The sequence below is a fragment of the Pseudoalteromonas sp. SCQQ13 genome (assembly GCF_015864415.1).
Classification (GTDB): Bacteria; Pseudomonadota; Gammaproteobacteria; order Enterobacterales; family Alteromonadaceae; genus Pseudoalteromonas; species Pseudoalteromonas nigrifaciens.
Map to the genome: position 1 here is coordinate 1 of NZ_JADYXG010000008.1, position 115,343 is coordinate 115,343.

The following is a 115,343-nucleotide window of genomic DNA, read 5'->3' on the forward strand; positions in this document are numbered from 1 at the left end:
GTCGATGGTTCAAATCCATCATGCCCCACCATTCTATGAGCAGTGAAAGTAAAGTATTAGTCGGCGGATTTACGCAATCAACTAACTAGCAGCCTTGCTAATTAGTTATCAAAGGGGGGCATTAGCTCAGTTGGTAGAGCAGTTGACTTTTAATCAATTGGTCGATGGTTCAAATCCATCATGCCCCACCATTTTTAGACAATCCCTTCTTAATAGCGTCTTTTTAAAACTTCAACTTTTTATTTATAAACACCTTGAGCAGATAGCTGTTATTTAGCTTTATATTCTCGTATAATTCATCGTAATTAATGCAATATAGATGAAGTGGTCGAGAACATGAGTCTAGCTCAAACTATTATGCCTGAAGGCTATATTTTCCCTCCTAAGCCAGCACCGTTAACACAAAACGAACAAGGCGAATACAAAGCACGTATAAAGCAACTACTGCAAGAAAAAAATGCCGTATTAGTTGCCCATTACTATACCGATCCTGAAATACAAGCACTAGCCGAAGAAACCGGCGGCTGCGTTGCCGACTCGCTAGAAATGGCGCGTTTTGGTACACGCCACGATGCCGACATGATCATTGTAGCGGGTGTGCGTTTTATGGGTGAAACCGCAAAAATATTAACGCCTAACAAAACCGTGGTTATGCCAACGCTCGAAGCGACTTGTTCGTTAGACATAGGTTGCCCGGTAGATGAATTCTCAGCGTTTTGCGATCAGCACCCCGACCGCACAGTAGTAGTGTATGCAAATACTTCTACCGCAGTAAAAGCGCGTGCAGATTGGATTGTAACCTCATCGTGTGCACTGGAAATTGTTGAGCACTTAGATGAACTAGGTGAAAAAATAATTTGGGGCCCAGACAAGCACCTAGGTAGCTATATTCAAAAGAATACCGGCGCTGATATGATCATGTGGAATGGTGCATGTATCGTTCATGACGAGTTTAAAACTAAAGCTCTAAAAGACATGAAAGCGCTGCACCCAGATGCGGGCGTACTCGTACACCCAGAGTCGCCAGAGGAAATTGTTGCCCTTGCTGATGCAGTTGGTTCAACCAGCCAGTTAATAAAAGCAGCGCAAACAATGAGCAAAAAAAAGTTTATTGTAGCAACTGACCGCGGTATTTTTTATAAAATGCAGCAACTATGCCCAGATAAAGAATTCTTTGCTGCTCCAACAGCCGGTGAAGGCGCTTCATGTAAAACATGTGCGCATTGCCCTTGGATGGCAATGAACGGCTTAAAAGCGATTGAAGAAGCTCTGATAGACCCCAAAGGTAAAGAAGTGTTTGTTGACATGGACTTACGCGAAGGCGCACTTAGATCACTTAACCGCATGCTTGATTTTACCGCCACAATGGCAAAGTAAAGTTAACGAATATAAAAACGCACGTTAAGTTAACGCTTAAAAAACGGTTATGCCACCCGCATAGCCGTTTTTTGTGCACAGCATAAAAAATATGAATGATAAGTGAGCAGTTAAAAGCTCAAAACTAAAAATGCCTTGCACCTATGGCGGCTATTTCATACTATAGCGCGCTTGTTGCACTACCTAGTATGTAGCAACGCCGTGGAGGGATGGCTGAGTGGCTGAAGGCGCACGCCTGGAAAGTGTGTTTAGGTTAATCCCTAACGAGGGTTCGAATCCCTCTCCCTCCACCATTATTCAATATCAGGACGTCTTATGACGTCCTTTTTTGTGCCTGTAATAAAATTATATATGTTATTAAAAGCCAGTGGGTTAATCCAACTGGCTTTTTGGTTTTATTATTTAACCGTGGTTAATACTATTAACGGCGTACGTCTTTTGGTGCGCCGCCTTCAGGCCAGTCGTTTGCTTTAGCGGCAAATGCTGGGCGTGCTAGGTGGCTAAAGTAAAATGCAATATCAACGGCTTCTTGGTCAGTTAAAATACCTTCTTGGCCAAGTGGCATGTTGCCTTTTATAAATGCAGCTGCGGTATAAGTACGTGCCATACCTGCGCCGTCGTTAAATGAGTTATCGCCTGCTACTGCTGGGAACATATAAGTGCCACTAGGGTATAAACCTTTGGCGTCCATTTGATGGCAGCTTGCACAGTGCTGCGCATACAGTGTTTTGCCATTTTCTGCGTTTGGCTCTAGGTCTTTGTTAATTGCTATAAAACCATTATTACTTTTTAAGTCATCTTTCGTTTTTATATCTTGCGATAAAAAGTTCATGTAGCTGACCATAGCTTGCATTTGTGTAGAGTCGGTTATTAATGGTTGGCCGTTCATTGAGCGTTGAAAACAGCCATTAATACGATCTTCAATAGTGTTTATTTTAGCATTACGGCTACGAAACTTAGGATAAACCACGTTCATACCTACATAAGGGGCTGCGTTAGCTACGCGGCCTTCGTTTAGGTGGCAAGAACTACAGTTTAGTTTGTTATTAACGTTTTCGGGTAATTGGCGGTAGGTATCGATAACTAATAAACGCCCGTAACGAATTAAATCAGATTCAGGGCTATTGTCTAAATCGTTAATATTTGGCGTTGGTAAGGTGTTTGGGTGGCTTGCTGATAGGTTAGTAATTACTGGTGCATTGCTTAGCGCTTTTTGTATATCTGATTGTGGTTCGGCCGTTGCTTTTGTAGTAATGCTAGTTGCATTTTGGCTGGTTGCTTTTTCAACAGCAGTGGTTTTAGCGGTTGTTTGTTTAGCTGGTTCAGGTACTGGCTCAGAGCAAGCAAATAGCGCTAAGATAGCGCTTAAAATAGTAATGTGACGGAGTGTAAACATAATTTGACCCTAGGGTATAAAAGTGTGTGGATTATACGCCTGAAAAACCATTTTCCTATTGCTTTAAATCGGTTTGCCGACGTTATTTGGCTAAAAGTTAGCGATTAAAAAAACCATAATTTATTGTATTTAAAAATATAGTTAATAATTATTTAAAATGTATATTTTATTTTAATATTTAGGGCGTGTTGGTCATTAATAGTTACAATATTATGCTATTTAGCGGGCGATTTAATTGGACGGAAATTTATAGCTTAGTAATATAAAGCGAGGATTTAATAAGGGCCGCAATTGTAAAGGGGGTGTATAAAACAGTAAAACCATTATTTGAGCATGGCTTTACTGTTTTGAGGGAAAGTGCTTAATATTTTTTCTTTGGCATTTTTAATTGTGTATCAAACTCATCCGGAAACAGTATAGTGCCGTCGTCGTCTTCGGTTGGAAAAACGGCAATAAGTAAGTCGTCGTCTTCTAAGCCGGGTGTCCAGCGGTTTATCCAATCTTGTGTGGGAATAGCTTTAGGCGTACAACCTTCCCATTCGCCAGTGGCCCATGCTTGTGCAAACTCGCGAGTTGGCCATACGGGTACGCAGTCGTCATCTTCGTTGGTGAGCATAACGCAGCCATCGTCATCGTTTAAAATCCATACTTGTTTAAATTGCTGTGTGGTTTCAAACATAAAAGCGAGTCGTTTTTTGGCACCAAGGCCTAAAATTACGTCGTGTTGTTCTGTGTTATTTGCTGTTGTCATAATTTGCTTACTCTAAGTTTATGGCTTGGTATTAAGTGTAAGTATATCGAGTTATATGACAGTGTGGTGAAAAGTTATTATTTAATTTATCCTATATAGATCTAATTTACGGCTCTGTAAGTATAAGTTTTATTATTAATTTGAGCGTTCATTCAAAAACACCCTTGAATGTTTACCAAACGGCCGCATTTACACACCATACTTGCTATTTAGGTTGAGCATTTAGTGCTTAGCCATTCCCACACAAAGGATCCACAATGTCGATTGATTTACTTGCCCCGTATAAATTAAACAGCACAATTGAGCTTAAAAACCGCGTATTAATGGCGCCGTTAACGCGCAGTATGGCTGATGATAACCTAGTGCCAACCCAAGCTATGGTTGACTACTACGCGCGCCGTGCAGATACAGGGTTAATTATTAGCGAAGCGACAATTATTCGCCCAGACGCGCAAGGCTATCCTAATACGCCGGGTTTATTTACTAGTGAGCAAATTCAGGGCTGGAAAAAAGTAACCGACGCAGTACATACCAATGGCGGCAAAATATTTGCCCAGCTTTGGCATGTTGGCCGTGTTGCTCACCCACACTTTTTTGATGGCGATGTACTTGCGCCATCAGCAATTGGTGTAGAAGGGACAGTTCCGCGCATGCGTGAGCTTACTTACATTACGCCAAAAGCGGCAACCACAGATGATATTAAAAGCTTAGTAGCCGATTACGCAAAAGCAGCCGAAAACGCAATAGAAGCAGGCTTCGATGGCATAGAAATTCACGGTGCTAACGGTTATTTAATTGATCAGTTTTTACATTATGCAGCAAATGAGCGCAATGATGAATACGGCCAAACGCCTGAGAACATGGCGCGTTTTGCGCTTGAAGTAACCGACGCAGTTATTGCTGTCGTTGGAAACGAACGTACCGCTATTCGTGTAACGCCGGGTGCTTATTTTAATATGACCGAGGATAGCCGCGACAAAGCCGTATTTGATTATTTGTTAGCTGAATTAGACACAAAAGATCTTGCTTACTTACATGGTGGAATTTTTGACGACAGCATGCGTTTTGACTCGCTTGAAGGCAAAAATACCTCTGAATTTTTACGCGCAGGCTACAAAGGTACGTTAGTAGGTGTGGGTAGCTATAGTTTTGAAACAGCAAAAGAGGCGATTAACGACGCTAAGTTTGACTTAATTGCCATTGGTCGCCCACTTATTGCAAACCCAGACTACATAAGCAAAATTAGTAATAATCAACCGCTGGTAGAATACAATGCCGATATGCTTAGCGAGCTGGTGTAACTATTAGTTTTATAATTATTTAAAACGATTTTTAAGACAACCCATAAGCTTACTTTTGGGTTGTCTTTTTTTGTACATATTCCTGCCATAAATTTCCCATATTTGTTTAATTTTTATGTAAATAAAGTTCATCCCCGTTGTCATATTTAAAACTCATACTGCTCCCGTTTTCATAATAATTAATTTTTAATAATTAAAACTAAACGGGACAACAATGTACGCTTTAAAAAACAAATCGCTTTTGAGTATGGCTATAGCCATGGCTGTATCAACATCTGTTTATGCAAACGACAAAACTATAGAAGAAATAACCGTAGTCGCTAAGCCTACCAGCTACGCTAACAACGTTATTGAGCCTGCAATGCTTGAGCAACAAAGTTCGGTAGCAAGTATATTGTCGGTGATTGATAATTTACCGGGTATTAGCATAAACGAAGGTGATGCATTTGGTGGTGACGACTGGTCTACCACAATTACAATGCGTGGTTTTAGTATAGACGGTAACCAACAGCAATTAGGGATGACAGTAGATGGCATACCCAATGGTGGCTCTAATTACGGTGGCGGCGCTAAAGCTAACCGTTACCTAGACAGCGAAAACCTGGCTACAGTTGAAGTAGGCCAAGGTACGTCTGATATTAAATCGGCATCGCTGGAAGCGCTAGGCGGTACATTTAATTTTGTAAGTAAAGATCCCAGTCTCGAAAAAGGCACTACGTTTGCCTATACATCGGGCAGCCACGACGCCTCGCGTTATTATATTAAGCACGAAACAGGCACTGTTTTTGATAATACCCAAGCATACGTAAGCTACTCGCAAACCGACACCAGCCGTTGGATTGGCTCGGGAAGTAATGGCGGTAAAGACAATCAACATGCTGAGCTTAAGTTTGTATCTAATTTTAACGATTTAACCCTAACCGGACGCTTATCTTACGACGATGTAAGCGAAACTAACTACAACAGCGTGAGTATTGAACAATTTGAGCAAACACCAAATTGGGATCAATTAACGTGGAACTGGACAGGGGTTCCGCATTTTGATCAAATGTTTGCCGAAGGTTGGGGGACGCTACGTGAAAATACCTTAGGTTATTTAAAGTTTGAATATGCAATTTCGCCCACATCACTATTAACGATCAGCCCTTATTATCATAAAAACTCGGGGCGTGGTGACTGGATCCCACCATATTTAACAACCCCAGTTGATGAAAACGGCGAGCCAACAACACAAGGCGGTACTAATGCTGGCTCTTATGGTTTTGCTGATAGTGAGGGTAACCCACTTGCACCTAACTCAGGCTGTACAGCAAGTTTAAGTTGGCCGTGGGTGTCGGGGCCTGATTTAAATCCGGCATGTTACGACGATACAGCAACGCCCGTTATGTCTTATCGCCATACCCATTACAAAAAAGATCGTTTAGGCGTAACCGCTAACTATCAAGCGACGTTTGGTGATCACGATATTGAGGCTGGTTTTTGGTATGAGCAAAGTGAGCGAGAAGAGTCGCGTGATTGGCACAAAGTAATTGATGCGCGTATTTTTCATCATTTTGAAAACACCCCTTACTGGACTCAGTACAAAAATACCTTTGATACAGATACGTTCAAATGGTACATCCAAGACTCTATTAACTTAGGTGATTTAACCTTAAATATTGGCGCTAAACAGTATTTAGTTGAGTTACAAAAGTACGACCACTTTGCTAACGAAAGCTCAGATAAAGTAGACAGCGACTCTGATGTTTTATTTAGTGGTGGTGCGCTGTACCAGTTAAATAACGATACCGAACTATTTGCAAGTTACAGCGAAAACTTTGCTGCAATTAAAGACGGGGTACTGGAGCGCGACAGTTCAACACTGACAGAAATAGAACCAGAAACAGCAAAAAACATTGATTTTGGTGTACGCTACCAAGCCGATAGATTAACGCTAAGCGCAACGGCCTACAGCGTTAAGTTTGATAACCGCATTACCTTTATTGCACCAGGCAGTGATTCAGGCGGAATTGACTACACTATTGGCACTAATGGTTCATACATAAATGTAGGGGGCATCGATTCTAAGGGGTTAGAGCTCTCTGCAAGCTATATGCTCACACCAAGCTGGAGTGTTTATTCGTCGTATACCAATAGCAGCTCTGAATATTCGTCTGATGATCCAAATGCATATGACTCACAAGGCGTATTACTACAAGATAAAGATGGCAATACTGCAGCGCCAAGCTTTAAAAAAGGCGATAGCTTAATAGATACATCGGAAGATTTATTGGTTGTATCCACCGATTACTTTAGTGACGGCTTTCGTGTTGGTTTGTCGGCTAAATACACAGGTGAGCGTTTAGGTGCATGGCAAGACGAAGGCACGCGAGCACGCAATAAAGTAGACGGCTACACGGTACTCGACTTTAATGCCGGTTACTCAACCGATGTAGACGCAGGGCCATTTAAAGCCATTGATCTCTCGTTTGTTGTTTATAACATAACCGATAAAAGCTACTTAGCAGGTGGCACAGGTAATGGGACTACTTACTTTATTGGTGCGCCTCGTACTGCTGCGGTTACGTTTACTGCAGATTTTTAAGTCGTAATATAAATTATTTTAAGCCCATTATTAATGGGCTTTTTATTATAAAAATAGGCCGGTAACAATATGAAAACGATTTTAAAAGTAAGTGTATTTAGTTTAATTGCCCTAGGAAGCGACTTTGCAGCGGCAGTACAAACAGCTGATCAAAATGTAGTGTTGGTAACGCTTGACGGTGTGCGCTGGCAAGAGGTGTTTAGTGGCGCTGATAAAAACCTTATTAATAATTCCGATTTTGTTAAAAAGCCAGAGCAGCTAAATACAGAGTTTTGGCATAACAGCTCTGCAAAACGCCAGCAACTGCTGATGCCGTTTATTACCCAAATTGTAGCTAAGCAAGGGGTAATAATTGGTAATAGAGAGCAAGGCTCTAATATGTCGGTAAGTAACCCGTGGTATTTTTCGTATCCCGGTTATAACGAAATACTTAGCGGTGAGGTAGATGAAGGTATTAATAGTAACGATAAAATCCCTAACCCAAATCACACTATATTAGAGCGTTTGGAGCACCAACCCGCGTTTAAAAATAACACCGCCTTATTTGGTAGCTGGGATGTATTTCCTTCAATACTTAATACTGAGCGCAGTAAGGTATATGTTAACGCCGGATTTATGCCAATTGAGGAGGATTTATTTGAAAATGCGCCACTTTTAAATGCCATGCAAAATGAAATTCCGAGCCCTTGGAGCAATGTACGATTAGACAGTTTTACTTATCGGTTTGCTAAGGCGTATATGTTAGCTAAAAAACCAAAATTATTAGTAATAAGTTTAGGAGAGACCGACGACTTTGCTCACGATGGTGATTACCACGCGTATTTAAAATCGGCAAAACAAAGTGATGCTTTTATAGCTGATTTATGGAATACCATTCAAACAACACCGGGTTATAAAAATAACACTACCCTCATTATTACCACAGATCATGGCCGTGGTAGTAACGCAAGCGACTGGCAGCATCACAGTTCAAAACGCGCCTTAGCAGCACTGCATTTAGGCGAAAATAAGTTTCCCGAGGGCATTATAGGCTCCGAACATATTTGGCTTGCCGCGATTGGCCCTGCAATAAAAGGCCAAGGCTTAGTTAAAACAACGACTGAGCTAAAACAAACGCAAATTGCCGCAACAGTGTTAAAGGCACTTGGGCAAAATCCAAAGCAGATAAATTCGAATATGGCACCGGCGATTAATGAGATTGTAAAATGAAAATAATAACCGCGGTAGTATTAACCAACTTACTTGTAAGCTTTAGTGCTTTGAGTGCTCCCTCTAAAATATTATTTGGCTCGTGCGGGCATCAAGATAAAAGCATTCCTATATTCGATGCTATAAACAAAGAGCAGAGCGATTTATTTATATTTTTAGGTGACAATATTTATGGCGACACCAATAATATGAGCGTACTTGCTAATAAATACCAGCGCTTAGGAGCAAAGCCCGGTTTTAAAACACTAAAAGCGCAAACGCCTATTATAGCCATGTGGGATGACCACGATTATGGCCAAAACGATGCAGGTAAAGAGTATCCGCATAAAGAAGAGTCGCGGCAAATTATGCTCGATTTTTGGCAAGAACCTGCAAACTCACCACGACGCACTCGCCCTGATGGTATTTATACCTCGTATACGTATGGTGAAGGTGAGCAAACTGTGCAGGTGATTATGCCAGATTTGCGCTGGAACCGAGATGCGTTAAACGCAGTAAGTAAGTTGGAGTACGACACTAAGCGCAAACTAAATAATCAAGGCCCGTATAGCCCAAGTCATGTTAAAGGCGCATCAATGCTTGGTGAGGCGCAGTGGCAATGGCTTGAACAAGAGCTTAAAAAGCCCGCGGCTATAAAGCTAATTGCCTCAAGCTTACAGCTACTTCCCGATTTTACAGGGTGGGAGTCGTGGGCTAATTTCCCCGACGATCGAAAGCGTTTATTTACACTGATCAAAAAGCATAAAGTAAACGGCGTAGTTATTATTAGCGGCGATACCCACTGGGGCGAAATTTCACAGTATAAGCACAACCTTGACTACCCACTAATAGAAATGACCAGTTCTGGCCTAACCGAAAAATGGAAAAATGTAAGCCCTAACACACACCGAATAGGGGACTTTACCCACCAGGTTAATTACGGCGATTTAAGCATAGACTGGCAACAAGCCGACCCGTCAATTTCATTACAGCTCAAAGATATTGATGGTAAAGCAATAATGCAAAGTCAGTTTAAACTCTCAAGCATTAGCCCTTATTAATTATCGCCCTTATAAAACGCACAGTAAATAGCATCACTACTGTGCGTATAAAATTTAACTAACCCGCTGATTTATTAAAGCCAATTTGCGCTAATCGCTACCCCTGTAATTGAAAATATCTTACACTCGTTTTATCTCAAGCAAGGACAGGTAAGTATGCTCAATATTATTCAATCAAACCGTATGGAAGCACTGCAAGCGCAGTTTCATCAGTTATTAAAAACCAACCCATTAGCAAGCCCATTCGACAAAGAAGTGGTACTGGTGCAGTCACCGGGTATGTCGCAGTGGCTAAAAATTGGTTTGAGCGAAAACTTAGGTGTAGCGGCGCAGGTGGATTTTCCGCTGCCTTCGAGCTTTATTTGGCAGTTGTATCAGCAACTTTTACCAAATGTACCTAAAGAGTCGGCGTTTAATAAACCCAACCTTGCATGGAAACTGTTTGCTATTTTACCAAGCTGTATTAATGAGCCACTGTATTTACCGCTAAAAACCTATTTAGAGGGCGATATTGACGGCCAAAAAACCTTTGCCTTGTGTGAAAAAATAGCCGACGTGTACGACCAATATTTAATGTACCGCCCGCATTGGATTGCCACATGGGATAGCGGTATAGATGAACTTGATGATGTTGATGTAACCATTGCCCCGTGGCAACCTGATTTATGGCGACGCATTGTACAGTTAAGCCTAGAGCTTGGGCAAAGTCAGTTTCATCGCGCGAATATGCAAGGACAACTGCTGGCAGCGCTTGAGACAATGGACAACAGCTTATTACCACAACGCATTAGTTTATTTGGTATATCGGCCATTGCCAGCTCGCAGCTTGAAGTATTTACAGCGCTGAGTGAAAAAACCGAGGTGTTTTTATTCTTTTTTAATCCCAGTGAGCATTATTGGGGCGATATTATTGATGAAAAAACCGCCGCTAAAATAAGTGCAAAATACGCCAAAATGCCGCTGGTGGAAGCGCAGCAAAAAAAGCAAACTAATCCCGATGAAGAATACTACTTTATAGGCAACCCACTGTTATCCTCGTGGGGTAAATTAGGTCGCGATTACTTTGAGCAGCTAGTACAGCTAGACGCCCGTTGGATTGATGGTTTTATTGATGTGTTTGACGACACCTTACTTGGGCAAATACAAAGTGAAATTTATCAGTTGGCGTTTAAAGGTGAATCGCTGACCGATAACAAAGAGTGGTTTATAAACAACGAAGGTAAATTGCCTATAAGTGCAACCGACACCAGTATTACGCTAAGCGATTGCCATACACCGCTTCGAGAAATTGAGCGCCTGCACGACTACTTACTTAATTTATTTAATCAAAACCCTGCGCTTACTCCCAAAGACATAATAGTAATGATGCCCGATGTAGGCACTTACAGCCCGTACATTGAAGCCGTTTTTGGTGGCGCACAAGGCAGCCGCTTTATTCCTTACGCACTTGCCGATTTAGCCATAGAGCAAGAAAAACCCGTACTTAGCTCATTTGCGAGTTTAGCTAATTTACCGTTTTCGCGCTTTGGTGTGTCGGATATTCTCGATTTATTACAAGTGACACAAATAGCCGAAAAATTTGGCCTGGAGGCACACGAGTACGAGCAAATTCAATATTGGCTGGAACGTGTTGGCGTTAAATGGGGTATAAATGCCGATCATAAAAGCAGCTTTGATTTACCCGCTATCGATTTAAATACCTGGCAACACGGGCTTAACCGTTTATTACTAGGTATTGCGATGCGCGACGAGCAATGCCCGTTTAACGGCATTTATAGCGCCGATGAAGTAGAAGGCATGGCGCTTGATACGCTTAATAAGCTAGTGCATTTTATTGATGTGCTACAAAGCTTTAAAGAGCAATTAACGCCCGACGATACGCTTACCAACAAAGCGCATGTTTTAAGCGAGTTGCTTAGTGCAATTTACGAGAGCGAAAGCGACGACAGCTGGGATTTATTGGTGCTGCAAAACGTGCTCGAAGAGTTACAAAAGCATCATAATAATGGCGACTACAGCAAAGCGGTATCGCAGCGTATTGTTAGTTACTTAATTAAACAAGGCATTCAAGAAAAAGGCGTAGGGCAGCGGTTTTTAGTGGGGCAAGTTAACTTTTGTACCCTAATGCCAATGCGCGCCGTGCCATTTAAAGTGGTGTGTATGCTGGGTTTGAATGATGCCGACTACCCGCGTAACGTACAGCCGATTGGTTTTGACTTAGTGCCTTATTCTAAAAAACAAAAAGGTGACCGATCACGTAAATTAGATGATCGTTACTTATTTTTAGAGGCGCTACTCAGTGCCCGCGATAACTTATACATGAGTTACATTGGTCGCTCGTGTTTTGACAACCAGCCGCGCATGCCATCAACCCTTGTGAGCGAGCTGCTAGAATATATTGGGCGTAGCTTTGCATTAAGCGACGACAGCGAAAAAACACTGCCAGAGTGTTTAATTAGCCAACAGCATTTACAGCCCTTTAATAGCCATTATTATTTAGCCAATGAGCAAGCAAACACTGTGCTGAGCAACCACAGCTATAATCCAATTTGGCTGCCAAGTGAGTCAATAACCCCACAAGTCGTGAGCGCGCTTAATGCAACACCGCCTGAGCAGTTAGAGCTCGATGTGTTTATTCGCAGTGTTTGCAACGCCCAAGAGAGTTTTTATCAACAAAGTTTAGGATTGCGATTACCGCAATTTAACGAAGTAGTAAAAGACGAAGAGCCCTTTAGCCTAGACGCATTGCGCCGCTATTTTTACCTTGATGAAATACTCGAAGCCAACATTAACGAGCTGCCACTTAGTACAGAACAAATATTGCAACGCGGCGAACTACCACAAGCCAACGTAGGTAGCTTAATATTTGAGAGCATGCAGCACCGAGTAGACGCATTGGCAGGGCAAGTGAAAGAGCAAATTAAAGGGGGCAAAAGCGACCCTATAGAGGTAGCCCTCGAACTAGAAAACACTAAAATAGAAGGCTGGTTAAACCATATTTATTTGCAAAAACAAGTGTTTTATCGCAGCGCTAGTATAAAAGCGAAAGATTTAATTAAAGGCTTTATTTATCACCTAGTAGCGCAAAGTATGGAGCAACAAGTAGAAACGCTAATACTTGGGCTTGATAAACAAGTTACCTTTGCACCAATAAGTAAAACCGATGCCGATGCATTGTTACTTGATTGGTTTGAGTTATACAAAGCACTGCGCAACGAACCCGTGGCGTTTTTTCCGGTAAGTGGCTACGAGTACGTAAAAAGCGGCGGCGATATAGCAAAAGCCATGAGTAAATTTAGCCCGCAATACATAGGGCGAGGCGAGGGCGAAAACCCCTATATTCGCTTAACGGTACAATCGCTTAACGATTGCCAAGACGAGTTTATACAGTGGAGCGATAAATTACTCGCCCCGTTATTTGCACACGCTAAGGAGAGTGACCATGCAAGCGCTTAATCCACTTACTATGCCACTAACAGGGCAAAGCTTAATTGAAGCCAGTGCCGGTACGGGTAAAACGTATACAATTACTGGCCTATATTTACGTTACTTATTGGGAATGCAAATAGCCGATGATGCAAACTCGCTATTAAATAAGCCGCTAAGCGTTGAGCAAATACTGGTGGTAACTTTTACCGATGCTGCCACGCAAGAAATTAAAGACCGCGTGCGTAATCGTATCATCACCGCGCGCGATGCACTTCTTGGGCAAGACCCAAAAGATGAACTTATAGCAGGAGTTATAGCTGCCGTTGATGATAAACACCGCGCCTTTGATTTACTCGATGCAGCGGCTAAATCGATGGACGAAGCGGCTATTTTTACCATTCATGGCTTTTGTCAGCGCATGCTAAAACAACACGCGTTTGAGTCGGGTGTGGCGTTTAACTTAGAGTTTATTTTGGATGAACGCGACATATTGCTCGAAACCATTAAAGATTTTTGGCGCGCCTTTGTATATCCACTCAATAAAGAAAAAACCGATGCTATTTTAGGCGTGTTTGCCGCGCCAGAAGCTTTGTTTGGCAAAGTGTCGAGTATTTTAAATAAAGCGAATGCGCAAATAACCCCGCAAGTAAACTTAGATGATGTATGGCAAGCGCGTGACGAGTACATAATCCGTGTACCTGCATTTAAAAAAGCGGTATTAGAGCAAGAGTTTATAGCTGCGATTAAAGGCTCGGGCTTAAGTGGTTCTAAAACGCCAGGGCGCAAAGGCAGCCTTGCAGCACTTGAAGCCTTTTGTTTAGGCGGCGATTTGTTTTTTGAATTTGGTACTAGCAAGTATTCGTTTGAGGTATGGAGTAGTGAAAACTTAAGCGATATAAGTAACTATAAAAAAAATCAGCCGCTATTTACACATCCGCTATTAACTGAATTTGACCAACTTGTTGCACTTAATAATACCATAAACCAAGGGCTAGCAATTGCTGTAGTGCAGCATGCGGCAAAGTGGGTAAAAGCAGCCGTAATAAAGCGCAAGCAAGAGCAAAGCGTGATCACCCCAGATGATTTACTTAGCAATTTACACAGTGCATTAAATAACGAGCAAGGCAATGTACTGGCGCAAAAAATTGCCCAGTTGTTTCCGGTGGCTATGATAGATGAGTTTCAAGATACCGATCCGATTCAGTACGGTATTTTTAGTAAAATTTACCAGCAAGAGCACACTACACTGGCGATGATTGGCGATCCTAAACAGGCTATTTATGGTTTTAGGGGCGCAGATATTTTTACCTATATTGGTGCCAAAGAAGCGGTGCAAAAACAGCAGCAATTTACGCTAGGTACTAACTTTCGCTCTAGCAGCGATGTAGTAAGCAGCGTAAACAGCTTATTTGGTAAGCACGCTAACAGCTTTATTTATAACGATGCCATACCGTTTAATGCAGTAGCCGCTAAAGGTAAAAAAGCAGACGAGTCGTTTTTGATTGACGGACAACCAGCCACTGCGTTTGAATTTTGTGTATTTAGCGACACCGCCGCAGATGAAAAAAACAAGCCGACAGGCAAAGCCATTGGGCAGCAGCATTTAGCCACTTTATTTGCCAATAAAATAGTCACCTTACTAACGCAGGCCGAGCAAGGTCGTGCCTGTATTGGAGAAAAGCCAGTAAGCGCTGCAGATATTTGTATATTAGTGCGTGACCGTGTTGAGGCGCAAATAATGAAAAAGGCCTTAAGCACCGCTAAAATTGCCAGCGTGTATTTATCGCGCGAGAGTGTGTTTAGCCAAGAGCTTAGCCATCACTTACTTAATTTTTTAACTGCGTTACATGGCCAGTATGATGAGTCGCTATTACGTGGGGTGTTAGCAGGGCCGTTATTTTGTTTAAGCTATAACGAAATATATGCACTGGCAGATGACGAGGCGCAATGGCAAGAGCACTTAAACTTTTTTGCGCAGCTTAGCCATATTTGGAACAAGCAAGGCGCTATGGCAATGCTTGAGCGCTTAATGAGCCACAATCAACTTAGTGCTAAATGGCAAGGCCTAGGCTACAACGTTGAGCGTTGGCTTACCGACTTTAGGCACCTTGGCGAAATACTACAGCAAAAACAAATTGAGCTTGAGGGCACACTGCGTTTACTGCGCTGGTTTGCACAAAAGGTAAGCCAGCAAGATGGCGAAACAGTGCAAGTACGCCTAGAGAGCGACGCTAATTTAGTTAAAATAGTGACTATGCACGCCTCAAAAGGGCTTGAGTATCCGCTGGTATTTATGCCCTTTGCTAGTGGCTACCGCGAAACGAAAGAAGCGCTGTATCATAATAATGGCGCACTAATTTACGATTTAAGTAAAGGGGATGACGCACTGCAAAAAGCAGAGCAAGAGCGCCTTGCCGAAGATTTACGCTTACTGTATGTAGCACTCACTCGCGCGGTACACTTTTGTGCTATTGGTATGTATAACATTGGCCAAGGGCAAAGTAGCCGTTTGGCAATACAAAGCAGTGCGCTGGGGCATGTGTTATTTGCAGGGCTTGAAATTACAAGTAGTCAAATTTGGCGTAACCATTTAGCCGATTTTTGCAGCGAGCATACAGGTATGGATTATCAGCAATTCACCTCAGAGGATTTATTAGCCCAAGGTACTTTAAGCTTTAATAATAGCGCTGATGCTCAGCAAACATTGAGTATAAATAATGTAACAGCCAATATTGAGCGTAATTGGCGAGCAACCAGCTTTAGTGCGCTGAGCTTTAAAAAGCATATCGACCACCTAGCGCCTGGGCGCAGTGATGAAGATCATGAAAAAGATGAGTTTGCCGTACAAGAAGACGAAGCACCTTCTGTGTATAGCTTTCCTAAGGGGGCAAAACCAGGGAGTTGTTTACACGAAATTTTTGAGCAAATAGATTTTACTAGCCCAATAGAGCACCCAGTTAATAAAGAGCACAACTTAGCAGAAGTTATTAAACGCAGCCTAGAAAAGTACCATATTAGTGAACACTGGCAAGATATTACTGAGCAGTGGATATTAGACGTTCTTGCTTGCCCACTGAATGACGATAGCAATGCAAGTATTAATACCTCAGGTAATGATACCTCAGCTAATAGCTCTTCAGTTAAAAGCTCTTCAGTTAACAGTAATGGCCTGAGTTTAAGCCAACTAGCGCCAAGTGATTGCCTAGTAGAAATGGAGTTTAACTTACCGCTTAAAAGTTTAAGTGCGCCGCAGCTTAATGAAATTCTTATAAAACATTTTGGTTTTGAGCACAGTAAGCTCGAATTTAGCCACGTAAAAGGGCTGTTAAAAGGTTTTATCGATTTAATATTTTGCCACCAAGGTAAATATTATATTTTAGATTATAAATCTAATTACTTAGGTAGTAACGCTGCTGATTACGAGCACGATATGCTTGAGCAAGCCATGAGTAGCCACCAGTACCATTTACAGTATTTAATTTACACCGTAGCACTGCATCGTTTGCTAAAACAGCGTATAGCTGATTACTCAGTTGAAACTCATTTAGGCGGCGTGTATTACACCTTTTTACGCGGCATGCCAGCTGGGCAAGGTGTGTACTTTAAAAAGCTCACCACTGAGCAAGTGACTATTTTAGATGGTTTGTTTAGCCAAGGAGCCATGTTATGAGTGAACTAAATAATCAACCGGGCCTTTTTGATCAAGAGTTTGAACAAGGGTTAGATCAGGAACTTGAGCTAAATGAGCAAAACCCTACTTTAAGTACAGCAGTGCCTTTACTTACCTATTTACTTAGCGAAAACCGCATTCGCATTGTGGATGTAAAGTTAGCTGAAATGCTCAGTAAAAGTAACAGCGATAGCGAAAATACGCACAATGAGATGTTTTATCTGGTGCTATTACTGTGTTTATCGCAGCAAAGCCAGCATAGTTGTTTAACCTTAAGCGAGGTTGATTGGAGTAACCCTTTTAATTTACGTCGCAGCGATTTTAGTAAAGCACAGGGGAGCGTGCCAGATAAGCTAAGCCCGTTTAGTGAAGGGTTTAATTATGAGCAGGTGCTTAGCTATTTACAAAACCATACAAGCGTTGGAGCCAATAAACCACTGCAACTGTTTAACCAACGCCTTTACTTTGCGCGCCTTGCTGGATACGAGCAAACATTAGCGAGCCGCTTAATAACAATGAGCGAGCGTATACTTAATATAAATAATGAGTTATTAGCCGCGCTACTTAATGAGTATTTTACACCCGATGCAAACATTGCCACCGATTGGCAAAAAGTAGCCTGTGCTATTGCAGCCACCAAAGGTTTTAGTGTTATTACTGGCGGCCCAGGTACTGGTAAAACGACCACTGTGACTAAGTTACTCGCCATTTTACAGTCGCTTTATAAAACTGCGCCACTGAGTATTAAGCTGGTGGCACCTACAGGTAAAGCTGCAGCGCGTTTAAGCGAATCAATTTTAGGCGCTAAAGATAAGCTCACTAATATACCCGCTGATATTAAAACGTTAATCCCCGAAAGTGCACAAACTATTCACCGGTTATTAGGGGTAAAACCCTTTACCAATAAATTTAGGCACAATAAAGCGAATCCACTGCATTTAGATGTGTTGATTATAGATGAAGCCTCAATGGTCGACTTATCGCTGATGGCAAAACTAATTGAGGCATTACCTGCACATGCACGGTTAATTCTCTTAGGTGATAAAGATCAGCTGGCCTCGGTAGATACCGGCAGCGTAATGAGCGACTTATGCCAAGGGTTAGTACTGGGGCAAACACCTGGTTATTCACCTGCACGATGTGATGAGCTAAATAACTTATGCTTTAACGGCGAGGCTAAGTTAATAGCGCAAAGTAATAGCGCGTTTAAACTTGCCGATTGCATTGCATTTTTACAACACAGCTACCGCTTTGATGCACAAAGTGGTATTGGTCAACTTGCGTTAGCGGTAAATACCAATAACACAGGTGTTTTAAATTATGTTGAGCAAGAAAGTGTTGAGGGGCGTTTTAAGGATGTGATTTTAGATTACGACTTTATAGCTAAACCTATCGAAAAATTGGTTAAAAGCGCTGCAAGTAAATACACACATTACCTTAGTTTAATTGCTCAAGGTGCAAGCGTTGCAGAGGTGCATAAAGCCTTTGCAAGTTATCAGTTACTGGCCGCAGTACGTGAAGGTGATTACGGAGTTAATAGTTTAAATCAGCGTATTGAGCGCGTTTTACAACAACAAGGACTTATTACCCTAAGCCCGAATCAGCGTCATTATACCGGTATGCCAATAATGGTAAGCCAAAACGATTATCAGCTTAAGTTGTTTAATGGCGACATTGGTATTTTAATGCCCGATGAAAGCGGCCAGCTTAAAGCACTATTTATAGACGAGCAGGGGAATCAACGCGCGTTTTCACCAGCACGCTTACCTGCGCACGACAAAGTATATGTAATGACTATACATAAATCACAAGGATCAGAGTTTAGCTACACCGCCATGGTATTGCCGCCGCTAAAACAAGCCCGCATGGGGATAAATAGGCAGTTAGTGTATACCGGCATAACGCGTGCTAAAAATACCTTTGAGCTGGTGGCAGATAAAAAAGTGTTGTTACTGGCAATGAATAAAAGTGTGTCCAGAGCATCTGGTTTATATGAGCGTTTAGTAAATTAACGATATAAATTTTATCTTATTAATTCCTCAAATTTAGCGATTAAAAAAGGGTTTGCCAATGCAAACCCTTTTTAACTTAGTGCGTTATTTACTTCTAAACTAGGTATATTTTAATAGCTTAATATAAATACTCAGTTTATTGATTGACTGGTGACCATGCAGGCAATGCTTTTTGAAGTGGTTTATGTAATTTAGGAAAGCTTTGTTTTGCAGCATACTGCACTTTACCATCTACAACGGTTAACTCTGCTTGCGTTTTTAATAGTTTGCTCTCAGTCACCGTTAAAATATCTTGGTTTAAAATAGCAAAATCTGCGTACATGCCAGGCTCAATTTGACCTTTTAACATTTCTTCGCCTGAAAAATACGCACTACCTTGGGTGAATACCTGTAATGCAGTTAGCCTGTCTAGGGTATTGGTTTTATCGTACAGGGTATAACCGCCTACGGTTTTACCCGATACCGCCCAATAATAAGTGGCCCATGGGTTAAAGCTAGCAACACGGGTACCGTCAGTACCAAAGCCTACCGGTATGCCCATAGCGAGCATTTTTTTAATGGGTGGTGTACGTTTAGTTTGCTGTTTACCATAACGCTTGGCAAAATCCTCTCCTGCAAATGCCATACGGCCTTGCACAGCAATAGCACCGCCTAATTTTTTAATCCGCGCTAGATTTTTATCAGACACGGTTTCGGCATGGTCAATAATCCAACGGACTTTGTTGAAGGGTTGTGTTTTATTGATTTCTTCAAATACAGTTAACATGCGCTCAATAGATTGATCGTAGGTAGCGTGTATTCTAAATGGCCAACCTTGTAGTAGGTGTAAACGCACTACTTTTTCAAGTTCATCTTCAGCGTCTGCGGCAAGATCAGGGCGTCCTGATGTGAAGTTTTCATAATCAGAGGCGCTCCAAGCAAGTAACTCGCCACCGCCTTCAATTACATAACCATTGTCCATGTGTGAGTGCAGATCTTGGTTGGCGTTGTAGCTGCTCATCCATTGCGTAAAACTTTGAATTTCTTTGCCAGGTGTTTGTGGAAATAAATAATTAGACACGCGGATAGGTAGTTCACCAGTTACCGCTAAGGCTGTTGATGCTTGATAGTTTTCAGGAAAAGTGTGGCCACCGCCGCCTGCATCAATAACGCTTGTTACGCCTAAGCTTAATAGCTTGTTGTAGTAGTGCTTACTAGAGTTTAGTTGCTCTTCGGCGGATAATTGCGGTAGTGCAGCAATCGTTTTATATAAAATCATTGGGTTAGGATCAGCTACTAAGCGCCCAGTTAATTCACCGTTGGCATCTTTTTCATAGTAACTGCCTTTAGGGGGGACGGTATTTTTAGTGATACCTAATACTTGCATTGCTTTTTTATTCAATACACCGCCTGAGTACAAATGCAAAACAAATACTGGAGTATCAGGTGCCGCTTCGGTTAATTCAGCTGAGGTTGGTAAGCGCTTTTCTTTAAATTGGTATGGGCTCCAGCCACCAATAACACGCACCCATTGACCTTTAGGAGTTACTTTTGCATTTTGCTTTATCATCTCCAGGCCAGTGGCTAAAGAGTCACTACCTTCCCAGCGGGTTTCGAGGTTATAAAAGCGTCCGCCACGCACTACATGCAAATGTGAGTCGTTAAGACCAGGGATCACTCGGCGACCTTGCGCGTCAATAACAATAGTATCGGCGGTTTTTTCTTTTAATAGCTGTTCTTTATCATTAGTTAGTTGCTCAAAACGGCCATCTGTAACCGAAAAAGCACTGAATTTTTGACCGTCATAAGTATCAATCTTACTATTGTAAACAATCATATCGGCGGCAAGTGCATTGAAAGCGATAGTCGAGCTAATAGCAACAGAGAGTAAACTTTTAATTAGTTTCATAGCGTATTCCTTACATTAAATTATTGATGTGAGCTGGCGTTACGCCCAGCTTGCGATGAAAAATACAGTGCTAAATCTTTAATATCTTGATCCGATAGGGCACTGGCATTGGCGCGCATAATAAAAGCCATTCCGCCTTTACGCTCGCCGCCACGATACGCTTTTAAAGCATATTCGAGATATTCAGCATTTTGTCCTGCTAAGTTAGGATTAGTAGTAATTGGCGCAATACCAAATTCGCCATGGCAACCTAAACATTGTTGGGATAATTGCTTTGCTCTTGCTAGGCTTTGTGCTTGTTCAGAGGTGCTTACTTCCTCATTGGCATAAAGTGAGGCTGAGAGTAGTAAAGCTAATAATGGAATGATTTTCATGCTGCTCTCCAATGAAAAGGCCACATAAGTGGCCTTTAATTATTGATAAAACTAGTGACCTTCTTTTGCATTAAACATGTCTGTTGCATAAATAAGGCCTAAACCATAGCCACCTGCATGCTCTTTAGCAATATCAGTTACGTCAGCATAAGTGCCAGTGCGCGCCCAGTCACGTTGTAGTTCTAGCATGTACTGTAACCATGTGATTGGTTTTGCACCCGCTTGAACCATACGTAATACTGCCATGTCGTGTGCTTCTTTACTTACACCACCCGATGCATCTGTTACAAAAAACACTTCATAACCTTCATCAATCGCAGATAACACTGGGCCTACACCACATACTTCGGTCCATAGTGCTGAGATAACAATTTTGTTTTTCTTAAACGATTTTATTTTGTCAGTTACGCGCTTATCTTCCCATGTGTTCATTGTTGTACGATCAATCGGTGATTGTTTAGGGAATACCGCTTGTAATTCAGGAAAAATTGGACCACTGAAAGACTTAGCTGCAACGGTTGTTAAAATAGTAGGCACTTTAAATGCTTTAGCAGCTTTAGCTAAGCCAGTTACATTATTGCGCACGCTTTCAACCGTGTGCGAGCGAGTAGCAAAAGCCATTTGTGGTTGGTGGTCAATTAAAATTAACGAGTGGTTGTCTGGTGTTAACATGCTTTTTGATGGCTCACCAGCAAAAGCAGAACTGCACGTTGCAGCAACTAAGCTTAGGCCTACTGCTAGCGTCTTTAATGTTTTATTAATTTTTAACATAAGTTCTTCCTATTTATTGGTTGATTACAGAGTGTCAGTTTGTTTTGACCTTTATATAATAGGTTCACTTTTAACTGTTGTACATTTGTAAAAACCGTGTTTTTTGTTCTTTAAAATAGAATGGTTGTGACGAGGTTGTTGCAATTAAGCTAGATCTAAGGGGGGAATGAATACGTAATTTACACTTTATATGCATTGCTAGCAGGGCATCAGAGAGTAAAGCGCGACTCTTTCTGTTTAAAAGTAAACAGTGTGTTTTAGCAAAAAAAGGAGCAGGGGATTGATGTTACATTGTAATTATAAGGTAATGTAACCAAAATAAAGTGGTTTTTAAGCAATAGAATTAGCTCAAAAACTAGAAGTGGTAGGGTTTGTATTGGCATACAAACCCTATGTAACACTAGCTTAAGTTAATCGTAACAACTTCTGCGCTGGCATCTTCATCTTGTAAACTATTAATTGGCACTTTAGGAATGTCTGGTTTATCTAGGGCAATATCGCCACCATCAATTACTTCGCCAGTTTGCAAATTAGTAAAATCAAATAACTGATTATCTGCTAAGTGCGAAGGTACAACGTTTTGCATGGCGGTAAAAATACTTTCTATACGCCCTGGGTGCTCTGCGTCCCACTTAGCTAACATAGCTTTTGTGTGTTTACGCTGTAGGTTTTCTTGCGAGCCACATAAGTTACACGGAATAATAGGGTAGCCCTGTACAAACGCATATTGGCTAATATCGCTTTCTTTACAGTATGCAAGTGGGCGAATAACCATATGTTCACCGTTATCGCTCATTAGCTTAGCTGGCATACTTTTAAGTTTGCCGCCGTAAAACATATTTAAAAATAGGGTTTCGATCATGTCATCGCGATGATGGCCAAGCGCAATTTTAGTTGCACCTAACTCTTTAGCAGTACGGTATAAAATACCCCGGCGCAGACGCGAACAAAGTGAACAAGTCGTTTTACCTTCAGGAATAATATCGGTCACTATGCTGTAGGTGTCTTCTTCTACAATTTTGTATTCAACATTTAGTTTATCTAGATACTGGGGTAAAACGTGCTCAGGAAAGCCAGGTTGCTTTTGATCTAAGTTAACAACAAATAGCTCAAACTTAATCGGTGCTACACGTTTTAAGTGTTGCAGCATGTCGAGCATAGTGTAGCTATCTTTGCCACCAGATAAGCACACCATAATGCGGTCGCCTTCTTCAATCATGTTAAAGTCCATGACGGCTTGACCTGTTTGGCGGCGTAAACGCTTTTGAAGCTTGGTTAAGTTAAATTGAGCTTTAGCTTGATCTGAATGAGACAATTACGCCCCCTTATTAAACAATACGGCAAAGTTATTTGCTAAAAATAAAGGGGCGCATTATATACTTAAAATGCCCGGTAACAAAATTTAATCTTTTGCGAGTGGGCTTATATAACCATCGGGTTTGAGTGCCAATACATCGCAATCTAGGCTATCAATTACATGCTCTGCAGTATTGCCTACTAAGGCCGCGCTTAAACCAGTACGCCCTACAGTGCCAATAACCACCAACTCGCTGTTTAAACGTTTTGCTACATCGGGAATAACGTCCTCAGGCAAACCCTCTTCAATAAAGCACTGCTCTGGGGGTAAATTAAACTCATCAGCCAGTGCATTAGTAGATTGATGATGATGTTTTTTAACCGACTCGTTATAAATGCCAGGGTTAAATTCAGGTATTTCTATGGCAATATTAATTGGTGTAGCAGGGTAGGCGTTCACCAAGTTTAGTTGGGCGTTGGCCAGTTCAGCTAAAAATTGTGCGTCTTTAATAATACGTTTATTAAGCGCTAAGTGTTGCTCGTTTTCGCTCACTGCATTAACAGCCGCTAAAATGTTGCCATTTGCAGGCCATGCCATTTGTTTTACAAATAAAACCGGAGATGGACATTTTCGTACTAAATGCCAGTCGGTTGGGGTGAAAATAACGGCTTTAAGTGTACTGTGCTGATGAGTGCCTTTAATAACAAGGTCAAATTTTTGCTCAATAACGGTATTAATAATGGCTTCGTAAGGGCGATTGTGCCAAACAACTTGTGTATCAATATTAACATTTTGATAAGGCGATACTAAATCTTTTAACCAAAGCTCGCGGTCGTTTAACACGGCTTTACGCATAGCTTCGCGCTCTTCGCCAGAGAGCATAGTAGTCATTTCATAAGAAAAGTCGTAAACCGTCATAAAGGCGGTAATTCTCGCACCAGATTTTTTAGCTAAGTCAATTGAACGAGCTAAACCGTGCTGGTCGTCTTTGGTGGGGTCAATAACCGCAAGAATGCGTTTAATCGTGTTCATGTGCAACTCCATTCACTTTACGGGTGTACTTTGAGTGTAACGTAAATAGAGCACAGTGAAAGGGATAGCACAAATATTATTGTTCTAAATCAAACTATTTAATCTAAGGAATTAGTTTAAATAGTTTAAATATTACAATGTAAGTACGCTAATTAGCGAGCTTTTACTATTGCCGCTGCTTTGGCTAGTGCATCGTTATCTAAAATAGTAATAAATTTGCCTTCAACTTTTATTAAATCGGCTTTTTGAAAGCGACTCAATAAACGACTAATTGTTTCAACGGTTAAACCCAGGTAATTGCCTATTTCGCCGCGGGTCATGGTAAAGCGAAATTCTTTACGAGAAAAACCACGTTCACCAAAGCGTTCCGATAAGTTAAAAATAAAGCTGGCTAAGCGCTGCTCGGCAGATTTTTTGTTAAGCAGTAACAGCATTTCTTGATCATAGGTAATTTCGCTACTCATTAAGCGCATTATTTGTTGGCGTAACTTAGGGAGTCTGCCTGCTAACTCGTCAAGGGTATCAAACGGAATTTCGCATACCATAGATGTTTCTAACGCTTGTGAAAAGCTTTGATGCATCATTTTACTTATTGCATCAAAACCAACTAAGTCACCGGCTAAATGAAAACCTGTAATTTGCTCATCGCCTTGCTCAGATAAAGTATAAGATTTAAACGAACCCGAACGCACAGCATAAATAGCGTTTAATGGCGCGCCCGACTCAAACAAAAAGTCGCCTTTGTGTAATGGTTTTTTGCGCTCGATTATTTCGTCAAGCTTATCCATTTCTTGACCATTAAGAGAGAAGGGTAGGCATAACTGGCTGATACTGCAGTTATTACAGCTAATAGCACAATTACTTTTAGCACGACCTTGAGAAAAATCCATAAATTCAATCCGTTAAAATTCAAGCCACAATATGATCAATGTTAATGCACAAGCTTATCTGTTGCAATGATCAGTAAGTAAATACCATACCAAATTATTACGCTACCTAATATTATTCGTGTCCAAGGGTGGTTAAACAGGGTGCTTAGTTTTTTTGCACTAACGCCTATTGTGATCATCGCGGGAAAGGTGCCTAGTGCAAAACACAGCATTACTAATGCACCATCAAGCGCATTTGCGCTGGTCATGGCCCAAGTAAGTGCTGAATAAACTAAACCACAGGGTAACCAGCCCCATAAAGCGCCGTATCCAAGTGCTTTAAATGGCGAGTTAATCGGCATTAAATATTTATTAAATTTAACTAGGTGTTGCCAAACTAAGGTTTTACCTACTTTTTCGAGCCATTGTAAGGTAGCTGCTAAGCGCATTATATATACCCCTACCAACAACATAAAAATGCCTGCTATAAAAGACAGTGATAATGCAAAAACAGAGTTTTGCGTGGCAAATTTACTGCTAATGCCTGCCACTAATGCGCCTGCAAGCATGTAACTCAGCGCTCGGCCTATATTATAAGCAAAAGAGTAAATGAGGGTTTGGCGTTTATTACTGGCTAATTGCAATGAGCTGGCTATGCCACCACACATTGCAATGCAATGGCCGCTGCCAATTAGGCCCATTAAAAAAGCACTGACAAAAATAGGGTCAATCATTACTTTTGTTATGCTGCTCTTTGTCATCTTCAAACAAGATACTATGGCCTTGTTTATTTAAATCAGAAAATTGCTCGCCTTTTACTGCCCAAAAAAATACTCCTATAGCTATTAGTACAAATAAAATAGCGATAGGAACTAAAATGTAAATTATGCTCATAACTTTAACAGCCTTAATGAGTTGCATATCACAATAATTGAGCTGGTCGACATACCAATAACAGCCATCCACGGTGCAACCAGCCCCATTGCAGCTAACGGTAATATTGAGCCATTATACAATAAAGACAAAGTTAAGTTTTGTTTAATAATGCGCCTGGTTTTTTTTGCAACTATTAATAGGTGCTCGATTGAGGCTAAATCGCTATTGAGCAAAACCACGTCGGCGCTGTTTTTTGAAATGTCGGCCCCGGTTTCCATGGCGATTGATAAGTGCGCGCTGGCAAATACTGGGCTGTCGTTTACCCCATCACCTACCATGGCAACCACTTCACCTTGTGTTGACCATTGCTCAACTGCTGTTTGTTTGTCTTTAGGACTACAACCCGATTGCACGCTGTGTAATTTAAGTTTTTTTGCTATACGTTGCCCCGCATCAGATGCGTCGCCAGTAAGCATATGACACGTTAACTTATGCGTTTGTAGAGCGTTAATTAAAGTACTCGCATCATCTTTTATTTTATCGACAAAGTAAAAACGGGCAATAGGTTGCTGATTAATATACAAAGTTGCTTGCGCGTTGGTTTTTTTACTATTAAACCAGCCACTTTTACCAATAGCATAATGAGTGTCGTTATACTGTGCGCTGATCCCTTTGCCAGGGTGTAATTGAATGTCGTTAAGTTTATGCCCTGGTACTTTATATTGGCTAAACGCACGGGCAATTGGGTGCTCTGAATAGCTCTCTAGTTGGGCTGCAATCTCAAGTACTTGATTTTTAGTGTACTCTTCACTGAGTATATCGACCGCATCTAAGCTAAAGCGTCCTTGGGTTAGCGTGCCGGTTTTATCAAATGCGAATAAAGTGATTTTAGATAGAGTTTCGAGCACATGCGCTTGTTTTATTAAAATACCTTTACGAGTAAGGTTGGCTACCGAACAGGTTAATGCGGTTGGAATAGCTAAACTTAGCGCGCAAGGACACGTAGCCACGAGTACAGAAATAGTGATCCAAAATGCTTGCTCAGGGGCAATTTGATACCAGCCAAATGCGGTTACCGATGCAAATATAAGTAACACAGCCACAAACCACTGAGCAACTTTATCTGTAATTTCTACTAGTTTAGGGCGTTTAGTAAGTGCATTGTGTTGTAGACGAATTATTTGATTTAGCAGCGTGCTTTGACCTATTTTATTGATTTTTATTTCAATAATACCGTCATGATTGACTGTGCCGGCGTAAACACTGTGATTAATAAACTTATTAACCGGCAGGTGCTCTCCGGTCATCATTGATTCATCAACGCTGGTTTTACCTTTAATTAAAATTCCATCGGCAGGAATGGTTTCGCCGGCTTTAATTAGAATAATATCGTTTAATTTAAGCTTTTTAGCGGCAATAATATGTTCTTGGCCATTTGCATCGAGAGTACGGGCGGTTAGTGGCAATAACTTTTGTAAGTTAGCTGTAAATTCACTGGCTTTTAATCGTGCTCTAAATTCTAGATATTTACCTAATAACAATAAAAAGGTAAACATACATACCGATTCAAAGTACACCTCACCCACTTGCATAAATGTAGCGTAACAACTAGCACCAAATGCACCAAAAATAGCCAGCGAGACAGGTAAATCCATATTGAGTTGTTTTGCTTTTAAGCCATTTATAGCATTAGTTAAAAAGGGCAGTGCGCTATATAAAATAACCGGAGAAGCTAAAACGAGGCTGATCCACCTAAAGTATTCCTCAAAATTACTGTCCATTCCGGAGAACATGCCAAAGTACATAGCAAAGGCAAACATCATCACTTGCATGGTCATTAAACCGGCTACACCTAAGCGGCGAATATAGGCTTTTGCGGTTTGCTGTTTTTGCTGTGCTTCTAAGTCGGACTGAAACGGATAGGCTTTATAGCCAATTTTAGCAAGGCTAGTAATAATTTCGCTCAATGGGGTGGCGGTTTTATCCCATTGCACCATAGCGCGGTTAGTTGAGGTATTAACATCAACACGCTTTACTGTTTTTAAACTAAGTAATTGCTTTTCTATAAGCCATGCACAAGCTGCGCAGGTTATACCTTCTACGCTGAGCAATACTTCTGAGAAGTTGTCATTGGTCGTTATAAATTCGTCTTGAATATCTTCATTGTCGTAGCTTTTAATAAAGGCGAGTTGCTCTGGTACTAACTGCTCTACTTTACCAGCTTGAACGGTACGATATTTATAATAGTCGGTCATACCTTGATCAATAATATTTTGCGCAACGGCTTGGCAGCCAATGCAACACATTGGCTGAGATTTATTATCAATTACTACGTGTGCGCTAAACCCGTTAGGTACACTTTCAAGGCAATGAAAGCAATTTATAGACATACTAAATACTACTTATAATTAGGCGTAACTAAAACAGCAAGGGTGGTTGGTAAGGTAATGTTTTCTTTTAGCTTCCAGCTACCATCAATAGGCTCAATAAATACCGAATAAGCACCGTCGGTAAACCCGTCAAGTAATGCGGTAAATTCTTGATTAGCATTAGGCGTTAGCGTGGCTTCAAAGTCATGCGCTTTAATTGTACGATGATAAAACGACAGTTTTAATGCATGTATGTTGTTCGTATCGCCTTTGGTAAATTTAAAACCAACGCGCTCACTGGTAACATTCAGCTCGCCATGTAAGTATAAAGCTTTTGCCTTATCAAACTTAGTAAGCTCTAAGTTAATTGCTTTGCCTTTTTTATAGTAGTCATCTACCACCATATCAGGGCCATTGCCTATGGCGGTAAAGAATAAGCTAATGCAGCCAATAATTGCAGCAGAGGGAAAAAAGATTAAAAACCAAGGCCAAAAATTTTTATACCACGGAGTAGGTTGCATAGTTACTCTAAAATAAAATGAAGATGCGGCTATACTATAATAAATATTTGTAAAAGACTAAAAAAAAGCCTCCGAGTGGAGGCTTTTTTGATCTGGATTAATCTATTGAATTTAAAAGATTAAATATTCGTTAACGGTGTAACTATTTAGCTTGAGATAAGCTGTAAACGTAAGCCGTTAGTAGGTGTATTTTATCTTCACCTAAAATATCTTTCCACGCTGGCATTACACCGGCACGACCATGGTTAAGTGTTTCTTCAACAGCACGTTGAGAACCGCCATATAACCAAACGTTGTCGGTTAGGTTAGGTGCACCAAAGGGTAAGTTGTGTGCAACAGAGCCTTTACCGTCAGCACCATGACATGCAGCACACATAGCCCACTTAGCTTCGCCGGCAGCAGCGTCTTTTTGGTTTACAGTACGACCTGAAAGGCTAAGTACATGAGCGGTCATTTCTTTAACGCCTTGCTCACCTAATGCAGCACCCCAAGGTGGCATTGCTGCTATACGCCCGTAAAGTAATGTTTCTTTAATTTTATCGGGTGTGCCGCCATATAACCAATCATTATCAGTTAGGTTAGGAAAGCCAGTACCACCACGCGCGTCAGAACCATGACACTGAGAACAGTTTTGTGCAAAAAGACGTTGGCCAATTTCAATTGCTAGCTGACCTTGTGTCTCGGCATGTTTTTCACCATTTTCAAGTGCAACTTGCTGTGCTGCGTCACCTTCAAATTTAGACTCAACCAATTTTACTACAGGTATTTGTGCCAGTTCATTAAAAATAGGACCAAAACGTGCATCTGCAACGCGGTACTCAGCGTCCAGTTTTACAAAGCGACCTTCTTCTTTAGCAAGTTCTACTGCTTCTTTAGACTCAGCCAAAGAAGTAATACCTTGGTTAGAACTAGTCCACTTACCTAACCCTTCCCAGTTACCTAAACCTGGGTAAGCTGCTAAGTAATAAACAGACCAAATAAATGTTGCAAAGAACATGTAAGTCCACCACTTTGGTAGTGGATTATTTAGCTCTTCAATTCCATCATATACATGTCCACAGCTTTCACCTTCAGGTACACCAGCGTAGTTTTTTAAATTCCACACGAGTAAACCAAACAAAATGAACAAACATGATAGGGTTAATACAATAACCCAAATACTCCAAAAGCTAGTCATTTCTCAGACCCCTTTTCCTCGTTAGAGAGCGTATTGTTGTGTTTTTTTTCATCTTCGAAAATAACATTAGCAGCGTCTTTAAAACGTGTTTTACTACGTTTGCTGTATGCCCAAGCAACAATCACAATAAATAGTACTAAAATTACCAGAGTTAAAATGCCTCTGTATGTCCCATAATCCATAATTAGTTACTTCAAGTGGGTGCCAAGCTGTTGCAAATAAGCGATAAGGGCTTGCATTTCTGTTGCACCTTTACCGTCATTCATTGCATCAACTTTGGCAACATCAGCGATTAATTCTTCATCACTACCGTAACCTAAACCATCGTAACGGTCGGTACGGCTATCGATTCCAAATGTGTCACGGAAAATTTTAAGTTTATTCAAAGTCAAGCTTGTATCAAGCGTATTCTCTGCTAACCAAGGAAAGCCTGGCATGTTCGACTCAGGAACCACAGCACGTGGGTCAACTAAGTGAGCATAATGCCAGTCATCCGAATAACGTTTGCCTACACGAGCTAAGTCAGGACCAGTACGTTTAGAACCCCAAAGGAAAGGGTGATCCCAAACAGATTCACCAGCAACTGAATAGTGGCCATAACGCTCAACTTCGTCACGAAAAGGGCGGATCATTTGTGAGTGACAGTTAGAACAACCCTCACGTACATATAGATCTCGGCCTTCCATTTCAAGTGCAGTTAACGGACGTAGTCCGTCAACTGGTTTAGTTGTATCGTCTTGAAACATTAGCGGAGTAATTTCAACTAATGCACCAAAGCTAATTGCGAAAACGGTCAAGATAGCCATAAGGCCAATGTTTTTTTCGACTATTTCGTGTTTGTTTTGTGAATTTTTATTGCTCATTATCTCACTCCGTTATGCTAATTGTGCTTGTTCGTCTAATTGCAGCGAATCGTTCTTCGCTGCCACTGTACGATAAACGTTATAAGCCATAACTAGCATACCTACTACGATGAACACACCACCAATAAAGCGTATAACATAGAAAGGATGAGATGCCTCTAAAGACTGTACAAAGCTATACATTAATGTGCCATCAGAGTTAACTGCACGCCACATTAGACCTTGCATTACACCTGAGATCCACATTGCTACTATGTATAAAACAACACCAACAGTGTGTAACCAAAAATGTGTGTTAATTAATTTAACGCTGTACATACGACCTTGCGAGAATAGCGCAGGGATTAAGTGGTAAATAGCGCCGATAGATATCATTGCAACCCAACCTAATGCACCTGAGTGAACGTGTCCTACAGTCCAGTCGGTGTAATGAGAAAGCGCGTTTACAGATTTAATTGCCATCATTGGGCCTTCAAACGTAGACATACCGTAAAAAGATAATGAAACAACTAAGAAACGTAAAACAGGGTCAGTACGAAGCTTATGCCATGCACCAGATAACGTCATAATACCGTTAATCATGCCACCCCAAGATGGAACGAAGAGGATAATAGACATAACCATACCTAAACTTTGCGTCCAATCAGGAAGCGCAGTGTAGTGAAGGTGATGAGGGCCTGCCCAAATATAAAGCGAAATAAGCGCCCAAAAGTGAACCACTGATAAGCGGTAAGAGTAAACAGGACGGCCTGCTTGTTTTGGTACAAAGTAATACATCATACCTAAAAAGCCAGCTGTTAATAAAAAGCCAACGGCATTGTGTCCGTACCACCACTGTACCATTGCATCAACTGCACCAGCATAAATGGAATACGATTTAGTTAACGACACAGGTACAGCCATACTGTTTACAATATGAAGTACAGCAACCGTAATGATAAAGCCAGCATAGAACCAGTTAGCTACATATATATGAGACACTTTACGCTTTGCGATTGTGCCCATAAATACTACGGCATAAGTTACCCATACAACGGCTATTAAAATATCAATTGGCCACTCAAGTTCTGCATATTCTTTAGAACTTGTAATACCCAAAGGTAGTGTAATAACAGCAAGCACAATAACAAGCTGCCAACCCCAAAATGTAAAGGCTGCTAATTTATCTGAAAGAAGGCGCGTTTGACAGGTACGTTGAACGACGTAATAAGACGTCGCAAAAAGTGCACTTGTACCAAATGCGAAAATAACTGCGTTCGTGTGTAACGGACGAAGTCGAGAGTATGTTAACCATGGTGTATCAAAGTTAAGTGCTGGCCAAGCTAGTTGGGCAGCAATCAGAACCCCAATACTCATGCCAACGATGCCCCAAATCACTGTCATAATAGCGAATTGGCGTACAACTTTATAGTTGTACTCAGTGTGTGATGCTACTGTCTGGCTCATTTTCTGGCTTCCGCTGCAATAAATGCGTTTAGAAATGAATTACCCACCTAAAAAAAGTGGGGCCTACTATTACTTCACAAGCTTGCCATCTAAAACATTAAAAATACGATTATTTTAGAAAACAGACTCGAGAAACCCTTATTTTTTTGCGGTTGAAATGATAAAATTTTTGGCTTAAAAAAGATAGGTCAATTACATAATATTATGACATCAATCAAACTTTACTAGCTTGCTGTTTACTTTTTGAGGTGAATTGTACGTTATTTGTAATAAAAGTGTGATTTGACCTTGTGACTATTAAATTAGTGCCAGCCATTATTTTTTGGATTGTGAGTACCTGCCACATGTATATATATAGAGTATGTTTGTTTTTTTTACTAATTTTTTTAGTTGCGTGTGATTATTCAAAAACCAGCGATACACAACAATTAAAAAACCTTGCTTGCGAAGCCGGTTTACCCTGTACTTTTCCAAATGGCGTTAAAGTGTGGCTTAGCGATGGTGATTTATCCCCTGAAACACCATTCTCCATATTTTCCGAGTTACCTAAAGGGCATGTTATTACGAATGCAAAACTTGAAGGCGTAACTATGTATATGGGGTATATTCCTCAGCAATTTAAGCGCCATGGCAACACTTGGCAAAGTGAAACTATGGTAGGTATTTGCGCTGAAAAAAATATGCTGTGGAAATTAATCCTTAACGTAACCGATGAGGCAACACAGCAAAGCAACTCGGTATATTATTATTTTTACGTTACTTACTAAACATGCCATTGCTTATACTACTTATTAAGTAGCTCGCTTAATTTGCAGCAGGGAGATAAGCATTCTGGTTGAGATCAGTTTAGTTGTGCTTACTCTCTTTAAGTTAAGCGTTACTTTTTATTTCTTGGCGCAGAAAAGCTAAATCCACAGAGGGTTAGCTTTAGCGCAAGAAGATTAAGCCTACAATAAGAGTACTTCGTACACTCACATCATTTTAGCTAGCACTTAGCACTCCTGCCTTTTGTTATTTTTACTTTCTCTTTTTAATTTCGAAAAATGCAAAAATGGTATTTGGTTGAATTAAGTGTACTACTAGGTTTGAGGCAATCATTGCGTCATTAAATTGGTGAATAATTTACTTGTTTAATCTTGGCTGAATAAAAAATCTCTCCTTTAAAAGCTATATATGCGTTAAATCAGACTAATTAATTACTCAAAGCGCATAAATATAGTTATCAATTAACATCTAGTTTTACGGTTTTAATAACCTACTGTGATTAACTTGTTAAATTACCGGTTAAAGGTACATTGTTGAGTTAATTACATTTAATTACAAAGTCCATTAGTTTGATTTCACCTGTGCTTTTAATGTAGCGCAATTTGTTTAACGCATTGATTTTGATGTGTATTTATTAATTAACAAGGAAACATGGTGTAACGTTTGTACCTTTTTTGGGTGTTGTGTTTTTCGGTTGGTTTTTAATTAGCCTTTCGTTAAGTTTTTGTTCAGTTAATCACGCCTAAGTTGCTGTTTTCTGACTCACAATTCTTATAAAAGTGAGCATTACCATTTAGGTAAATTTTCAACAAGTAGGGTTCATCCATGAAAAAATCAACTCTTGGCTTAGCGGTTATCGCTGCTATTCCAATGTTCTCAAGTGTGCAAGTTTTAGCGGCTGACGAAGCGGCAAAATCAATTGAAAAAATTCAAGTAACGGGTTCTCGTATTAAGCGTACCGACATGGAAACGTCTAGTCCTGTTACTCTTATTGGTGCAGATGACATCAAAGCGATGGGCGCAACGAGTATTGATAGCGTTTTACAAAAAATGACTGCTGCAAGTGGCGCTATGACCAATCCTGCAGTTAATAATGGTTCAGGTGGTAATGCACGAGTTGATCTTCGTGGTTTAGGCGCACAGCGTACTTTAGTACTAGTAAATGGCCGACGCATGATTAACTCAGGCACAGGTGCTGCATCTACAGTTGATTTGAATACCATTCCAGTATCTATGATTAAACAAGTTGAAGTGTTAAAAGATGGTGCTTCAGCAGTTTATGGAACAGATGCAGTAGCTGGTGTAGTAAACATCATATTAAAAGATGATTTTGAAGGCCTTGATATGAACCTTAGCGGTGCTATCACTGGCGAAGGCGATGCTGATGAAACTTCATTTGATATCACAATGGGGTCAAGTTTTGATCGCGGTAATGTTGTTATAGGCTTACAGTACACAGACCGTGGTGATGCAAATCAAGCAGACCGTGACTTCTCAAATTGTCCAATTGAAGAAAACTTTGCAGATAAGAGTTTTTATTGTGGAGGTTCTCCATACAGTCCGAACGGTCGAGTATGGGGTACAACTGCTGATCTACAAGGTCAAGCAGATGGTCAGTGGCATGATTATGTAGCAGAAAATGATGCTTATAACTTTGCACCGGATAGTTACTTATATACACCAATGCGTCGTTTAAACCTTACAGGTATTGGTCATTTTGAATTAACTGATGAGACGCGTTTATTCACAGAGTTTACATACTCTAAACGTTGGTCTACTCAACAAATGGCACCACAACCAGTATGGTTTGACTTTAATTATGACCAAGCTGCAATGGGTGATTCACTAATATCACACGGTGTTACTGACGGGGAAGCTATTTCATACGGTCGCCGTATGACTGATATTGGTCCTCGTGGCTATGAACAAGTAGTTGATACAGTACGCGCAGTTATTGGCCTTGATGGTGCATTTGATAATGGTTGGGGCTGGGATACATCTGTAGTATTTGGTCGTAATGATGCTGTAGATCGCGCCACAAATTTATTAAATATGGGTTCTATTCAAAAAGATATAGGTACGGGTAACTTCAATCCTTTAGATCAAAGTGATTGGAGTGCAGGTAATTTAGCTGAATATAACTACACGGAAAATAACTCAGGCGGAAGCCAATTACTTGTTTTATCTGCAGGCTTAAACGGCGAAGTGGTTGAACTACCAGCTGGCTATGTAGGTTTTGCTGCTGGTATTGAGCGTCGTGAAGAAAAAGCATGGTATATACCTGACTCATTAACATCACAAGGCCTAGCTAATGATCCACGTGTAGAGCCAACGGGCGGTCGTTTTGCAGTTAACGAAGCGTATGTTGAGTTTGCAGTACCGCTAGTTGCAGATACAGTGTTTGCTGATAGCATTGATTTGAGTGCTGCTGTGCGTGCATTTGATTATAGTACTTTTGGTTCAGATGAAACATGGAAACTTGGTTTAACATGGCGTGTAAATGATGAGCTAATGCTTCGTGCTGTTCGTTCAACTGCTTTTCGTGCTCCAACAGTTTCAGAGCTATACCAAGGTAAATCACCTTCATTTGAACGAGTCGAGTTCCCAGGAGCGCAGGATCAAGCTGAAGTAACCGTAGGTGGTAATGATAATTTAAGCCCCGAGCTTGCTGATACCGTGACGGCTGGTTTTGTGTATGCACCATCTTGGTTTGAAGGTTTTTCAATGACAGTTGATTACTACGAAATTGAAATTGAAAATGCAATCTCAAGTGTTAATAATCAATATATTGTGAATAGCTGTCTTGATTCAGCATCAGGTAACAATATTAATGAAAATACAGCACTCTGTCAGTCTGCAGGTGTTAAATTTAACCAAAGTACAGGTCGTATTAGCTTTAATAATCAGTTACAAAATATTGGCGCTGAAACAACAAAAGGTTACGATGTAAACTTTAAGTATGCATTCGAAGCTGCAGGTCTTAATTGGCGCACTGGTCTAGATGTAACCATTTTAGACGAATATATAGTTGATTCAGGTACTAGCACGATTGATTATACTGGCCTTGTAACGTCTAGTAGCGGTAGCTATGCAAAAGTTAAGTCAAACTTCACACTAAATGTTTCAGGTGATAATTGGGATACACAATATCAAGCTCGTTTAATCGATGGCCTTGATAGCTATTCATGTCTTGCTGCTGACAGTGAGTGTTTAGTGCCGAGCGTTGGTACTGTTGTTTACCATGACTTAAGTGGTTCATATGTAATAAATGATACTGTTTCTTTATCTGCAGGTGTTAATAACTTGTTTGACAAGCAAGCACCTTATTACACAGGCAACAATGATTCAAACACTGACCCGTATACCTATGACGTATTAGGTCGTCGTTTCTTTGCTGGAATCAATATTAAGTACTAATTAAATACAGTACCATAAATATTTTAAGGCCTAGTTTTTACTAGGCCTTTTTTATTGAACAAAATACTTCAGGCAAGTACACTAAGGAGCTATATTACAAGGAGATTTAATTGTTAAAGCAAGATGAGAATTTATCTTTTATTATTGAACCGCAGCTGGGCCAACGCTCAGAGCAACGCCTTGATTTATACTTTTCTATTCCCAACGAAATGGGCGTGAATGCACAAACCCTTAGTGAAGAATCCTATTTTAATAATCAATTTAAATCTTATTTAGCTTATAACGCCAATAATATTCACCTACCGCTAGTGCGAAGCCGTTTTGTAAGTAAAAACAAAGGTGAGCAGCGAGATTACCGACAAAACCTCAATTTGTATTGTTATCAGGTGCGCTTGGCTATTGATGCAGATATTAAAGAAACCCTCAAAATAGAAGACCCTGATGAATTTTATCAACGGGCGGGTGAGCTGTGCGAGCAAAGCCAAAGCTTATTAAGAAAACTAAGACGTTATACCCCTGAAGATGAAAAGCTAATTTCATTTTACACCAATGCCGATAACTACCTTAGTTGGCAAATAGAGCAGTCGTTTTTAAAACTGCTCGATGAAGGACCACGCAGTAGTGACTATGCAAAAGAGCGCAACGACTTAGTTAACTTTTGTAAGTCAGAAAACAGCTATCGCGAAGAGCAACAATATAATTCAGAATCAACCCTTAAAGATGCAAACCGCATTACTAATAAAATGCGGTTATTGCAGCGTTTAATTGAACATGGTGTAATTTTAAACCGCCAAACTCGCTACCTTAATAGTTATTTAAAACGTTTAGTTAAGGGCTCGGTAACCGCTGTAATTATGGCGTTAGTGATGATAGTTATACTCAACGCACGCGCTACTTTTACAGAAGTTACTGCAACATTAATCTTAATATTGGGGCTTATTTATGGCCTTCGCGAAATATTTAAAGAAGATATAACCCGAATTATTTGGCGCGCTATTGTACGTGGGCGGCCTAAGTGGCGGTTTGTTTTTAAAAATAGCGTGACCAAAGACAAAGTTGCGAGCCAGCTTATTTGGTTAGAATATACGCGCTTTAAAAATATTCCAAAAGAAGTCCGTGCTATTTTCTCCAAACGCCGGCAACAAAATAAGCTCGCTGCACAGTGGTTACACTTTGCAAGCGAAACACGTGTAAATGCCCGAGAGTTTTTACCAGGTTACGATAGTTTGCATCAAACACTGCAGTTTAGCCTTGCGCCGTTTTCTCGCTATCTTAAAAAAGGTGAGGGTAAGTTATATCATCTTGAGAGTAATAAGGTTTCTAAGCAGGCTGTAGAGCGGCGTTATCAATTAAATATGGTATTAGTGCTAACCGAGCGAGATAAAAAGCTGTATCAGCGTTATAAAATAACCATGAACCGCAGTAAAATAGTTAATATTGAACTTATTTACTCTGATGACGGTACTAAGCAGGAATAACAAAGGCTGTAACCGGTTACATCCCATGTTATTCCTCTAAAGGGTTAGCGTTAGTTGTTCGCTAACCCTTTTTTGGTAAATAAAGTTACTTTGTTTGATACGAGTATAACTTCGATATTTTTAGCATCGTCACCCCAAACGCAGTTGGTATGCAGTGTTTTTTCTACGCAGTTATCAGCGCTTCCTAAAAAAACTTCGACTTCTGATTTATCCATACCAATTTTTATTTTTTCGTAGTTCTCTACATTTACTTTAGAACATGCTGCTAGGCTTAGCGTTGCTGCAATAATCAGGAGTTTTTTCATTGTTATTTCCTATGTGTTAAATAACATCATATTAATGTTTGAATTTTCTAATTTGGACGATCATCCCCATTCTAGGGTGATCAAAATAGTGTATTTCTTCACTTATTACTCGTCTAAATTGTGAAAAACGAGCGGCTTCTATTTCACCACTATCGTGCTTTTGGCTAATATCGAAATTAGCGGTTATGTATAAATAATGGCGTAAATGTATTTTAAATAAACCGTCGAGTTCCCACTTCATAGTGGGTTCTTTAGGTGCATTAAAAAAGGAATCTTGCGAGTTAACCAAACTAATAAAGTCTGGGTTTGCATAACTTGGGGCGCTAGGCTCTGCACTTTTAATATGCTCACCAGCGATTAAATGCATGCTAGGTGCACGCGACTTACTTGCCCCTTCAAAACGCCAGCCAGTATGTAATAGTGGCGTTAACCCTTTGCGCTCTAGGGCTTGGCGTTGGCTGTTAAATTGCAGTTGTGTTGGTGCTAAAAGGTATGTTTGCTGCATTGTATCTTGTGCAGCTACAAGCGGTGTTACCGGTAGGTGTTCATAACTTTTTAAATAATCAATACTGTTATCACACACCCCAGATTGCTGTTTTGAGTTAACTAAAGAATCTGTAAAAGAGCGTTTTTCAAAGCGTGTATCGCCATCAATACACGCTTGCATAGCTTGCTCAGTGTAAAGTGGGGTGAGTAAATCAAGTGTGTTTTTATCTTCAATAGCTGGTTTTTTAAGGCTAAAGTCTTCTTGTAAGTACGGAGCAGGGCGTTGTTTAAATACCAGCACTTCTACTTCAAACCAGCGCTCAGCAATTGCGGTGCTGCTAAATAAGCAGCATAAAATAATAAGCGATTTTTTTAGCAACATTAATGGCTAACCTTTTTTTCGAAATCTGCAAGCATTGCAGTGACCATTTTCAAGCGTTCGCGGGCATTTGCCTCGCTAATAACAAAGCGCAGTTTATTTGCGCCATCCATTTTGTACACGCGCGGTGCACTTTGTATCAAGCCTATGATGAAGCTAGGATTAACCTTAGTGTTTTGGCTAAATTCAAAGTAACCACCTTTCGGGTTTGCCTCAATTTTTGTTATACCTAAATCACTTGCTCGCATTTTTAATTGCTGCAGGCTAAAGAGGTTTTTAGCCGCGTCGGGTAATAAGCCAAAGCGGTCGATTAATTCTACCTGCAATTCGTCCATATCGGCAACATTAGCACAACTAGCAACGCGCTTGTACATACCTAAACGTGCGTTCACATCGTAAATATAATCATCGGGTAATAAAGCCGGTAGCTTTAAGTCTACCTCAGTTTGTTTTTGCAAGAGGTTTTCAAGGGTGGGCTCTTTGCCTTCTCGCAATGCTTTTACTGCTTGTTCAAGCATTTCCATGTATAAGCTAAAGCCAATGGTTTGCATTTGTCCTGATTGATCATCACCTAAAAGCTCACCCGCACCACGAATTTCTAAATCGTGGGTTGCTAGTGCAAAACCTGCGCCTAAGTCTTCTAATGACTCTATTGCTTGTAAGCGTTTGCTTGCATCTTTAGAAAGAGCTTTAGGATCGCCTGTTAATAAGTAGGCATAAGCTTGGTGATGGCTGCGACCAACACGTCCACGTAATTGATGTAACTGCGCTAAACCTAGTTTGTCGGCTCTATCCATAATTATGGTGTTAGCAGTTGGTATGTCAATACCGGTTTCTATTATAGTGGTACACACTAATACGTTGTATTTTTGGTGGTAAAAGTCAGCCATTATTTGCTCAAGCTCTTGCTCGCGCATTTGCCCATGTGCACTGGTTACGCTTGCCTCGGGCACCCATTCACTTATTTCTTGTGCTACGCGCTCAATTGTCTCTACGTTATTATGTAAAAAGTAAACTTGGCCACCGCGTTTAATTTCTCGCAGTACTGCTTCACGTATTAATTCTACATCGCGTTGACGCACAAAGGTTTTTACTGCTAAACGCTTTGCAGGTGGAGTGGCAATAATAGATAAGTCGCGCATACCGCTCATGGCCATATTTAAGGTACGCGGGATAGGCGTTGCAGTTAAAGTGAGTATGTCGACATCGGCGCGTAGCGCTTTAATCTTCTCCTTTTGGCGCACCCCAAAGCGATGTTCTTCATCAACAATTAATAAGCCTAAATCGTTAAATATAATATCAGCCTGGATCAGTTTATGAGTACCAATGACAATATCGAGCTTGCCGTTGGCCATTTTTTCAAGCGTGTCTTTTTGCTCTTTAGGTGAGTTAAAACGCGACAGTACACCTACCTCAATAGGAAAGTCGGCAAAACGGTCTTTAAAGTTTTCAAAGTGTTGTTGGGCAAGTAATGTTGTAGGCACCAAAATAGCTACTTGTTTGTTATCGTTAACAGCTACAAATGCGGCGCGCATGGCGACTTCGGTTTTGCCAAAGCCTACATCGCCACACACTAAACGGTCCATGGCTTGTTTTGACTGCATATCGCCTAATACGGCTTCTATGGCGTTGCGTTGATCGTCGGTTTCTTCAAACGGAAAGCTGTCGCTAAATTGGCGATAAGCTGGGGCATCAAGGGTAAATTTATTACCTGGTTTTGCTTGGCGCTGAGCGTAAATGTCAAGTAATTCAGCGGCTACATCGCGCACTTTTTCAGCAGCACGTTTTTTAGCTTTGTCCCATGCATCTGAGCCAAGTTTATGCAGTGGTGCACTGGCTTCTTCGCCGCCCGAATAACGACTTAGCATATGCAGCGCCGAAACCGGTACATACAATTTTGCTTCACTGGCGTAAGTAATGGTAACAAATTCAGTGGTAATGCCTGCGGCATCTATGGTTTGCAAACCTTGATAGCGACCAACGCCGTGATCAAGATGCACAATAGGTTGGCCTTCTTTAAGTTCGGCTAAGTTACGAATTAGTGCATCTTGGCTGGCTTGGTATTTATGCTTACGGCGACGGCGCTGCGATACTTTTATGCCAAGCAGTTCTTGTTCGGTGATAATAGATAAACTAGGTTTAGTACCTAATACAACACTTTGCTCCAGTGGGCTAACAATTAGGCCAACATCGCTTTGGCTTTTTGTAAACTGCTCAAAACTAGTAAATTCTTTAAACTTTAAGCCGCTAGGTTTTAATACTCCCAGTAATGACTCGCGCCGGCCATCCGACTCTACGCTTAGTAAAATACGGCCTTTGTGCTTTTTTTGCGCCGCTACATAGTTTATAAACGCACCGTAAGGTTCGCTTTGTTTATGATCAATGCGAATAACAGGTAATTCACTAACAGTTAAATTTTTATTGCCTGCTTTTGTACCTAGTTTTGCTTGAGATAAGCGAATACGCGCATAATTCCCTAAATTAGCAAACAATTCATTAATGGGTTGATACAGCGCGCTTGGCTCTAATAATGGACGCAGTGGGTCTACGCGGCGGTTTTCATAGCGCACGTTTACGTCATGCCAAAAATTATCGGCGGCATGTTCTAAATCACCGAGCTGCATTACCGTTGTGGTTTCAGGTAGGTAATCAAAAATAGTGGCCAGTTGCTCGAAAAACAGTGGCATATAATATTCTATACCGGCGGGCCAATTACCTTTACTCACTTGCATGTAAACAGAATCTTGCTGCGCGCTGGCACCAAACTTCTCACGGTACGCTATTCTAAAGCGTTCAATGTCGGCTTCGTTAGTGGGGAATTCGTGTGCCGGGAGCAGTTCAATTTTATCTACTTTTTCATCTGAGCGCTGGGTTTCAACATCAAATAAACGAATGCTGTCGAGCTCGTCGTCAAAAAAGTCGAGTCTAAAAGGATGCGGGCTGCCCATAGGGTATAAGTCGACAATAGAGCCGCGAATGGCGTACTCGCCGTGCTCCATTACTTGCTGTACGTTTAAATAACCCGCTTGTTCTAAATTATTTCTGAAATTATGAGTATCGAGCTTATCACCCACCTTAAAGTTAATTGTGGACCCATAAATAAACGAAGCCGGGGCGGTGCGCAGCATTAAGGTAGAAACAGGGACAATTAAAACACTTTGTTGCTCGTTTTTGAGCGTATTTAAAGTGGCTAAACGGGCAGAAATAATATCTTGATGAGGAGAAAAGTGGTCGTAAGGCAGGGTTTCCCAGTCAGGAAATATCATTACCGGGTTGTCGGGCAATAAATATTCTAGCTCGGTTTCAAGGCGCAGGGCGCTTGGCGTGTCTGGGGTTACAATTAATACTAAATTGTCTTGTTGTTTTACACCCTCAGCAATAGCAATGCTTAAACCGCTGCCGCTAAGTTGCCCCCATTGAATTTTATCTTTTTGAGATTTCACCCAAGGCAAGGCTGCCCATTGCTCAAACGCCATTTATTACTCCATTTATAAATTGGCCCTAATTTATTATGTAATAAGGGCCAAGTAATTTTATTTAATCGCGGTAAATTTTTGTTAAGTCTTGGTAGTGATCAATTCTGCGGTCGCGTAAATACGGCCAAATACGTCTTACGTTTTCGCTGCGCTGTTGATCAAGCTCAATTACTAAAATTTGCTCGTCAGTATTATTAGCCTCAGCAAGTAATTCACCTTGTGGCCCTGCAATAAAAGAGTTCCCCCAAAATTGAATCCCTTCGCTTTGCTCACTTGGGTCTTGCTCGACTCCAACGCGGTTACAACTAATTACCGGTACACCATTGGCAATCGCATGGGCGCGCTGGCTAATAACCCACGCATCTTTTTGGCGGGTTTGTTCATCGCTATCATCACGCGGATCCCAGCCTATTGCAGTTGGATAAATAAGTAGCTCAGCACCGGCCATTGCCATTAAGCGTGCAGCTTCAGGAAACCACTGATCCCAACATACTAATACGCCCAATTTACCTACTGAGGTTTGAATTGGCTCAAAGCCTAAATCGCCTGGAGTAAAGTAAAATTTTTCGTAAAAACCAGGGTCATCGGGAATATGCATTTTACGGTATTTACCGGCAATACTGCCGTCATTTTCAAGTACTACAGCGGTATTGTGATAAAGGCCGGTAGCACGTTTTTCAAATAACGACGCCACAATTACAATGCTTAACTCTTTTGCCAGCTCACCTAAAGTATGCGTGCTTGGGCCTGGAATGGTTTCGGCTAAATCAAACACGTCTACATCTTCGGTTTGGCAAAAGTACAGGCTACGGTGTAGCTCTTGCAGCACAACTAATTTAGCGCCTTTGTTGGCTGCTTCACGAATTGCGGCAATCGACTTTGCCATATTTTGCTCAGCATTATCGCTATTGCTTTGTTGTACGAGTGCAACGGTTAATTTTGCAGGGCTGGTCATTGAGCTGCTCCAGTTAAAAATCTACGTGGGAGTTGCATTGTTATACAGTGCAAACTGCCAAATTGTTCAATAATAGGTAGGCAATTAATGCCCACAATTGTGTGCTCTGGGTACGCTTGTTGAATTTGCGTTAAGGCGAGCTTATCGCTTACATCATCGTACGTTGGTACTAATACCGTATTATTAATAATTAAGTAGTTAGCATAGGTGGCAGGCAAACGTGTTTGCTCATCGTCATACACTGCTTTGGGCCAAGGTAAGGCAATTAAATTATATGGGGTGTTATCGGTAGTTTTAAAGCCTTGAAGCTGTTTTTCCATCGCATGCAGCGCGTTGTAATGCTCATCGGTTTTATCGTCGCACTGTACATAAACAAGAGTATTGTTTGGTGCAAAGCGAACTAGCGTGTCTATGTGACTGTCGGTGTCGTCGCCCGCTAAATAACCATGGTCAACCCATAAAAAGTCAGTTGCTCCTAAGTGCTGTTTTAACAGTGTTGCAATGTCACTTGGGGTTAAATTTGGGTTGCGGTTTTTATTGAGCAAACATTCACTGGTAGTAAGTAATACGCCGTGTTCGTTTATTTCAATGCCACCGCCTTCAAGCACCATATCTACTGCTTGGTAGTCATTATTTGTATCGCTAAGCTCATTGACTAAAACACGGTTTATTTGATTATCTAAATTACTTGCAAATTTATTGCCCCAACCGTTAAAGGTAAAATCATACACTTTAAGCTGATTAGGGTTATTTATAGCGGCGCAAGTAAGGGGGCCGTGATCGCGTGCCCATGTATCATTTGTTGGTGTAACTACAAAGTGAACACAGTTTGAGGGGACATTGGCGGCGTGCAATAGCGCAATAACATGCTCTTTTACAGGCTCACTGTGCGCTACAATAACTAACTGTTGAACTGCGGTAATATGTTTTGCAAGCGCTACATACACAGGCTCAACGCGTGCTAAGTTTTCAGCCCAATCGGTGTTTTTATGCGGCCAAGTTAGCATAACAGCGTCTTGCTCGGCCCATTCTGGTAAAAGTCTAAAATTCATGAGTAATTGATACAAATTAAGGTAGCGCTAGTTTAGCAGTTTGAGTGTACATGTCAGCTATTTATCATCTGCTTGCATGTTTTGTGATTGCTCTAATTGCTGGCGTTTTTTTAGTTGTCGGGTTTGCGCATGCAAACTGGCTCTAACGACTAGTTCTTGGTCGCTGTCTCTTATGGCTATAAAGAGTAAAGTGTATTGGTAATGCTCGGTATCGATTTTTTTAATTGCAACGACTTCGGTATAGCAATAAACAGCTGACGCTTCATGGTGTAAAAAAAGTTTAGTCCGAAATTTTTGCCCTAAAGAATAAACATCCTCTGTTGTAAATTTTACGCCACCGCCGCCATAACTATCGCAATAAATAGCGTTATCTTCGCTTTGCTCTGAGGCGAGAACATGGCTCATTATTAAGTCTATTTTACGTGATTGCGCTTGTAAAAAAACTGCTAGTTCTTGGGCAACATCACCTAAATTACGCAGTGGTCCAAGCGCGCTTTGCTCTAAGCTACTTACTTCATTAGCGAGTTTAAATAAAGGGGGAATGTCTGCGTCTAACTGGGTAAGGTTTTTTGGAACGGCGTTATCATCAACTATGTATAGGTTTACACGGTTACTTTCATCAATTTGAAAATATTGTTCAAACTCACTTAATCTTTGACTGTTCATAGCACTCTCCGCAACACATTTAAGTAATAATAGCGCCCTTAGTGCTAAATTACTAGAATATATGTTTTTTGAATAACTGCTTGAATACTTTATTTATATTCATTTTATAAATATAAAAAAACGGCCAACGTTATCCTAACATTGGCCGCTGGGTATTGATTAATTTTTACCACTTTAATCATGGCACATAGATGCCGTATGGGGAGGAGACCATTACATCAGGTTATTTAAGCAGCTCGGTTAACTCATGTAAGTTTTTTACAACATGATCTGGTTTTTTAGCCAGTGGGTAAAGTGCTTTACCTGGGCGTGCAATAAAAGTGGTTTGTAAACCGGCTGCTTTTGCGCCGGCTACGTCCCAACCATGTGCTGCAACCATCATGGCTTCATTTGGTTTTACATTAAGTTTTTTAAGTACCCATTGGTACGCACGTAAGTCAGGCTTGTACACTTTAATATCTTCAATGCTGTAGCGCTCGTCAAAATAATGGGTTAAACCAGCGCTTTCAAATTGTGCTTGTACGCCTTTATTTGAAGAGTTTGTTAGGCTAACCAGCTTATAACCTTGTGCTCTTAATGCAGCTAAACCTGCTTTTACGTCTGCGTGTGGGGGCAATGTTAACAATGGTGTAACAATCGCGGTTTTTGCTTGCTCGCTGGTAATATTAATATTGTTGTTTTGTGCCACCATTAATAATGACGCTACGCCAATTTGGCCAAAGTCTTGGTAATCGCCAATTACAGTTGATACCAACGAGTGGTGTAGCATAGTAGAAAACCACAATGGTAATAAATCTTCTCGCCCACCAAGTGCTTCGCCTATAGAAGCGCGCATTGAATCTAGATCAAGGAGTGTTTCGTTAACGTCAAAAATTAACACTTTAGGTTTATTTGAGGTTTGTTCGGCCATAGTATCTCCAGATAATAGGCTTGCGCCTAAAATTAATGAAAGGGTTAGGGTTTTTAGGGATGTTAATACAGACATTATTTACTCTCAGATTTTAAAGCGTTTAATACATCAAAAGGTTCAGCGCGTAGGGTGTAGTCTTCAGTTACAAATGCGTAAGTGATCACACCTTGTTGATTAATAACATAAGTGGCCGGTAGTGGTAGTTGAAAGCTTTTATCGCCGTAGTAGTGCTCAAAATCAATACCAAATTCGGTATATAACGCTTGAATACGCTCATCGAGTGTAAACAATAAACCGAACTGCTTGGCTATTTTATTACTTACATCTGAAAGTACATCAAATTCAAGGTCGTTTTTTTGCGCCGTTGACAGTGTTTCATCAGGAAGTTGTGGTGAAATGGCAATTAACTGTGCATTTTGCGCTTTAAATTGTGGTAAGTAATCATTCAGGGCTTTTAACTCTAAATTGCAATAAGGGCACCAGCCACCACGGTAAAAGCTAATAATTACTGGGCCTTGTTTTAATAATGTCGCAAGTTCAACCGTGTTCCCTTGATGATTAGCCAAGCTAAAATTGGTAACTTTTTGCCCTACCTGTAATGCATTATCTTTAATGTGCTGGGCAATAAGCTCTGCGTTTGTCGTATTCATTAGTGCTAAAACATCTGCAGGGAGCTTTGCTTCTTTTTGCACGTTATAGGCGTCAATTTGCGCTTTTAAACTCATATATAACCTCAATAATTAAGTTACGTTAGATTATATAGTTTTAGTTATTTAAATATAGATTGCAAAAGTGAAAGCTTCATTCGAAAATATTAAACATTGAAAACCCAAAGTAGCTTTTTATGTATAACATAAGTGATTTAGAAACTTTTATAGCCGTAGTAGAGAATAAAGGTGTACTTGCCGCTGCGCGCGAGCAAGGTTTATCGCCAGCAACAGTGAGCCATCGCCTTAGTAAATTAGAGCGAGAGTTGTCTACTGTTTTAGTCTTTAGGGATAGTCGGCGAGTACGTTTATCGCCTGCAGGAGAGGTGTTTTACACGCGTGTGGGCGCTATTATTGAGGCACTGCACGATGCAGAGCATAGTATAGGTGCTCGCAGCTCAACTGTGAGTGGGTTGCTAAGGGTAACTATGCCACCGTGGATTTTTTCTAAGTATGTTATGCCTAAGCTCAGCGAGTTTGAAAGTGAATATCCTCAATTAAAACTCGACTTTTTAATTACGGACCACTTTATTAATGTGGTTGATGATGCTCAAGATGTGGCTATAAGAGTAGGGCAGTTAAACGACTCTGGCATGTTGTCGCGTAAAATAGTCAATAATAGCCGTGTGTTATGTGCAGCGCCTAGCTATATAAATAAACAGGGTATGCCAAGTAATTTAACCGAGCTTGCGGCGCATTATTGGGTATGTTTGCCGTGGCAAAAGCAATTAAAATTATTTGACGAGCAAGGCAAAATCCACAGTTTTAATGCTAAAACCCGCTTTACTATTTCAAACTCAGATAACATGACCCAAGCTGCCATTGCTGGGCATGGCATTGCAATTAAATCAAAAATAGCAATTGGTGAAGAGCTTGCAAATGGCACCTTAGTTGAAGTTATGCCCGGTGTAATGGCGCAAAGCGACGCACCAGTATGGTTTTTACGGCCACAAAACAGCTTAACCACACGTAAAACTGAGGTGTTTTTTAACTTTATAAAGTCATTATTTGTTGCATGCTAACTATATAAGCGGTTGCATGACGCTTTTATTATGAGCAGCGCATGCGTTAGATCAACCTTTGTTCTTATACTCATTTGAGAATATTTTATTGTTGTTATTATCTCCCTCAGGCTTATTGGCCGTTTTATTTCTTTGAGGGATTAAATTTAACAATGAAAAAAGTGACGTACATTGTGTTAGTAGGTATTGCACTCTTGGTGTTTGCCTTTGTGGGCGCTAAGCTCATTCCTATTACTTTAGCACCACCTTTAGCTGCAACACATAAAGTAGATATTAACGATCAAACGCTCATTGCTCAGGGCGAATACTACGCACGAGTTGCTGACTGTATTGCGTGCCATACGGCACCCGGCGGAAAACATTTTGCGGGTGGCTTAGGCATGCAAACACCTATGGGGGCTATTTATTCTACAAATATTACTCCCGACATCGAAACAGGCATTGGTAGTTATAGCTATGCCGATTTTGAACGTGCAGTTAGAAAAGGCATTCGCCAAGATAACCAACCGCTTTATCCTGCTATGCCTTTTGTGTCATATAAAATAGTAAATGATGCTGAAATAGAGGCAATGTACGCGTATTTTATGTCAAGCGTTAGCGCAGTAAAGCAACAAAATCAACAAACAACCATTCCATGGCCTGCAAGTATGCGTTGGCCATTAGCATGGTGGCATGCATTATTTTCACCAGCGCGTAGCTTTACAGCTAACCCCAATTTAACGACTGAGCAAAATCAGGGTGCCTATTTAGTTGAGGGATTAGCTCACTGTGGTGCGTGCCATACGCCACGTGGTATTGCTTTTCAAGAAAAGGCGCTATCAGATGATGCATCGGGTCAGTTTGTATCAGGCTCAGTACTGGAGGGCTGGTATGCTAAAAGTTTACGTAATGAAGGGTTAGGCTTAGCAACCTGGAAACAAGCCGATATTGTTGAATTTTTAAAAACAGGACGTACCGACAAAACTGCCGCATTTGGCAGCATGGCCGATGTAGTGGCGCATAGTACGCGGTACTTTACTGATAAAGATTTAAACGCTATTGCTAGCTATTTGCATCAGTTAGCACCGCGCCCTGGGTATGAAAAAAATTGGCAGTCAAAAGCAGATACCACTACAAGTGCATTGCGGGCAGGTGACTTTTCGGCCTCTGGTGCTTTGTTGTATATGGAGCAGTGCGCCGCGTGTCATCGTTTAGATGGAAAAGGCGCACCACGTATTTTTCCAGCATTGGCTGGTAACTCTATTGTGTTTGCAGAAGATCCCAGTTCGTTAATTCAAGTCACTTTAGCAGGGGGTGAAATGGCAACAACCGCGCACGATGTAATGACATTTACTATGCCTGAGTTTTATCATTTAAAAAACCAAGAGTTAGCCGATGTTTTAAACTTTATTCGCAACAGTTGGGGCAATCATGGCAGCCATATTTCAACTCGAGATGTTGCGACTATGCGCCGTGTAGTTGACCATGCTCCGGTACATTATGTACCCGCAAAGGAGATAGAAAATGAATAAGTTACTAGGGATAAGCGTGCTTGTAGTTGTAATTTCGGTTGCTGCTTACATGGGCTATGAAAGCCGTTTTTATGATGCGCCTGATGCAAAAACTTACGATGTAATTGATGCCGAAGGTAAGGTGATTGATCAATTTACCATTCCTAAAATTACCGATGTAGTAGGCCACAAAGATGAAGAGGCTATTTTATACGGTATGCGCTTACTTAACGAAACGGCGCGCTTATTGCCCGATAATGTAGGTAACGGGCTCAATTGCAATAGTTGCCATATGGGGCAAGGTAAACGAGAGTTGGGGGCACCCTATATAAATACTTATAATCGCTATCCGCGCTTTAATCCGCGTGCGCAACGCGTACTTGATTTAAACGAGCGTATTAACGGCTGTTTTCAACGTTCGATGAATGGTAAACCAATCCCAATAGATTCGCCAGAAATGCAAGGTATGCATGCTTATATGAAATGGTTGGGTGGTGATGTGGCACCGGGCAATACCGTTAAGCTAACTAGCCTAGAGTTTTTTAAAGTAGGCAAATATACAGCAAACGCAAATAACGGTGCACAGGTTTATGCAGCGCAATGCGGTACTTGTCATGGCAGTGATGGCGAGGGGATAAAAGATCAATTTGGTGATTATATTTTCCCACCATTATGGGGCGATGACTCATTTAACATTGGGGCAGGTATGGCACGAGCCTCTCGAGCAGGTGCATTTGTTATTCATAACATGCCATTGAGTGTGAGTCGTGAAGCGCCGCTTGGGCAGATCACTTTATCAGAGCAAGAGGTTGTTGATGTTGTGGAATACTTTACTAAAAAGCCACGTCCAGACTTTGCAGGTAAAGAAAACGATTGGCCAGGTATGGATAATCCCGCTGATTCTCGTTATTAATACAGTATGCATAACCGCTTAAGCTAACAAGGTTAAGCGGTTTTTTATTGCTGCAATGTACTTAGTTAAAACTCAGATTATTTACTCTGTGTATACTAGAGTAGTACAAAAAAGCGCGCCGTTTTGGCGCATTTTTATTGGCATAACATAAACCTAATATTTGAATTAAGACCATTACCTCAGATTATTTAAAATTCCACATTGACCATATACCTACTTCATTTTGAGTTCGCTCAACTGTTGCACTATCAATATTACTTTGCTTAGCAACAAGCGCCAGCGTTAAATAAGAAGTTGCCTTATAATCAACACCTAGTTGTATGTAATCACGTTCTAAACTAGCGTTTAAACGTCTATTAGGGTTGATTGTATCGTACCGAGCAAATGCAGAGTAACCCGGTTTAAAAGCATAACTTGCCCAGGTCCCCCAGCCGCTGCTAGCGTCTTGCGGTATTTTGTTAACTTGGTTCCAGTTGTCGTTATATACATATTCAACGCCAAAACGTACCCCTTGATGCAGGTAACTTAGCGCTGCATTGAAACGCTCTGCAGTATGATTTTTCTCGGCCTCGTCTTTATCAAGTGCGCGTGTACCTTGATAGGCACCTAAAGCAAAATCAAATTGTTTATTTATATGCCACACAGCCGATGCTTCTAAATCAATTCGATCGCCCACAGTTGGCTTTTGAAAACCACCCCCAGTAATAGCCGATACAGCGTACGAAAAGTGCGCCGATTTATGGCCATAATGAATACCTAAATCGGTTGGACCGGCTAATTTGTTTTTTGGCGTTAAGCTCGGATCAACATAACGATACCCTACACGGCGTGCGATGTAATCAATCCATGGCAGTTCAGCAACACCAATTTTAAGCGTACTTCCTTGATTAAAATTGCGTTTTATATAAGCATGACGAAACCAAATGTCGGTAGGGTCTTGCTGGCGTTGCCACTGCACATCTGTGGTCACTGTTAATGACCAGTCATCATTAAATTGATGATCTAAATTAAGATAAAAGCGTTTTACATCAAGTTGCCAATCTTCAATATCCTGGTGCTGATCGTCAATTTGAATATTACTAAAATTCGCAAATACTTGGCTCGATAACGTGGTTTGCGATGCGCTCACCGGTGCACTAATAACAAGCAATCCACTTGCTGCTAATAATACAGAAACACTTAAACTTGTTTTATTAAACACCACAAAACTCCCTTAGGTTGCTTACATTCAAGCGAGATAAATTTTGCATATTATAGCTTTTTAGTTGTTGCACCACGAACTTGCTAATACGTTATTTAGTTAAAGCATGACCTAGGTCAAAATGCAGGTTTATTACTGTTTTAATAACATATAAAGAGACTTTTAACGCAACGAAAAAATAACCGCGGATTAACAATTTACCTTGTAATTAACGTTAAAATTAGTCATCTTAACAAACTTAGGTTTATACAATAATAAGGGATGAAATTAAGGATGGCGCGAGGACTCAAATTAGCCACTACATTTACAGAGTTATCGACTCATTTACGCCGCTTTGTTTCACGAATAGTGTTACCTGACGACGTAGAAGATATAGTGCAAGAAACCTTTATTAAAAGCTACGAAGCTGATTTAAAACAAGATATTCAATTTACGCGTAGTTACATGCTCAAAACTGCTAAACACCTTGCCCTTAATCATATTGCTAAATGGGATAATAAATTTAGCGACTCCCTTTGTGATGATCATGAATTACCAAAGTTACTTAAATCAATACAACTAGAGGACGAGTACACCTCGAAAGAGCGTTTTTTATTGTTTTGTCGGGCAACAGAGCAACTAAGCTTGACGGTTCGTAAGTGTTTTATATTAAAAAAAGTGTACGGTATGAGCCAAAAAGAAATTGCCCAGCAACTACAGTTAAGTCAAAGCACAGTAGAAAAACATATTGCAAAAGGGTTACTACAAACCATGCTATACATGCGAGAGCATTCTCAGGATGAAAATGAGCAGTATAAAAAGCACGACACCGCTGCTCAAAAGCCAACTATAGTGAGTGTGGCAAAATGAGTAATATTCATCAATTTACACCAAAAGATTTAATTTTAGAAACAGCAGCTAATTGGATAAGCGCGATAGATCGCGGTTTAAACAAGGTTGAAAAAGAGCAATTTAAATTATGGATGCTGCAAAGTAATGCACACCAAGACGCCGTTTACGAACTCGCTAAGTTGTGGGACGAACTGAGCGTATTAAACGAGTTAAGCACTTTATTTCCGCATAAAAACAATACCGAGGAAAAAAGTAAATGGGTGTTTTCGTATGGTATCGCGGCCAGCTTATTTGCTGCGTTAATGATTTGCAGTTACTTATTGGTTAATTTAGAGACTGGTTATAACCAAGCCCTAGCGAAAGTTAATTATACTAAAATTTATAAAACCAAGGTGGGAGAGCAAGCCACTTACGTACTGCCCGATGGCACCATAGTGCAACTTAATACCAATAGCCTATTAGAGGTTGCCTATAGTAAAGGGCGCAGACAGTTATTACTGAGTAGAGGGGAAGGGCGTTTTAATGTTGCTAAAGATGCTACGCGGCCATTTAGTGTGATGGCAGGTGATAAAAGCTTTACAGCATTAGGTACTGTATTTAATGTGCAGCGCAATACCTCATCTCATTTAGAATTAGTGGTAACCGAAGGAAAAGTGATGATCACTGATCCGAGTGTAGCTGTAGATGCTAACGATTTTAAAGCCTATCAACTAGCCGATAACAGCACCCAAAAAATTAGAAAAATAAACGCAAACATTGTACTTTCGGGCGAAAAAGCAATTATAGAAAAAAGTGTTACAGCGCCTATTAAACGCCTCTCTGCTGACGATGTGCAACGAGATTTAGCGTGGCAAAATGGCATGCTAATTTTTAACGGAGAACAATTAAGCGATGCCTTAAATGAAGTTAGCCGTTATACCGCTACTCGGTTTGAGCTTTCATCGGCAGAGCTTGCGAATATTAAAGTTGCAGGGGTATTTAAGGCGGGTGATGTTGCTGGGCTACTTGAAAGTTTAAAAACAAATTTTTCGATTGATCACGAACGCTTAGGTGAGCACGTAGTTAGCCTTAAACGTCAAACTAAGTCATAAATAGCAGCGCCTAAAATCATGCTAATGTTGGATTAAGTTGCAATTATGAACATGCAAAGTAAAAAATATATTAATAAAAAGAATAAAACCTATAGAGGATTTTTGTTTGCCAACTGTTTATATAAGTTGCGCAGTAACCAAACGCATTTATTGTGTAGTTTGAGTGTGCTTGCATCGGCTTTTTTTAGCTTGAATGTTTTAGCCACAGTAACTACCGGGCAAATGGTGCAATTTGATATAAAAGCGCAGCGAGCAGACAAAGCTTTAATAGAATTTGCTAAGCAAACAGAGCAAACCGTGGTGTTTTCTTATGAGTTAGCTAAACAATATAATGCAAATTCGCTTTATGGTTTTTACACCCAATTAGATGCACTGGAGGCACTGTTAGGTGACACTAAGCTCGATGCGGTTGTTGATCAAAATGGTTTACTGAGTATAAAACTCAAACAAATCAATAGGAAAAATAACAACATGATGAAGCTTTCAGGCGTTAGTGCAGCAATATTGCCTGCATTACTTGCTGCAAACACTCAGGGCGTTAATGCTGCTGAAGATGTTGCCCAAGAAAAAATAGAAAAAATTGCCATTGTCGGGAGTCGTGTAGCAGGTCGTTCAGTTGAAGATTTACCTGTTCCGGTTGATATTTTAAGTGCAGAAGCACTAGAGAATACAGGGCAAACAGAAGTGGGCAGAATGCTGCAGTCAATTGCGCCTTCGTTTAACTTTTCAAGCTCGTCAATTAGTGATGGCACCGACGCCCTTCGCCCAGCAACACTGCGTGGTTTAGGCCCAGATCAAACATTAGTACTTATTAACGGTAAGCGCCGCCATCAAGCCAGTATTATTCATATTAATACTTCAGTAGGTCGTGGTACAGCGGGTACCGATATGAATGCTATTCCGGCGTCGGCAATTAAGCGCATTGAAGTACTGCGTGACGGTGCTGCAGCGCAATATGGCTCAGATGCCATAGCGGGTGTTATTAATATAGTACTCAAAGATGGTAGCGAAGGTGGTAAAGCCGCAATTAACTATGGCCAATATTCAGAAGGCGATGGTGAAACGATAAACCTTGATTTTAATAAGGGTTTTGCTTTAGGTGATAAAGGTTACGTAAATACTACACTTAACTACCGTGATCGTGCGCCAACTAACCGTGCCGGTTTACATGGCTCTTGCCAATTTAATGGTTGTACAACACTTGATGACGGCACTTTAGTAGCGGGCGATCCGCGAGAGCTAACAGCCGACAGAGATACCTTTAGAATAGGCGATGCCGACTCACAACAATTTGGCTTAATTGTAAGCACAGGTTATGAGTTAGGTGATGGCGAACTATACGGTTTTATTACTTATTCAACGCGCGATAACGAGTCGGCAGCGTTTTTCAGGCACAATGCCAACGGTGGCGGTAATACGGTTTTACAAGATAACGATGCGACAATTCAGGCTGGCTTTTTGCCAAAAATTAACACCACTATCGACGATATTTCGTATAACTTTGGTTACAAAACGCAATTTGATAACGATGCTAGCTTAGACTTATCGTACACCTATGGTGAAAACAGTATTGATTACACTACCAGTGACACAATTAACGCCTCGTACGCTAACTTTTTACGCTACGACCAAGGCTTAAGCGCTGCTGATATTCGCGCCACTATTCCGCGTGAAGCCTATGCTTACGGTATGGAATTATCGCTACAAACGCTTAATTTAGATTTTACTCAAAATTTTGATGATTACTCACTCGCTATGGGCGCAGAAATTCGCACCGATGAGTATCGCATTTTAGAAGGCAGCGAATACGCATACCGAGATTACGACACTAATAACGGCGTAAGTATATACGACGGTTTAAGCGGTGGCGTTGGTAGCGAAGATGCTTCGGGCGGCACGCAAGGTTTTGGTGGTTCATCGCCAATGTCATCGGTTGATGAGTCGCGTGATGTGATTTCGTTCTACCTTGATGCTGAAACCTATATTATTGAAGACGTTATTTTATCGGGCGCACTGCGCTACGATAATTATAAAGGCTTTGGTGATACGGTTAACTTTAAACTAGCGGGTAACTGGTCGATTACTGACGATATATCACTGCGTGGTGCATTAAGCTCAGGTTTTAGAGCGCCGTCAATGCAGCAGCTGTATTTTAATAATATCAGTACTCAATTTGTTGTTGACGATGTTACTGGCAACTTAGTTGCCGAAGAAGTCGGTACTTTTAGAAACGACTCAACATTAGCGCAAAGCTTAGGTATTCCAAAATTAACAGAAGAAAAGTCGCAAAACCGCAGCTTAGGTATAGTGTATAACGTAACAGACAACATTAACGTAACGCTCGACTATTACTCAATTGATATAGACGACCGTATAGTTATTAGTAATCGTTTAGGTAAAGGGTTATCGCCAAGTCTTGACGCTGCATTAATAAGCTCAGGTGCTGGTGCGGGTCAGTTTTTCTTAAATGGTGCTGATACAGAAACGCAAGGTATTGACTTTGTTGCTACCTGGAACACTGAAGGGTTAGGCGGTACGCTTGATTTTACCTTAGCAGCTAACTTTACTAAAACCGATGTGGTGTCGTTATTTACCCCGGCAGGTTCAGGTTTAGAAACAGTACCGGTTGAGGACGTGTTCTCTGACCAAGAAATTTCGATTATTGAAGAATGGCAACCAGAGGATCGCATTAACTTAAGTGCGCTTTATCAACGTGATGACTGGACAGTTAATTTGTCACTTAATCGCTTTGGTGAGTACACAGTAGAAGATGGCGGCCGCCAGACTTACGGTGCCGAAATATTAACTGATGTTAAAGTAAATTACTTTATAACTGAGAACTTATCGGTAAATATTGGCGCAAATAACTTATTTGATGTCTACCCAGATGAAAATACCATAGGTAATTCACGTACTGGTACTATTGTAGATGCCCAAGGCAATACCATTGTAAGCAGCCCAGGGGTATTTAAATACTCTCGCCGTTCAGCCCCATTTGGCTTTAACGGTGCGTATTACTACCTAGGTGCAGAATACCGCTTTTAATTATAGATACTCCCATTTTTATACTTAATATAAAGCCCAGCATTTAAGAATGCTGGGCTTTTTTAATTGTTTAACCTGAACTCAGCTTTAGGTTGAGTTATTATCCAGAATTTAGGCTACTTACTGCTTTTTCATTCGGCTCATTTCAGCATGACAGCTTTGCATTGTTAGTAATGCTTTAGCTAGTACAGCTTCGCAGTCTGCGGGTTGTGGTTTTTTCATTGCATCTTTAATTTCTTCGAGGGTTTTATCCTCAACTTCTTCTAGCTCTTTAATATACGTATCGTCGTTATTGCTGCTAAATTTAGTGATAAGCGCAGTGTAAGCACGGCGCGCTTCTACCGCAAATGATGAGCCATCCTCACGTTCGCCTTGTTCATTAACAGCAAAAGGTTGTAAGCGTTCAACGGTTACCTTACGTGCATCAATCATGCGCTGGAAAAGGGCGGCAACAGCGGGATCTTTTACGTTCTGTTGGGCTTTTTCGTAAAAATCTATACCACTATTCATTACTTGGATGATGTCAGAAATATGATTTACTTCATTACTTTGATGGGTGTTCATAATGACCTCTCTTATAAATGAAATTAAATGTTCATTTATATAAAAGCAAAGGTTGTTCCACTATAAATACTTTCGTAATCATTTGTTTTTATTGGTATAAATGTATTTTTAGGATGATGTTTGCTTACTTGTTAGATTAAGTAAGCAAATTTTACAAAGCTTTTGTAACGGTATTACTTAAGTTCTTCAGCAACTTCGGCTACTTTTTGACGTAACCAAATATGACTAGCATCGCGATGTAACAGCGGGCTCCAAATCATATCTAACTCAAACGGTGGAATAGGAAAAGGAGGTTCTAATATTTTAAGACTCGGATCGTCTATATAAATGTTAGCTGCTTTGGAGGGCAATGTTGCTATTAAGTTTTGTACTTTGGCTAAATGTACTGCCACATGGTAGTTACGGGTAAAGGTGGCAATATTACGGTGTTTACCAAAATGAGCGAGTGCTTCATCAACCCAGCCGAGTTTTTGCACATCTTTAGGATCCATTCCTACGCCTACACCAAAACCGGTTTTACTTACCCAAATATGGCGTGCTTTTAAGTAGCTCTCTAGGCTAAAATTGTCAATAATCGGGTTATCGGATTTAACTAAACAGCAAAAACTGTCTTTCCAAATGCGTTTATGATGAAACGATTGCGGTAGGTTTTCAAAGCGATTGATTGCCATATCCACTTTGCCATTTTCCACATCATGAAAGGTCACATCACTAGGGGTGAGTATATCTAAGGTGGTGTCGGGGGCTTCTGCGTGTAATTTACTTAATAGCTTGGGCGCTAAGGTACTGGCCGCATAGTCACTGGCCATTATTCTAAATACGCGCTTACTTTGGCTTGCTTCAAACTCACGATTAGGCGCAAGTGTTTCCTCTAGGGTCATTAATATTCCGCGAATAACGGGTTGTAACTCTAACGCGCGCTCTGTGGGTACCATGCCATCGCTGGTACGTACTAAAATAGGATCGTTAAATAAGTTACGAAGGCGCTTTAAGCCATTGCTCATGGCAGGTTGAGTAATACTTAACCGGTTTGCTGCGCGGGTAACATTACATTCGCGCAATAAAGTATCGAGATAAACCAGTAAATTTAAATCTATTTTACTTATATTCATTGTGTGTCCTTAACGCTTTACCAGTGATGGATAAAACGTTGTGCTGTCGGGTATGGATAAATATGACTAACCTGACCATTTTTAATATTTTGCTGTGCTTGCTTCCAAAAGTTAACATCAATAAGCTCTGGATGTGTGCTCATTAAAAACTGCTTGTAGATTGGGTTAGGCATTACAAAGGTGCAAAGTTGCTCAGGAAATACATCTTGCGGTGCAACCGAATAGCTTTGCTCATCCATTAAGTAGTCGTCATACGTTTTTGCTTTAGGCAGTGCTCTAAAATTCATGTCGGTTAAATATTGCACTTCATCGTAATCATAAAAAATAATACGTTTGTGTTTACTAACACCAAAGTTTTTTAACAGCATGTCGCCGGGAAATATATTAACAGCAATCATTTCTTTTAGTGCCTGGCCGTACTCTTCAATCGCGTCGGCGGCACTGGCATCATCGGCATTTTCTAAAAATAGATTAAGCGGTGTCATGCGTCGCTCAATATATAAATGTTTGATAATAAGCCAGTCGCCTTCAATTACCATAGATGAGCCAATGGTTTGGTGTAACTGCTGCAACAAGTTACTATCAAACCGCGCTAAAGGAAATACGACGTTAGAATACTCTATGGTGTCGGCCATGCGGCCAACCCGATCGTGTTTTTTAACTAACTGGTAGCGCTTTAAAACGGTATCACGACCAAAAGGTTTACTTTCGCCAAATTTATCTTTAATAACTTTAAATACATAGCCGAATGAGGGCAGGGTAAATACCATCATCACCATGCCTGGTGTACCAGGGGCAATAGTAAATTCGTCGTTAGAGTGAGTTAAATGATTTAAAAACTCACGGTAAAACTCGGTTTTACCTTGTTTATGAAAGCCAATAGCGTTGTAGAGCTCAGCTATGGTTTTATTGGGCATTAATTGGTTTAAAAATCGCACTAATGCGCAAGGCGCATGGGTTTCTACCATAAAGTAGGCACGCGCAAAACCAAAAATAACTCGCATTTGCGACGATTTAGTAAGTAGTGCGTCTAGGTACAAGCCTTTATCTTCATGGTGTAGTACTGCAATAATAAACGGTTGTACGCCGCTTTGCGATACCACTCGCCCTACAATATAGGCAGCTTTGTTACGGTAAAATGGAGTGTGCAGTATATCAAAGCGCATTTGCCAGGCTTTATGGTGCGTATCGGGCGCTTGTTTATAAAATGCTTTTACCAGCAGTCGTATGTCTCGTTCTAAGTTTACAAAGGGGGCTTTAAAATCAAAGTGATTAATGATCTGTTTAATTGTGGGCTTTAGGCCGTCAACCACAGGAAAATAGCTGCGATACTCAGCTTCTACTGGCACTGCAGGCGCATCTTTTAGAGTGGCTTCTACAAAAATAAAGTCGTTATGAAAATAACGGCGATGATACAGGCGGCAAAATACCGAGTTATAAAAAGTTTCGGCAAGCTCAGCCTGAGGATGAAAACATAAAAAATGTTGATAGAGCTTTTTTACTTCTAGCCACAGCTGTTCGTCGAGTTGTTCGGTTTGTTGTTGTCGAAGTGTGGCGGTGGTTTCGTTAACTCGATCATCATAATGGCTAATACGTAATCGGCTTATATCATTAATTGCTTGCCAGTCTCTTTTAGCAAACGCCAGCGGTGCTTTTGCCGTGGTTTTTTGAAATAACAGGTAGTGCTTTTTAAAGCCCGTTAAAATTAATTCAGCAATATGACGAGGCTGCATCATTACTCCTTATTAGACGCTAGAGCTTATACTCTATCGTTGTTAAGAGTATGTTATTCTCGATTTAAAACCAAGCTAAATTAAGATGTTATTTATTCATGAGATAAAGGTTACTGATAGTTGTCTATTTTTTTTTGTAATTTATTAATGCGCTTTTTTACCATATTAATTTGTGCTTTATAGTTTTTGTTAATTACTTTTTGTTTTTTAGCAATATCGGCGGCAATACGTTTTTTATCTTCCTTGGCTAAAATATGGTTAAGGCGCTGTTGCTGTTTATAATCAGCTTGGTCTTTTTTACGATCTAATATTGCTAACTTATGTTGATTACTGCGCAGCTCTGCCTGTAAGCCTGCTAGTAAGCTTTCGCGCTCCAGTTCGTTTAATTGCTTGGTGTAATCTACTTTAGGGCCTACTTGCTGATTTATTGTGGTGTTAACTTTGTATACGGTGGCATTGTTATCGCACGGGAATTGAGAAAAGGTGGTGCCTTCTTGTGTAACACACTTGTAGTAACTGGTTGCACTGAAACTGTTAAAGCTTAAGGTTGTAAGCAAGAGGAAAATAAAAATACAGTACAGCTTAATCATATTGGCTATCCCTAAGAGTGTTTTACTGCGTTAAATTAATAACGTTAAAGTAAAACTATAACCTAGCTTGGCGGTATAGCAAGCTAGGTTAATAATAGCCTTATTGAGTAAAGGTTTTTAACTTTTTGATACTGTGAACTAAAAATGGAATGTCTAAGCCTTGCTCAATAGAAAATCCTTCGGCGGCAGAAATATTTTTAAAGTCGCCATCAGGATCAATTAAGGTAATTCTATCCTTTTTATACGCTATAACCACGCCTTGAGAATAATTAACACCCATATTATCTTTTTTCTGGTGTAAGTTAACACCAAGCATAGTTTGCTCAGCAATAGCGTTGCAGTTTAAATACTGCCCAACAGCGGTCGCTATTATATCGCTAGGTTGAATAAGGCCATTAACGCGAGTGATCCGTTTATCTGAACTATAAAGCGTTGAGGTAATTACCACCTCTTTATTATTATCAGCCAAACTAAAAGCATAAACATGAGTATTTTTATCGCGAGGTGCTAAATCATCAGTGCCTTTAATAATTCTAATTGCACTATTAGTGTGGGTTTGATCGTTAATAAAATTTAACGCTGCAATACCCGTTACTTCAACACTGCGACGTTGGCTTTGCCATGCGGGTAATGTTTGCTCATTTATAATTGTAGATTTATAAAATGCTGGTAAACCATAAACTAAACTAAAGAGCATATCGTTATGATCGGTTGGTTGTAAAAACTGCTTAGTGCTATACAAGTTTTTATTACTGGCAAATTGAGCAAGCTGCTGCGCTGTTTCAAATACAAAAATATCAATTTTAGCCGGTGTGTAATCTTCGCATTTTGTCAGCGGAGTAGGCAATTGGTAGCTAATGTTTTGTTGATTAATTTGCACATTATGCGCTTGTTTATAGCTTTCTATGTCTAGTAGATCATTTTTAGCTAATAAGCTTTTAGCCGTTGTAGGATACGAAAGCGGTAAAAAGTTATCTTGTTTAGTTACATCAAACTTTAAATTAGCGTCTGCCCAAATATGAATACTATGACTTAAAGCAAAACAAATCACTAAAAATGAACTCGCGTAGCGAGCAAACTTGAGCTGCTTTAAACGCGCTAAATTTTGCCAAGTAAAATTACTGACCGTTAACTGAAAACCTAAAATAACTAAAACTATGCCACCGGCTAAAATAGTTGTTAAAGCGGGTGAGCTGTTTAAGCGGTGCCATAAAAGCGAAATGATCTCAGGTAAAGCAGAACTACTTAAGTGATAACCTAAATTAAAATAAACATAAGCATCAAGTGTGAGTAAAGAGGCGCCAAAGGTAGCAATAACTGCAGCCATACCGCGAATATGGCGAGGGTATGGAAAAACTAAACTGAGCGGAAATACCGTCAGCACAAACGCTAAAAAGGCAATAAAGCTAGTATGGCTAAGCCAAGTAACTAGCATATAAGTAATACCCATAAAGCTTGTAGGTGGCGAGTCGGCAAACAAGTAGCTTAAGCTAATTAAGAGCGCTAAGCCAATATTGGCAAAGGTAAACCAATGCCCCCAACTTAGTAATTGACTCGCTTTTGATGAAAACTGATTGTGCTGCGATAAATTCATAGAGTTTATTTAACCGACTGTGCGAGAGCTTTAGCAAAGTTCTCGGTAACGGCTTGTCTTTTCCCTGTTGGTACATGCTCTTTTAAGATATGCGTGATAGAATTTCCTAAACACATAAGACTCAAATCAACCGGCGCATTGTGTTGAGTTAACACATCAATAAGCTGATCGACGATTTGTTCTACTTGTTCATTAGAGTATTTTGATAAGATTGGCATCAGTTGGTTCAATTTAATAGTTATATTCTCACATTTTAACACCAGAGGCGTGAAAAACAAAGATGGCAACAGACGTTAAAAAACTAGTCGTTCATTATGTAGACAAAAAAGACGGCGATACTCAAATTCATTTACGTAATGATGAAATGCTAATCAACGATAAAGTAGCTGTGTTTATTGAGCAATTGCATCATGCATATAATGGTAAGCCAGGTAAAGGCTTTTGCGCTTTTAGTGGCGATAAAAATAGCGTAGTTGCATCGGCAATGCAAAGTTACCGTAACAACGAACTTGGCTTTTGGCATATGACAGATCAAGCATCGAGTGTGTTAAAAGAGGAACTTGATAAATACGCATTTAATGAAACCGGTTATTTAGTGTTTTGTCACTATCAGTATGTGGCTACAGACTACATGCTGATTGCGATGATTAATATTAAAGAGCATTACTCAATTACCTCTGAACTTGATTTAGCGTCGTCACGTCATTTAGATATTTCGCGTATGCAATTAGCGGCACGAATCGATTTAACCGCTTGGGACACCCAAGCGCAAGACAATCGTTATATTTCATTTATTAAAGGCCGCGCAGGGCGCAAAGTTGCCGATTTCTTCTTAGACTTTTTAGGCTGTGAAGAAGGTATTGATCCTAAACAACAAAGCCAAGTAATGCTCAGTGCTGTAGAGGATTACTTATCAGAGCAACAATTTGATAAATCAGAAAAAGATGATTTACGTAAACAAGTATTTGATTACTGTAATGATTGTGTAACGACAGGTGAAGATGCCAACGTAAGTGAGCTTTCGGCAACACTTACAAAAGGCGATGACAGTCCGTTTGACAGCTTTTGCAAAGAGCAAAGTTACGATTTAGAAGAGTCATTCCCCGTTGATAAAAAAACAGTGGCAAGTATGGTTAAGTTCTCTGGTTTAGGTGGCGGTGTAAGTGTGAGCTTTGAGCGTAAACACTTAGGTGAACGTGTTACTTATAATGAAGCAACCGATACCTTAGTGATCAAAGGCATTCCGCCAAACTTAAAAGATCAGTTACAACGCTTCATGGAAAAAGAACAAGACTAATGCGATTGATCTAAAGTTACAGGTACAAAAAAGCCCCGCTAGTTAATAATTAACTAGCGGGGCTTTTTAATGAGTATTGTTAATCAACACTCATTGTTTTAGTCATTGTAGAACTTGCACGACCAGCAGGTTTGATTGAACCCGCACGTAAACCACTGTCTGGCACTAGTTCACGTTTATCGTGAGCCATAGCAACAGATGTATGTTTTACTTCGCTATCAGCTACAGGGGTAGGCTGTGCCATTGGCGCACTTGCTGACCCTTGAGCTATCGCTGTTTTAACATGTGGTGCTGCAGTTACTACTGGAGTTTCAACTTTAGCTGGCGCTTCAACTTTAGCTGGCTCTTCAGTTACCACTGGCGCTTCAACTTTAGTTGGCTCTTCAGTAACTACTGGGGTTTCAACTTTAGCTGGCTCTTCAGTTACTAATGGAGTTTCAACTTTAGCTGGTTCTTCAGTTACTACTGGCGCTTCAACTTTAGCTGGCTCTTCAGTTACTACTGGCGCTTCAACTTTAGCTGGCTCTTCAGCTGCTACTGGCGTTTCAACTTTAGCTGGCTCTTCAGCTGCTACTGGCGTTTCAACCTTAGCTGGCTCTTCAGCTGCTACTGGAGTTTCAACCTTAGCTGGCTCTTCAGTTACTACTGGAGTTTCAACTTTAGCTGGCTCTTCTACAGCTTCAACTTTGGCTAAGTCTTCAACCGCAACGGCTTGTTCAACTTGTTGCGCTGCATCCGCAGGTGTAGCTGCAGATTTAGCTTTAAGCTCTGCTTCATACTCTGCAGCAGCTTGGTCGGCAACAGGAACAAATGCCGGTGCTTCATCTGACTTAGCTTCATTGCCTTCACCTTCAGGGCGACGACGACGCTGACCTGATGCACGAAGATGACGAGGTGAGCGACGTGAACGTGTACGAGTTTGCTCTTGCTCGTCTTCGGTTGTAGGTGTTTCATCGTTAGAATCAACATCTTCAACTTTTTCTTCTTTAATATGAGCTGTTTTTTCTGCCGCTGTTTGAGTTTGCTTTTCTACAACAGGTGCTTGCTCTTGGGCTACTGGTGTTTCTTTTTCTGTAGCTTGTACAGGTGTTTCATCTGTTGTTTGTACAGGTGTTTCATCTGTTGTTTGTACCTGCTCAGCATTTTCATCTTGCAGGCGTACTTTTTTACGCAAATTACGACGCTGGCGACGAACCTTTGGTTTTTGATCCTTTGGCTCTTCGGCTTGAACTGGCTTAGTTTCAGCTTCTGCTTTTGCAGGTGCATCAACTTTTACTGCATCTTTATCTTCAGTGCGTGGCTCTGGGCGCTTACGTGAATTAGGATTGCGACGACGCTTATTGCGATTCTCGCCTCTCTCTTGGTTCTCGTTAGTTTGCGTTGCTGCTTCAGGTGTTGATACAGAGTTAGTTTTAACCTCTTCATCCGCAGTACGCTCAGTGCGTGGCTTAGAACGAGGGTTATTACGGCGACGCTGATTGTTGTTATTACGGCGACGATTATCGTTATTACGCGTATTATCGCGCGTTTCTTGTTGCTGTTTTTGTGTTTCTTCTTTTTTCACTTCAACGGTTTCGCTGGCGAATAAAGATTTAAACCACTTACCAATTGCATCCAGTAAACCGCTTTGCGCTTTAGTTTCAGCAGGGGTAACAACGTTAGCAGGAGCCGCTTGTGGAGCTGGTGTTGCAGGCATTACAACGCCTTTTAACATTGGCTCTTCACGTACTGGTGCTACAGGCGACTTAGACATTTCAAATGCTTCAGGCTCTGGAGCAACAATTTGTCCATAGCTTACTGTTTCAATCGTTTCGTCTTTACGTAAGCGCATTACTTCGTAGTGTGGTGTTTCCATGTGTTGATTAGGAATGATCACTATGTCGCACTTATGTTGTTTTTCCATGCGATGAACACTACGGCGCTGTTCATTTAATAAATAAGCGGCAACAGCAACAGGCACTTGAGCATTAACTTGTGCAGTGTTGTCTTTAATTGCTTCTTCTTCAATTAAACGCAAAATAGACAGTGCAATTGATTCGTTAGAACGAATCGTACCTTGACCACTACAACGTGGACATGGGCCTTGGCTTGCTTCACCTAATGAAGGGCGCAGACGCTGACGCGACATTTCGAGTAAACCAAAACGTGAAATTTTACCAATTTGCACACGAGCACGATCAGGACGAACAGCGTCTTTTAGACGGTTTTCTACTTCACGCTGATGGCGTGGTGGTGTCATATCGATAAAATCGATAACAATTAAGCCACCTAAGTCGCGAAGACGTAATTGACGTGCAATTTCATCTGCTGCTTCTAAGTTAGTATTAAGTGCTGTTTCTTCAATATCGCCGCCTTTTGTTGCTTTAGACGAGTTAATATCGATAGAGGTTAATGCTTCTGTAGGATCAATTACAATTGAACCACCTGAAGGCAAGCGTACTTCACGCTGGAACGCAGACTCAATTTGGCTTTCAATTTGGTAATGCGTAAATAATGGCGTATCACCTTGATAAAGCTTAACACGGCTCATAAAGTCAGGGCGAAAACGTTCAATATGCGCTTTAGCTTCTTCAAAAACACGTGGTTTATCAATTAATATTTCGCCAATATCACGACGTAAATAGTCTCGAATTGCACGAAATATTACATTGCTTTCTTGGTGTATTAAAAACGGCGCTTTAGCACTGTCGGCTGCAACACCAATTGCTTCCCAATGAACAAGTAAGGCTTTTAAATCGTAGTTTAATTCTTCAAACGATTTGCCAACACCAGCAGTACGAACAATTAACCCCATACCTTTAGGAAGTTCTAAACGACTAAGTGACTCTTTTAGTTCAGTACGCTCATCACCTTCAATGCGACGAGATATACCGCCAGCACGAGGATTATTAGGCATTAAAACTAAGTAGCTACCGGCAACGCTGATAAAGGTAGTAAGTGCTGCGCCTTTTTGGCCACGCTCTTCTTTATCAACTTGTACTATAACTTCTTGACCTTCTTTGATCACGTCACGAATATTCGGACGGCCATGGAAAGTATACCCAGCTGGGAAGTAAGTACGGGCAATTTCTTTTAAAGGAAGGAAACCATGACGATCAGCACCGTATTCAACAAATGCTGCTTCAAGAGATGGTTCAATGCGAGTGATTTTGCCTTTATAAATATTGGCTTTTTTCTGTTCGTGACCTGGGCTTTCTATATCTAAATCATATAGGCGCTGGCCGTCAACCAGTGCTACGCGCATTTCTTCTTGCTGCGTTGCATTGATTAGCATACGTTTCATATTGTTACTCTACTAGTTTGTGTCGCTGACATGACGCTGTTTTCACGTCTGTTCAGTTATTCCTATTTTTAGAATGTGCAGCCTCACGACTGGGTCTTTAATGGAACGGCTCTGTTTTTTGCGTACGCAGTATTTTTAAATGCAGGCAAACAATAGTGTATTTATTACTATTAAATTCATAGCAGGGCTAAAACTGTCGGCTTTTCAGCTACGTTACACGTTTTACCCAGAAGTTGGCCTGTCATACTAATCTTATTAAATGCCGTTCATATTTAGGCGCATAGGGCTCGTTAAGTAAGTGAGTAATACAATGTGATGTACTACTAAAATCCATTTTTGTGAGCAAAAATCGCTGCCAATGTTAATGACGACTTATTTATTAGATTTTTTTAGTTCTAAATAAGCTGCTGTACGGTACTACAATTGAGCAAGTGCTGAACGACGTTTTTACGTCGTCACTATCAGACAAATTATCTGTTCATTGCTTTTTCAATCGCATTAAAAATCAATTCATGTTCAAACTTAACTGGCAATATATTACGCGCATTGCCGCTAATTGATCGCACGTGTTGACTGGGTATGTATAAAAGCTTTGGAAAACTTAACTCGGATCTGTATGATCAATTACCCAGAATGTGCATCACGAATGTATTACTGCGTTAAAAAGCACCGTTGTTATTTGCAAATACTAAATATTTGCGCTGCTGATTATCCCACTATTATAACTGTGTTAGCAACTAAATTATTTTTCTTAAATTAGTGATTAGGCAATGTCAGAAAAAAACGACTTACAAGTAACTTATGTCACGATCAACGAAGACCATTTAGGTCAACGAATTGATAACTTTCTTATTACCCATTTAAAAGGGGTGCCTAAAAGCGCAATTTATAAACTTTTGCGTAAAGGTGAGGTGCGCGTTAATAAAAAACGCATTAAGCCGGTATATAAACTGCAGCTAGAAGATGTTCTTCGTATTGCGCCAATTAGGGTGGCAGAACGAGAAGAGTTTGTGCCTTCAAAACTTGATAAAGTAACACGCCTTGAAAATGATATTATATTTGAAGATAAATACCTGATTGTTATTAATAAACCATCGGGTATGGCGGTACATGGTGGTAGTGGCTTAAGTTATGGTTTAATTGAAGCGCTGCGAGTATTACGCCCAGAAGAGCGCAGTTTAGAGCTTGTGCATAGACTAGATCGCGATACGTCGGGGTGTTTATTAATTGCTAAGCGCCGTTCAGTACTGACTGCTTTACATGAGCAGTTACGTGAAAAAACCATGGAAAAAAACTATTGGGCGCTAGTTGATGGCCAATGGGACTCTAAAACTAAAAATGTTACCGAAGGGCTGCGTAAAAATACGCTTAAGTCTGGGGAGCGCGTAGTGCGTGTAGATAACACTGAAGGTAAACCCTCACATACCCGCTTTAAAGTGCTTGAGCGCTTTAACGAGTGCTCGTTAGTGCAGGCGTCACCGGTTACCGGGCGTACTCACCAAATACGTGTGCATACACAATGCAAAGGGCATCCCATTGCGTGTGATGATAAATATGGCGATGAAGAGTTTGATAATTCGATGCGTAAAACAGGGTTAAATCGTTTGTTTTTACATGCTCATGACTTAACTTTTTATCATCCTAAAAACGAAACAACCATGCGCGTAGAAGCACCGCTTGATAAAGCACTGGCTAATTGCTTAGTTAAATTGCGTGCTAATAAAACGTGATAGCAGTCAGTTCGCTCAAAAAGTACAAGCTGGTTATTTTTGATTGGGACGGCACAGTAATGGATTCAATAACTAAAATAGTTAATTGTATTCGCAGCAGTGCCGTTGCGTTAAATATAGAACCGCCAAGCAATGAAGTAACAAAAAGCATTATAGGTTTGTCGCTTGATAAAGCCATTGCGGTATTATTTCCGCTGCATAGAGCGCAGCACCAAGCGTTAATTAGTGGATATAAGCAGCATTACCAAACAGATACTACGGCTACACCATTATTTGCCGATGTAGAAAAAGTGCTATTAGCACTACAGCACAGTGGCATTATTTTAGCCGTGGCAACAGGTAAAGGGCGCGCAGGACTCGATCGTTTATTACATCAAAGTGAGTTAGGGCATTATTTTAGTGCAACGCGTAGTAGTGATGACGCAAGCTCTAAGCCATCGCCGGATATGTTGTTTCAATTATTAGCAGAGCTTGGCATAAGCGCCGACGAAGCGGTTATGATTGGCGATACAAAAATTGATATGGCAATGGCGCAAGCCGCGGGTATGGATAGCATAGGTGTCACTATGGGTGTACATAACGCAAAGCAACTTAGCGAGTTTAACCCGATTGCAACTGTTGATAGTTATCAGCAGTTGCAACAGTTATTGCTGCCTGAGCATTAACTAAGGGGGGTATTTGATTGCGCACTTAGCACATCAAGGCCAAACTCAGCTAATAATTGGCTGAGTTTGATCAGTGGTAAACCAATTAAACTGTTGGGATCGTCTCCAGTTAATTTTTCAAATAAACAAATCCCTAGGCCTTCACTTTTAAAACTGCCTGCGCAATTATAGGGCTGCTCAGCATCGCAATAAGCACTTATTTGCGCATCAGTGAGTGTTTTGAAAGTAACATTAAATGGTTCAATGCAGGTTTTACTCTCCCCAGATGTAAGATCGTAAACGCACAGGCCAGTTAAAAATGTTACACTATGGCCGCTAAAAAGGGATAACTGCTTTACGGCATTGTGTTTATTATGAGGTTTACCTAAAATTTGCTCATTAAATACAGCAACCTGATCTGAGCCAATCACTAAGCCTTTACTAAAGTGTTTACTAGCTGCGCGGGCTTTTAATTCACTTAAACGCTTAACTAGTTGTGCAGGGGTTTCATTGTTTAATGCTGACTCGTCAACATTCGGTGAAAATGTATCGAATGGCAGATTGAATTTTTGTAATAAAGACTGCCTAAAGGGTGAGCTTGAGGCTAATATAAGTGGGTACTTCATAGATTGTTTTCCTAACCAAAATCAGATTGAGTTAGGATAAATCAGATCCGTGAGTAAAACACGTGAAAAACCACGTAAATATGGTTTTTTACTTTGACTAACCAACTAACTATCTATATGATGCAGCCCCTATGCAAAAGGTGAAAATTCCCATCACTCTTCATCCAGGCAAAGCAGCGCAACACCGTTTAAAGTATGACGGCATTGTACCGCTTGAGAAACTAACTCGTTTACGAGAAGTTGTGCAGGAAGAAGTAGGTGAAATAGCGGTAAAAATTCATTGCAAAAACGACGACCAAGGTTTTGTTGTGATTAGAGGCAATTTGTCCACACACGTAACTGTCACTTGTCAACGTTGTAATGGTGATTTAGGGTTGGATTTGGTGCAAGATTTTGTTTATTCACCAGTTGGTGATGAAACAGAATCAGACATTTTTCCAGAAGACTACGATGAAGTAGCGCTTGATGAAAATGGTGAAATTAACGTTTTTAATTTAATTGAAGACGAATTAATTTTAGCAGTTCCATTAGTCTCTACCCACAACGAAGCTTCATGCAGTTATTCAGCAAAGCCTGCCAGCTTTGGTGTTTTAAAGGCGGAAGATGAGAAACCTAATCCATTTGATATTTTGAAACAACTTAAGAAAGATTCTTAGGAGAAGACTATGGCTGTACAAAAAAGCAAAAAGTCTCGTGCAAGACGCGGCATGCGCCGTTCACACGATGCGATTAGTGGTCCAAGCTTAACTGTAGATCAAACATCTGGTGAGACTCATCGTCGCCACCATGTGACTGCAGATGGTTACTACAAAGGCGTTCAAGTAATTTCTAAATAAGAGATTTCTTTATGCTGAATAATCTAACCATAGCGTTAGATATGATGGGGGGCGATTACGGCCCCCGTTCATCTATCCCCGCTGCCGTTAACGCGGTAAATGCTCATGCTAATTTAACGCTAATTTTATGCGGAAATGAGCAAGTCATATCAAAACAACTCGAATCACTCGATTCACTAGCACACCCTCGACTTATTATTCGCCACTGTAGCGAAGTTGTTACAAATGCATGTAAGCCCGGTGTTGCTGTACGCTCCAAAAAAGATTCATCTATGCGCGTTGCCCTTAACTTAGTTAAATCGGGCGAGGCTCAAGCATGCGTAAGTTCAGGTAATACTGGCGCGTTATTCTTTATGGCACATTACGTGTTAAAAATGCTTCCTGGTGTAAAACGTCCAGCACTTATTTCTGCGGTACCTACAGAGCGAAAAAACCCTGTTTATTTACTTGATCTGGGTGCTAACGTACATTGCGATGCGCAAACCTTATATCAATTTGGCATTATGGGGTCGGTAGTCGCAGGACAAGCACTTGGCTGCGATAATCCCAAAGTAAGTTTATTAAATATTGGCTCTGAAGATATCAAAGGCCATGAAGATATTAAGCAAGCTGCACAATTAATGCAGCAAAGCCCTTTAATCAACTATATTGGTTACAGTGAAGGTAGCGATATATTTACCGGAAAAGCCGATGTTATTGTATGCGAAGGCTTTGTGGGTAATGTGGCGCTTAAAACCTGTGAAGGGATTGCAAAACTTATAATGAATAAGTTTACCGCCGCGCTTGAAAAGCACCTCGTATATAAATGCATGGCGTTTATGCTGAGCCCAATAATAAAAAAACTCTATAAAAGGGTGAACCCCGACCAGTATAACGGTGCAAGTCTGGTAGGATTGCGCGGTATTGTGGTTAAAAGCCATGGAAATGCCTCAGCTAAAGCATTTCAAGCAGCAATTGATGAAGCGGTAAAGGAGGTTGAACGCCAACTTCCTGACAAAATAGCCGCAATTTTTGAAAAAATACATTCTAAAGACACGGTGAACGAGTAGTAATTGAGTTGCCGTGTTTATAACATTATTTATTTGTTTAATTAAAAAGAGCAAAATATGGCACAACAAATTGCAATTCTATTTCCAGGTCAAGGCTCACAAAGTGTTGGCATGTTAACTGAGTTACTCCAAAGCTCAGACATTGTTAAAGCAACTTTTAGCGAAGCGTCAGCGGCGTTAGGATATGACCTAGCAGAACTGGTTCTTAATGGCCCAGAAGAAAAGCTAAATCAAACTCACCGCACTCAACCTGCATTATTAACAGCCAGTGTTGCTATTTACCGTGACTGGTTAGCAGCTAACCCAGATGCAGATGTTGTTATGGCTGGACATAGCTTAGGTGAGTACTCAGCATTAGTATGTAGCGAAGTAATAAGCTTGAGTGAAGCGGTAAAGCTAGTAGAAAACCGTGGTTTATATATGCAAGAAGCCGTACCTGCAGGTGTGGGTTCAATGGCTGCTATTATTGGCTTAGGCGACGATGAAACCAAAGCGGCTTGCGCCGCTGCAGCGCAGGGTGAAGTGGTTTCTCCGGTAAATTATAATTCTCCTGGGCAAGTTGTTATTGCAGGCCATAAAGCGGCTGTAGATCGCGCTTCTCAAGCGTGTAAAGATGCAGGTGCAAAACGTGCATTGCCACTTGCTGTTAGCGTACCATCGCATTGTGAGCTAATGAAGCCGGCCGCTGAAAAGCTAGCTATTGATTTAGCTGCGTTAACATTTAACACGCCTAAATGCGCTGTTATTAATAATGTTGATGTAAAAGCTGAAACGTCAGCTGATGCAATTAAAGACGCATTAGTACGCCAGTTATACAGCCCAGTACGCTGGACTGAAACAGTACAAGCATTAGTTGCACAAGGTGTAACGCAAAGCTACGAATTTGGCCCAGGCAAAGTATTAACTGGCCTTGCAAAACGAATTGATAAAGCAATGATCTGTGGTTCAGTTAACGACTGTGCCTCAATTGATGCTGCAAAATAAGAGTATAAAATATGACTAATTTATTTTCATTAGCGGGCAAAGTTGTCCTGATCACGGGCGCTAGCCGTGGTATTGGTAAAGCCATTGCAACTACTTTAGTTGCCCAAGGCGCAAAAGTAGCGGGTACGGCCACCAGTGAGTCGGGTGCTGCTAAAATTAGCGAGTATTTAGGTGAAAGCGGTAAAGGTTATGCGTTAAACGTAACTGATCCTGCATCTATTGAGGCGACATTGGCGGCGATTAAAGCTGATTTTGGCGATGTTGACGTATTGGTTAATAATGCCGGCATCACTCGCGATAATTTATTAATGCGCATGAAAGAAAGTGAGTGGGATGATATTATCGACACTAACTTAAGTTCTATATTCCGTTTATCTAAGGCGGTATTACGCCCAATGATGAAGAAAAAGAACGGTCGTATTATCAATATTGGCTCAGTAGTGGGCACTATGGGTAATGCTGGGCAAGCTAACTATGCAGCGGCTAAAGCCGGTGTTATTGGCTTTTCTAAGTCACTAGCACGCGAAGTAGCGTCGCGTGGTATTACGGTAAACGTAGTTGCGCCTGGTTTTATTCAAACCGATATGACTGATGGTCTTACGGATGAGCAAAAAGCAGCCACACTGGCAAATGTACCAGCAGGGCGTTTAGGGCAACCAGATGAAATTGCTGCTGCTGTATGTTACCTAGCGTCAGATGCGGCTGCGTATGTATCGGGTGAAACTTTGCATGTAAATGGTGCGATGTACATGGTTTAATAGCCTATGTGCAAAGAAAGTAATTAAATATAAGTAATTAAATTGCCAAAAAAGATTGAATTATTGGCAATCTTGCTTTAAACATACTTGAAATCGTGGTTAAAATAAGCGATAAAAGACGAAACGTACACTCAAGAGGTTTGACCAGACAATTATTTATGGTCAAAAGATTGAATCAGAGAATTATGCGACGTAAACTACGCCGCAATCTGAAAATAACGCATTGGCGTTTTTAATAAAGGAAAGAAGAATGAGCGATATCCAAGAACGCGTAAAGAAAATTATCATCGAACAACTAGGTGTTAAAGAAGAAGAAGTGAAGAATGAATCTTCTTTCGTAGATGACTTAGGTGCAGATTCTCTTGATACAGTTGAATTAGTAATGGCTCTTGAAGAAGAGTTTGATACTGAGATCCCTGATGAAGAAGCTGAAAAAATCACTACAGTACAATCTGCTATCGATTACGTTACAGCTCACGCTGAGTAATTAATCGCATATTAAGGGCAGCATTCGCTGCCCTTAATCTCTATATCCAAACCACTTCAAAGTATATGATTCAAAGCAAAGCTAAACATCAATCTAATTTACACTGATTTTATTGGTATTATGCGTTTTAAATCTAATTTGAGACGAGTACTTTGAAGTTGCTTGGGTATTATTATCCCCTTATAAAACACCTTATTGGAGGCAAACCGTGGCTAAACGTCGAGTTGTCGTAACTGGCTTAGGAATGTTGACGCCGCTAGGTAATGATGTGCAATCAACCTGGCAGGGCTTATTAGATGGCAAAAGTGGTATTCAAACTATCACACACTTTGATACATCAAAATTTGGTACGCATTTCGCGGGTCTAATCAATGATTTTGATGCATCGGCTTATATGCCAGCAAAAGATGCTAAAAAAATGGATTTATTTATTCAATACGGCATTGCCGCGGGGATCCAAGCATTTAAAGATTCAGGCCTTGAAGTAACTGAACAAAACGCGACGCGTATTGGCGTAGCAGTGGGTTCAGGTATTGGTGGTTTAACGCTTATTGAAGAAAACCATATAAAACTACTTAATAGTGGACCGCGTAAGTTATCCCCATTTTATGTACCTTCTACCATTATTAATATGATTTCTGGTCATTTATCAATAATGAATGGACTACGTGGCCCTAATATTTCTATTGTTACAGCCTGTACTACGGGTTTGCATAATATTGGCCATGCTGCTCGTATGATAGCGTATGGCGATGCAGATGCTATGGTAGCTGGCGGTGCTGAAAAAGCCTGTACACCAATTGGTATGGGGGGCTTTAATGCTGCTCGTGCACTTTCAACACGCAACGATGATCCACAAGCGGCTTCGCGTCCTTGGGATAAAGACCGCGATGGTTTTGTATTATCAGATGGTGCGGGTGTTGTGGTTGTTGAAGAATACGAACACGCAAAAGCACGTGGTGCAAAAATTTACGCAGAACTAGTTGGTTTTGGTATGAGTGGTGATGCATTTCATATGACTTCACCACCAGAAGATGGTGCAGGCGCAGCATTAGCGATGGAAAATGCGCTAAACGATGCGCAAGTAAATGCGGACCAAATTGGTTACATTAACGCACATGGTACATCGACTCATGCAGGCGACAAAGCAGAAACCTCGGCCGTTAAAAGTGTTTTTGGCAGTGCAGCAAAAGACGTAATGGTGAGTTCATCTAAATCTATGATGGGTCACTTATTAGGTGCTGCTGGTTCGGTTGAGTCGATTATTTCAATATTGTCGTTAACCGATCAAAAAGTTACCCCAACAATTAATCTTGATAACCCAGATGAAGGGTGCGATTTAGACTATGTACCGCACACTGCCCGAGATGCAAAATTAGAGTTTGCACTATGTAACTCGTTTGGCTTTGGTGGTACTAATGGCTCGTTACTGTTTAAAAAGGTATAATCTTTTTTAACAACAGACCAGACTATAAGAGCTCAGTTGTTTAACTGGGCTTTTTTTATATGCAAAAAACACAAAAAAACACACAAACTATTATTACAACAGTTAAAAACAGCACTATAAGCGCGTACGATCGTGGCTTAAATTATGGTGATGGCTTTTTTACAACTGCAAAAGTAGTAAATGGGCAAGTAGAGCATTGGTCACATCATAAAGCACGTTTAATTGAATGTGCTGCACGACTTGGTTTTCCATTAGTAGATATTGCTGAACTTGAAGCTCACATAGCTAAAAGTATAGCGGAGCATACGTTGTGTGTGCTTAAAATTGTAATAACGCGAGGCGAAGGAGGGCGCGGTTATGGTTTGCCGCAAACCTGTAATGTAACCGTGTTATTGAGTGTTTTAGAGTATCCTCAAAATTACAGCAGACTGGTAAATGAGGGTATAAGCCTTAACATCAGCCCCATTAAACTAGCCGCACAACCCTTGCTTGCAGGGCTCAAAACACTAAACCGCCTTGAACAAGTATTAATAAAAAAAGCGCTGCAAACGCAACCTTGTGACGATGTGCTTGTACTTGATTATAACAACAATGTGATAGAAGCCTCTGCAGCAAATATTATTGCTATTAAGCAAAATAAATTATTTACCCCAAGCCTTAATGAGTGCGGGATAAAGGGGGTTTATCTACAATCATTATGTGATAAATTAGCCGTTGATTTTAAGTGCGTAAGTATTGCAGACTTGCTTGAAGCAGATGCGGTTTTTATCTGTAATAGCTTAATGGGCGTAGTGCCTATTAATCGTCTTGAGCAGCGTAGCTTTGATATTGTGCATAGCCAGTTATTATTAAATAAATTATTAGCCAAGGAGGCTAAGTGTTAAAAGTTACTTTATCGGTATTATTATTAGCTATAATTACCAGTGTTTTTGGTTATCAGCAATTACAAGCAACGCTCCATAGCCCATTAAAAGTAGCGAATAACACCCAATTTGAAGTGAAAAAAGGTACTGGCTTTAATCAGTTATGTAAGCAATGGCAAGCCAATAACTGGGTAGAAAACTGCTGGCGTTACCAATTACTTGCTAAACTAGACCCAACACTCACAGATTTAAAAACGGGGCTTTACGCACTTAATAGTGATAGTGTTATTAGCAATATAAAAAAAATAAATAATGGCCAACAAGTTAGCTTTAGTTTTACAATTATTGAAGGCCAAGCGCTGCGCGAAGTATTAGCCGCTATTAAAAATGCCAATAACTTAAAAAATGATTTAAAAGAGCAGCAACTAAGTCAGCAAATACTTGGCAGTGATATGCACTTAGAAGGCTGGTTATTTCCCGAAACCTATCACTATCATAATAACGACACAATTAGCAGTGTGCTAAAACGCGCCGCCCAAAAAATGCAGCAAACCCTTGATACTGCTTGGCAGCAGCGTGCACAAAATTTACCCTATAAAACAGCGTACGAAGCACTGATAATGGCCTCCATTATTGAAAAAGAAACGGGCCTTGCCAGTGAGCGGCCATTAATCGCCTCTGCATTTGTAAACAGACTAAATACTAATATGCGTCTACAAACAGATCCAACCGTAATTTACGGCATTGGGGAGAGCTTTGACGGCGATATTAAACGCAAAGACTTGCGTAACTACACGCCCTATAACACCTATCGTATTAATGGCCTGCCGCCAACACCCATTGCCATGCCATCAAAGGCAGCTATTTTAGCCGCGGTTAATCCACCCACAACTGAGTATGTTTACTTTGTTTCAAAAGGTGATGGCAGTCATCAATTTTCAACCACATTGAAGCAACACAATGCGGCAGTTAAAACGTATATATTAAACAAAAAGAACTAATTTTTTATGAAACCTAAATTTATAGTAATCGAAGGGTTAGAAGGGGCCGGTAAATCTACCGCTATTGCTTTGTGCCAGTCGTTTTTAAACAGCAAAAAAATTGATTTTATTAATGTGCGTGAACCCGGTGGTACGCCGCTTGCTGAGTCGTTACGTACATTAGTAAAAGCACAACATGACGAAGAAATAGCGTTCGAAACTGAGTTATTAATTATGTACGCTGCACGCTCGCAGCTAATGCATAATGTTATTAACCCAGCACTTGAGCAAGGGCAATGGGTACTTGCCGATCGTCATGACTTGTCATCGCAGGCGTATCAGGGTGGTGGGCGTGGTATTAGTGCTAATACACTTGCATCACTTTCTTCCATGGTATTAAAAGGGCTAAAACCCGATTTAACCATTTACTTAGATATTGATCCGGTTATTGGCCTTGAACGCGCTAAAGGTCGAGGCGAATTAGATAGAATAGAACAAGAAGCGATTGAGTTTTTTCAGCGTACACGGATGCGTTATTTAGAACTTGCTAATGACGACAACTCCATTAAAACTGTTGACGCAAACCAAAGCATTGAGCACGTACATCGTGATATAACGAATGTATTACGCACATTTTTTGCAGAGCAAAAATAATATGAGACTGCCTTGGCTACACGATATAGAGCAACGCTTAACACAAAGTTTTAAAGCACAGCGCTTTCATCATGCGCAGTTGTTTAGTGGTCCTATTGGTGTTGGCAAGTTTGCTTTTGCAAACCAGTTAGCAAATGCATTGTTGTGCAACAATATAGCCGAGCAAGTTGCGGCAAAAAAAAGTGTATTATCAGCTTGTGGACAGTGTAAAAGTTGTTTATTAATAAAGGCAGGTACTCACCCTGATAAGCGCTTAACGCAAGTTGATGGGCAGAGTATTGGCGTAGACGATATACGTGGTATTAGTGATTTTATGCATCATTCGGCAGCGCAAAATGGTAATAAAGTCGCTATTATCGAAAACTGCGAAAAAATGACTACCGCTGCTGCAAATGCGTTATTAAAAACGCTAGAAGAGCCAAGTCAAAGCCGGTTTTTAATTCTCACAACCAGTCAAGCTACACAATTGCCAGCCACTGTTTTAAGTCGCTGTGCAAAAACGGATGTAAAAGTAACAAACTTAGCACTTGCTCAGCAATGGTTAGAATCGCTAGAAATAACTAATTACACCTGGTTGCCGCTGTTTTACAGCCAACCACTGCAAGTTAAATACTGGCAAGAGCAAAATCAGCTAAAAAATATAAATACACTTTATAAATTTGCAACTGAGTTTAAACAAAGTCATAATTTTACTGAGTTAATAGCAATAATAAATAAACAGCCTGAGCTTATTCGTATATTTACGTTGTTTTTAAGCGAGCAATTAAAACAACAGCTTATGCAAGGCATGAGCTTTGACGCTTATCAAAATGTGCAACATGCTCTAAACGAGTTTTTACAAAATAATACCAAAATACTCGGGCTAAATTTACCGCTAGCAGTATCGAGATTAGCGTCCGTACTGCGAAATAATTAAAGGACTGAGCATGCAAGAGCTATTAGTAGATATAGACGATTTAGATGAATTATATTGCTGTTATATGCCTTATTTAAAAAAAGGTGGCTTATTTGTACGCACTAATATGCGTTACGAAGTAGGGCATTCACTCGCTTTACGAGTTACCCTTCCAGATGCGTTAGAGGATGACGTTGTGACCGGGAAAGTGTCGTGGATCACACCACAAGGAGCGCAAAGCTCTAACCCGCCTGGCATAGGTATTAGTTTTTTAGATGATAAAACAAACCTAAACGCCAAGATCGAAAAACTACTGGGGACTATGTTAAACTCCGGTAATCCAACTTATACCATGTAAAGTAGTACCATGATTGTAGATTCTCATTGCCATTTAGACCGCCTTGATTTTGATAAGCTCGATTTAAACCTTGACCAAGTGCTTGATAAAGCGCGTGCAAAAAAGGTTGAACACTTTTTATGTGTAAGCGTAACACTTGATCAATTCCCGAATATGCTTGATAAAATTAAGCATTATGATGATGTGTCAGCTTCGTGTGGCGTACATCCACTTGATCAAAAAGATGCGCTTAATAAGCAACAATTAATCGATTTAGCGTCGCACGATAAAGTCGTCGCCATTGGTGAAACAGGACTTGATTACTACTACGCAAAAGACACGCATGCCGTACAACAGGCAAGCTTTGTTGGTCATATAGAAGTAGCAAATCAACTACAAAAGCCATTAATTATTCATACTCGTGACGCTCGTAGCGATACCATTAATTTAATGAAACAGCATAACGCCGAAAATTGCGGTGGTGTACTACATTGTTTTACTGAAGATTGGGATATGGCTAAAAAAGCCATTGATATGGGCTTTTATATTTCGATTTCGGGCATTGTTACCTTCAAAAATGCCGTAGAGTTAAAAGAAGTGGTAAAGCAAATACCGCTCGATCGCTTGTTAATAGAAACCGACTCTCCATATTTAGCACCAGTACCATATCGCGGAAAAACTAATCAGCCAGCATATGTAGAAGATGTGGCTTATTACATTAGTGAATTAAAGGGAATTAGCTTTAACGAGCTGGCAAAAGCGACTACAGAGAACTTTTACTCTTTATTTAAATTAGCAGCCAAAGGCTAAATACATGAAAACTCACACGGCGCAACTTCCTATTTTATTAATGGGGCCTATGGTGCGCCGTGCAGAGCAAACCAGTGTATGCATTCAGTTTGCTACCTCTAAGCCTGTAAACTGTCGCATTGAACTGTTAAATTATGAATGTTACAGCGATCAGCACAGCGTTTCTCTCGGCGAGCACTTATATCTGCATTTCGTCATTATAAAGCCAATAAATCATAAGTTTCCTACTGACAGCTTATTAAGCTACGAACTTATAGTTGACGATACCCCAATTGATTTATCGCCTTGGTGCTATAGCAATCAAGCAACACCTGCATTTGTAATTCCCAATAAACTCAGTGATATTTTGCACGGATCATGTCGTAATGCACATCATCCCGCAAAAGACAGTTTAGTCTGTGCAAGTCATTGGCAAAATACTCAGCGCGGTAATAACAACCAAGGTGCACAATTGCTATTACTGAGCGGTGATCAGGTTTATGCCGATGACGTAGCAGGACCTATGTTATTAGCCATTCATCAGTTAATTGAAGCCTTAGGTATTTATAAAGAGCAACCACTTACAGTTGAGCTACCGAACGATATAAATGAGCAGCTTTATAATCGCCATTTGTTCTTACCAAAAACACCTTGGCAAAAACGCTCAAAGTTAGGTGTTAGTTACTGGCTGAAAAAAGATGAACCTCACTTTTCAAGTGTAAAAGCCCACAATCACCTTATTCACTTTGAAGAATATATAGCACTTTATTTATTAAATTTTAGTGTTGCCGCTTGGCAATGTGTAGATATACAAAGCATAACGTATGCAGGTCAAAACGAGCAAAACAAGACTATTTTTAACGCCGAAAAATCAGCACTGATTGATTATACAAAAGGATTGAGTGATGTAGAGCGGTTGTTTGCCAATGTATCTACATTAATGATATTTGACGATCATGATGTAACCGATGACTGGAACCTGACAGCTGGATGGGAGCAAGCGATTAGTCAAAACCCAGTGAGTAAACGTATTGTAAGCAATGGTTTAATTAGTTACTGGTTGTTTCAAGGGATGGGAAATGATGCACTCACTAAAACGGGCACATTAATCGCTGCGTTTAAGCACAGCTTAGCGAGTAGTAATATTTGGCAATTTAAAACATTTGATAAAACACTAACAGAATTTAGTCATTGGCATTATGAACTGACAACGGTTCCTAAAGTGGTGGTGCTCGACACTCGCACACATCGTTGGCGTAATGAGCAAAATTTTAATGAGCCCTCTGGTCTACTTGATTGGGAGCGACTTACTGATCTTGAGCAGAGCTTATTGAGCCATGATCAAGTTATTATTGTATCGCCCGCGCCAGTATTTGGCGTTAAATCGATTGAAGCTATTCAAGCGCTATTTAATATGTGCGGCCAACCGCTCACGGTAGACGTAGAGAACTGGATGGCTCACGAAGGCTCGGCAAGAAAATTGCTCGATACTTTTAGAAGAGACGATACCCCAAACGAAACGCTAATTTTATCTGGTGATGTACATTACTCCTTTTGTTTTTCGGTGCAAAAACGTTTTGGCGATCATCCTAATAGAGTGTGGCAGCTGACTGCCAGTGGTATAAAAAATGAATTTCCGCGTAAATTAATAAATATACTCGATAAACTCGATTCAATTTTATATAGCCCGAAAAGTCCGCTGAATTTCTTTACTAAACGTTGGCATATGGAGGTTGATAAACACCAAACCAAAGGCGATGGGCAAAAGTATTTAGTGAGCGATTCAGCTATTAGCTTAATAACGCTAGAGCAAGGTAATTTGGCCCGCTATCAGCTTATTCATGGCGACGGTCACTTAACAGAGTTTGATTTAGCACAGCACTAGTCGGCTTGATTACGTCTTTTTTTTATAGTTTTAGGCGCAGGTAATTTATTAGTTAAAATAGCTAAGCATAAAATAGCCATAAACAGCATTGAATTAGCGCCTGCTTGCAGCGAATAGTCGACTAAAGAATGCAGTAGCATAGTAATAATAGCTACTGCACAGCCAAATGCTACTCCTTGATAAAGTGCGGTTTTTCGTTGGCGCATGGTCGCAATACAGAGCCATAAACAATAAAGTATCAGCAAACCAAGTGCTAATGTTGCCGGTATACCTAGCTCCACAGCAAATTGTATATAATCGTTATGCGCATTATCGTAGTAGCCAGAAAAGGGCTCTGATTGATACGCAGGGAAAGCAGTGTAAAAAGTACCCCCACCTGATCCCAGCAATGGTTTATCTAATATAAGTGGTATAGAGTCGCGTACCACTTCGTCACGCGTTTCTGAGTGTATACTGGTTTCGCTAATACGCTGTTTTACTTTTTCAACGTCAAATATTGCACCAATAATAATTAAATCGATAATAAAAAAGCTAATAATAAGGTGTTTAAACGCTTTGGGCTTTTGTCTGTAAATAAATAAAGCCAATAAGCTCATAACCATTAAAGCGATAAAAAATGCCGAGTTACCCATGCGGCTGCGAGTTAATATTAAGGCAACAATAATAATAATTAATGATACGCGTAATACAATTTTAGAGCTTAATAATATACCAGCCCAGTCACGTAATGTTTGTGCGAGTGATTGTGTATTGTCGTTAGCAGAGCGTTTTAACTCACTGATCAACACACCTATGCCTAAGCATAAGCACAGCGCTAAATAGTTGGCTAAAAAGTTAGAATAAGTAAAAGTACCAATAGCACGATCGGTATGTTTATAACTAAATAATGGGCTAATAATATCGGGTGATAAGCTTAAATAACTTGCATATAAGGCCTGAAAAACCCCAGCAAAAATAACAGTGTAAACTAGTTTTTTAATTCGTAGGGAGTGGTTACAGTAAATAAAAATTAACCAGCAAAATAATAGCATAAACCAGGTTTTAATTAACATTTGCTGAGTTTGAAACGGATCAACACTTATACTAAATAGCTGTATTGTGCAAACTAAAACAACAACGCCAAGAGCAATAAATATAGGCCAAGAGTATAAAGGAGGATAAAGCAGTTGTTTATTTTTAATAGCACTATTAAATAAATGCAATAAAAACGTAAAGCTAATCAGCACGCCTATAGCTAATATTGCCCATGGGCGGTAACTGCCAAGGGGTAGGGGGAGTAAAAAAATAATTAAACATATAACAAAAAATATAAAGCGATTCACAGCCATCTCAAAATATAAACGCAGCGCTAAGGCTGCATTTATATTTAATAAAGTTAGTTACCAACTTCAGATATACCAGCATCACCACCAGTACCACCCGTTCCAGGAGGTGTAGGCAATACAGGTAAGCTAATAGGAGGATTAGGTTGTGCTTGGATAGGGCCTGCTGCCGTGGCTTGTGAAGCAATAGTAGCATCTATGCCCGCATTAATTGCAGCAAGTGTAATAGTGTCTGAATCTACTCCGTATGCAGAAAGTGCGGCTAATAAAGTAGCAACCATAGGGCTGTCTACACCAAAAGCAGCAATAACGGCAGTAATCATTTGATCAACCTGAGCGTTACTACAATTGCCTCGTGGCAAGGTTTTGTCTAGTTGGTTTTTTATATTGTTTTTACAAATAATTTTAATGGCGGCAACTAAGTCTTGTTGCAGTTGCTCAGGAGATACATTTATTGGTGCATTACTTAAAATCGAAATCAAGTTGTCTATCCCTGCAGACTGAACAGATTTTGATGTATTAGTTTGTGCATAAGTTTGCGGTACATAAAATACACACAGCCCTACTATTAGTCCAAATAAGATAATTGATTTCATGATCGACCCTTGTTTAAAAAATAGGCTACTTACAAAATTCTAATACATTTGGATGAAAAGTAAACTTTTTATTTGTGTTTTCATCAATAATGTTGATTACTTGTGAGGCGGAGCAAATTAAATTCCCTTGAACACCATCACAACCTAAGCTTTCGAGTATGTTTAATGTTTCGGGCTTTTCAATTAAACACGCTAAGACTTTTATGCCAAAGCCATGACAAATATTATTTACAGTTTGAATATAAAAGCGACTTTGCGGATTATCAATTAAATCTTGAATGTAGCTACCGTCAATTTTCACATACTCAATATCAAGACCATGTAAATACTTAAAAGAGGTTAAACTGGTGCCAAAGTGCTCTACACACACACTAATACCAACCTCTTTTATCACATCAATATGAAGTGCAGCAACGCGTATATTACTTAGTAAGCTCAATTCATGAAGCTCAAAAATAAGATTGTTTTTGAGGCAGGGGTAGTGTTGAGAAAACGCACCTAGCCATTGTATAAACTCCGGTGAATATAACGAGGACTTACTTATATTTAATGCGAATTTATCCTCTGGATATTGCATTTTAATATTAATAAAATCACGGATTAATTTTTTATCCAGTTCTTCTGTCAAATTTAACTTTTCGGCCATAGCGAATAAGTGACTATTGTTTATTTTTTCATTGTTATAGATAAAGTGCGCAAATACTTCAAAGTAGGACTGTGTAAACTCGGTATTACTTTTTTTCACAGGCTGTACTGAAAAGCTCACTTCCCCAGAGTTAATTATGCTCTGAATTATTTTTTGCCACTCTTCAACACTAAAGACTATTTTATTATCAATGTTAGCGTCAATCGTACTTTCCCCAATAGTACATTTTGTATCTAATGACGAAAGTAAATGACTCAGTGTTAAGCTTTTTTCAACACTTATAGAAGCTAAGCGGGCATAACCATTATTATGTGAGCTGTGCTGTTTTTGGCTAAACAGGTCAATAAGGTTAGCGTGTAAATTATATAAAAAAGTAATATCGTATGGCGCAATAAAAACAAAAGTACTGCCATTTATTCGGCATAACCTATAATTATTTAGTTCAGCTAAAGAGAGTTTTAATATTTTAGCAACGTCAGTCACATACTCATCACCCCTTTGATAGCTAAGTGTTCGATTAATGTTTACTAGCGAGGGAAGTGTGACCATTGTTGCTGTCATTGGACGCTCAGAGGTAATGGAGTGGGTAACGGCGTTAAAATAGTTTTCAAAAGATTTGCGATTACCTAACCCTGTTAGTGGATCACTATACACGGCGTTTGTTAGTGCTTGGGTTTGTTTAGCTAAAGAGTCGAATGTACTTTGCAAATTAAGCACCATATTATTAATTGCTTTGGTTACTATGCGCAATTCGTGGGCTAACGGCACTTTATTATTGAGTGTAAAGCGTTTGCGAGTAACAAGCAGTGCTTGCTTCTCAACTGCTTTTAAAGGTTTGAATATTGTTTGTAAAATAAAATAAGTGATCAGCAGTGAAGCAATTAATAATATGAGCGAACTATAAAAGCTACGCTTTGTGTGCAGCCATAAAGTTAAATATGACTCTCCTAAGTGGCTGGTAACTTCAAGTGTACCAGCAATGATCCAACCCGTATTTATTTCAGATTGCATTGTAGGCGCGCTTAATTTTACAGTGTTTGTAAACCAATGAGGCACAGAATCTACATGGGTAGGGTTTTCTAATGAGAATAGCGTTTCATGTTTCGTATTAATAAAGCGTATTTTACTATAATAACCAGAATCAAATATTGCGGTTGCCATAGTTTGCCCTATTATGAGTCCATCTGTATCCAAATAAGGGGAGATAGAAAGTCCTAGGCTTGTAGCTGTGTCTTTTGCATGGCTTGCCATTTGTGTTTGTAAATAGTCTCGGGTTGTATCTACATCAATAATAATTCTTACAAAAAAAGATAAAATGGAAATACAAATTATTAGCCCGTAGATCTGTATTTTAAGACTCATACCTTGTTTAAAAGGGTGATACATTATTTTCATCTCCTGTATCAATTCCATTTACGAGTGCAAGCTCACCTTTTTCAATTCTTTTTAGCATAGTATCCCAAGCCGACACACCGCTACTATTTTTAACTTTATTACCAAGCCCTTTTGCTTTGGCTAACCATAAACCTTGGCCATTAAAACTGTATATAGGTGTTAAATCGTGACGTTTATTTGCGGGGAGTAACTGGGTATTAAAGTTACCCAAAACAAAAGGAATTTGGTCAGCTTCAGGAAAGTATATCAGTACCATGTGGGGCTGATTAATGGTGTGTTGACGCACATACATAAACCTTATTTTTTCTTCAGGAATACCAAGCGCAATTAAAGTAAAGTATTTAGCTATAACGTAATCCTCACAATCCCCCATACCTACACCCAAGCTTTCTATTGGTGTAGCCCAATAATCATTTTTATTCCAAAGCTCATTATCTGTTTTGTATTTTATATGTTCATTAAAAAAATTATTAACCAGATGTACCTGCCGCCATTCATTCTTATCAATCGATGCATCAATAAACCTAAGCCATTGCTTTATGCGATTATGTCCATCTTTACCATAATGTTGTTTTGCACGTTCAATTATTTCGCTATTACGCAAGTAATTGATTGTGTCTTGTGAGTAAACATAAAAAGATAACAAGATAACAATGCAGCACCCCAAACGCACAAGTAGTTCCTTAAAATTTAGATGCGACACTTATTATATTATTAGCATTAAAACCGAAACTAGCAATAAAGTAGGTTAAATAAGTTTTAATGAAACAATTTGTTAGCATTGACTAATTAAAAGGTGTGGTTTAATGTTTATTGAATTGCGTTGTTTTGTACTTTAAATGTACGTAATCGCGATTAGTGACCCCAACATATGCGTTAAAAGTTTTAAAGATTGCTCGTTGGATATAATAAAAATTGGCACTAAATTTTGACTTTATTAAATTGTATGGCAATTGATATAAAGTGCTATGTAGCAAATACACTACATTGTTAAGTTATACCATTGATAAACCATATATATTAATTACTTAAAGCTTAAGTAATACATGAGAGGCTCAATATTAAACACAATCTCGGTGCACATGAAAATACAATGTTTATGAGTTTTTTGAGATCTGTTTTACTAAGTAAATTAAAAGTTTAATCTTATAAGTTGATCTATTATAAGATGAATTGTTCTATTTTAAACCAAGTGAGTTTGATGGTAGCTCCAATTTTGGAGTTAGAAAAATTATTTTACGTTTAGTAAATTTAAGAGAGTCAACGGATGGGTTTATTTTTGAAACTGTTGAAAAATAAATTAAAGGTATTGATACCTGACTCTATATATATTCGATATGAATATTTAAAGCTTCACCGTAAATTTTATTCAAAAAAGAAAGTGCTTACTTTTAGCGATAGGATTTTCTCGTGGAAACTAAGTAAGAAACTAACTGATTTTTCTATTTTTGTGGATAAATATAAAGTTAGAGCATTTGTCGCTGATAAATGCGGTGAAAAATACCTTCCAACCTTACTAAAAACTTGTACCGTAGCTGAAGATTTTAATTTAACCGAAATGCCAGATAAATTTGTCATAAAACTAAATAACGGTAGTGGCTATAATCTTGTTATCAATAATAAAAATGATCATTGTAATGCTGAAATTCGCCAATTAATTACACAATGGCTAAAGTCTGATTTTTATGCAATAAGTAAAGAAAAACAGTATAAAAACGTTGAGCAGCTAGTTATTTGTGAAGAGTTTATTGAATCAACAGATGGCCTAAAAGACTATAAATTTTATTGTATAGAGGGCGTAATTGAATTTGTACAGGTAATTTCACAAAGGACAAGCAATAAGCAAACGCACAACTACTATTCAAGATTATGGCAACCACTTCCAATCTTAAGGGCTGGATGTGATATTGGAGAAGTTGAACTCAAACCAAAAAATTTTGCAGAGGCAGTTGTAATTGTAGAAGCATTGAGTAGCTCATTTTCTTTTGTAAGAGTTGATCTCTATATTCAAGATAAAATATATTTTGGTGAATTAACGTTTACTCCTGGGAATGGGTACATTAAATTCTTGCCTGAAAAGTTTGATAGGGAGTTAGCAAGTAAAATGAAATTAGCTTTTAAAAACAATGGTTAATAAATTAAGAGAATAAGTATATTTAATAAATGGTTCACGCTTTTACTTTAAGGGAGTGAAGATGAAAATAAAAAAAATTCTCAGCCTAGAAACACTCAGAGGGTGGGCTTGTTTATTATTAGTACTTAATCACTTAATAGGTGAACCAAATATATCAGGTTTAAAGTTACCCGAAAATAACGACTTTTATTTTTTTAACTTAATGTTAGAAAATGTCAGAATGCCATTATTTGCATTTTTAGGCGGCGTTATTTTCTCTTTTAGAGGAGTGACATCAGAGCAATTTTTTTCTATGTTAAAAGGAAAGTACTTTAGACTAATCATTCCTCTAATTTTTGTAGGCCCAATTTATCTATTTATTCAGGCACATACTTTAGGAGCAAATCAAAAAATAGAAATAACCAATATTACTTATTACTTTAGCGTGATATGGGAAAGTAAATTTCATTTTTGGTTTTTACAAGCAATGTTTTTGGTGTTTTTATTTTATGGTTTATCATCATTTATAAAAACTACAACTCAAAATAAATACATATTTGCGCTATTTACGGGGATTATTTTATGCGTATTTATGCCTACAGAAATTTATTTTTTTTCATTATCTGGATTTTTCTTTTTATTACCTTTCTTCTCGTTAGGGTGCTTACTTAGCTCAAAAAGACACAGCGAAGAAAAGCTAAATATAAAGTTAGTTACAATATTATTAACTTTGTTTGCTGGCCTTATGTTGTATAAATTTTTACAACTACAAAGCCAGAGTAACTTTGAAAGAAACAGCCTAATGGGGCTAGTAACTGGCTTTGTTGGTTGTTCATTATTTTACTTTGCAAAAATAAAGATTATACCCCTTGTGTTTATTGGTAAATATTCATTTTCAATATACTTATACCATGTTTACTTTTTGGTTTTATCTAGAATGTTACTAGTTTATTTAGGTGTGCAATCGACAGAGCTTAATATTGTATTTGGCATGTTCTTTGGGATCTTTGGTCCGATTGCAGTTGAAATTGTATTATCAAAAAGTAATTACGCATCACGAATTTTTTTAGGGCAAAAAAGTACTGTTAAATATGCACAAAAGTCGACATAGGAAACGATGTTTGTATATGAGTACTAATTATGTGCGCATTTTTTACGTAGCAGTGATTAGTGAATTTTAATAAAGCAGTACACATTACTAATATGGTTACTACACTGAGATCTTTATAAATCCAAAACAGTCAGTCAGTTAATTTATTTAGTTATTGAATTTTAAAATTTTGATTTATTGAAGTTATAAATATGACTCTATTATTACAAGGTAAGTTTTTTGAGCCAATCGCCAGCTATTTTAAATAAGTTTTTAGGCACAGCCGGTTTACAAATGATAAGCCGTGCTTTATCCGTTATAGCAGGCGTAATACTTGCCCGTTATTTAGGACCTGAGCAATATGGCTTATATACCTATGTTTTATCAATTATTGCCATAGTCACAATACCTGTTATAGCAGGTTTACCACAATTATTGATCCGTGAAATTGCACATGCTGAATTGGAAGGTAAATGGGGAGAATTAAAGGGGTTACTCAGGTGGTCATCGGCATTCATTATCAGTATTTCTGCGCTTGTGATGCTTACGACCATGCTTATTTTATATTTAGGCTTAATAAGTTCCCAGACTGCTAGTTTACTTTGGTTTGCAATTTTTTTGATCCCTATAAAAAGCTTTTCTGCAAAACAGGGAGCTATTTTAAACGGTTTTAGAAAACCAATTCTAGGCTTATTTCCAGAGTTTATTTTGATGCCATTTTTAGCCATTTTAGTTTACTTATATTTTATTGTATCAAAAACTGAGTTCACCAGTTTACTGCTTATAAAAGTACAGTTAATAACATCGGCATTAACGCTGTTATTAGGCTTAGGGCTAATATTTAAAGAGCGATCGAATAACCTTAACCATGTTAAACCTACTTACTATTTTAAAAAATGGCATATTGCATTACTCCCGTTTACGCTAATGATATTTATTAGCACCATGAATGCACAGCTTGCAAACGTATTTTTAGGCTACTTTGATGATAAAGAGTCTGTCGCTTCTTTTAAGGTAGCTTTACAAGGGGTGACATTAGTTACCTTAGGGTTTGCAGCGGTAAACAATATTATAGGCCCTAAAGTTGCTAGGTTGTATAGAAGTGGCGATATACAGTCAACACAGGCTTTACTAACTAAAAGTGTAAAGTTAAGCGCCACTTTTTCAATACCAATAGCGGTTGTTTTAATTTTTTTTGGGGATTGGTTTATAAGAATACTTTTTGGAGAGCAATATCTGGCTTCCCATCCAATTCTTATTATTTTATGTATTGGCCAAATAATTAATATTTGTTTTGGCTCTGTTGGTTTAGTGCTGAATATGACAGGAAATGAAAAACGTTCATTAAAAGCATTGTTGGCTACATTATTAATAAACGTGTTGTTGTTATTTATTTTAGTGCCTATCTATCAAGCAATTGGGGCGGCTTTAGCTGTAAGCATGAGTCTAGTGCTGTGGAATATTTGGATGTCGATTGATGTATATAAAATAACAAAGTTAAAAACTTGGTTATGCTAAATTTCATTTATAAAAATTAAAAGGATTAAGCTAAATGGTTGAGTTAAGCATCATTATTCCTACTTATGGAAGAGTCACAAAAATAAGAAATGCAATACAAAGTGCACTTATAAACTCACTTTGTGAGGTAATAGTTGTTGATGATAATGGTAAAGGGTCAGAGCATCAGCTAAATACAGAGTCTATTTTAGAGGATTTAATTGTCTCTAAAAAAATAAAATACATACCATTAGAAAAAAACTCAGGAGCAGGGATTGCCAGAAACATTGGTATTAAGCAAGCCAATGGCGAGTATGTAACTTTTTTAGACGATGATGATTTTTTTATAGATGGGAAATTACTCGAAAAACTTAACTTTTTTAAACACCAACAAGAGCAGCCTGCTGTCTGTTGTAGCCATATGCAAGTAGAAGAAAATGGTAAAGGTGTTTTAGCAAACGATGATAAGTTTGTAGGCCATGACGCTAAGACCTTTTTGCTATCTGGGAGTTGTTATACTTCAATGATAATGATTAAAAAAAGTGTTTTAGAAGCCATAGGTGGGTTTTATGATACACCTTACTTACAAGATCATACCTTAATGTTAAAGGCCTTTATTCAAAATTATAGTGTGTGCGTATTTGCTGAAAATGTCTTTGTGCATACAATCCACAATGGAGCGAGTATTACCACAGGTACTCGACCAATAGCAGGCGTACAGCTCAGGTGTAAATTAGAAAAAGAGCTAAGTAATAAGGTCACGTTGTCAGCTTCAGAGCAAAACGATTTGAATTATAGGTGGAGCACAATTGACTATCATAATTACTGGCTTGAACATGGGCGCAATTTCTCTTTATTTAAATTTTTGTTCACAAAAATAGTATGGCGCTCAAGAACAAGCGAACAACTTTATGAATCATTTAAGTTACTCGTAAAGTTTGGGATGAAATATCAATATTACTCAAAGTAAAAGGAAGCTTTATTTTGATCTATCACAATAAAACTTTTCTGTTAAATAGAACAATGTTGATTCTTGTTTTTGTATCATTAGTTTCACTGCTAGCGCCTTTTTATATAGGAATTTTTGCTTTATTCACGTATTTAACAACTAAAAGATCTGAGTGGCTTTACGTTTTTTTTATTAGCTTTATTTTGCTTTTTTGCAATATGAATTTACACAAAGAAGCATGGGCATTTGGCGATTTTTTAGGAATAGGCAATGACTTAGGCTGGTATTCAACCCAATGGTTTGCATTCAATAATTATCAATATGGTTTTTTGAGTATTTTTGATGAAGATTATGCAATTTTTATTAATGATGGCTTTTTGGTACAACCGAAAATATCGGAGCCGATTTATCATGGCTATTCTTACTTCTTTTCAAAATTAACGAATGGCAATTATATATTTTATACGTATACGATTACGTTATTTATCTATTTACCAGCATGTATTGTTATTTACAAGATATTAGATTCAGCTAAATTTAGTGAGGTGTTAATTGCGTTAGCGCTGATGTTTTTTATTTTTTATTCAATGAAATTTACAAACATGTTTAACATGATACGGCATTATTGCTCAGGTTCTTTCTTAATTATTACTCTATTTTTTTTATATTTTGACAAAATACGCTTCGCCATTTTTTTTGGTGTCATCGCATCATTAACACATAATGCAGCCGTGGTTGTTTGTGCAATTTATTTTGTTGTTTATTATGTTACGGCCTCTGATGAAAGAAGTAATAGATACAAAATTTTATATGTCGTTATGGGCTCTGCGGCAATATCAATATTATACCTTTTAGTTTATTACGCCACATTTACCAATTATGAAGAATTAGATGATAGAGGTTCAGGAATACTATTTAAGCTTTTAGATGTTGCTATCGTACTGCTTTCTATATTCGCCTATATGGTTAGGCGTAAATCGACATTTGATAAGGTGTGGTTTTATTATATAGGTATTATCGTATTAATTTGTTTTATGCATACAACAAACTTCTTACAGCTACGCTATTATGCCTACTTTGATTATTTTAGATGGATTGGCTTGGTATATATATTTTCTTTAATACTACGTGTTGTCAGGCTAAAGCTACTGTTTTTTTCATTATCTTTAATCGCGTTTATTTTATTTTTGTGGTACAGAATTTATATTTCTGATTTCGATTTTAACGGAATGTTCCACCATTATTTCTTTATAAAATTTTAACTTCATATTATGTAATAACTACTTATAGGGATTGTAATGAAAATTTTATTACTAACAACATGTATATGTAATGACGAAAATATCAAAGACTTAAAAAGACTAATATTATCGATAAATAGTGTAAGAAACATTCAATTTGTACACTATGTACTATTACAAAGTGCAGATGGCTACAGTGAAGAGTGTTTACTTGGGCTAGCTAGTAACTATACGCTAATCACAATTAGTCAAAGTCATATTGTGTCGTTATCAAAGGCCAGAAATAAGCTTATTAAAGAAGTGAACAGTCGGTATTCATTGAATAATTTTGATTTCGTGTCCTGCCCAGATGATGACTGTTGGTACCCAGAAGGGTTTTGGAATAGCTTTAATGAACTACAAGCACTCAGTCGATTTGAATTGTTTTATACTCAATTTTCATCAGCACCAAGTATTAGCCCCTTTACTTCTAATGAACATAATTCGTCAAACTTAATACGATACGCATCATCTAACACTACATTTTATGCATCTAAAGTATTTAATGAAGTAGGGCTGTTTGATGAAAACTTTGGCGTCGGCGCTAAAAATAATGGAGGTGAAGATTTGGACTTTGCAATAAAAGCTTCACTTATTAGTAAGGTTATATTTTTTATGAACTCTGCAGCTATTGGCCATCGTGATCCATTACCAGAATTTAGATATAAGTATTTTCAAGGCTCTTTCGCGGTATTAAATAACCACAAACTAAAAAGTACTGCTCTTTACTATCACTATTTGCGAAAGCTTATGGTTGGTATTTTTTATTATTCACAAAGAAAAATAAAGTTTGCTGACTTTAAAGTAATAAAATAGGAGCTTAAAGCGATGGACCCTATCTTAAAGTCATTAACTTTAGTCAATGAGGTATCTTTAGCCAGTATTTTAGAGCGTATCACAAATACGGATAAAGCAATTTCGATCGGTTTTTTAAATCAGTATGCATATAACTTAATAAGTAGTAGTGATGCTATAAAAGCTAACTTTTTCGATTTAGATTATTTATTCAGAGACGGTAAAGGGGTTGAATTAGCGTGCTTGTACAACAATATTGACCCTCAATCTAACTTAAATGGTACAGACTTTATTCCGCGATTAATCTCGCAATTATATTTATCTAACAAGGAAATGACCCTTTTTGCGTACGGTACTCAGCAACCTTGGTTAGATATAGGTGCAACCTCGCTTTTTAACACCTCCCAATATTATAGTTTAAATGGGTTTAAAGATGTCGACTGTTATCTTGAGCACAATTTACAGTATCAAACTGAGAGTCTTAACGTAGTCGTTCTTGCTATGGGTATGCCTAAGCAAGAGCTGATAGCTACACAACTAAAACTACAGAGCAAAAATAAAATGATAATAATATGTGGTGGTGCAATATTGGATTTTCAAGCGGGTAGGGTAAAGCGCGCACCGACGATATTTAGAAAGCTTGGTTTTGAGTGGCTATACAGATTTGCTCTAGAGCCTAAAAGGTTATTTTCTCGTTATGTTGTCGGGATCCCATTGTTTTTTTTAAATGTATATCGCTCCAGTACTAAAAGAGTTTTGTAATTAAAGGGAGTGGTAAAAGTTAATTTCTATTAGCGTGAAGCTAACGCTTAAATCAAAGATATAATAACAATTTGATGGCTATTTTTGACGTGAGATCTACATTATTGCGATAAATTGTACTAACCTTAATAAAAGCAATGTAATTAATAATAATTTTAGTATGTTAGGTAAAATGTTTTTAAGGGAGGGTGATTCTAATGAATTATAAAAGTTATTGTCATTTAAGTCAGGATATAAAAGAACACTTGCCTAAAATACAGAGTTTAAACTTTGATTTAATTGTAGGCCTTCCAAGAAGTGGTTTAACACCAGCTAATATGCTGGCATTGTATTTGAATATTCATTGTACGGATTTGATTTCTTTAATTAATAATTCAGAGCTCAAAACAGGAAGTACACGAAAAAGTAAAAATCAATATTTAAAATACCCACAAAACGCACAAAAAATATTATTAGTGGATGACAGTATTGCAAAAGGTGACTCGATTAAAGCTGATATGGCTTTAATTCCCACATATTTACACAGTAAAATTACGACATGTGCAATTTACTCATCGCTAAAACAAAGAAATGATGTTGATTTTTTTCTAGAGTACCTACCATCACCAAGGGTGTTTGAATGGAACATTTTTCATCATCCAATTTTAACGACTGCTTGTTTAGATATAGATGGTGTTTTGTGTATTGACCCTACTGAAGAGCAAACTAATGATGCCGAAAAGTACATTGAGTTTATTTTAAATGCACAGCCATTATTTATACCCTCTAGAAAAGTTTATGCGCTTGTTACCAGCCGGTCAGAAAAGTATCGAGAACAGACTGAGATATGGTTAAAAAAGTATAAAGTAGAATACGAGTATTTAATTATGCAAGATTTACCTGGTAAAGAAGGAGGACAAAAGCAAATTAGTCATGCAAAGCATAAAGCTTTATTTTATCAAAAAAGTAGTGCAGAGCTTTTTATTGAAAGCGACTATAAGCAAAGTATTGAAATTAATCATCTCACTAAAAAACCAGTTTTTTGTGCAGCTAGTAACCAAATAATTAACAACGGCTTTTATAATCTAAAGCATGAAGCAGTTACAAGCTTAAAAGAACGGTTGGCTTCGTTTATACCTCGTGGCATAAAAAATCAGATTAAAAAATTATATTAACTTTATTTACAAAGACTTATCTTGTTCTTTAGATAAATAGAGCCTAGCTTATATTATTGTTAATTTGCAAGTGTGTAGAGCTCCCATCAACTCAAAATATAAAAGCTAAGTTTTCAGTATTCACCGTATTTAGGCTTGATATTGTTTGCGCTTAAGCTCTTCAGTACTTAGCGTTTTTTGTTTATTAACTAACGCCAAACGTTTGTGTAAGCCTTACTGGTTAGTCATTGCCACCGTGTGTAGTATAACATTCCCCCAGGCTACCTTAAACCCACCAAATAATAGACGCACTATGCTTATTTAAAACTTAGAAGCAAACACTTATAACGTGTTTTCGGTTGTGTTATTAATTATTATCTAAACCAGTTAGCGGTCTGCTCTCTTACTTTTTGTACAGCCTATTATTTTTCTAAAGGATTACACTAGGGTAAAAATGTACTATTTCACAGGGTTTGGTTGATAGTAGTTTTTATATAGTCGCAGTTTAAACCTAAACACTGATAAGCAGGCTGTATAAAGCGATCTTTTATGTTTGTTTTTGTTTTATGTTTGTTTATTTTGTGTTTGTTTTTTTAAGTTGTTTATTTTATTGGCTATAAATAAAACTATTAAAACCTTCAAGTAAACAGTAATTAAGCCCCAAGGTAATAGGTTGCTATTATGTTGTTAGTAAATGAATGTAGTTGCTAAAACTAAGTAGATGATAATTAAAAATAGCTGTAGGGCAAATTACACATCAAGAACAGAGCCAAAAATGTGCAAAATTTATTGTAATATTATGCTATTAGCTTTTATTCATCGGCATAGTTTTTACTGAGAGAGTAAGTTACGTATACCCTACTCATAATATTAACCAGATGGATTCATGCATTGTTTATTTAAATATCTAAGCATGATTACATAAAAAAGGGCTGTTGTTTAGATGGGGAGTTGTAGTTTAGATACATTTATATTTTAAGAAATATGTTTAATAAAATAGCTTTAACCTTTTGTATATTAGTAAACCCGCCTGTATGTTAATTGTGCAATTTGAGATGTTAATTTAGTATTAATTCCATAGTCTAGTGATGCTTCTTCTTACCTGAGACCAATTAATAGGAATTAATAGTTATGAGCTCTTCAAGGACATTTAAGTTATCAGGTTCGTCAGATGCCTGCTTTTATAGACTCTTCGATATTTTTGCATTGTTTTTTGCTTTTCAATGCTCCGCCTTATTTTATAACTTTAATCTAAGCTCTTTTTATATGGTATCAGTGCTAAGTGTTGCATTAATTTACTTATATTGCGCTGAAATATTTTCCACTTATAGATCGTGGCGAGCAGGGAAGTTTAGGGTAATGATGTTGTGTGTTTGGGGCGCTTTATTAGTTTCATTCGCTTGTTTGTTTTTTATATCATTTATTTTTAAGTTTTCAGAATCCTTATCTCGGATTGGCATTAGCTTGTGGTTTTTATTAAGCATGCTTTATTTATATTTATGGCGCTTAGCTGTGTACTTGTATAAGCGAAATCGTCGTAAATTTGGTTCATATTTACGCAATGTAGCCATCATTGGTGCTACAGAAACCGCTGCTTACTTATATGATGAAATTGAGAAGAATGATGAGTTAGGCTTTAAGTTTTTAGGGTTTTTTGATGATAGAAACCCAGAGCGTTTATTTAGTAAATTAGCCTCTCATGATGTTGCAGGCAACATACAAAAAGCTGTGGATTTAGCAAGAGAGGGCAGAGTTGATGTGTTATATATTGCTCTTCCCATGAAAGCAGAAAAACGTATTGCAGACATTTTATTGCAGCTGGGTGATACCACTGTTGATGTGCATATAATACCTGACTTTTTACTTTCTAATCTTATACATGCGCGTATTGAACATGTTGGCGAAGTTGATACTTTGAGTGTGTTTGAGTCGCCATGCATTGGTGCTCATGAGTTTATTAAGCGTACAGAGGATATTGTGTTTTCAATGATTATATTGTTATTGATTTCGCCATTACTATTAGTTATTGCCGCGGCAGTGAAATTAACATCAGCTGGTCCTGTAATATTTAAGCAAGATCGTTACGGACTTGATGGACGAAAAATAAAAGTTTGGAAATTCCGTTCAATGGCAGTAACAGAAAACAGCAAAGTGGTAACTCAAGCTACAAAAAATGATGTGAGGATAACAAAATTAGGCCGATTTTTACGACGTACGAGTCTTGATGAACTTCCTCAGTTTTTAAATGTACTTGAAGGTGACATGTCCATTGTTGGCCCAAGACCTCATGCGGTTGCGCACAACGAAGAGTATAGAAAAAAAGTAGAGTTTTATATGTTTAGGCACAAAGCCAAACCAGGCATTACAGGGTGGGCGCAAGTTAACGGCTGGCGTGGTGAAACAGATACGTTAATAAAAATGGCGAAACGTGTAGAGTATGACCTACACTATATTAAGAACTGGTCATTACTATTTGATATAAAAATAATAATCATAACAATATTTAAAGGATTTAAGAATGAAAATGCCTACTAATACAATTGCCCCTTGCCTACTCGTTGTTTGTATTGGGGGCAGTCCTTATGCAACGGCTAACCTAAAACCAGGTAGTATTATTACAAAAGATGGTGCCGTAATAACGCCTACACTACAAACAGGAGTGAGTACTAATAATAACTTTTTTAGAACACCAACTAATGAGGAGTCGCGGTTAATATGGAATATATCACCTAACATTTCGGCTGTAATTGAAGATGGCCCAGACAATTATAAGCTTAATGTTGGAACAATAACGTCCTTTCATAATAAAGATACCACAGATAACTTCACTCAAGTGACCACAGCAGCGAGCGTTCATAAAGAGTTTACCCAACAGCATAGACTCGATATTAAAGGTGATGCAGATTGGTTATATGAACCCAGAGGTAGTGGTTTAACCGAAGGTTTGGGGGATATTGTTAATGAATTAGTAAAGTACCAACAGCAAAATGTAACAACGCGTTATGAATATGGCGCAAAAAGCTCTAAAGCTCAAGTTGCGCTTATTGCTGGTTTTTTCAATAAAAAATACCAAAATTTTAGACCTGTATCTCAATATCGCGATTATGATAAAACTTTAGTGGGAATAACCGGTTACTACAATACGCTTGCAGCAACGCGCACTTTTTTGGAGCTAACACAAGAAAAGTACCGCTATGATGTTTTGCAAGCCAATGGTATTTCACGAGATTCAGATGACAGAAAAATATTACTGGGAATAGAGTGGGAGGCAACGGCGGTAACATCCGGTACCTTCAAAGTCGGTTATCAAGACAAAGATTTTTTTTCTGACCTACGTGAAGATTTTACCGGTTTAAGCTGGGAAGCCGCAGTACTTTGGCAACCACTTACTTATTCATCGTTACAATTTTTAACTAGCCGCTCAGCTAAAGATCCCTTAGTAGCAGGTGATTATATTAAAGAGAGTGTTTATAACATTACCTGGGATCACAATTGGAGTAATTACTTTAGTTCGTTGGCAAGTTTAAATTATGCAGATGAGCAATACACTGGGGATGTTGGCAGACAAGATAAAACAACAGCGGCTCGACTAGGTTTAAACTATTTGGTTAGTAACTTTGGGATGGTATCTAGTTACGTTGATTTTATAGATAAAAACTCTAATCAAAATACGATTGAATATGATCGTGTCATTGTCGGGATTAATTTTACCTTTGTTTTAAAGGCTAATCGATGAAATTTTGGATGCTTGTTTGCCTGGCTTTTTTATTAAGTTTTAATAGTTTTGGCCAAAATGCGCAAAACTATACTTTAGGGCCAGGTGACAAAATTGAAATAAAAGTTTTTGGCCAACCAGATTTAGATGTGACGGCGTTATTAGGTAACAGTGGCAAAGTTAATTACCCTTTTTTGGGAAAAGTTAAACTCGCTGGCCTAAATACATCACAGGTTGAACAAATAATAATAAGAGGGCTACAGCCTGACTATTTAGTTAACCCCAATGTGTATGCGCAAGTTACACAATATCGACCTTTTTATATTCATGGTGAGGTAAATAACCCAGGTGCATACCCTTATCAGCCGGCAATGACAGTAAATCAAGCGATTGCACTTGGCGGTGGATTAACAGAGCGAGCATCGATAGATAAAATATATATTTTTAAAGAACAAACCAAAGAGCAACAAATTAGAGGCAGTTTAAACAGTCAAATTGCAGCGGGCGACACCATTAAAATAGAACAGCGCTTGTTTTAAGCCGTTAAAGGCAGTGATGAATGAATCAAAAATCAGAAAAATTAAATAATAATGATGATGTAATTGAGTTGGGCATTAACTTTAATGTTATTAAGCAAGCAAAGTGGCGAATTTTGAGCTTTGCGATAGTTATTACATTATTAGCGATAATGATTACGTTAACTTTAATACCTAAATATAAAGCAAGTGCAACGTTATTAATTGAAGCTGAGCAGGCTAAAGCGGTTAGTTTTGAAGAAATATATGGTTTAGACTCAAACCAAAAAGAATATTATTTAACTCAATTTGAGGTAATAAAATCAGACAGTATTGCACGTGAAGTTATTACGAAACTAGATCTGCAGTCACACACTGACTTTATTCCAAAACCTTCAATATTTAATGAAGTTAATATACTAATTAAAGAGTTGCTGCCTTTTTTAAATAAAAAAGAAGTTGCTGCGCTCTCGTATGAAGATCAAGTTGAGCAACAAATGCAAGATTTGCTTAGTATATTTAATAAAGCATTAATAGTTTCACCAATTCGTAAAACGCAATTAGTTAGGGTGAGTTTTGAGTCGAGTGATTCTAAACTTGCAGCCTTAGTAGCAAATACGGTAGGTGAGGTATACATAGACAGCCAAATGCGCGCCAAAATGGGGATAACGCAACAGGCAACAAGCTGGTTAAACACACGTTTGTCACAATTACGGATCCAATTAGATGACTCAGAAGTTCGCCTACAAGCATACCGAGAGGCGCAGCAATTAGTTGATATAGAAGGTATTGCGGGGCTAGTGACACAAGAGCTAGAGCAAATGTCTCAGCAGCTAGTTGATGCTCGAGCTGCAAGAAATAATTTAAAGAGTATAAACAGAGTGATCAAGGAGTATGGAAATAATAATATAGAATTTTTAGGCAGTATGCCCGAAATAACGTCACATAAAGTAGTACAAGATGTAAAGCGCGAGTTAGTACTTGTTGAGCGAAAAGTGAGTGACTTGGGCGAAGTATATGGCAATAAGCACCCAAAAATGATTTCTGCTAAAGCTGAACTTGCAACTGTAAAAGCTAATTTAAATAAGCAAATTAAAGGCCTAGTTACAGGTATCGAAAAAGAGTTAAACAGAACAACTCGAACCGTTAATACATTAGAAGCGGATTTGAAAAAAATTCGAGATGATTATCAATATATTACACGTAAAGAAACGCAGTATAATCAGTTAAAACGTGAAGTTGAAACTAACCGAAATATATTTAATACATTTTTATCTCGCTCTAAAGAAACCGAAGTAACCAGCGACTTCACCTCAGCAGCAGCTCGCTTTACAGATAGAGCATACACACCTAAATATCCCAGTAAGCCTAATAAAAAGCTTATTGTAATAATTACATTTATAGCTAGCTTTGCCTTTGCAGTAGTGATGAGCTTTATATTTGATGCATTAAACGATACGGTAAAAACAAAAAATGACGTTGAAAGTAAACTAGCGCAACGCATGCTAGGTTTATTACCCAAAGTTAAAATATCGAGAAAGAATCCGTTTCCTATATACGCATATTTAGAGGATAAATACCGTCGCTTTGCAGAATCTGTGCGTACATTTAGAACAAGCTTATTGCTTACTCAGTTAGACCGAAATCATCAAATAATAGCAGTTACATCAAGCGTCCCAGGTGAAGGGAAAACCACCACATCAGCTAACTTAGCCTTATCGCTTGCGCAAATGGGGAGCGTTTTACTGATTGATGCTGATTTACGTAAACCCAGCTTAGCAAAACGGTTTGATATACCTGTATTTCACCCGGGCTTAAGTAATTTAATTACTGGTACAGAGCAGTTTTCTGAGTGCGTTCATTTAGATGAGCGCTCTGGTGTTGCTATTATGCCAAGTGGGCAAATACCATCAAATCCGTTAGAGTTACTCTCTAGCGCCCGTTTTGATGAGTTATTAAAGGTTTTAAAAACCAAGTACGATCACATCATTATTGACACTCCCCCAACACAAGCGGTTAGTGACGCATTAGTAATTGCACAAAGTGTTGATTCGGTAGTGTATGTAGTGAGAGCAGACGTAACAAGGGTAAAACCGATTAAAGCTGGGTTAGAGCGTTTGTTTGAGGTAAAAGCACATGTGGCAGGCGTTATACTTAACCAAGTAGATATGAGCAAAACTAAAGATGAGCATAGCTACGGATACTATGATTATTATGATTACTCACAACCGCCAGAAAAACCTCAACCTAATGGCTAAATTATGATTGATATTCATTCGCATATTTTACCCGGTATTGACGATGGCGCTAAAAATTTAAATGAATCTTTAGCATTATTAAAGCTAGCGCAAAGTGATGGAATAACACATATGGTGATTACTCCGCATATTCATATAGGGCGATTTGATAACTCCGCGGTACAACTTCGCAGAGACTTAGCTGATTTAAAAGAGCATGCAAAACAGGCTCAAATTACTATAAAACTAGCAGTAGCGGCAGAAGTACGCCTTGATATAGAGTTAATGGCACTGGTAAAGGCAAATAAATTGCCCTTCATTGGGAATTTAGCCGGAGCAAATTACTTATTGTTAGAGCTACCACATTCTCATGTACCACCAGGCTACGATAAGTTTATTGGCTGGTTAACAAAACAAAATATTAAAGTGATTATACCTCACCCTGAACGTAACCGTGATATTCAGGCTAATCCTTTTTATATAGAACATTTAAAGCAGTTAGGTTGTGAGTTTCAATTAACCGCTTCAAGTATTGAAGGTGGGTGGGGGGATAAAGCAAAACAAATTAGCAATGACATGCTTAAAGGTAATTTAGTTAATTATGTTGCCTCTGATGCGCATTCGGTAAAACGTAGGCCGCCAATACTTAGTAAAGCAAAACACATTGTGAGTAATTTAGTAGGGGAGGATAAAGCACATATGTTATTTGTAACTAACCCTTGGCGCTTAACTGAGTCACTATTTTGTGATTAGTTTTAAATTAAATAGGTTAATCCCTATTATTGTTTTAGCGCTTATAACCTTGTTTATTGCCTATTACAGTATAAAAAGCATACGCGCCAATGCTTGGTATTTTAATGCTAGAAATACGCTGGAACAGCTGTCCTCTCCAATTAAGCGCTCAGAATTAAAACAGGCCGAAAAAGCTATTACTTTAGCGGCTAAGTTTGAGCCAAGCCATCCTCATTATTGGCACTTGAATGCGTATATAAAAATATTATCAGTAAGTATTTTAAATCAGCCGACTGTAATTAATGCTCCTACACATCAGCTGGCTTACCAACAAGCCGAACAAGCGCTTTTAAAGTCTATTGAATTAAGGCAAACATGGGCAGAAACTTGGATAGCATTGGCGCAAGTGGTGAGTTATCAAGATGGGCCCACAGAGCAGGTTTATGATTATATTCAACAAGCAAAAAAAGTAGGACCTTATAAGCTTGATGTACATTTAGGTATTATTCAAATAGCGTTGATTCATTGGTCGCAACTAACTCCACAATACAAAGCTTTATATGTTAACGAATTGAAGTTAGCAGTTAAATATGGCTATAAATTCAATCAAGTATTTGATATTGCAAAACAAAGTAATAGCTTACCCATATTGTGTTTATCGTTACAATTTGGTGGCGATTTCGATTCTGTTCGCAAAAGTTATATATTTAAAAAACATTGTGGTAGTGGCAAATAAAAATGCCCAGAGTTATAAAAACTCTGGGCTATAAAATGACTCTTAGTTGAGCCTTACGTTAACTGAAGACGCTTTCTTGATTATAGGGAGAAGAAGAAAGTACATATAAGTATAGCTAATATGATTAAAACCGCACATTTATTATCCGAATTTAAGTACTTTTAACAACTCAATCATATTCACAAATGTATGCATGTTTTAATACTCACATTTTACATTAAACGCTGTTTAATTGCTTTGTGCCCATGTTATTAGCTGCGTATTTTGTACTAGATCGCGTGGGAGTGAGTTTTTAACTTTATTTTTTTGCCATTTACCTAAGCCAATAGGGCAGCCACATAAAGTTAAAATAACTTCTCCTGTATTTTGGCTTACATCAGCTAAGCGAATATCCTTACCCTGAAAGTAGTCGTTAGCTTGAGTGTCGGTTAAAGGCAATACATTACTTTTACACTGCTTACCAAATGCGGTTGCAAACTCGTGGGCTAAACGCACGCCATTATTATGAATGGCACCAAGTTGAATGCCTAAACGGGCGTATTTAATTTTGTTTTGCACAGCTTCAAACTCCTGCGGAAATAACCACAGCTCTTTATCGCGCTGCATTAATGTGCCCGGTAAGGTATTTAAACCAAATTGTTGCTTAAGTGTTTGCATAAAAACAGCACTTTTTTTGCTCTCAAATTGCTGAAACGGAAAAGCACCTTTTTTGACTTTTAGATTAGGGTTGTCACTACTTGCTTGTTTTTTGAATTTGGCAATAAAAAAGCCTTCACTGTCGAAAGTTTGCGGCCACACATGTAAATACCCCTCTGGCGTAGTTGCTTTACTTGCGCCAGGAAATAGATCACTTAAAGACTCGGGTATTATACAGTCGCCAAATTCACTGAGTAAAAAGTCGCACACGTGTTGGTTTTCAAGTGGAGTAAGCGTACAGGTTGAATACACTAAGGTTCCACCGGGCTTTAAGGCGTAAAATGCACTTTTAATTAGATCTTTTTGTACTTGGGCAATTTCAATATTAGAGTCGATTGACCAATTTTTTAGTGCATCTGCATCTTTTCGTACTGTGCCTTCGCCAGAGCAGGGGGCATCGAGTAAAATGCTATCAAAGCACTCAAACATATAATTACCAAAAATCACCCCATCAAAATGCGATAACGCACAGTTACCTACTCCCATGCGTTTTAAAGTAGCGCTAAGTACTTTTAAGCGTGATGACGAAAGCTCATTTGCAACCAACACCCCTTGGTTATTCATTAGTGCAGCAAGCTGCGAAGTTTTAGAACCAGGTGCAGATGCCATATCAAGAACGTAATTAGTGTGCTCTATACTTTGTTTTAGTGCTATGGGGGGCAGCATAGAGCTTGCTTCTTGAACATACATAGCACCGCTAAGGTGAAGATCGGTATTGCCAAGTGCTAGGTTTTGCTCTTCTGCGGCAGGGCGCTCTAACCAAAAACCTTCCTCGCACCATGGAATAGGAGTGAGTAGCCAATTTTTTTGCTTAGCGTATTGCTTAAACTCAGTAACAGATATTTTTAAGGTATTAACACGAATAGATTTTCGTAGTGGCCGCCGGCAAGCATTAATAAAGTCGTCTATATCTAGGTGTGCAGGTAAATAGGTTTTTACATCATCGATAAAGTGCTCGGGGATAAAGGTATTTGCGTCCACGGTTTGGCCAGTCGTTATATTAAAGACAAATAATAACATTTCTTAAAGTGTGTTTCAGTGCTTAACAGGTAAAAAGTTAGTTTTTATTGGTGTCGACACTTAGCGGTGGTTTATCACTTTAGAGCAGGTAATTATTATACTTTAGGCTAATGATGTCGACAATGCGTGTGTTTTTTAAGCTTTTCATACTGTTTTAGGGTTGACACTTAGTGGTAGTGAGTTCATAGTGGCTTTATAAATTGTCGACAATCTAATAGTAACCTATGACGCAAAGCCTGTTAAATGAAACACCTATTACAACCGCATCAGATCAAGTGTTTGTAAATATGCGCCGAGAAATAGTAGAGGGCAGCATAGCACAAGGCAGTAAAATATCTGAGCCAGAACTGGCAAAGCGTTATGGAGTAAGCCGTGCAACGCTGCGTGAGGCGTTAAATCGTTTAGAAAGCTGTTATTTAGTTGAGCGTAAAGCCAACATAGGTTGCCGAGTTGTATCGTTAACAGCAGATCGCTTGATAGAAGTTTATCAAGTGCGCAGTGCCTTAGAGGGCTTGGCGTGTCGTCTTGCTGCCGACAATATGGCAGCCGATGAAGTCCAAGGTTTAAAGCAATTACTTAATCAGCATTTAAAAACGCAACGAGTAAAAGAAGGCGAGTCGTACTATCAAGAAGCAGGTGATTTAGATTTTCATTACCGCATTATTAAAGGCAGTAAAAATGCCCACTTGATTCATTTGCTATGCCACGACCTTTATCAATTAATAAGAATGTACCGCGTACAAATGGGTATGGTTGGTCCGCGGGTATCAAAAGCATTTGATGAGCACTTAGCTATTATTAATGCGATTGAAAACCACGATGGTGAATTAGCCGAAATGTTGATGAAGCGCCACATAAGTGCTTCACAAGCCAATATTCAAACTAAATTTGATTTACTTGCAGCGCAAACTAAAGCCAGTTAAATAAATCGTTTTAGTATTTAAAATATCAAAACTGCCCCAGAGCAGCCACCGTTCAAAGTTAGGAGAAACGAATGTCAGCAGGATCAAAGTTTAAACAGGCTATTGCCAATAATCACCCATTACAAATAGTGGGTACTATTAATGCGTACACAGCAATGATGGCTGAAAAAATGGGTCATCAGGCAATTTACTTATCGGGTGCTGGTGTTGCCAATGCTTCTTTTGGTATGCCTGATTTAGGTATGACTAGCCTTGATAACGTGCTTGAAGATATTCGCCGTATTACCGGTGCAAGCGACTTACCTTTATTAGTAGATGCAGATACAGGTTGGGGTGGTGCGTTTAATATTGCCCGTACAGTAAAAGAAATGACTAAAGCAGGCGCTGCCGGTTTCCATATTGAAGACCAAGTAGCGCAAAAGCGTTGTGGCCACCGCCCAAATAAAGAAATAGTTAGCCAAGGTGAAATGGTTGACCGTATTAAAGCTGCTGTAGATGCAAAAACCGATAGTGACTTTTACATTATGGCACGTACCGATGCGTTTCAAAAAGAAGGTTTAAATGCCGCTATTGAGCGCGCAGCAGCGTGTGTTGAAGCCGGTGCAGACGCCATTTTTGCAGAAGCCGTGCACGACCTTGCCGACTACCAAGCATTTACAAAAGCGATTAACGTTCCTGTATTGGCTAACATTACTGAGTTTGGTCAAACGCCTATTTATACTAAAGAGCAGTTAGGCGATGTAGGCGTTGAAATGGTGCTTTACCCATTAAGCGCATTTAGAGCGATGAACAAAGCAGCCTATAATGTATATAGCTCAATTTTAAATGAAGGTTCGCAACAAAGCCAAATTGAAAATATGCAAACCCGTGCTGAGCTTTATGATTTTTTAGATTATCACACCTATGAAAATACCCTAGATAACCTTTTTTCATCAACTAAATAATAATAACAATTTAAGGAGATAAATTATGAGTACTAAAGTATTAGCGGGTGCAGGTTTACGCGGACAAGTAGCAGGTCAAACTGCATTATGTACAGTAGGCCAAACAGGTTCAGGTTTAACTTATTGTGGTTACGATATTAGCGAGCTTGCTGAAAAAGCGCAGTTTGAAGAAGTATCGTTTTTATTATCTCGTGGCGAATTACCAACAACCGGTGAGCTTGCAGAATACAAAGCTAAACTAAAAAGCTTACGCGGCTTACCACAAGCACTTAAAACAGTGCTTGAGAACATTCCAAAAGACGCACACCCAATGGATGTGATGCGCACAGGTTGCTCTATGCTGGGTAACCTTGAAATGGAAAATGATTTTAGCGAAGCCAATGATGCGATTGACCGCATGGTTGCAGTATTTCCAAGTATTATTTGTTACTGGTATCGCTTTACGCATGATGGCGTACGCATTGAAACGCAAACAGATGATGACTCAGTTGGCGCGCATTTTTTAACCTTATTACACGATAAAGCCCCGTCTGAGCTATTTGCTCAAGTAATGAATGTGTCACTAATTTTATACGCAGAGCATGAATTTAATGCCTCAACCTTTACTGGTCGTGTGTGTGCATCAACGCTATCTGATATTCATTCATGTGTAACCGGTGCCATAGGTACGTTACGTGGGCCATTACATGGTGGTGCTAACGAAGCGGCAATGGATATGATTGAAAACTTCACCAGCGCAGATCAAGCAGAGCAAGAAATTATGGGCATGCTTGAGCGTAAAGATAAAATTATGGGCTTTGGCCACGCTATTTATCGCGAATCAGATCCACGTAACGTAATTATTAAAAAGTGGTCTGAAAAGCTCGCAGCAGAAGTAGGTGATGATGTACTTTATCCTGTGTCTGTTCGTTGTGAAGAAGTAATGTGGCGCGAGAAAAAGTTATTTTGTAATGCTGATTTCTTCCACGCATCGGCGTATCACTTTATGGATATTCCGACCAAATTATTTACGCCAATATTTGTAATGAGCCGCGTAACAGGTTGGACAGCACACGTTAAAGAGCAACGTGCAAATAACCGTATTATTCGTCCAAGTGCTGATTACACTGGGCCAGATGCACGTAGCTACACACCTATCGAATCACGTTAAAATTATTTGGTGGGCACGTAAAGTGCTCACCTTTTTTATTTGCTGCACACTATTTTAAGGCTCATCACTTTTCACTCTCTCCTTAAATAAGCTAGTAGTGCACAACCACCGTCACCAAATTAGCGAATATTTTAATGACTATAATAAATAATACTGAATATCGAAAACCCTTACCCAATTCAAACGTTGATTATTTTGATGCTCAAGCAGCTGTTGATGCAATTAAACCAGGTGCATATGCAACACTGCCTTATACATCACGTGTATTTGCCGAAAACTTAGTGCGCCGCTGCGATCCAGCAATGCTTACCGATGCACTAAACCAGTTGATTGAACGCAAACAAGATTTAGACTTTCCTTGGTATCCGGCGCGTGTAGTGTGTCACGATATTTTGGGTCAAACTGCACTGGTTGATTTAGCTGGACTGCGTGACGCGATTGCTGCTAAAGGTGGCGATCCGTCTAAAGTAAACCCAGTTGTACCTACGCAATTAATTGTAGATCACTCTTTGTCGGTAGAGCATGCAGGGTTTGATCCCGATGCATTTGAAAAAAACCGTGCTATAGAAGACAGACGTAACGATGACCGTTTCCATTTTATAAACTGGACCAAAACAGCGTTTAAAAATATTGATGTGATCCCGCCAGGTAACGGCATTATGCATCAAATTAACCTTGAAAAAATGTCACCGGTAATTCAAAACCGCGATGGTATTGCCTTCCCAGATACCTTAGTAGGTACAGACAGCCATACTCCACACGTTGATGCACTGGGTGTTATTGCTGTGGGTGTAGGTGGCCTTGAAGCAGAAAGCGTAATGCTAGGGCGCGCTTCGTACATGCGCCTGCCAGACATTGTAGGGGTTGAGCTAACAGGTAAGCGCCAACCGGGTATTACCGCTACCGATATCGTACTGGCTATTACTGAATTTTTACGCGCGCAGCGTGTGGTATCAGCATACTTAGAATTTTACGGTGAAGGTGCCGATGCACTTACGCTGGGCGATCGTGCAACTATTTCAAATATGACGCCTGAATTTGGTGCCACAGCGGCGATGTTTTACATCGACGATATGACCATAGATTATTTGCGTTTAACGGGTCGTGAAGAAGAGCAAATTGCACTGGTAGAAAACTACGCTAAAACCACCGGCTTGTGGAGCGATAGCTTAAAAACAGCGCAGTACGATCGCGTGCTTAAGTTTGATTTATCAAGTGTGGGGCGCAACATTGCTGGGCCATCAAATCCACATCGCCGTGTATCTACAAGCGATTTAGCTAAAGAAGGTATTTCAGGCGTAGTTGAAAACGAAGCAGGCTTAATGCCAGATGGTGCGTGTATTATTGCCGCTATTACCAGCTGTACAAACACCAGTAACCCACGCAACGTGATTGCCGCGGCATTACTTGCGCGTAATGCTAACGCCAAGGGGTTAACGCGTAAACCTTGGGTAAAAACCTCATTAGCACCGGGCTCTAAAGCCGTGCAATCGTACCTAGAAGACGCTAACTTACTTACCGAACTTGAACAGCTAGGTTTTGGTATTGTTGGTTTTGCTTGTACTACGTGTAATGGCATGAGTGGCGCGCTTGACCCTGTAATTCAAAAAGAAGTGATTGATCGCGACTTATACGCCACCGCGGTACTGTCGGGTAACCGTAACTTTGACGGCCGTATTCATCCTTACGCCAAACAAGCGTTTTTAGCATCGCCGCCTTTGGTTGTTGCTTATGCAATTGCCGGTACGATTCGTTTTGATATTGAAAAAGATATACTAGGTAAAGATCAGCAAGGTAACGACGTTACCCTTAAAGATTTATGGCCGTCAGATGAAGAAATTGACGCAGTAGTTAAGCAAAGCGTTAAGCCAGAGCAATTTAGAAAAGTATACGAGCCCATGTTTAACTTAACCGTAGATTACGGTGAAGATAACGACCCGCTATACGAATGGCGTCCAGAAAGCACTTATATTCGCCGACCTCCTTATTGGGAAGGTGCATTAGCAGGCGAGCGTACCATGACAGGTATGCGTGCACTGGCAGTACTTGGCGATAACATTACAACCGATCACTTATCGCCTTCAAATGCGATAATGGCCAGCAGTGCCGCGGGTGAATACCTATTAAAAATGAACGTACCTGAGGAAGACTTTAACTCATACGCAACCCATAGGGGCGATCATTTAACAGCGCAGCGCGCTACGTTTGCTAACCCTAAATTGCTAAATGAAATGGTACTTGATGAAAGCGGCGAAATTAAACAAGGTTCGTACGCGCGCATAGAACCAGAGGGAAAAAATACTCGCATGTGGGAAGCAATCGAAGCATACATGCAGCGTAAGCAACCACTTATTATTGTGGCTGGCGCAGATTATGGCCAAGGCTCGTCGCGCGATTGGGCGGCAAAAGGCGTAAGACTCGCGGGTGTTGAAGTAATAGCAGCTGAAGGGTTTGAGCGTATTCACCGTACTAACTTAGTGGGTATGGGTGTTTTACCGTTAGAGTTTAAAGCGGGAACAACTCGTAAAACACTCAAACTAGATGGCAGTGAAAGTTACGATGTAACGGGTGAACCAACCCCTGGTTGCACACTTAACTTGTCAATCACTCGTAAAAATGGCGAAGTACTAAACGTCCCAATGAAATGTCGTATAGATACACAAGAAGAGCTGTCTATTTATGCTGCAGGTGGTGTATTACAACGCTTTGCACAAGACTTTTTAGAAGCTACAAAAACAGCATAAGGGCAGGGTTAATTATGTTTAAACCACAAATTAAAGTACCTGCCACATACATGCGTGGCGGTACTAGTAAAGGGGTGTTTTTTAACCTTAGTGACTTGCCAAAGCCTGCCCAAGTGGCAGGTGAGGCACGTAATAACTTATTACTGCGCGTTATTGGCAGCCCAGATCCGTACGGCAAACAAACCGATGGTATGGGCGGTGCTACATCTAGCACCAGTAAAACAGTTATTTTAAGTAAAAGTGCGCAAGCCGATCACGATGTTGACTATTTATTTGGCCAAGTGGCAATAGATAAAGCGTTTGTTGATTTTAGCGGCAACTGCGGTAATTTAACCGCAGCTGTCGGTGCTTTTGCTATTAGTAATGACTTAGTTGATAAAAGCCGTGTACCGGATAATGGCGTTGCTGTTGTACGTGTGTGGCAAGCCAATATTAAAAAAAGCATTTTAGTGCATGTACCTATGACTAATGGCGAAGTACAAGAAACCGGTGACTTTGAGCTAGACGGCGTTACATTTGCAGCAGCTGAAGTAAAACTGGAATTTATTGACCCTGCAGATGGCGACGGGGCGTTATTCCCAACTGGCAATGTGGTTGATGACCTAGAAGTGCCGGGAGTCGGTACTTTAAAAGCGACGATGATCAACGCAGGCATTCCCACCATTTTTGTTAATGCAAGCGACATTGGTTATACCGGCACTGAATTGCAAGATGATATAAACGCAGATGCAGCAGCGCTTGAAAAGCTTGAAACCATTCGTGCCTATGGCGCAGTTAAAATGGGACTCATACAAAATATTGATGAGGCAGCAGCACGCCAACATACACCTAAAGTGGCATTTGTTGGTGCAGCACAAAATTACAAAGCGTCAAGCGGTAAGCAAATTAACGCCAGTGAAATTAACTTGTTAGTGCGCGCTATGTCTATGGGTAAATTACACCATGCAATGATGGGCACAGCAGCAGTAGCTATTGGTACCGCTGCGGCAATTGACGGTACGTTAGTTAATTTAGCCGCTGGTGGCGGGGCATTGAGTGAAGTTAACTTTGGTCACCCATCGGGCACCTTAAAAGTAGGCGCACACGCTACAAATACGGATGGTAACTGGCAAGTAACTAAAGCCAGTATGAGCCGCAGTGCACGGGTACTAATGGAAGGCGTGGTAAGAGTACCGCAATAAAGCATTGTTTTAATTACGATTAAGTTATTTATAATTTATGCATAAGTTGATGCGGTAATACTTTAGGGTATTGCTCATCAACTTTTTTTGGTTATGGGCTATTTTTGATACTCGTTGACTCTCGTTTGACCAAGCGGGGTAAATATTTATGCTCACTGTGACTGACACTTTCAACTATTTCATTTTTAAAGTGTGTTAACGCCAACTGAGCTGCGTGCTGCGCCATTTTTTCAATGGGATAGTTTAGAGTGGTTAGTTTTGGCCTTGAATAACGTGCAATCAGCACATCATCAAAACCAATCACCGACACATCACCGGGTACTTTATAGCCATTATCTTCAAGTGTTGAAATAGCACCAATAGCCATAGCATCGTTATAAACAAAAATAGCGCTGAAGGGCTGCCCAGAGGCTAATAAGTTTTGCGCAGCGCTTTGTCCGCCTTGTAGGGTAGGCTCCGCGTATTTAATCAGCGCAGGGCTAATGGGGCTGCCTGCCATATTTAGTTCTGCCGAAAAGCCATTAAGGCGTAGCGCAGGATCTTCAATTTGATATTTACTGCTTATACAGGCAATGTTTTTATGTTTGAGCGTCATTAGATGGCGCGCTGCTATTTTTGCGCCTTCTTCGTTATCTAACCAAATACATTTATGTTTTATTTGCTCAATGTGTCTATTGATAAGCACTAAGCCGGGGAGTTTTTCACATAAAGTAATTAGTTCGCAGTCAGGAATTATTTTACTATGCATAACAACAGTTTGGCAGCGGCGCTCAAGTAATAAATTGATAGCAGCGCGTTCAGATTCTACACTTTGTCCTGCGGTACTTAACAACAATTGCATATTATTTTCGCGGGCTACTTTATCTACCCCGCTGGCTAATGATGCAAAAAATGGGTCGGTAAGTTCGGGGATCACCACGCCTATGGTCATGCTTTTTCGGGTTACTAAAGCACGTGCATTAGCATTGGGCGTGTAGCCAAGCTCTTGCATTACTTTATTTACTTTTTCTATGGTTGCCTTACTTACTTTAGGGCCATTATTAATTACACGAGATACCGAGGCGATAGACACGCCTGCAATTCTGGCTACATCTTTTATTGTTGTCATTGGCGGGTAATCGTTTTCTACATCCTGTTAATAATAAAATTTACACTATTTAACGTGGGCTGTATATGTTGATTTTTTAGGTTGCAAATAGCGGGGTAAGCGTTTACCCTTTTCGGTTTTATCATAAACCACATTTGAGATATTTATGGATACAATTTTTGACCCAACTGAGCATCCACATCGTCGCTACAATCCATTGATTGATGAGTGGGTGTTAGTTTCACCGCATCGTGCCAAACGACCTTGGCAGGGACAAGTTGAAACTCTTGATGAAGACGTTAGAGAAAGTCATGATGAAAGCTGTTTTTTATGTGCTGGTAATACCCGCATAAACGGTGAGGTTAATGACAACTATAAAAAAACTTATGTGTTTACTAATGACTTTGCAGCTCTGAAAATTGATACTCCAGAATTTAAAACAGACGATCCGCTATTTAAAATGGCCACAGAGCAAGGCGAAAGTCGTGTTATTTGCTTCTCTCCAGATCACAGCAAAACCTTACCGCAACTTAGTATTAGCGCTATTACCGACATTGTTAAAACGTGGCAAAGCCAGTGCTTAGAGTTAGGCGAAAAGTATAACTGGGTGCAGGTATTCGAAAACAAAGGGGCGATGATGGGGTGCTCAAATCCGCATCCGCATGGCCAAATTTGGTCGCAGCAGCAATTACCTACTTTGGTAAATAAAAAACAACATGCGCTGAGCGACTATGCTAAAAAATATAACAGTAACTTATTACTTGATTACGCTCAGCGTGAAGCGCAGTCGGGCGAGCGTGTTGTTGTTAAAAATGAAGATTGGCTGGTGGTTGTACCGTACTGGGCAGGCTGGCCATTTGAAACCTTATTATTACCGCGTTTTGCGTTAACACGTATGGTCGACTTAACCCCAGAACAAGCGGTAACTCTAGCCGATGCATTAAAACAAATTACCACTAAATACGACAATTTATTTAATTGTTCGTTCCCATATTCTATGGGCTGGCACGGCGCGCCTTATGATGGGCAAGAGCATAGTGAATGGCAGCTTCATGCAAGCTTTTTTCCACCATTATTACGCTCAGCTACTGTGCGTAAATTTATGGTGGGTTACGAAATGATGGCTGAATCACAACGTGATTTAACCCCAGAGCAAGCAGCACAAAGATTACGTGATGTACCAAACGTACATTATAAGGAGGCTAAGTAATGCCAAGAACTACAATGCTTATTAGCCAATTTGAACAACATTTTAATTGCCCGCCAGAACAGCTATTTCATGCACCTGGGCGCGTTAACCTCATTGGTGAACACACAGATTATAATGATGGTTTTGTGCTACCTGCTGCGATTAATTTTGGCACCGACATTGCTGCAAAAGCACGAGCTGATCGCAACATTAACGTCTTAGCAATTGATTGTAACAGCGAAACCAATAGTTTTAGCCTAGATAAAATAGAATTTAGCCAACAACAAATGTGGGTTAATTATATTCGCGGCACACTGCAAGCATTAATGCAAAGCTATCCAAATATTAGTGGCGCCGACTTAGTGGTATCGGGCAATGTGCCACAAGGTACAGGTTTGAGTTCATCAGCTAGTTTTGAAATTGCTCTTTTAAAAACGTTTGCAACATTAAACAATATTCCGCTCGATGGTGTTAAAGCGGCACTTATGGGACAAAGTGCTGAAAATAACTTTGTCGGCTGTAATTGCGGCATTATGGATCAATTAATTTCATCGATGGGCAAGCAAGGGCATGCCATGTTGCTCGATTGCAGAAGTTTAACCTTTGAATATGCTGTGATTCCAAAGGGAATGTCGTTAGTTATTGTTAACTCTAATGTTAAAAGAGGGCTGGTCGACAGCGAATACAATACCCGACGCGAGCAATGCGAAGCTGCAGCAAAGCACTTTAATAAACCGGCATTGCGCGATGTTACTCTTGAGGAACTAGAAGCAGAGCAAGCTAATTTACCGCCATTAATATATAAGCGCGCTAAACATATAGTCACTGAAAATACCCGTACCGAACTAGCTCTCAAAGCGCTAAACGTCAATGATATGGTAACTATGAGCCAACTTATGGCACAATCGCACCTATCAATGAAAAATGATTTTGATATTACTACCTCTCAAATAGACTTTTTAGTGGATATTACTGCTCAAGTTTTAGGCGAACAAGGCGGAGTGCGTATGACCGGTGGTGGTTTTGGTGGTTGTATCGTTGCTTTAACACCGGATCATTTAGTTGAGCAAGTACGTAACACTATTGACACACATTATTATGCAAAAACAGGGCTTCAAGCAGACGTTTACGTATGCCTGGCTTCTCAAGGTGCTTTTAGTAATTAATAAAACACAATAAAAATCAATAAGACAACAAGGTTAAAGTTATGAAATTACAACCGCTCGACATTGCCATATTTTTTACTTATGTGGTGGGGTTATTAGTACTCGCGCTGTGGATCTCGCGAGAGGAGAAAGGTGCCAGTAAAAATACTGAA

95 protein-coding genes and 2 tRNA genes (1 of these 97 running past the window's edge) are annotated in these 115,343 nt (G+C 39.5%); 58 read left to right on the forward strand and 39 right to left on the reverse strand.

Features of this window, described 5'->3' with window-relative positions; all coding sequences use genetic code 11:
- Positions 1-115: 115 nt before the first annotated feature.
- The 3 genes from I6F41_RS07990 (at position 116) to I6F41_RS08000 (ending at position 1,670) form a co-directional block, all read left to right on the forward strand.
- Positions 116-191, forward strand: a tRNA-Lys gene (locus I6F41_RS07990).
- Between the two features lie 145 nt (positions 192-336).
- A complete protein-coding gene (gene nadA, locus I6F41_RS07995; protein WP_197108103.1) occupies positions 337-1,377 on the forward strand; it encodes a quinolinate synthase NadA in 1,041 nt (346 codons plus the stop codon).
- A 203-nt stretch (positions 1,378-1,580) separates the two neighbouring features.
- Positions 1,581-1,670: transfer RNA gene (locus I6F41_RS08000), tRNA-Ser, on the forward strand.
- Positions 1,671-1,798: 128 nt separating this feature from the next.
- Here I6F41_RS08000 and I6F41_RS08005 read toward each other — a convergent pair.
- Complete coding sequence (locus I6F41_RS08005) at positions 1,799-2,773, reverse strand: c-type cytochrome (protein ID WP_231613464.1); 975 nt, start codon at positions 2,771-2,773, stop codon at positions 1,799-1,801.
- A 361-nt stretch (positions 2,774-3,134) separates the two neighbouring features.
- Positions 3,135-3,524, reverse strand: a complete 390-nt coding sequence (locus I6F41_RS08010) for a DUF2750 domain-containing protein (protein ID WP_011328538.1) — start codon at positions 3,522-3,524, stop codon at positions 3,135-3,137.
- 257 nt (positions 3,525-3,781) lie between these two features.
- Between I6F41_RS08010 and I6F41_RS08015 the strand changes: the two genes are divergently transcribed.
- The 7 genes from I6F41_RS08015 to recD all read left to right on the forward strand — a co-directional run bounded on the left by I6F41_RS08015 (position 3,782) and on the right by recD (position 18,769).
- Entirely contained in the window at positions 3,782-4,825 is a 1,044-nt protein-coding gene (locus I6F41_RS08015; protein WP_011328537.1) for an alkene reductase, read from the forward strand.
- Positions 4,826-5,039: 214 nt separating this feature from the next.
- Entirely contained in the window at positions 5,040-7,409 is a 2,370-nt protein-coding gene (locus I6F41_RS08020) for a TonB-dependent receptor domain-containing protein (protein ID WP_197108105.1), read from the forward strand.
- 69 nt (positions 7,410-7,478) lie between these two features.
- Positions 7,479-8,618 carry an alkaline phosphatase family protein gene (locus I6F41_RS08025; protein ID WP_197108106.1) on the forward strand — a complete coding sequence of 380 codons (1,140 nt, stop codon included), beginning with the start codon at positions 7,479-7,481 and terminating at the stop codon, positions 8,616-8,618.
- Positions 8,615-9,658: an alkaline phosphatase D family protein gene (locus I6F41_RS08030; RefSeq protein WP_089368465.1), complete on the forward strand. Its 1,044-nt coding sequence runs from the start codon at positions 8,615-8,617 to the stop codon at positions 9,656-9,658. The genes I6F41_RS08025 and I6F41_RS08030 overlap by 4 nt, the downstream gene beginning before the upstream one ends.
- Positions 9,659-9,814: 156 nt before the next feature.
- A complete protein-coding gene (gene recC, locus I6F41_RS08035) occupies positions 9,815-13,114 on the forward strand; it encodes an exodeoxyribonuclease V subunit gamma (RefSeq protein ID WP_197108107.1) in 3,300 nt (1,099 codons plus the stop codon).
- Entirely contained in the window at positions 13,101-16,757 is a 3,657-nt protein-coding gene (recB, locus tag I6F41_RS08040; RefSeq protein WP_197108108.1) for an exodeoxyribonuclease V subunit beta, read from the forward strand. The genes recC and recB overlap by 14 nt, the downstream gene beginning before the upstream one ends.
- Entirely contained in the window at positions 16,754-18,769 is a 2,016-nt protein-coding gene (gene recD, locus I6F41_RS08045) for an exodeoxyribonuclease V subunit alpha (protein ID WP_197108109.1), read from the forward strand. Before recB ends, recD begins: the two co-directional genes overlap by 4 nt.
- Positions 18,770-18,905: 136 nt before the next feature.
- Here recD and I6F41_RS08050 read toward each other — a convergent pair whose 3' ends face one another.
- The 14 genes from I6F41_RS08050 to ccoN all read right to left on the reverse strand — a co-directional run bounded on the left by I6F41_RS08050 (position 18,906) and on the right by ccoN (position 32,252).
- The gene (locus tag I6F41_RS08050) at positions 18,906-20,657 is read right to left on the reverse strand and encodes an amidohydrolase (RefSeq protein ID WP_197108110.1); all 1,752 of its coding nucleotides are present in this window, start codon (positions 20,655-20,657) and stop codon (positions 18,906-18,908) included.
- A gap of 20 nt (positions 20,658-20,677) precedes the next feature.
- A complete protein-coding gene (locus I6F41_RS08055; RefSeq protein WP_011328529.1) occupies positions 20,678-21,031 on the reverse strand; it encodes a c-type cytochrome in 354 nt (117 codons plus the stop codon).
- 51 nt (positions 21,032-21,082) lie between these two features.
- A complete protein-coding gene (locus I6F41_RS08060; protein ID WP_011328528.1) occupies positions 21,083-21,802 on the reverse strand; it encodes a hydrolase in 720 nt (239 codons plus the stop codon).
- A 400-nt stretch (positions 21,803-22,202) separates the two neighbouring features.
- Positions 22,203-23,117 (reverse strand): tRNA 2-thiocytidine(32) synthetase TtcA, encoded by a 915-nt coding sequence (ttcA, locus tag I6F41_RS08065; RefSeq protein WP_011328526.1) that lies wholly within the window; start codon positions 23,115-23,117, stop codon positions 22,203-22,205.
- Between the two features lie 87 nt (positions 23,118-23,204).
- Positions 23,205-24,131 (reverse strand): universal stress protein UspE, encoded by a 927-nt coding sequence (uspE, locus tag I6F41_RS08070; protein ID WP_197108111.1) that lies wholly within the window; start codon positions 24,129-24,131, stop codon positions 23,205-23,207.
- Between the two features lie 152 nt (positions 24,132-24,283).
- Positions 24,284-25,021: an FNR family transcription factor gene (locus I6F41_RS08075; protein WP_197108113.1), complete on the reverse strand. Its 738-nt coding sequence runs from the start codon at positions 25,019-25,021 to the stop codon at positions 24,284-24,286.
- 41 nt (positions 25,022-25,062) lie between these two features.
- Entirely contained in the window at positions 25,063-25,734 is a 672-nt protein-coding gene (locus I6F41_RS08080) for a sulfite exporter TauE/SafE family protein (RefSeq protein ID WP_058373650.1), read from the reverse strand.
- A complete protein-coding gene (gene ccoS, locus I6F41_RS08085) occupies positions 25,727-25,894 on the reverse strand; it encodes a cbb3-type cytochrome oxidase assembly protein CcoS (RefSeq protein ID WP_008109812.1) in 168 nt (55 codons plus the stop codon). Before ccoS ends, I6F41_RS08080 begins: the two co-directional genes overlap by 8 nt.
- Entirely contained in the window at positions 25,891-28,266 is a 2,376-nt protein-coding gene (locus I6F41_RS08090) for a heavy metal translocating P-type ATPase (RefSeq protein ID WP_197108115.1), read from the reverse strand. The genes ccoS and I6F41_RS08090 overlap by 4 nt, the downstream gene beginning before the upstream one ends.
- 8 nt (positions 28,267-28,274) lie before the next feature.
- Positions 28,275-28,766, reverse strand: coding sequence for a FixH family protein (locus I6F41_RS08095; RefSeq protein WP_197108117.1), 492 nt, complete (start codon positions 28,764-28,766; stop codon positions 28,275-28,277).
- A 142-nt stretch (positions 28,767-28,908) separates the two neighbouring features.
- Positions 28,909-29,943 carry a c-type cytochrome gene (locus tag I6F41_RS08100; RefSeq protein WP_011328520.1) on the reverse strand — a complete coding sequence of 345 codons (1,035 nt, stop codon included), beginning with the start codon at positions 29,941-29,943 and terminating at the stop codon, positions 28,909-28,911.
- The gene (locus I6F41_RS08105) at positions 29,940-30,125 is read right to left on the reverse strand and encodes a cbb3-type cytochrome oxidase subunit 3 (protein ID WP_011328519.1); all 186 of its coding nucleotides are present in this window, start codon (positions 30,123-30,125) and stop codon (positions 29,940-29,942) included. The genes I6F41_RS08100 and I6F41_RS08105 overlap by 4 nt, the downstream gene beginning before the upstream one ends.
- 6 nt (positions 30,126-30,131) lie before the next feature.
- On the reverse strand, positions 30,132-30,806 hold the full coding sequence (gene ccoO, locus I6F41_RS08110) for a cytochrome-c oxidase, cbb3-type subunit II (protein ID WP_011328518.1): 675 nt from the start codon (positions 30,804-30,806) through the stop codon (positions 30,132-30,134).
- Between the two features lie 12 nt (positions 30,807-30,818).
- The gene (gene ccoN / locus I6F41_RS08115; protein WP_011328517.1) at positions 30,819-32,252 is read right to left on the reverse strand and encodes a cytochrome-c oxidase, cbb3-type subunit I; all 1,434 of its coding nucleotides are present in this window, start codon (positions 32,250-32,252) and stop codon (positions 30,819-30,821) included.
- Between the two features lie 344 nt (positions 32,253-32,596).
- Here ccoN and I6F41_RS08120 point away from each other — a divergent pair, with 344 nt between their 5' ends.
- The 3 genes from I6F41_RS08120 to I6F41_RS08130 all read left to right on the forward strand — a co-directional run bounded on the left by I6F41_RS08120 (position 32,597) and on the right by I6F41_RS08130 (position 37,912).
- On the forward strand, positions 32,597-33,019 hold the full coding sequence (locus I6F41_RS08120; protein ID WP_197108120.1) for a hypothetical protein: 423 nt from the start codon (positions 32,597-32,599) through the stop codon (positions 33,017-33,019).
- 823 nt (positions 33,020-33,842) lie between these two features.
- The gene (locus tag I6F41_RS08125; protein WP_182683373.1) at positions 33,843-36,434 is read left to right on the forward strand and encodes a TonB-dependent receptor plug domain-containing protein; all 2,592 of its coding nucleotides are present in this window, start codon (positions 33,843-33,845) and stop codon (positions 36,432-36,434) included.
- Positions 36,435-36,544: 110 nt separating this feature from the next.
- Positions 36,545-37,912, forward strand: coding sequence for a hypothetical protein (locus tag I6F41_RS08130; protein ID WP_011328514.1), 1,368 nt, complete (start codon positions 36,545-36,547; stop codon positions 37,910-37,912).
- A gap of 50 nt (positions 37,913-37,962) precedes the next feature.
- Here I6F41_RS08130 and I6F41_RS08135 read toward each other — a convergent pair whose 3' ends face one another.
- The 8 genes from I6F41_RS08135 to I6F41_RS08170 form a co-directional block, all read right to left on the reverse strand.
- Positions 37,963-38,217, reverse strand: a complete 255-nt coding sequence (locus I6F41_RS08135) for a hypothetical protein (RefSeq protein ID WP_011328513.1) — start codon at positions 38,215-38,217, stop codon at positions 37,963-37,965.
- Positions 38,218-38,248: 31 nt separating this feature from the next.
- On the reverse strand, positions 38,249-39,085 hold the full coding sequence (locus tag I6F41_RS08140; RefSeq protein WP_197108122.1) for a peptidoglycan binding protein CsiV: 837 nt from the start codon (positions 39,083-39,085) through the stop codon (positions 38,249-38,251).
- Positions 39,085-42,558, reverse strand: coding sequence for a transcription-repair coupling factor (gene mfd / locus I6F41_RS08145; protein WP_197108124.1), 3,474 nt, complete (start codon positions 42,556-42,558; stop codon positions 39,085-39,087). Before mfd ends, I6F41_RS08140 begins: the two co-directional genes overlap by 1 nt.
- A gap of 61 nt (positions 42,559-42,619) precedes the next feature.
- Positions 42,620-43,513 (reverse strand): carbon-nitrogen hydrolase, encoded by an 894-nt coding sequence (locus I6F41_RS08150; protein ID WP_011328510.1) that lies wholly within the window; start codon positions 43,511-43,513, stop codon positions 42,620-42,622.
- Positions 43,510-44,565, reverse strand: a complete 1,056-nt coding sequence (locus I6F41_RS08155) for an agmatine deiminase family protein (protein ID WP_197108126.1) — start codon at positions 44,563-44,565, stop codon at positions 43,510-43,512. Before I6F41_RS08155 ends, I6F41_RS08150 begins: the two co-directional genes overlap by 4 nt.
- Before the next feature lie 57 nt (positions 44,566-44,622).
- Positions 44,623-45,231: a PilZ domain-containing protein gene (locus I6F41_RS08160; protein ID WP_011328508.1), complete on the reverse strand. Its 609-nt coding sequence runs from the start codon at positions 45,229-45,231 to the stop codon at positions 44,623-44,625.
- Between the two features lie 223 nt (positions 45,232-45,454).
- Positions 45,455-46,216: a haloacid dehalogenase type II gene (locus I6F41_RS08165; RefSeq protein ID WP_041454475.1), complete on the reverse strand. Its 762-nt coding sequence runs from the start codon at positions 46,214-46,216 to the stop codon at positions 45,455-45,457.
- Complete coding sequence (locus I6F41_RS08170) at positions 46,216-46,866, reverse strand: peroxiredoxin-like family protein (RefSeq protein WP_179807298.1); 651 nt, start codon at positions 46,864-46,866, stop codon at positions 46,216-46,218. Before I6F41_RS08170 ends, I6F41_RS08165 begins: the two co-directional genes overlap by 1 nt.
- A 119-nt stretch (positions 46,867-46,985) precedes the next feature.
- Between I6F41_RS08170 and I6F41_RS08175 the strand changes: the two genes are divergently transcribed.
- The 3 genes from I6F41_RS08175 (at position 46,986) to I6F41_RS08185 (ending at position 50,273) form a co-directional block, all read left to right on the forward strand.
- Positions 46,986-47,870 carry a LysR family transcriptional regulator gene (locus tag I6F41_RS08175; RefSeq protein ID WP_011328505.1) on the forward strand — a complete coding sequence of 295 codons (885 nt, stop codon included), beginning with the start codon at positions 46,986-46,988 and terminating at the stop codon, positions 47,868-47,870.
- Positions 47,871-48,022: 152 nt separating this feature from the next.
- Complete coding sequence (locus I6F41_RS08180; RefSeq protein WP_197108128.1) at positions 48,023-49,381, forward strand: cytochrome c; 1,359 nt, start codon at positions 48,023-48,025, stop codon at positions 49,379-49,381.
- On the forward strand, positions 49,374-50,273 hold the full coding sequence (locus tag I6F41_RS08185) for a c-type cytochrome (RefSeq protein WP_192531811.1): 900 nt from the start codon (positions 49,374-49,376) through the stop codon (positions 50,271-50,273). Before I6F41_RS08180 ends, I6F41_RS08185 begins: the two co-directional genes overlap by 8 nt.
- 184 nt (positions 50,274-50,457) lie before the next feature.
- Here the strand turns inward: I6F41_RS08185 and I6F41_RS08190 are convergent, their stop codons facing one another.
- Complete coding sequence (locus I6F41_RS08190) at positions 50,458-51,474, reverse strand: hypothetical protein (protein ID WP_011328502.1); 1,017 nt, start codon at positions 51,472-51,474, stop codon at positions 50,458-50,460.
- Positions 51,475-51,747: 273 nt separating this feature from the next.
- Between I6F41_RS08190 and I6F41_RS08195 the strand changes: the two genes are divergently transcribed.
- The 3 genes from I6F41_RS08195 to I6F41_RS08205 are packed head-to-tail and all read left to right on the forward strand — an operon-like array spanning position 51,748 to position 56,441.
- Positions 51,748-52,323: an RNA polymerase sigma factor gene (locus I6F41_RS08195; protein WP_011328501.1), complete on the forward strand. Its 576-nt coding sequence runs from the start codon at positions 51,748-51,750 to the stop codon at positions 52,321-52,323.
- Positions 52,320-53,396 carry a FecR family protein gene (locus I6F41_RS08200; protein WP_011328500.1) on the forward strand — a complete coding sequence of 359 codons (1,077 nt, stop codon included), beginning with the start codon at positions 52,320-52,322 and terminating at the stop codon, positions 53,394-53,396. Before I6F41_RS08195 ends, I6F41_RS08200 begins: the two co-directional genes overlap by 4 nt.
- Positions 53,397-53,441: 45 nt before the next feature.
- Positions 53,442-56,441: a TonB-dependent receptor plug domain-containing protein gene (locus I6F41_RS08205; RefSeq protein WP_231613466.1), complete on the forward strand. Its 3,000-nt coding sequence runs from the start codon at positions 53,442-53,444 to the stop codon at positions 56,439-56,441.
- Positions 56,442-56,561: 120 nt separating this feature from the next.
- Here I6F41_RS08205 and I6F41_RS08210 read toward each other — a convergent pair whose 3' ends face one another.
- The 6 genes from I6F41_RS08210 to I6F41_RS08235 form a co-directional block, all read right to left on the reverse strand.
- Positions 56,562-57,005, reverse strand: a complete 444-nt coding sequence (locus tag I6F41_RS08210; RefSeq protein ID WP_011328498.1) for a ferritin-like domain-containing protein — start codon at positions 57,003-57,005, stop codon at positions 56,562-56,564.
- 173 nt (positions 57,006-57,178) lie between these two features.
- Positions 57,179-58,117 (reverse strand): LysR family transcriptional regulator, encoded by a 939-nt coding sequence (locus I6F41_RS08215; protein ID WP_011328497.1) that lies wholly within the window; start codon positions 58,115-58,117, stop codon positions 57,179-57,181.
- A gap of 17 nt (positions 58,118-58,134) precedes the next feature.
- Positions 58,135-59,850, reverse strand: a complete 1,716-nt coding sequence (aceK, locus tag I6F41_RS08220) for a bifunctional isocitrate dehydrogenase kinase/phosphatase (protein ID WP_011328496.1) — start codon at positions 59,848-59,850, stop codon at positions 58,135-58,137.
- A 110-nt stretch (positions 59,851-59,960) separates the two neighbouring features.
- A complete protein-coding gene (locus I6F41_RS08225) occupies positions 59,961-60,440 on the reverse strand; it encodes a hypothetical protein (protein ID WP_011328495.1) in 480 nt (159 codons plus the stop codon).
- 100 nt (positions 60,441-60,540) lie between these two features.
- A complete protein-coding gene (locus tag I6F41_RS08230; RefSeq protein ID WP_182679242.1) occupies positions 60,541-62,034 on the reverse strand; it encodes a DUF3413 domain-containing protein in 1,494 nt (497 codons plus the stop codon).
- A gap of 5 nt (positions 62,035-62,039) precedes the next feature.
- On the reverse strand, positions 62,040-62,252 hold the full coding sequence (locus I6F41_RS08235) for a DUF1414 domain-containing protein (RefSeq protein WP_011328493.1): 213 nt from the start codon (positions 62,250-62,252) through the stop codon (positions 62,040-62,042).
- A 62-nt stretch (positions 62,253-62,314) separates the two neighbouring features.
- Here I6F41_RS08235 and yejK point away from each other — a divergent pair, with 62 nt between their 5' ends.
- On the forward strand, positions 62,315-63,331 hold the full coding sequence (gene yejK / locus I6F41_RS08240) for a nucleoid-associated protein YejK (RefSeq protein ID WP_011328492.1): 1,017 nt from the start codon (positions 62,315-62,317) through the stop codon (positions 63,329-63,331).
- Positions 63,332-63,410: 79 nt separating this feature from the next.
- On the opposite strand, the gene rne is transcribed toward yejK, so the two are convergent.
- Entirely contained in the window at positions 63,411-66,614 is a 3,204-nt protein-coding gene (gene rne, locus I6F41_RS08245) for a ribonuclease E (RefSeq protein ID WP_197108130.1), read from the reverse strand.
- Positions 66,615-67,384: 770 nt separating this feature from the next.
- On the opposite strand from rne, the gene rluC reads away from it, so the two are divergent.
- Entirely contained in the window at positions 67,385-68,344 is a 960-nt protein-coding gene (gene rluC / locus I6F41_RS08250) for a 23S rRNA pseudouridine(955/2504/2580) synthase RluC (RefSeq protein WP_011328490.1), read from the forward strand.
- Positions 68,341-69,009, forward strand: coding sequence for an HAD-IA family hydrolase (locus tag I6F41_RS08255; protein ID WP_331460873.1), 669 nt, complete (start codon positions 68,341-68,343; stop codon positions 69,007-69,009). Before rluC ends, I6F41_RS08255 begins: the two co-directional genes overlap by 4 nt.
- Here the strand turns inward: I6F41_RS08255 and I6F41_RS08260 are convergent.
- Entirely contained in the window at positions 69,006-69,614 is a 609-nt protein-coding gene (locus I6F41_RS08260; RefSeq protein WP_058373622.1) for a Maf family protein, read from the reverse strand. The genes I6F41_RS08255 and I6F41_RS08260 overlap by 4 nt on opposite strands.
- Before the next feature lie 131 nt (positions 69,615-69,745).
- On the opposite strand from I6F41_RS08260, the gene yceD reads away from it, so the two are divergent.
- The 14 genes from yceD to I6F41_RS08330 all read left to right on the forward strand — a co-directional run bounded on the left by yceD (position 69,746) and on the right by I6F41_RS08330 (position 81,578).
- Positions 69,746-70,270 carry a 23S rRNA accumulation protein YceD gene (gene yceD, locus I6F41_RS08265; RefSeq protein ID WP_011328487.1) on the forward strand — a complete coding sequence of 175 codons (525 nt, stop codon included), beginning with the start codon at positions 69,746-69,748 and terminating at the stop codon, positions 70,268-70,270.
- A 9-nt stretch (positions 70,271-70,279) separates the two neighbouring features.
- Positions 70,280-70,450, forward strand: coding sequence for a 50S ribosomal protein L32 (rpmF, locus tag I6F41_RS08270; protein ID WP_011328486.1), 171 nt, complete (start codon positions 70,280-70,282; stop codon positions 70,448-70,450).
- An 11-nt stretch (positions 70,451-70,461) separates the two neighbouring features.
- Complete coding sequence (gene plsX, locus I6F41_RS08275; protein WP_011328485.1) at positions 70,462-71,499, forward strand: phosphate acyltransferase PlsX; 1,038 nt, start codon at positions 70,462-70,464, stop codon at positions 71,497-71,499.
- A gap of 57 nt (positions 71,500-71,556) precedes the next feature.
- Complete coding sequence (gene fabD, locus I6F41_RS08280; protein ID WP_089368444.1) at positions 71,557-72,483, forward strand: ACP S-malonyltransferase; 927 nt, start codon at positions 71,557-71,559, stop codon at positions 72,481-72,483.
- An 11-nt stretch (positions 72,484-72,494) separates the two neighbouring features.
- Positions 72,495-73,241 carry a 3-oxoacyl-ACP reductase FabG gene (gene fabG / locus I6F41_RS08285; RefSeq protein WP_011328483.1) on the forward strand — a complete coding sequence of 249 codons (747 nt, stop codon included), beginning with the start codon at positions 72,495-72,497 and terminating at the stop codon, positions 73,239-73,241.
- A gap of 250 nt (positions 73,242-73,491) precedes the next feature.
- On the forward strand, positions 73,492-73,728 hold the full coding sequence (gene acpP, locus I6F41_RS08290; protein ID WP_006792304.1) for an acyl carrier protein: 237 nt from the start codon (positions 73,492-73,494) through the stop codon (positions 73,726-73,728).
- Between the two features lie 208 nt (positions 73,729-73,936).
- Positions 73,937-75,175, forward strand: a complete 1,239-nt coding sequence (gene fabF / locus I6F41_RS08295) for a beta-ketoacyl-ACP synthase II (protein ID WP_011328482.1) — start codon at positions 73,937-73,939, stop codon at positions 75,173-75,175.
- A gap of 59 nt (positions 75,176-75,234) precedes the next feature.
- Positions 75,235-76,059 carry an aminodeoxychorismate lyase gene (gene pabC, locus I6F41_RS08300; protein WP_011328481.1) on the forward strand — a complete coding sequence of 275 codons (825 nt, stop codon included), beginning with the start codon at positions 75,235-75,237 and terminating at the stop codon, positions 76,057-76,059.
- Positions 76,053-77,039, forward strand: coding sequence for an endolytic transglycosylase MltG (mltG, locus tag I6F41_RS08305; protein ID WP_011328480.1), 987 nt, complete (start codon positions 76,053-76,055; stop codon positions 77,037-77,039). The genes pabC and mltG overlap by 7 nt, the downstream gene beginning before the upstream one ends.
- Positions 77,040-77,045: 6 nt before the next feature.
- Positions 77,046-77,672 carry a dTMP kinase gene (gene tmk / locus I6F41_RS08310; protein WP_011328479.1) on the forward strand — a complete coding sequence of 209 codons (627 nt, stop codon included), beginning with the start codon at positions 77,046-77,048 and terminating at the stop codon, positions 77,670-77,672.
- A 1-nt stretch (position 77,673) separates the two neighbouring features.
- Entirely contained in the window at positions 77,674-78,588 is a 915-nt protein-coding gene (locus I6F41_RS08315; protein WP_182683387.1) for an AAA family ATPase, read from the forward strand.
- A gap of 10 nt (positions 78,589-78,598) precedes the next feature.
- Positions 78,599-78,925 carry a PilZ domain-containing protein gene (locus tag I6F41_RS08320; protein WP_011328477.1) on the forward strand — a complete coding sequence of 109 codons (327 nt, stop codon included), beginning with the start codon at positions 78,599-78,601 and terminating at the stop codon, positions 78,923-78,925.
- Between the two features lie 9 nt (positions 78,926-78,934).
- Positions 78,935-79,714 carry a TatD family hydrolase gene (locus I6F41_RS08325; RefSeq protein ID WP_011328476.1) on the forward strand — a complete coding sequence of 260 codons (780 nt, stop codon included), beginning with the start codon at positions 78,935-78,937 and terminating at the stop codon, positions 79,712-79,714.
- A gap of 4 nt (positions 79,715-79,718) precedes the next feature.
- Positions 79,719-81,578, forward strand: a complete 1,860-nt coding sequence (locus I6F41_RS08330; protein WP_197108132.1) for an alkaline phosphatase D family protein — start codon at positions 79,719-79,721, stop codon at positions 81,576-81,578.
- Here the strand turns inward: I6F41_RS08330 and I6F41_RS08335 are convergent.
- Genes I6F41_RS08335 through I6F41_RS08350 form a run of 4 tightly spaced genes read right to left on the reverse strand, consistent with a single transcriptional unit; the run spans position 81,575 to position 86,210 of the window.
- Entirely contained in the window at positions 81,575-82,900 is a 1,326-nt protein-coding gene (locus tag I6F41_RS08335) for an O-antigen ligase family protein (RefSeq protein ID WP_179807286.1), read from the reverse strand. The genes I6F41_RS08330 and I6F41_RS08335 overlap by 4 nt on opposite strands.
- Positions 82,901-82,953: 53 nt before the next feature.
- Entirely contained in the window at positions 82,954-83,496 is a 543-nt protein-coding gene (locus tag I6F41_RS08340) for a hypothetical protein (protein WP_197108134.1), read from the reverse strand.
- A 25-nt stretch (positions 83,497-83,521) separates the two neighbouring features.
- The gene (locus I6F41_RS08345; RefSeq protein WP_197108136.1) at positions 83,522-85,528 is read right to left on the reverse strand and encodes a bifunctional diguanylate cyclase/phosphodiesterase; all 2,007 of its coding nucleotides are present in this window, start codon (positions 85,526-85,528) and stop codon (positions 83,522-83,524) included.
- Positions 85,512-86,210 carry a transglutaminase-like cysteine peptidase gene (locus I6F41_RS08350; protein ID WP_089368437.1) on the reverse strand — a complete coding sequence of 233 codons (699 nt, stop codon included), beginning with the start codon at positions 86,208-86,210 and terminating at the stop codon, positions 85,512-85,514. Before I6F41_RS08350 ends, I6F41_RS08345 begins: the two co-directional genes overlap by 17 nt.
- Before the next feature lie 594 nt (positions 86,211-86,804).
- Between I6F41_RS08350 and I6F41_RS08355 the strand changes: the two genes are divergently transcribed.
- The 14 genes from I6F41_RS08355 to I6F41_RS08420 all read left to right on the forward strand — a co-directional run bounded on the left by I6F41_RS08355 (position 86,805) and on the right by I6F41_RS08420 (position 103,091).
- Positions 86,805-87,671 carry an ATP-grasp fold amidoligase family protein gene (locus I6F41_RS08355; RefSeq protein WP_197108138.1) on the forward strand — a complete coding sequence of 289 codons (867 nt, stop codon included), beginning with the start codon at positions 86,805-86,807 and terminating at the stop codon, positions 87,669-87,671.
- Between the two features lie 61 nt (positions 87,672-87,732).
- The gene (locus I6F41_RS08360) at positions 87,733-88,761 is read left to right on the forward strand and encodes an acyltransferase family protein (protein WP_179807284.1); all 1,029 of its coding nucleotides are present in this window, start codon (positions 87,733-87,735) and stop codon (positions 88,759-88,761) included.
- Positions 88,762-88,980: 219 nt separating this feature from the next.
- Entirely contained in the window at positions 88,981-90,258 is a 1,278-nt protein-coding gene (locus I6F41_RS08365; protein ID WP_011328466.1) for a flippase, read from the forward strand.
- A 34-nt stretch (positions 90,259-90,292) separates the two neighbouring features.
- The gene (locus tag I6F41_RS08370) at positions 90,293-91,207 is read left to right on the forward strand and encodes a glycosyltransferase family 2 protein (protein ID WP_089368435.1); all 915 of its coding nucleotides are present in this window, start codon (positions 90,293-90,295) and stop codon (positions 91,205-91,207) included.
- Between the two features lie 53 nt (positions 91,208-91,260).
- Positions 91,261-92,448, forward strand: a complete 1,188-nt coding sequence (locus I6F41_RS08375; RefSeq protein ID WP_182683395.1) for an EpsG family protein — start codon at positions 91,261-91,263, stop codon at positions 92,446-92,448.
- A 36-nt stretch (positions 92,449-92,484) separates the two neighbouring features.
- A complete protein-coding gene (locus I6F41_RS08380; protein ID WP_182683396.1) occupies positions 92,485-93,282 on the forward strand; it encodes a glycosyltransferase family 2 protein in 798 nt (265 codons plus the stop codon).
- Between the two features lie 12 nt (positions 93,283-93,294).
- Positions 93,295-94,023, forward strand: a complete 729-nt coding sequence (locus I6F41_RS08385) for a WecB/TagA/CpsF family glycosyltransferase (RefSeq protein ID WP_089368434.1) — start codon at positions 93,295-93,297, stop codon at positions 94,021-94,023.
- Positions 94,024-94,220: 197 nt separating this feature from the next.
- Entirely contained in the window at positions 94,221-95,177 is a 957-nt protein-coding gene (locus tag I6F41_RS08390) for a phosphoribosyltransferase (protein WP_197108140.1), read from the forward strand.
- A gap of 1,110 nt (positions 95,178-96,287) precedes the next feature.
- Complete coding sequence (locus I6F41_RS08395) at positions 96,288-97,691, forward strand: undecaprenyl-phosphate glucose phosphotransferase (protein WP_197108142.1); 1,404 nt, start codon at positions 96,288-96,290, stop codon at positions 97,689-97,691.
- Positions 97,675-98,892, forward strand: coding sequence for an outer membrane beta-barrel protein (locus I6F41_RS08400; protein WP_197108145.1), 1,218 nt, complete (start codon positions 97,675-97,677; stop codon positions 98,890-98,892). The genes I6F41_RS08395 and I6F41_RS08400 overlap by 17 nt, the downstream gene beginning before the upstream one ends.
- On the forward strand, positions 98,889-99,410 hold the full coding sequence (locus I6F41_RS08405; RefSeq protein WP_089368429.1) for a polysaccharide biosynthesis/export family protein: 522 nt from the start codon (positions 98,889-98,891) through the stop codon (positions 99,408-99,410). The genes I6F41_RS08400 and I6F41_RS08405 overlap by 4 nt, the downstream gene beginning before the upstream one ends.
- Before the next feature lie 20 nt (positions 99,411-99,430).
- Positions 99,431-101,644, forward strand: coding sequence for a GumC family protein (locus tag I6F41_RS08410; RefSeq protein WP_089368428.1), 2,214 nt, complete (start codon positions 99,431-99,433; stop codon positions 101,642-101,644).
- 3 nt (positions 101,645-101,647) lie between these two features.
- Positions 101,648-102,376, forward strand: a complete 729-nt coding sequence (locus I6F41_RS08415; protein WP_179807281.1) for a tyrosine-protein phosphatase — start codon at positions 101,648-101,650, stop codon at positions 102,374-102,376.
- Positions 102,369-103,091 carry a VpsP family polysaccharide biosynthesis protein gene (locus tag I6F41_RS08420; protein WP_179807280.1) on the forward strand — a complete coding sequence of 241 codons (723 nt, stop codon included), beginning with the start codon at positions 102,369-102,371 and terminating at the stop codon, positions 103,089-103,091. Before I6F41_RS08415 ends, I6F41_RS08420 begins: the two co-directional genes overlap by 8 nt.
- Before the next feature lie 228 nt (positions 103,092-103,319).
- On the opposite strand, the gene rsmF is transcribed toward I6F41_RS08420, so the two are convergent.
- Positions 103,320-104,768 (reverse strand): 16S rRNA (cytosine(1407)-C(5))-methyltransferase RsmF, encoded by a 1,449-nt coding sequence (gene rsmF / locus I6F41_RS08425; RefSeq protein ID WP_182683400.1) that lies wholly within the window; start codon positions 104,766-104,768, stop codon positions 103,320-103,322.
- Positions 104,769-105,031: 263 nt separating this feature from the next.
- On the opposite strand from rsmF, the gene I6F41_RS08430 reads away from it, so the two are divergent.
- The 5 genes from I6F41_RS08430 (at position 105,032) to prpF (ending at position 111,749) form a co-directional block, all read left to right on the forward strand.
- Positions 105,032-105,730: a GntR family transcriptional regulator gene (locus I6F41_RS08430; protein WP_011328452.1), complete on the forward strand. Its 699-nt coding sequence runs from the start codon at positions 105,032-105,034 to the stop codon at positions 105,728-105,730.
- A gap of 71 nt (positions 105,731-105,801) precedes the next feature.
- The gene (gene prpB, locus I6F41_RS08435) at positions 105,802-106,674 is read left to right on the forward strand and encodes a methylisocitrate lyase (RefSeq protein WP_011328451.1); all 873 of its coding nucleotides are present in this window, start codon (positions 105,802-105,804) and stop codon (positions 106,672-106,674) included.
- Between the two features lie 25 nt (positions 106,675-106,699).
- On the forward strand, positions 106,700-107,824 hold the full coding sequence (prpC, locus tag I6F41_RS08440) for a bifunctional 2-methylcitrate synthase/citrate synthase (protein WP_086994992.1): 1,125 nt from the start codon (positions 106,700-106,702) through the stop codon (positions 107,822-107,824).
- Positions 107,825-107,958: 134 nt separating this feature from the next.
- Entirely contained in the window at positions 107,959-110,568 is a 2,610-nt protein-coding gene (acnD, locus tag I6F41_RS08445; RefSeq protein WP_011328449.1) for a Fe/S-dependent 2-methylisocitrate dehydratase AcnD, read from the forward strand.
- Between the two features lie 14 nt (positions 110,569-110,582).
- Positions 110,583-111,749, forward strand: a complete 1,167-nt coding sequence (prpF, locus tag I6F41_RS08450; protein WP_197108147.1) for a 2-methylaconitate cis-trans isomerase PrpF — start codon at positions 110,583-110,585, stop codon at positions 111,747-111,749.
- 91 nt (positions 111,750-111,840) lie between these two features.
- On the opposite strand, the gene I6F41_RS08455 is transcribed toward prpF, so the two are convergent.
- Positions 111,841-112,857, reverse strand: coding sequence for a LacI family DNA-binding transcriptional regulator (locus I6F41_RS08455; RefSeq protein WP_089368424.1), 1,017 nt, complete (start codon positions 112,855-112,857; stop codon positions 111,841-111,843).
- 145 nt (positions 112,858-113,002) lie between these two features.
- Here I6F41_RS08455 and I6F41_RS08460 point away from each other — a divergent pair, with 145 nt between their 5' ends.
- The 3 genes in view from I6F41_RS08460 to I6F41_RS08470 are tightly spaced (at most 41 nt apart) and all read left to right on the forward strand, a layout consistent with a single transcriptional unit that may run on beyond the window.
- Positions 113,003-114,046, forward strand: a complete 1,044-nt coding sequence (locus tag I6F41_RS08460; protein WP_011328446.1) for a UDP-glucose--hexose-1-phosphate uridylyltransferase — start codon at positions 113,003-113,005, stop codon at positions 114,044-114,046.
- Positions 114,046-115,191 (forward strand): galactokinase, encoded by a 1,146-nt coding sequence (gene galK / locus I6F41_RS08465; protein WP_086995000.1) that lies wholly within the window; start codon positions 114,046-114,048, stop codon positions 115,189-115,191. Before I6F41_RS08460 ends, galK begins: the two co-directional genes overlap by 1 nt.
- 41 nt (positions 115,192-115,232) lie before the next feature.
- On the forward strand, positions 115,233-115,343 hold the start of the coding sequence (locus tag I6F41_RS08470; RefSeq protein WP_011328444.1) for a sodium/sugar symporter. 1,452 nt of this gene lie beyond the right edge of the window; only the first 111 of its 1,563 coding nucleotides appear in the window; its start codon is at positions 115,233-115,235; its stop codon lies beyond the right edge, outside the window.

Bases quoted from the DNA above. Each gene is read 5' to 3' on its own strand.
- rne (WP_197108130.1), bottom strand. From the start codon at position 66,614: ATGAAACGTATGCTAATCAATGCAACGCAGCAAGAAGAAATGCGCGTA.
- rpmF (WP_011328486.1), top strand. From the start codon at position 70,280: ATGGCTGTACAAAAAAGCAAAAAGTCTCGTGCAAGACGCGGCATGCGC.
- I6F41_RS08320 (WP_011328477.1), top strand. From the start codon at position 78,599: ATGCAAGAGCTATTAGTAGATATAGACGATTTAGATGAATTATATTGC.
- I6F41_RS08015 (WP_011328537.1), top strand. From the start codon at position 3,782: ATGTCGATTGATTTACTTGCCCCGTATAAATTAAACAGCACAATTGAG.
- fabG (WP_011328483.1), top strand. From the start codon at position 72,495: ATGACTAATTTATTTTCATTAGCGGGCAAAGTTGTCCTGATCACGGGC.
- I6F41_RS08160 (WP_011328508.1), bottom strand. From the start codon at position 45,231: ATGAACAGTCAAAGATTAAGTGAGTTTGAACAATATTTTCAAATTGAT.
- I6F41_RS08360 (WP_179807284.1), top strand. From the start codon at position 87,733: ATGAAAATAAAAAAAATTCTCAGCCTAGAAACACTCAGAGGGTGGGCT.
- nadA (WP_197108103.1), top strand. From the start codon at position 337: ATGAGTCTAGCTCAAACTATTATGCCTGAAGGCTATATTTTCCCTCCT.
- acnD (WP_011328449.1), top strand. From the start codon at position 107,959: ATGACTATAATAAATAATACTGAATATCGAAAACCCTTACCCAATTCA.
- plsX (WP_011328485.1), top strand. From the start codon at position 70,462: ATGCTGAATAATCTAACCATAGCGTTAGATATGATGGGGGGCGATTAC.
- prpF (WP_197108147.1), top strand. From the start codon at position 110,583: ATGTTTAAACCACAAATTAAAGTACCTGCCACATACATGCGTGGCGGT.
- I6F41_RS08345 (WP_197108136.1), bottom strand. From the start codon at position 85,528: ATGTATCACCCTTTTAAACAAGGTATGAGTCTTAAAATACAGATCTAC.
- I6F41_RS08165 (WP_041454475.1), bottom strand. From the start codon at position 46,216: ATGTCTGTATTAACATCCCTAAAAACCCTAACCCTTTCATTAATTTTA.
- I6F41_RS08370 (WP_089368435.1), top strand. From the start codon at position 90,293: ATGGTTGAGTTAAGCATCATTATTCCTACTTATGGAAGAGTCACAAAA.
- I6F41_RS08075 (WP_197108113.1), bottom strand. From the start codon at position 25,021: ATGGATTTTTCTCAAGGTCGTGCTAAAAGTAATTGTGCTATTAGCTGT.
- aceK (WP_011328496.1), bottom strand. From the start codon at position 59,850: ATGCAGCCTCGTCATATTGCTGAATTAATTTTAACGGGCTTTAAAAAG.
- I6F41_RS08210 (WP_011328498.1), bottom strand. From the start codon at position 57,005: ATGAACACCCATCAAAGTAATGAAGTAAATCATATTTCTGACATCATC.
- I6F41_RS08200 (WP_011328500.1), top strand. From the start codon at position 52,320: ATGAGTAATATTCATCAATTTACACCAAAAGATTTAATTTTAGAAACA.
- I6F41_RS08140 (WP_197108122.1), bottom strand. From the start codon at position 39,085: ATGTTGCTAAAAAAATCGCTTATTATTTTATGCTGCTTATTTAGCAGC.
- I6F41_RS08385 (WP_089368434.1), top strand. From the start codon at position 93,295: ATGGACCCTATCTTAAAGTCATTAACTTTAGTCAATGAGGTATCTTTA.
- I6F41_RS08195 (WP_011328501.1), top strand. From the start codon at position 51,748: ATGGCGCGAGGACTCAAATTAGCCACTACATTTACAGAGTTATCGACT.
- I6F41_RS08030 (WP_089368465.1), top strand. From the start codon at position 8,615: ATGAAAATAATAACCGCGGTAGTATTAACCAACTTACTTGTAAGCTTT.
- I6F41_RS08415 (WP_179807281.1), top strand. From the start codon at position 101,648: ATGATTGATATTCATTCGCATATTTTACCCGGTATTGACGATGGCGCT.
- I6F41_RS08315 (WP_182683387.1), top strand. From the start codon at position 77,674: ATGAGACTGCCTTGGCTACACGATATAGAGCAACGCTTAACACAAAGT.
- I6F41_RS08395 (WP_197108142.1), top strand. From the start codon at position 96,288: ATGAGCTCTTCAAGGACATTTAAGTTATCAGGTTCGTCAGATGCCTGC.
- yceD (WP_011328487.1), top strand. From the start codon at position 69,746: ATGCAAAAGGTGAAAATTCCCATCACTCTTCATCCAGGCAAAGCAGCG.
- recC (WP_197108107.1), top strand. From the start codon at position 9,815: ATGCTCAATATTATTCAATCAAACCGTATGGAAGCACTGCAAGCGCAG.
- I6F41_RS08020 (WP_197108105.1), top strand. From the start codon at position 5,040: ATGTACGCTTTAAAAAACAAATCGCTTTTGAGTATGGCTATAGCCATG.
- prpB (WP_011328451.1), top strand. From the start codon at position 105,802: ATGTCAGCAGGATCAAAGTTTAAACAGGCTATTGCCAATAATCACCCA.
- mfd (WP_197108124.1), bottom strand. From the start codon at position 42,558: ATGGCGTTTGAGCAATGGGCAGCCTTGCCTTGGGTGAAATCTCAAAAA.
- ccoN (WP_011328517.1), bottom strand. From the start codon at position 32,252: ATGAGCCAGACAGTAGCATCACACACTGAGTACAACTATAAAGTTGTA.
- I6F41_RS08230 (WP_182679242.1), bottom strand. From the start codon at position 62,034: ATGAATTTATCGCAGCACAATCAGTTTTCATCAAAAGCGAGTCAATTA.
- I6F41_RS08330 (WP_197108132.1), top strand. From the start codon at position 79,719: ATGAAAACTCACACGGCGCAACTTCCTATTTTATTAATGGGGCCTATG.
- I6F41_RS08080 (WP_058373650.1), bottom strand. From the start codon at position 25,734: ATGATTGACCCTATTTTTGTCAGTGCTTTTTTAATGGGCCTAATTGGC.
- yejK (WP_011328492.1), top strand. From the start codon at position 62,315: ATGGCAACAGACGTTAAAAAACTAGTCGTTCATTATGTAGACAAAAAA.
- I6F41_RS08375 (WP_182683395.1), top strand. From the start codon at position 91,261: ATGTTGATTCTTGTTTTTGTATCATTAGTTTCACTGCTAGCGCCTTTT.
- I6F41_RS08090 (WP_197108115.1), bottom strand. From the start codon at position 28,266: ATGTCTATAAATTGCTTTCATTGCCTTGAAAGTGTACCTAACGGGTTT.
- I6F41_RS08225 (WP_011328495.1), bottom strand. From the start codon at position 60,440: ATGATTAAGCTGTACTGTATTTTTATTTTCCTCTTGCTTACAACCTTA.
- I6F41_RS08380 (WP_182683396.1), top strand. From the start codon at position 92,485: ATGAAAATTTTATTACTAACAACATGTATATGTAATGACGAAAATATC.
- I6F41_RS08215 (WP_011328497.1), bottom strand. From the start codon at position 58,117: ATGAATATAAGTAAAATAGATTTAAATTTACTGGTTTATCTCGATACT.
- I6F41_RS08235 (WP_011328493.1), bottom strand. From the start codon at position 62,252: ATGCCAATCTTATCAAAATACTCTAATGAACAAGTAGAACAAATCGTC.
- I6F41_RS08095 (WP_197108117.1), bottom strand. From the start codon at position 28,766: ATGCAACCTACTCCGTGGTATAAAAATTTTTGGCCTTGGTTTTTAATC.
- I6F41_RS08455 (WP_089368424.1), bottom strand. From the start codon at position 112,857: ATGACAACAATAAAAGATGTAGCCAGAATTGCAGGCGTGTCTATCGCC.
- rluC (WP_011328490.1), top strand. From the start codon at position 67,385: ATGTCAGAAAAAAACGACTTACAAGTAACTTATGTCACGATCAACGAA.
- I6F41_RS08410 (WP_089368428.1), top strand. From the start codon at position 99,431: ATGAATCAAAAATCAGAAAAATTAAATAATAATGATGATGTAATTGAG.
- recD (WP_197108109.1), top strand. From the start codon at position 16,754: ATGAGTGAACTAAATAATCAACCGGGCCTTTTTGATCAAGAGTTTGAA.
- I6F41_RS08155 (WP_197108126.1), bottom strand. From the start codon at position 44,565: ATGAATTTTAGACTTTTACCAGAATGGGCCGAGCAAGACGCTGTTATG.
- tmk (WP_011328479.1), top strand. From the start codon at position 77,046: ATGAAACCTAAATTTATAGTAATCGAAGGGTTAGAAGGGGCCGGTAAA.
- I6F41_RS08260 (WP_058373622.1), bottom strand. From the start codon at position 69,614: ATGAAGTACCCACTTATATTAGCCTCAAGCTCACCCTTTAGGCAGTCT.
- I6F41_RS08405 (WP_089368429.1), top strand. From the start codon at position 98,889: ATGAAATTTTGGATGCTTGTTTGCCTGGCTTTTTTATTAAGTTTTAAT.
- ccoS (WP_008109812.1), bottom strand. From the start codon at position 25,894: ATGAGCATAATTTACATTTTAGTTCCTATCGCTATTTTATTTGTACTA.
- I6F41_RS08400 (WP_197108145.1), top strand. From the start codon at position 97,675: ATGAAAATGCCTACTAATACAATTGCCCCTTGCCTACTCGTTGTTTGT.
- uspE (WP_197108111.1), bottom strand. From the start codon at position 24,131: ATGAACACGATTAAACGCATTCTTGCGGTTATTGACCCCACCAAAGAC.
- I6F41_RS08325 (WP_011328476.1), top strand. From the start codon at position 78,935: ATGATTGTAGATTCTCATTGCCATTTAGACCGCCTTGATTTTGATAAG.
- pabC (WP_011328481.1), top strand. From the start codon at position 75,235: ATGCAAAAAACACAAAAAAACACACAAACTATTATTACAACAGTTAAA.
- I6F41_RS08055 (WP_011328529.1), bottom strand. From the start codon at position 21,031: ATGAAAATCATTCCATTATTAGCTTTACTACTCTCAGCCTCACTTTAT.
- I6F41_RS08120 (WP_197108120.1), top strand. From the start codon at position 32,597: ATGTATATATATAGAGTATGTTTGTTTTTTTTACTAATTTTTTTAGTT.
- I6F41_RS08010 (WP_011328538.1), bottom strand. From the start codon at position 3,524: ATGACAACAGCAAATAACACAGAACAACACGACGTAATTTTAGGCCTT.
- recB (WP_197108108.1), top strand. From the start codon at position 13,101: ATGCAAGCGCTTAATCCACTTACTATGCCACTAACAGGGCAAAGCTTA.
- I6F41_RS08125 (WP_182683373.1), top strand. From the start codon at position 33,843: ATGAAAAAATCAACTCTTGGCTTAGCGGTTATCGCTGCTATTCCAATG.
- I6F41_RS08180 (WP_197108128.1), top strand. From the start codon at position 48,023: ATGAAAAAAGTGACGTACATTGTGTTAGTAGGTATTGCACTCTTGGTG.
- acpP (WP_006792304.1), top strand. From the start codon at position 73,492: ATGAGCGATATCCAAGAACGCGTAAAGAAAATTATCATCGAACAACTA.
- I6F41_RS08050 (WP_197108110.1), bottom strand. From the start codon at position 20,657: ATGAAACTAATTAAAAGTTTACTCTCTGTTGCTATTAGCTCGACTATC.
- ccoO (WP_011328518.1), bottom strand. From the start codon at position 30,806: ATGAGCAATAAAAATTCACAAAACAAACACGAAATAGTCGAAAAAAAC.
- I6F41_RS08430 (WP_011328452.1), top strand. From the start codon at position 105,032: ATGACGCAAAGCCTGTTAAATGAAACACCTATTACAACCGCATCAGAT.
- I6F41_RS08355 (WP_197108138.1), top strand. From the start codon at position 86,805: ATGGGTTTATTTTTGAAACTGTTGAAAAATAAATTAAAGGTATTGATA.
- galK (WP_086995000.1), top strand. From the start codon at position 114,046: ATGCCAAGAACTACAATGCTTATTAGCCAATTTGAACAACATTTTAAT.
- I6F41_RS08025 (WP_197108106.1), top strand. From the start codon at position 7,479: ATGAAAACGATTTTAAAAGTAAGTGTATTTAGTTTAATTGCCCTAGGA.
- I6F41_RS08390 (WP_197108140.1), top strand. From the start codon at position 94,221: ATGAATTATAAAAGTTATTGTCATTTAAGTCAGGATATAAAAGAACAC.
- I6F41_RS08175 (WP_011328505.1), top strand. From the start codon at position 46,986: ATGTATAACATAAGTGATTTAGAAACTTTTATAGCCGTAGTAGAGAAT.
- I6F41_RS08135 (WP_011328513.1), bottom strand. From the start codon at position 38,217: ATGAAAAAACTCCTGATTATTGCAGCAACGCTAAGCCTAGCAGCATGT.
- I6F41_RS08005 (WP_231613464.1), bottom strand. From the start codon at position 2,773: ATGTTTACACTCCGTCACATTACTATTTTAAGCGCTATCTTAGCGCTA.
- I6F41_RS08150 (WP_011328510.1), bottom strand. From the start codon at position 43,513: ATGACCAGCCCTGCAAAATTAACCGTTGCACTCGTACAACAAAGCAAT.
- I6F41_RS08060 (WP_011328528.1), bottom strand. From the start codon at position 21,802: ATGTTAAAAATTAATAAAACATTAAAGACGCTAGCAGTAGGCCTAAGC.
- I6F41_RS08205 (WP_231613466.1), top strand. From the start codon at position 53,442: ATGAACATGCAAAGTAAAAAATATATTAATAAAAAGAATAAAACCTAT.
- prpC (WP_086994992.1), top strand. From the start codon at position 106,700: ATGAGTACTAAAGTATTAGCGGGTGCAGGTTTACGCGGACAAGTAGCA.
- I6F41_RS08105 (WP_011328519.1), bottom strand. From the start codon at position 30,125: ATGGATTATGGGACATACAGAGGCATTTTAACTCTGGTAATTTTAGTA.
- I6F41_RS08170 (WP_179807298.1), bottom strand. From the start codon at position 46,866: ATGAGTTTAAAAGCGCAAATTGACGCCTATAACGTGCAAAAAGAAGCA.
- I6F41_RS08185 (WP_192531811.1), top strand. From the start codon at position 49,374: ATGAATAAGTTACTAGGGATAAGCGTGCTTGTAGTTGTAATTTCGGTT.
- I6F41_RS08340 (WP_197108134.1), bottom strand. From the start codon at position 83,496: ATGAAATCAATTATCTTATTTGGACTAATAGTAGGGCTGTGTGTATTT.
- I6F41_RS08100 (WP_011328520.1), bottom strand. From the start codon at position 29,943: ATGACTAGCTTTTGGAGTATTTGGGTTATTGTATTAACCCTATCATGT.
- fabD (WP_089368444.1), top strand. From the start codon at position 71,557: ATGGCACAACAAATTGCAATTCTATTTCCAGGTCAAGGCTCACAAAGT.
- I6F41_RS08460 (WP_011328446.1), top strand. From the start codon at position 113,003: ATGGATACAATTTTTGACCCAACTGAGCATCCACATCGTCGCTACAAT.